Source organism: Pedobacter chitinilyticus (assembly GCF_003313385.1).
GTDB classification, from domain to species: domain Bacteria; phylum Bacteroidota; class Bacteroidia; order Sphingobacteriales; family Sphingobacteriaceae; genus Pedobacter; species Pedobacter chitinilyticus.
Genome location: NZ_QMHN01000003.1, coordinates 475,096 through 590,438, shown reverse-complemented (window position 1 = coordinate 590,438; position 115,343 = coordinate 475,096). Strand labels below are relative to the sequence as shown.

At 39.7% G+C, this 115,343-nt stretch carries 77 protein-coding genes and 1 tRNA gene (1 of these 78 running past the window's edge); 20 read left to right on the top strand and 58 right to left on the bottom strand.

All coding sequences use genetic code 11. The features are described 5' to 3' along the window. Together DUT70_RS12700 and DUT70_RS12695 are read right to left on the bottom strand one after the other, a co-directional pair. Nucleotides 1-660: the 5' end (the start) of a SusD/RagB family nutrient-binding outer membrane lipoprotein gene (locus DUT70_RS12700; RefSeq protein WP_113647702.1), read on the bottom strand. It extends 1,341 nt beyond the left edge of the window; the window shows 660 of its 2,001 coding nt (coding positions 1-660); its start codon is at nt 658-660; its stop codon lies off the left edge, out of view. An 11-nt stretch (nt 661-671) separates the two neighbouring features. Further along, on the bottom strand, nt 672-3,827 hold the full coding sequence (locus tag DUT70_RS12695) for a SusC/RagA family TonB-linked outer membrane protein (RefSeq protein ID WP_113647701.1): 3,156 nt from the start codon (nt 3,825-3,827) through the stop codon (nt 672-674). Nucleotides 3,828-4,116: 289 nt separating this feature from the next. Between DUT70_RS12695 and DUT70_RS12690 the strand changes: the two genes are divergently transcribed. Beyond that, nucleotides 4,117-4,464 (top strand): hypothetical protein, encoded by a 348-nt coding sequence (locus DUT70_RS12690; protein ID WP_113647700.1) that lies wholly within the window; start codon nt 4,117-4,119, stop codon nt 4,462-4,464. 67 nt (nt 4,465-4,531) lie between these two features. Here DUT70_RS12690 and DUT70_RS12685 read toward each other — a convergent pair whose 3' ends face one another. The 8 genes from DUT70_RS12685 to DUT70_RS12650 all read right to left on the bottom strand — a co-directional run bounded on the left by DUT70_RS12685 (nt 4,532) and on the right by DUT70_RS12650 (nt 18,496). Beyond that, nucleotides 4,532-5,293 (bottom strand): DUF4397 domain-containing protein, encoded by a 762-nt coding sequence (locus tag DUT70_RS12685; protein ID WP_162926621.1) that lies wholly within the window; start codon nt 5,291-5,293, stop codon nt 4,532-4,534. Nucleotides 5,294-5,336: 43 nt separating this feature from the next. Then, nucleotides 5,337-7,016 (bottom strand): SusD/RagB family nutrient-binding outer membrane lipoprotein, encoded by a 1,680-nt coding sequence (locus DUT70_RS12680; protein ID WP_113647698.1) that lies wholly within the window; start codon nt 7,014-7,016, stop codon nt 5,337-5,339. 22 nt (nt 7,017-7,038) lie between these two features. Then, nucleotides 7,039-10,140 carry a SusC/RagA family TonB-linked outer membrane protein gene (locus tag DUT70_RS12675; RefSeq protein ID WP_113647697.1) on the bottom strand — a complete coding sequence of 1,034 codons (3,102 nt, stop codon included), beginning with the start codon at nt 10,138-10,140 and terminating at the stop codon, nt 7,039-7,041. 267 nt (nt 10,141-10,407) lie between these two features. Continuing rightward, the gene (locus DUT70_RS12670; RefSeq protein WP_113647696.1) at nt 10,408-11,418 is read right to left on the bottom strand and encodes a glycosyl hydrolase family 18 protein; all 1,011 of its coding nucleotides are present in this window, start codon (nt 11,416-11,418) and stop codon (nt 10,408-10,410) included. 48 nt (nt 11,419-11,466) lie between these two features. Continuing rightward, on the bottom strand, nt 11,467-13,095 hold the full coding sequence (locus DUT70_RS12665; protein ID WP_113647695.1) for a PKD domain-containing protein: 1,629 nt from the start codon (nt 13,093-13,095) through the stop codon (nt 11,467-11,469). A 10-nt stretch (nt 13,096-13,105) separates the two neighbouring features. After that, on the bottom strand, nt 13,106-13,870 hold the full coding sequence (locus DUT70_RS12660; protein ID WP_113647750.1) for a hypothetical protein: 765 nt from the start codon (nt 13,868-13,870) through the stop codon (nt 13,106-13,108). Nucleotides 13,871-13,888: 18 nt separating this feature from the next. After that, complete coding sequence (locus DUT70_RS12655) at nt 13,889-15,460, bottom strand: SusD/RagB family nutrient-binding outer membrane lipoprotein (RefSeq protein WP_113647694.1); 1,572 nt, start codon at nt 15,458-15,460, stop codon at nt 13,889-13,891. Between the two features lie 12 nt (nt 15,461-15,472). Further along, on the bottom strand, nt 15,473-18,496 hold the full coding sequence (locus DUT70_RS12650) for a SusC/RagA family TonB-linked outer membrane protein (protein WP_113647693.1): 3,024 nt from the start codon (nt 18,494-18,496) through the stop codon (nt 15,473-15,475). Between the two features lie 243 nt (nt 18,497-18,739). Between DUT70_RS12650 and DUT70_RS12645 the strand changes: the two genes are divergently transcribed. Next, complete coding sequence (locus tag DUT70_RS12645; RefSeq protein ID WP_113647692.1) at nt 18,740-19,486, top strand: DeoR/GlpR family DNA-binding transcription regulator; 747 nt, start codon at nt 18,740-18,742, stop codon at nt 19,484-19,486. Nucleotides 19,487-19,527: 41 nt separating this feature from the next. On the opposite strand, the gene DUT70_RS12640 is transcribed toward DUT70_RS12645, so the two are convergent. From DUT70_RS12640 to DUT70_RS12630, 3 genes are all read right to left on the bottom strand, one after another. Next, nucleotides 19,528-20,802 carry a RagB/SusD family nutrient uptake outer membrane protein gene (locus tag DUT70_RS12640; protein WP_240432102.1) on the bottom strand — a complete coding sequence of 425 codons (1,275 nt, stop codon included), beginning with the start codon at nt 20,800-20,802 and terminating at the stop codon, nt 19,528-19,530. A 79-nt stretch (nt 20,803-20,881) separates the two neighbouring features. Then, a complete protein-coding gene (locus DUT70_RS12635) occupies nt 20,882-23,947 on the bottom strand; it encodes a SusC/RagA family TonB-linked outer membrane protein (protein ID WP_113647749.1) in 3,066 nt (1,021 codons plus the stop codon). A gap of 363 nt (nt 23,948-24,310) precedes the next feature. Beyond that, entirely contained in the window at nt 24,311-25,510 is a 1,200-nt protein-coding gene (locus tag DUT70_RS12630; RefSeq protein ID WP_113647690.1) for an anhydro-N-acetylmuramic acid kinase, read from the bottom strand. Between the two features lie 264 nt (nt 25,511-25,774). On the opposite strand from DUT70_RS12630, the gene nagB reads away from it, so the two are divergent. From nagB to DUT70_RS12615, 3 genes are all read left to right on the top strand, one after another. After that, nucleotides 25,775-27,694 carry a glucosamine-6-phosphate deaminase gene (nagB, locus tag DUT70_RS12625; RefSeq protein ID WP_113647748.1) on the top strand — a complete coding sequence of 640 codons (1,920 nt, stop codon included), beginning with the start codon at nt 25,775-25,777 and terminating at the stop codon, nt 27,692-27,694. 164 nt (nt 27,695-27,858) lie between these two features. Then, nucleotides 27,859-29,007: an acyltransferase family protein gene (locus tag DUT70_RS12620; protein ID WP_113647689.1), complete on the top strand. Its 1,149-nt coding sequence runs from the start codon at nt 27,859-27,861 to the stop codon at nt 29,005-29,007. Nucleotides 29,008-29,100: 93 nt separating this feature from the next. Further along, nucleotides 29,101-31,962 (top strand): M16 family metallopeptidase, encoded by a 2,862-nt coding sequence (locus DUT70_RS12615; RefSeq protein ID WP_113647688.1) that lies wholly within the window; start codon nt 29,101-29,103, stop codon nt 31,960-31,962. 168 nt (nt 31,963-32,130) lie between these two features. Here the strand turns inward: DUT70_RS12615 and DUT70_RS12610 are convergent, their stop codons facing one another. Next, nucleotides 32,131-33,687: a glycoside hydrolase family 10 protein gene (locus tag DUT70_RS12610; RefSeq protein WP_113647687.1), complete on the bottom strand. Its 1,557-nt coding sequence runs from the start codon at nt 33,685-33,687 to the stop codon at nt 32,131-32,133. Nucleotides 33,688-33,835: 148 nt separating this feature from the next. Between DUT70_RS12610 and DUT70_RS12605 the strand changes: the two genes are divergently transcribed. After that, nucleotides 33,836-34,747: a hypothetical protein gene (locus DUT70_RS12605; protein WP_113647686.1), complete on the top strand. Its 912-nt coding sequence runs from the start codon at nt 33,836-33,838 to the stop codon at nt 34,745-34,747. A 112-nt stretch (nt 34,748-34,859) separates the two neighbouring features. Here the strand turns inward: DUT70_RS12605 and DUT70_RS12600 are convergent, their stop codons facing one another. The 3 genes from DUT70_RS12600 to argH form a co-directional block, all read right to left on the bottom strand. Continuing rightward, nucleotides 34,860-36,248, bottom strand: coding sequence for a Gfo/Idh/MocA family protein (locus DUT70_RS12600; RefSeq protein ID WP_113647685.1), 1,389 nt, complete (start codon nt 36,246-36,248; stop codon nt 34,860-34,862). Between the two features lie 180 nt (nt 36,249-36,428). After that, nucleotides 36,429-37,214, bottom strand: a complete 786-nt coding sequence (locus tag DUT70_RS12595) for an endonuclease/exonuclease/phosphatase family protein (protein WP_113647684.1) — start codon at nt 37,212-37,214, stop codon at nt 36,429-36,431. Then, nucleotides 37,214-38,545 carry an argininosuccinate lyase gene (gene argH, locus DUT70_RS12590; protein ID WP_113647747.1) on the bottom strand — a complete coding sequence of 444 codons (1,332 nt, stop codon included), beginning with the start codon at nt 38,543-38,545 and terminating at the stop codon, nt 37,214-37,216. The genes DUT70_RS12595 and argH overlap by 1 nt, the downstream gene beginning before the upstream one ends. Before the next feature lie 255 nt (nt 38,546-38,800). On the opposite strand from argH, the gene DUT70_RS12585 reads away from it, so the two are divergent. Further along, nucleotides 38,801-41,668 carry a S9 family peptidase gene (locus DUT70_RS12585; protein ID WP_113647683.1) on the top strand — a complete coding sequence of 956 codons (2,868 nt, stop codon included), beginning with the start codon at nt 38,801-38,803 and terminating at the stop codon, nt 41,666-41,668. Between the two features lie 35 nt (nt 41,669-41,703). On the opposite strand, the gene DUT70_RS12580 is transcribed toward DUT70_RS12585, so the two are convergent. From DUT70_RS12580 to DUT70_RS12530, 10 genes are all read right to left on the bottom strand, one after another. Further along, nucleotides 41,704-42,342 carry an NAD(P)-dependent oxidoreductase gene (locus DUT70_RS12580; RefSeq protein WP_113647682.1) on the bottom strand — a complete coding sequence of 213 codons (639 nt, stop codon included), beginning with the start codon at nt 42,340-42,342 and terminating at the stop codon, nt 41,704-41,706. A 159-nt stretch (nt 42,343-42,501) separates the two neighbouring features. Beyond that, nucleotides 42,502-43,563: a M20 family metallo-hydrolase gene (locus tag DUT70_RS12575; protein ID WP_113647681.1), complete on the bottom strand. Its 1,062-nt coding sequence runs from the start codon at nt 43,561-43,563 to the stop codon at nt 42,502-42,504. Nucleotides 43,564-43,646: 83 nt separating this feature from the next. Further along, nucleotides 43,647-44,450: a pyrroline-5-carboxylate reductase gene (gene proC / locus DUT70_RS12570; RefSeq protein WP_113647680.1), complete on the bottom strand. Its 804-nt coding sequence runs from the start codon at nt 44,448-44,450 to the stop codon at nt 43,647-43,649. A 300-nt stretch (nt 44,451-44,750) separates the two neighbouring features. Beyond that, entirely contained in the window at nt 44,751-45,539 is a 789-nt protein-coding gene (gene argB, locus DUT70_RS12560) for an acetylglutamate kinase (protein ID WP_113647678.1), read from the bottom strand. A 78-nt stretch (nt 45,540-45,617) separates the two neighbouring features. Further along, nucleotides 45,618-46,598, bottom strand: a complete 981-nt coding sequence (locus tag DUT70_RS12555) for a Rossmann-fold NAD(P)-binding domain-containing protein (protein ID WP_113647677.1) — start codon at nt 46,596-46,598, stop codon at nt 45,618-45,620. A gap of 136 nt (nt 46,599-46,734) precedes the next feature. Further along, a complete protein-coding gene (locus tag DUT70_RS12550) occupies nt 46,735-47,865 on the bottom strand; it encodes an aspartate aminotransferase family protein (RefSeq protein WP_113647676.1) in 1,131 nt (376 codons plus the stop codon). A gap of 86 nt (nt 47,866-47,951) precedes the next feature. Then, nucleotides 47,952-48,932 carry an N-acetyl-gamma-glutamyl-phosphate reductase gene (gene argC / locus DUT70_RS12545; protein ID WP_113647675.1) on the bottom strand — a complete coding sequence of 327 codons (981 nt, stop codon included), beginning with the start codon at nt 48,930-48,932 and terminating at the stop codon, nt 47,952-47,954. Nucleotides 48,933-48,975: 43 nt separating this feature from the next. Beyond that, on the bottom strand, nt 48,976-49,434 hold the full coding sequence (locus tag DUT70_RS12540) for a GNAT family N-acetyltransferase (protein WP_113647674.1): 459 nt from the start codon (nt 49,432-49,434) through the stop codon (nt 48,976-48,978). Between the two features lie 108 nt (nt 49,435-49,542). Further along, complete coding sequence (argG, locus tag DUT70_RS12535) at nt 49,543-50,733, bottom strand: argininosuccinate synthase (RefSeq protein WP_113647673.1); 1,191 nt, start codon at nt 50,731-50,733, stop codon at nt 49,543-49,545. Nucleotides 50,734-50,825: 92 nt separating this feature from the next. Beyond that, nucleotides 50,826-51,524, bottom strand: coding sequence for a GNAT family N-acetyltransferase (locus DUT70_RS12530; protein WP_113647672.1), 699 nt, complete (start codon nt 51,522-51,524; stop codon nt 50,826-50,828). A 545-nt stretch (nt 51,525-52,069) separates the two neighbouring features. On the opposite strand from DUT70_RS12530, the gene DUT70_RS12525 reads away from it, so the two are divergent. After that, nucleotides 52,070-52,771 (top strand): DUF4397 domain-containing protein, encoded by a 702-nt coding sequence (locus DUT70_RS12525; protein WP_113647671.1) that lies wholly within the window; start codon nt 52,070-52,072, stop codon nt 52,769-52,771. On the opposite strand, the gene DUT70_RS12520 is transcribed toward DUT70_RS12525, so the two are convergent. Further along, a complete protein-coding gene (locus DUT70_RS12520; RefSeq protein ID WP_113647670.1) occupies nt 52,772-53,974 on the bottom strand; it encodes an NAD(P)/FAD-dependent oxidoreductase in 1,203 nt (400 codons plus the stop codon). 147 nt (nt 53,975-54,121) lie between these two features. On the opposite strand from DUT70_RS12520, the gene DUT70_RS12515 reads away from it, so the two are divergent. The 4 genes from DUT70_RS12515 (at nt 54,122) to DUT70_RS12500 (ending at nt 59,940) form a co-directional block, all read left to right on the top strand. Then, nucleotides 54,122-56,530: a TonB-dependent receptor gene (locus tag DUT70_RS12515; protein WP_113647669.1), complete on the top strand. Its 2,409-nt coding sequence runs from the start codon at nt 54,122-54,124 to the stop codon at nt 56,528-56,530. Nucleotides 56,531-56,597: 67 nt separating this feature from the next. After that, nucleotides 56,598-57,779 (top strand): PepSY-associated TM helix domain-containing protein, encoded by a 1,182-nt coding sequence (locus DUT70_RS12510; RefSeq protein WP_113647668.1) that lies wholly within the window; start codon nt 56,598-56,600, stop codon nt 57,777-57,779. Nucleotides 57,780-57,795: 16 nt separating this feature from the next. Further along, the gene (locus tag DUT70_RS12505; RefSeq protein ID WP_128353361.1) at nt 57,796-58,719 is read left to right on the top strand and encodes a DUF6607 family protein; all 924 of its coding nucleotides are present in this window, start codon (nt 57,796-57,798) and stop codon (nt 58,717-58,719) included. A 72-nt stretch (nt 58,720-58,791) separates the two neighbouring features. Next, the gene (locus DUT70_RS12500; protein ID WP_113647666.1) at nt 58,792-59,940 is read left to right on the top strand and encodes a M28 family metallopeptidase; all 1,149 of its coding nucleotides are present in this window, start codon (nt 58,792-58,794) and stop codon (nt 59,938-59,940) included. Nucleotides 59,941-59,967: 27 nt separating this feature from the next. Here the strand turns inward: DUT70_RS12500 and DUT70_RS12495 are convergent, their stop codons facing one another. From DUT70_RS12495 to DUT70_RS12475, 5 genes are all read right to left on the bottom strand, one after another. Beyond that, a complete protein-coding gene (locus DUT70_RS12495) occupies nt 59,968-60,891 on the bottom strand; it encodes a ketopantoate reductase family protein (RefSeq protein WP_113647665.1) in 924 nt (307 codons plus the stop codon). An 8-nt stretch (nt 60,892-60,899) separates the two neighbouring features. Then, a complete protein-coding gene (locus DUT70_RS12490; protein WP_113647664.1) occupies nt 60,900-63,425 on the bottom strand; it encodes an erythromycin esterase family protein in 2,526 nt (841 codons plus the stop codon). A gap of 24 nt (nt 63,426-63,449) precedes the next feature. Then, nucleotides 63,450-65,210 carry a S41 family peptidase gene (locus DUT70_RS12485; RefSeq protein WP_113647663.1) on the bottom strand — a complete coding sequence of 587 codons (1,761 nt, stop codon included), beginning with the start codon at nt 65,208-65,210 and terminating at the stop codon, nt 63,450-63,452. Nucleotides 65,211-65,245: 35 nt separating this feature from the next. Beyond that, the gene (locus DUT70_RS12480; RefSeq protein ID WP_113647662.1) at nt 65,246-66,514 is read right to left on the bottom strand and encodes a hypothetical protein; all 1,269 of its coding nucleotides are present in this window, start codon (nt 66,512-66,514) and stop codon (nt 65,246-65,248) included. A gap of 139 nt (nt 66,515-66,653) precedes the next feature. Next, nucleotides 66,654-67,484 carry a helix-turn-helix domain-containing protein gene (locus DUT70_RS12475; protein ID WP_113647661.1) on the bottom strand — a complete coding sequence of 277 codons (831 nt, stop codon included), beginning with the start codon at nt 67,482-67,484 and terminating at the stop codon, nt 66,654-66,656. Nucleotides 67,485-67,888: 404 nt separating this feature from the next. Between DUT70_RS12475 and DUT70_RS21430 the strand changes: the two genes are divergently transcribed. Beyond that, entirely contained in the window at nt 67,889-68,116 is a 228-nt protein-coding gene (locus tag DUT70_RS21430) for a hypothetical protein (RefSeq protein WP_240432100.1), read from the top strand. Beyond that, on the top strand, nt 68,068-68,310 hold the full coding sequence (locus DUT70_RS21425; protein WP_394342352.1) for a DoxX protein: 243 nt from the start codon (nt 68,068-68,070) through the stop codon (nt 68,308-68,310). Before DUT70_RS21430 ends, DUT70_RS21425 begins: the two co-directional genes overlap by 49 nt. 362 nt (nt 68,311-68,672) lie before the next feature. On the opposite strand, the gene DUT70_RS12465 is transcribed toward DUT70_RS21425, so the two are convergent. From DUT70_RS12465 to DUT70_RS12430, 8 genes are all read right to left on the bottom strand, one after another. Continuing rightward, nucleotides 68,673-68,930, bottom strand: a complete 258-nt coding sequence (locus tag DUT70_RS12465) for an Imm32 family immunity protein (protein ID WP_113647660.1) — start codon at nt 68,928-68,930, stop codon at nt 68,673-68,675. 47 nt (nt 68,931-68,977) lie between these two features. Beyond that, a complete protein-coding gene (locus tag DUT70_RS12460) occupies nt 68,978-69,256 on the bottom strand; it encodes a hypothetical protein (protein ID WP_128353360.1) in 279 nt (92 codons plus the stop codon). A 147-nt stretch (nt 69,257-69,403) separates the two neighbouring features. After that, a complete protein-coding gene (locus DUT70_RS12455; protein WP_113647658.1) occupies nt 69,404-69,607 on the bottom strand; it encodes a hypothetical protein in 204 nt (67 codons plus the stop codon). Between the two features lie 341 nt (nt 69,608-69,948). Continuing rightward, entirely contained in the window at nt 69,949-70,137 is a 189-nt protein-coding gene (locus DUT70_RS12450; protein WP_113647657.1) for a hypothetical protein, read from the bottom strand. A gap of 331 nt (nt 70,138-70,468) precedes the next feature. Next, entirely contained in the window at nt 70,469-71,902 is a 1,434-nt protein-coding gene (locus DUT70_RS12445) for a RagB/SusD family nutrient uptake outer membrane protein (RefSeq protein WP_113647656.1), read from the bottom strand. Nucleotides 71,903-71,913: 11 nt separating this feature from the next. Continuing rightward, nucleotides 71,914-75,099, bottom strand: coding sequence for a SusC/RagA family TonB-linked outer membrane protein (locus DUT70_RS12440; protein ID WP_113647655.1), 3,186 nt, complete (start codon nt 75,097-75,099; stop codon nt 71,914-71,916). A gap of 320 nt (nt 75,100-75,419) precedes the next feature. Next, complete coding sequence (locus DUT70_RS12435; protein ID WP_113647654.1) at nt 75,420-76,691, bottom strand: ROK family protein; 1,272 nt, start codon at nt 76,689-76,691, stop codon at nt 75,420-75,422. A 189-nt stretch (nt 76,692-76,880) separates the two neighbouring features. Beyond that, nucleotides 76,881-76,952, bottom strand: a tRNA-Arg gene (locus DUT70_RS12430). A 60-nt stretch (nt 76,953-77,012) separates the two neighbouring features. Between DUT70_RS12430 and DUT70_RS12425 the strand changes: the two genes are divergently transcribed. After that, nucleotides 77,013-77,288: a hypothetical protein gene (locus DUT70_RS12425; RefSeq protein WP_113647653.1), complete on the top strand. Its 276-nt coding sequence runs from the start codon at nt 77,013-77,015 to the stop codon at nt 77,286-77,288. A gap of 15 nt (nt 77,289-77,303) precedes the next feature. Here the strand turns inward: DUT70_RS12425 and DUT70_RS12420 are convergent, their stop codons facing one another. Beyond that, nucleotides 77,304-78,587 (bottom strand): mechanosensitive ion channel family protein, encoded by a 1,284-nt coding sequence (locus DUT70_RS12420; protein WP_113647652.1) that lies wholly within the window; start codon nt 78,585-78,587, stop codon nt 77,304-77,306. A 30-nt stretch (nt 78,588-78,617) separates the two neighbouring features. Further along, the gene (gene metG, locus DUT70_RS12415) at nt 78,618-80,726 is read right to left on the bottom strand and encodes a methionine--tRNA ligase (protein ID WP_205529792.1); all 2,109 of its coding nucleotides are present in this window, start codon (nt 80,724-80,726) and stop codon (nt 78,618-78,620) included. Between the two features lie 42 nt (nt 80,727-80,768). Between metG and DUT70_RS12410 the strand changes: the two genes are divergently transcribed. Together DUT70_RS12410 and DUT70_RS12405 are read left to right on the top strand one after the other, a co-directional pair. Then, on the top strand, nt 80,769-81,668 hold the full coding sequence (locus tag DUT70_RS12410; RefSeq protein WP_113647650.1) for a S66 peptidase family protein: 900 nt from the start codon (nt 80,769-80,771) through the stop codon (nt 81,666-81,668). A 1-nt stretch (nt 81,669) separates the two neighbouring features. Beyond that, nucleotides 81,670-82,077, top strand: a complete 408-nt coding sequence (locus DUT70_RS12405) for a DoxX family protein (protein WP_113647649.1) — start codon at nt 81,670-81,672, stop codon at nt 82,075-82,077. A gap of 60 nt (nt 82,078-82,137) precedes the next feature. Here DUT70_RS12405 and DUT70_RS12400 read toward each other — a convergent pair whose 3' ends face one another. From DUT70_RS12400 to DUT70_RS12355, 9 genes are all read right to left on the bottom strand, one after another. Then, on the bottom strand, nt 82,138-82,587 hold the full coding sequence (locus DUT70_RS12400) for a hypothetical protein (protein WP_113647648.1): 450 nt from the start codon (nt 82,585-82,587) through the stop codon (nt 82,138-82,140). Between the two features lie 9 nt (nt 82,588-82,596). Further along, nucleotides 82,597-84,075: a SusD/RagB family nutrient-binding outer membrane lipoprotein gene (locus tag DUT70_RS12395; protein WP_113647647.1), complete on the bottom strand. Its 1,479-nt coding sequence runs from the start codon at nt 84,073-84,075 to the stop codon at nt 82,597-82,599. An 18-nt stretch (nt 84,076-84,093) separates the two neighbouring features. After that, nucleotides 84,094-87,222 (bottom strand): SusC/RagA family TonB-linked outer membrane protein, encoded by a 3,129-nt coding sequence (locus DUT70_RS12390; RefSeq protein ID WP_113647646.1) that lies wholly within the window; start codon nt 87,220-87,222, stop codon nt 84,094-84,096. 481 nt (nt 87,223-87,703) lie between these two features. Then, nucleotides 87,704-88,387 carry a hypothetical protein gene (locus DUT70_RS12385; RefSeq protein WP_128353359.1) on the bottom strand — a complete coding sequence of 228 codons (684 nt, stop codon included), beginning with the start codon at nt 88,385-88,387 and terminating at the stop codon, nt 87,704-87,706. 114 nt (nt 88,388-88,501) lie between these two features. Then, the gene (locus tag DUT70_RS12380; RefSeq protein WP_113647644.1) at nt 88,502-90,010 is read right to left on the bottom strand and encodes a RagB/SusD family nutrient uptake outer membrane protein; all 1,509 of its coding nucleotides are present in this window, start codon (nt 90,008-90,010) and stop codon (nt 88,502-88,504) included. A 29-nt stretch (nt 90,011-90,039) separates the two neighbouring features. Continuing rightward, nucleotides 90,040-93,006: a SusC/RagA family TonB-linked outer membrane protein gene (locus DUT70_RS12375; RefSeq protein WP_113647643.1), complete on the bottom strand. Its 2,967-nt coding sequence runs from the start codon at nt 93,004-93,006 to the stop codon at nt 90,040-90,042. 441 nt (nt 93,007-93,447) lie between these two features. Further along, a complete protein-coding gene (locus DUT70_RS12370; RefSeq protein WP_113647642.1) occupies nt 93,448-94,965 on the bottom strand; it encodes a RagB/SusD family nutrient uptake outer membrane protein in 1,518 nt (505 codons plus the stop codon). A 10-nt stretch (nt 94,966-94,975) separates the two neighbouring features. Continuing rightward, complete coding sequence (locus tag DUT70_RS12365) at nt 94,976-97,939, bottom strand: SusC/RagA family TonB-linked outer membrane protein (protein WP_113647641.1); 2,964 nt, start codon at nt 97,937-97,939, stop codon at nt 94,976-94,978. A gap of 271 nt (nt 97,940-98,210) precedes the next feature. Next, the gene (locus DUT70_RS12355; RefSeq protein WP_113647639.1) at nt 98,211-100,685 is read right to left on the bottom strand and encodes a M14 metallopeptidase family protein; all 2,475 of its coding nucleotides are present in this window, start codon (nt 100,683-100,685) and stop codon (nt 98,211-98,213) included. Between the two features lie 93 nt (nt 100,686-100,778). Here DUT70_RS12355 and DUT70_RS12350 point away from each other — a divergent pair, with 93 nt between their 5' ends. Then, nucleotides 100,779-102,080, top strand: a complete 1,302-nt coding sequence (locus DUT70_RS12350) for a UDP-N-acetylmuramoyl-tripeptide--D-alanyl-D-alanine ligase (RefSeq protein ID WP_113647638.1) — start codon at nt 100,779-100,781, stop codon at nt 102,078-102,080. A gap of 280 nt (nt 102,081-102,360) precedes the next feature. Here the strand turns inward: DUT70_RS12350 and DUT70_RS12345 are convergent, their stop codons facing one another. From DUT70_RS12345 to DUT70_RS12315, 6 genes are all read right to left on the bottom strand, one after another. Continuing rightward, nucleotides 102,361-103,548 carry a thioredoxin family protein gene (locus DUT70_RS12345; protein ID WP_113647637.1) on the bottom strand — a complete coding sequence of 396 codons (1,188 nt, stop codon included), beginning with the start codon at nt 103,546-103,548 and terminating at the stop codon, nt 102,361-102,363. A 109-nt stretch (nt 103,549-103,657) separates the two neighbouring features. Continuing rightward, nucleotides 103,658-104,155 carry a gliding motility lipoprotein GldH gene (locus DUT70_RS12340; protein ID WP_113647636.1) on the bottom strand — a complete coding sequence of 166 codons (498 nt, stop codon included), beginning with the start codon at nt 104,153-104,155 and terminating at the stop codon, nt 103,658-103,660. Nucleotides 104,156-104,171: 16 nt separating this feature from the next. Continuing rightward, nucleotides 104,172-105,575, bottom strand: a complete 1,404-nt coding sequence (locus tag DUT70_RS12335; RefSeq protein WP_113647635.1) for a PSP1 domain-containing protein — start codon at nt 105,573-105,575, stop codon at nt 104,172-104,174. 1 nt (nt 105,576) lies between these two features. Then, complete coding sequence (locus DUT70_RS12330; protein WP_113647634.1) at nt 105,577-106,725, bottom strand: DNA polymerase III subunit; 1,149 nt, start codon at nt 106,723-106,725, stop codon at nt 105,577-105,579. Between the two features lie 697 nt (nt 106,726-107,422). Then, entirely contained in the window at nt 107,423-110,800 is a 3,378-nt protein-coding gene (locus DUT70_RS12320; RefSeq protein WP_113647632.1) for a DUF6443 domain-containing protein, read from the bottom strand. Between the two features lie 6 nt (nt 110,801-110,806). Continuing rightward, nucleotides 110,807-114,049: a hypothetical protein gene (locus DUT70_RS12315; RefSeq protein ID WP_128353358.1), complete on the bottom strand. Its 3,243-nt coding sequence runs from the start codon at nt 114,047-114,049 to the stop codon at nt 110,807-110,809. Between the two features lie 374 nt (nt 114,050-114,423). Between DUT70_RS12315 and DUT70_RS12310 the strand changes: the two genes are divergently transcribed. Together DUT70_RS12310 and DUT70_RS21335 are read left to right on the top strand one after the other, a co-directional pair. Further along, complete coding sequence (locus tag DUT70_RS12310) at nt 114,424-115,032, top strand: hypothetical protein (RefSeq protein WP_113647630.1); 609 nt, start codon at nt 114,424-114,426, stop codon at nt 115,030-115,032. A 60-nt stretch (nt 115,033-115,092) separates the two neighbouring features. Next, the coding region (locus tag DUT70_RS21335) for a hypothetical protein (protein ID WP_205529791.1) at nt 115,093-115,343 on the top strand (251 nt) is incomplete at its 3' end.

Below are 115,343 nucleotides of genomic sequence, written 5' to 3'. Positions count from 1 at the left end.
TAACTTCAGCATATATCTAGCTTTTAAGCCCCAGCACAATTTAATCCATTTGTCTACATTTCCTTTGTGCATCATATCACCAGACGCCAAAGCTGATGCTCCTACTTCTTGGGTTTTATTAAGCAAGCTAATCGCCTCATTTAATTTGGCCATACATCCGTTATAAATGGTTCTACCTTTGTCGTATTTAGGACTTGGATTACCATAGGTTGCATCAGTATAAGGCATTTCACCATAAAGATCTAACATCTGCATAAAACCCAAAGCATGAAATACATTAGCTGCAGCCATATAATGATATGCACCTTTACTTTTAGCCATGTCATACATATCAGTAAGATTAGATGAAACAGATACAAAAAAGGTTTGGTAAGGTGTTGTAGTAAGGCCAGCCGCAGGCTTCCAAGTAGTGGTTACAGAGTTGGTGTTGGCACTGTTACTGTAATATACGCCCGCCTGAGCAGCCGTACGAAAATTGGCAACCCCAGCAGAGTACATGTAAAAATGCTGTATCCAAGGCAATCTATTTTCCACTAATACGCTCTGGTTATTTGGATTATCTTTATCTACATTAACATCTAACCATTTTTTACAAGATGTTAAACCAGCTACTAGCGCAAAGGCTAGCATTATATTTTTAATATTTTTATTCTTTTTCATGAGCTGTCTTATTAAAATCTAACATTTAATCCAAATGTAAAAGTAGCTACGGCTGGAACCCCCAAATAATCTATACCTGTTGAGCCTGCCCCACCAGTTCCACCTGCAGCACTTACTTCTGGATCCATGCCTTTATAGTTTGTCCAGGTTAATAAGTTGGTGCCTACCGCAGTAGCAGACAAACCTTTAATAAATTTAACTTGCTTAACTAAGCTGCCAAAATCATAAGACAAGGTCACAGACCTTATTTTTAACCAATTAACATTTGTAATAAAATTATATGAATTAGCTGCATAATTTGCCCAATAGCGTTGAATCATTGCTGTACCGGCAACGGTAGTACTGCCTATGGTATAAGTTTTACCAGCTTCGTAGGTTTGGTTAAACTCTGCACCTGTGGTGCTGTTTACACCAGTTACCGTTACCGATTGTCTGTCATTAAGCAAAGTTCTGTTACTTAAGCCATTTGAAACTAAAGCATACTCAGTACCGTTAAATATTGCTCCGCCTTTTCGAATATCTAACAATACCGATAGGGATAGTTTTTTATAACGAAAAGTGTTATTAATCCCTCCGATAAAACTTGGTTCACGATTACCTACAATTGGGTTATTATTATTTATCCTATATAAGCCCGTAGTTGGATCAACTTGGTAACGTCCGCCAGGAATTTCGTTACCATTGCCATCTAATTCACGATAGTAAGATTGACCTGTCATGCCAAGGAAAAAACCACCATTAGGAATCGAAGCTGCCTTTACCGTTCCAAATTGGGCATCTGTTGGATAGAAGTAAGATACTCCTGGCAAAAATTCTCCCAATCTACCTTTGTTATAAGAAAAATTCAGCATTACATCCCAAGTAAAATCTTTTTGATCAATTGGTTTGCCACTCAAAGAAATTTCCATACCCTTATTAATTACGGAACCCGTATTTAATGAACTAAAAATAAATCCCCCTGCATTTGACAAACGTGGCTTTGCAATTTGATTTTTAGTTTTACTATAGTAATAGGTGTAATCTAATCCAATTCTTCCTTTTAGGAACCTGAACTCTCCACCTACTTCCCAAGAAGTTTGGATTTCGGGCTTGATAACGGGGTTACCAGCAGCCCATTGATTTCCTACAGCTGTGTTCGACCCAATAATATAAGGAGGATTGGTGTAAGTTGCAGTCTCATAAGGATCAGTAGCCTTGCCCGCTTGTGCCCAGCTCGCCCTCACTTTACCGTAAGTAAGGATATTATTTTTAGGCATTAATTCTGTAAACACCATCGATCCACTTACAGATGGATAAGAATAGGAATAATTATCAACTGGCAAACTCGACGACCAATCATTACGTTGGGTAACGGTTAAGTAAGCCATGTTTTTGTAAGAAACTCCAGCTTCACCAAAAACACCTACTAGACGCAGTCTTGTTGTCCTATCAGTAAAAAACTTGTTGGTATTGGCTATGTTATTTAAACTAATGGTTCCTGCTGTAATGAAACCATATCCCCAATGGTTTTGGGTAAATCTATTCATATCCTCAGTAGTAGCCCCCACCATTAAATGGGTTTCGAAGTCGCCAAACTTTTTATGGAAGTTATTCATTACCATCGTACTCAAAAATGAGTACTCCGCATCATTTTTGCTTAAACGACCATTTTGATACAAAGGTGCAACTGCGGATCCTGGCGAAATGTAGGTATAATCATCAGTAACGTGCTGATCATAACCTAAACGAGCGGTCAAATCCCACCATTTGGTGATGTTATAGTTGGCGTTGATACCTCCAGTAATACGTTTGGTTTTAGAGGTCAATTCATTTTGGTTGATGATCCAATATGGATTATCCATATCACTTTGCAAATCTAAGGTTGCTGCGTAAGGGCGATATTGGCTTCCATCAATATTGATATAATTTTTAATATCAAAAACTGTTGGCCAATTATATAATGAACCCATACTTCCAACGCCGCCTCCACCATACAATCCAGAGGTGGTTAAGGTTCTGTCCATATCGGCAATAGAATAGGCAACATTAGCATCAATGGTTAGCTTCCCATATTTTTGCTGACCATTTAAACGAAAAGTTGTTTTATTGTAACCAGTATTAGGAACAATACCAGATTGGTCAAAATTAGATGCGGATAAAAAGAAGGTTCCGTTTTTTGATCCTCCAGAAACATTGATGTTGTTATCGAAAACATTTGCATTTTGAAAGAAAGTTCCTATGTTATCATAAGTAGTATTGGCAGATGTTAATTTCTTACCCCACGAACTGTAAGAATTCGCATCATCGAAAGTGCCATTTACCGCATAAGCACCTACACCAAATTCTCTTTGAACTTCGGGTAATTTATTTGCCCAAGAAGTACTTAATCTAGTAGCATAGTTAACACTCACAGATCCCTCCGAACCCCTTTTAGTGGTAATGATGATTGCTCCATCAGCCGCTCTTGAACCATATAGTGCAGCAGCTGCCGCACCTTTTAACACTGACAAATTTTCAATGTCTTCAGGGTTAATGTCCATTACCCTGTTGGAATAAGTGGTATTACTACGGGATAATCCATCAGTTCCAGTATTACCTGTACTTGAGGTTGTATTATCATAGATAATCCCGTCGACAACAAATAACGGCTGATTCTGCCTTCCCTCAGCAGAAGAGGTACCTCCTCGAATAGTAATAGAAGCCCCAGCGCCAGCTGATCCACCAAATTGCGTTATGTTAACCCCTGGAACTTTTCCCACTAATGAATTGACAACGTTGGTATTTTTGTTCTTCATTAATTCATCTGCATTTAAATCAGATACGGCATATCCAACTGCCCTTTTCTCTTTTTTGATACCTAATGCCGTGACAACCACTTCGCCTAAAGCTTGGCTATCAGAGGCTAGAGCGATATCTATGACATCCGAAGCACCCACCACCTTTTCGGAGGTTTTCATCCCTAAATAAATAAACTGTAGTACATCTCCCTGCTTAGCCACGATGGAATAAGTTCCACCGGTGCTTGTTTGAGTTCCATTGTTTGTTCCCTTGATTTTTACGGATGCTCCAGGTATTGGCATCCCATCATCTGCAGAAGTTACCTTTCCAGTAATCGTCTTTTGTTGAGCCATTGTCTGAATGGCTAAAAAGAACGAGCACAGGATTAGCGTAAGTAATCCTTTTTTCATGAACTGTTTAGTTAATAGTTAATAATTAATCGCATTCGTAAAAACCTACTATCAATCTCTACGATAATAATTCAGTTTATACTCTTATTATAGTAAATATAAGGAAAATGTGTTCAGCTATGCATAATTCAACGAGGATATTAACCTTTTTGCGGTTTTAGCTTTGAGCGTCATGGTAAAGAAATCATTAAATGCTATTTCTCATTCGGCACACAAAAAACAAATAACTATTTGAATATTAAATAGATATTAGTATTTTAACTTAACTTTTAACTAAAATTAAAGCAGTATGAAAAATCTAATCACAAAAGTATTTCTAGTAATGTTGCTATTTACCGCAACTTCGTTCAAGAACAAAATGAGCACTGGTTATGTTACATTGGAGGTGAGCTACATGACTGTAATGGGTGGACAGGCTACTGTTTACAACACGGACACCAATACTTACTATTACATCAATGCCGTGGACACTTACGGATCGGAAGAAGTACCTTATGGTAATTATGAACTTGTATCCGCAGGTACAAATTCGTGCAATCCGCCTCTTATCCATAGTGTTACCACTTCTACAGGCTCTACAAGTTTTACTATCGACAGCTCTAATCCGTCGTTTACGGTTTTTGCGAGTTGTTATTGATAAGGATCTTTAAAATAAGAAAGGCCCTGAGAATCCATCAGGGCCTTTTCATCGTAAAAAACTACTCTTATCTCACGTAGTAAAATGAGATATATGGCTTTCGCGGGTCAGTTCCGCTAGTTGGGTATCCACTATAGCCATTTGCAAATGCAGTATAAACCCTTCTTTGTAAAATTGTACTTGCGCTTGTATAGGTGGCAATCACTGCTGATGTTGCGGCTGACCCCCCTACTCTAATATTCCAAGCTGTTGAAGTTGGGGCAGCATTTGGCAAAGTAAATGAATCGCTAATTCCCATAAAAGGTACTGCTGCGGCAACCAAAACAGATCCATTATACAAATCTATCGAAGGCACGTTGGCCATTAAATTAACGAATCGCATCCTAAAATAACCAGAGTCTGGTAGAGAAGCATCTTCTTCTACTAACAAGCTCTTTCTTACCAAACTATCTGCAACATGCAGCGAGTATTTTTTGGATGCTGCTAGCGAAACTGTTGTTTTATATACTTCCAAAGAATCTAATGACGTCCCTCTTTTTGGAATGGTCAATGAAACTTCTGTATTGCCAGGCTTCACAGGAAAGTAATCACCTGTAGAACCTCCTAGAGTATTAAATCCACCTCCTGGAAAGGGGTATCTAGTGTTAAGCAGGCCTGTAACACGAGTGCCATTAATTTTTAGTTGCACGCCAGGGTTGTTGTAGAAGGCCACATTATAATTCACTTTAATAAATGCGTTTGTTGTTTGATCAACTAGTTCATATTCTGAAAACACATTATCTTTATTTTTTTCACATCCAATAAACAGAACAACTGCTAAAAAGGACATGATTGATATTCTTGAAAAAATCTTCGTCGTTATCATAATCATCTTAATTTGTAGGTAAACTAAACCAAGTTTCTTGATAAGAATATGTTGGCAATAATCCACCCCATTTTTGTAATTCCGGCCTATTCCATACATATTCTGAGTTATATCTAGGCCTCAATCTATAAGCATAAGCTCCAACGCCGTTAATGGTGGCTGCAAATTCCGAAGCATCCAATTGTTTAAATTGTTTAAAAATATCGGCTCTGTAGTGCCATTTACGTAAATCGCACCATTGTTCTTGTCCAGCCCAACCCCATTGCGCTACATATTTTTGGCCCATAATATCTGCAAGGGTTAAAGTAGTTGCATTTTGAGCAACCTCGGATGAAGTCATATAGGCTGTAATTTCCGCTGACGTTATTGCTGGAGCAGTAGTTAGGCCTGACCTGCCAAAAGTATTCACAAAATCCATATGCCCTCTAATACCTCGGTCATAAGCAATCCAAGCTCCACCTAAATCACCTTTTAAAAATAAAGCTTCAGCCTTGGCAAATTGCAATTGAGAATAGGTATATAATGGTAGCCTAGATTTTACCCCGTCAGTAAGTCCTTGTCCAAAGATATATTTACCAGGGAAAGGAGCTGCAACTGAGCCGTAAACGTGTGGAATTGTCTTCGTGGTTGGGACATCGCCTCTAGTAGCCACAACCCCTTTGTAGACATTAGTTGTCATTGGAGCAACCATTCTAGATAGTCTCGGATCATAAGGTGTTGTAGTAGTAATTGTAGGATTGGTTGCTGGCGTTCCTCTCATACCTCCTGTCAAATAATTTATTACAGGCTGACCAATTCTGCCAGAACCAACTTGAGCAGCTGCAGCTGCACTTGCTACAGAGTTAAGTGTATTTCCAGTTACGCTAAAAGGATTGGCATTTGCAGCACTTACGCCTTCAAAATTTATAGCAGCATCTTCTGAAGAATTTAAAGTTGTTGCTCCAAATGAAAGATCAACAAATTTAACAACGCTATCAGCATACTTGGTATTAAATTCTGGCTTGTTAGTTAAGTGGCTATATTGAGTTGCCAATATTGCATATACAAACTTCTTCCATCTCTCTCTATAAGCGGTCAAACTGTTATTTGCTGGAATGGCTGAACCAAAAATAAAATCATTATTCCTCAACAAGGAAGGATTTACCAAACCATCTGGCGCATTTAATTTTTGAAGAGCCAAATAACACCACTCTCTAACTTTTGCATATACTTCAGGCTGATCTTGATAAGTAAAAGTCAACTGATCTTTAAGTGCATCATTTAAAATAATAGGTCCATGAGAATCCGTGGTCATTTGATAACCCCAAGCTTTAATGGCGTATGCAACACCTAGCAAAGTATTATTTTGTTTGGCTTCAGATTTTGTAATAATTTCTTCTAAATTCTTTCCCGCATCGATGTATACGAATCTCCATAATACACCGCCGGCATTATCTGTATTATAGTAGCTATGTCTTTCCATAGGATCAGATGCTACTTGGGCCCCAACATTTTGGGTGTATTTAAATTGTGCATTTGCGTAATCCGTTGTTACAGAAACCGCCATCCTAGCAATCATTGGTGCTAAATAGAACTCGGCAGCAACATCCTGAGGAGTAGCTGGATCACTATTTACGTCAAGCCATTTTTTACATCCACTAGTGGCAATCAATAGTGCGATTAGGCAGGTCATTTTAATATATTTCATGTTCAAAATCGTTTGGTCTAAATTATAATCTAATTCTTAATCCCATATTTACACCTCTAGGACGGCCCATACTACCGTAATCGATACCATAACCTCCCGCACCACCAGTAGCTGGATTATTACCATTTACATCTGGATCAATACCTGTATAGTTAGTAATCAAGAACAAATCTGTGAAAGTTACATATAAGCTAACGGCTGTGATGAAGCCCGTTTTTGCTGCCAACTTTTGAGGTAGTTCGTATGCAATTGTCACATCTCTAAGTCGCAGTGTTTTAATGTTTTTTTCCAAAAATTGCTCTGGAGCGATACTCCCCGTCGTACTACTATAATAGTTCGAATAAGTGTAAGGAGTGATCATAATATTATTAATTGTCGGATTAGCAGTGTTCTCTAAACCGTCTTTTAGCACTCCTTTGATAATCCTTGGCTGCTCTCTGTCTAATGTTTTAATACTTAAACCTCTTCTATAAAGCTCGTATTCCGTTTGATTGTAAACATCACCGCCCACTCTCAAGTCCAATAAGAAAGAAAGGGTTAAGTTTTTATATCTAAAGCTATTAAGGTAACCCAAGGTAAACTTAGGAGCCCTATCACCTAAGTATTCAAATTCTGAAGAACTTTTTAGCACAGGAGTACCCGTAGATGGGTTAATCAACAAATCGCCTCTATTGTTTTTCTCATTCACCCAGCCACCAATAGCGAGCGTACTTTTACCAGGAATGGTTGATCCTCTGGCTCCATTTGCAATCCAAGTATCCGAATCATAGTACTCTGGCAATTCTTCAGCAATTGTATTTACAATGCCTTTATTATGTGTAAAGTTAAAAGTCATATCCCAGTTGAAATCCTTTTTACGTAAAGGAGAACCTTTCAACTGCACCTCAACACCTTTGTTTTTTACGCTACCACCATTTAATATTCTAATTACAGAGCCTGTTCCGTATGAAAGTCGAGGAGCGATAATTTGGTCACGGCTTTCACGTTGGTAATAGGTAAAGTCAACCGAAATACGATCCTTTAAAAAGCCTAATTCTGTACCAACTTCAAAATCTATTGTTTTTTCTGGCACTAAGTCTGGATTTGGCCCTGCGGCTATATCGTAACTAAAACCACCACCACTAGTAGTATTTGCAACTAATTTAGGTGCTAAGGCATAATACCTGTATGGCTCTTTACCAGTAATACCAAATGAACTTCTTAGTTTACCACTACTTAACCATTCTAATTTTTTAACAGCTTCTAGCTCACTAAAGTTAAAAGCCAAACTCGCGGATGGGTAAGCGAAGTACGGATTGTTAGGCAACATACGTGAAGCCGCATCCACCCTGCCGGAAAGCGTTAAATACAATAACTGTTCGTAGCCTAAAATAGCTTGAGCAAATACACCTGCATTACGTCTACGTGAAATAGCTAACCTCGCTGATTGTGTAGTTGGCAATGTATTATTGATACTGTAGAAATCAGGATCGTACATATTTTGTCCACGAGCAGAGTTGGTAGTTAGATTAACATCTGATGCATTTGCACCTATGATATAGGTGTTATTAAACTTCCCAAATTTATGTCTTGCAGACGCAGTTAACGATCCATCGAAAGTTTTGTTAAACTGATTATAGGTATTGATCACACCTCCTCTATTTGCTGTTGAGCTCCCAGAGCCATAATACGATTGGGCGTGATAAACCAGTTTACCATCCGTACTCGAAACGTTAGCTCCAAAAATAGCCGTTACATTTAACCACTTATTAGGTTTAATGGTTACGTTTGTATTTAACAAGAAACTGTTTGTTCTATCGTCTGCTAAGTTCTTATTGACATCCCATAACGGACTGTCAGTTTCCGTGTATATGGTTCCTGTCGTTAATACGCGGTTTCCAAGTGGATCAATCCAATTATTGATATCATACCTAGAAGGATAAAGAAGCAATCCCATTAGATAACCACCTAGGCCTTTGTTTGCCTTTCTATTATATGCGTTTGTGTAACTAAAACGAGTAGTTAATTTAATAGCGTCGGAGAGGGCAGCCTGTCCCGCCAAAGAAGTTACAAATCGCTTATATTCGGTATTAGGGATAGACCCCTGATTGTTAACATATTCTGATGACCAACGGTAAGTAAACGATTCTTTCCCGCCTTCAAAAACCAAGTTGTTTTTTTGCGCTGTTCCTGTTCTAAAAAAACTGCCAATATTATCATAGATTTGTAGCCCTGGCGAGTATTTAGGCCCAAAGTAACTGGTGGAACCGCCTAAAAAAATACCATTCGCATCTCCTTGGCTATAAACTTGCTGTACTTCTGGTGCACGATTTACGGTTTCAATCCTAAGGGAACCATTATAGGAAACGCTGGCTTTTCCAGCTTTTGCTTTCTTAGTTGTAATTACAATAGCTCCGTTAGCTCCAAGGTTACCATATAAGGCCGTTGCTTCTGGTCCTTTCAAAATCGTATAGCTCTCGATATCTGCTGGGTTAATATCAGATGCCCTGTTCGTGTAGTCTTGATTTCTGTTGTTTCCTTGAATAGTAGTATTCATTTGGTTAACTACGGTGTTGTCTATCGGAACACCGTCCACTACCATTAACGGCTGGTTATCGCCGCTTAAAGAAACGATACCACGCAAAACAATTTGAGATGAAGCTCCTGGATCGCCACTTGTTGGATTAATTGCCAAACCTGGCACCCTTCCTGCTAAACCGTTTACAAAATTTTCTCTTCCAGTTTGAGTTACTTCATCTCCATCAACTTTAGACAGGGAGTAACCTATACTTTTCTTGTCTCTTTCTACGTTGTAAGCAGTAGTAACCGTTACTTCCTTTAAAGAATTTGCATCTTCTTTTAATGCGACGTTAATAGTTGTGGCATCGCCAATCGTTCTTTCTTGCGTAACAGTACCTAGAAAAACAAATTGAAGCGTTGTCCCTTTATTTGCTTTAATAGAATATACTCCCGCAACATTCGTTTGCACCGCAGAGGTAGTGCCCTTGATTCTTACCGTTGCCCCTGGTATTGGCTGCCCATCTTCTGCAGAGGTCACTTTACCTGATATGGTAACTTGCTGTGCAACTGCTTGCAGAACGAATAGAAAAGCCCCCATGAGCAACATGAGTAGTTTTTGTTTCATAAATTTGTTTGGTTAATAATTAATTTGTTGTTTGTTTGGCAATTTATAAAAACGCATATTAACGCATTTTAAATAAAGCTTAAGTAAATATAAACAAATGTTATTCGTTTAAAAAAGAAACTTTTAACAAATTTTAACAATAAGCCATTTTTTTCTTGTAAAACCCTGCAAAACCACGCACAAGTTAAAACCTTATAGATCAGGAATTAATTCCAACAAAAAAGCACCCTCCATTGGGTGCTTTTTTAATGTGGGTTTATTTTAGGCTTATTTTGCTGCCTTAACTAACGAGTTTTCACCAACTGCATCTTGGGCCAATTCCCAAAACATGATGCCATTGGCACTAGTTTGCGCCAAAGCAAATTTCTGCTTAATGGTTGGAATACCGTTATAGTAGTAGGTGCTGGTTCCAACCGTAAACTCTGATCCATTTTTATCTGCACCTGCTTTTAACAAATCCTTGAAAGCCATGGCTGTATTTCCAGCCGTTTTGCCATAAGCAGGCAAGCCTAATACAGCCTTCTCTTTTGGAAGGTTTTTATCTGTTAGCCAGATATTCAAAACCCTTTCGGCCATCGCGTATGAAGAGTGGTCGTTAGGTCTAGCGGCATCAGTTCCAATGCCATCATAAGCCATTAAATTTACAAAATCACAAGCATCTATTGCCGCTTGGTTAATTCCGTCTTTCACTGGTCCTGCAAAAATGCCCGCTGTAACCGCCATGCTCAAGGTTTTATGCCAGCTGTGTAATTCTGTGGATAGTTCTTGCATAAACACTCCAAAAGTAACGTCATTTCCTTTGGTAGCATTTGGGTATTCCCAATCCATATCTACCCCATCAAATTGATTTTGGATTGCATAATTCACAATACTTTGCACCAATGCCTTTCTTGTGGTGGGGTTTGAAATTAGGGTTGTGTAAATTTTGCTATCACCATTTAAAGCAATTACAATCTTACATTTATGTCTTTTTGCTAAAGCCACTACATTTTTCACACTTTCTCTCGAATCATCCAAAACCAATACTCCATCAGCCCTAGGTTTTAGGAAAGAAAAAATTACGTGTGTTAAGTGATCTAATGAAGTGGTATCAATATCACTAATTGCTCTATAGGCAGGGAAGTAAGCTACCCTTTTAAAGCTTTTGTCTGCCACATAGGGTGTTGATGGCTTCACAAATTCTTTCGCACCATAACCATCTGGCACTTGTGCAATATCCTTTTGGCAGGAAGCCAGCATCATCAAGGCCGCAACCCCTAATAAAAAAAATCTTTTCATAATCTATTTAGCTAACCGCCCATACCGTAAGCACAGGCGGTTATTATTTTATCGTTTAACGTGATCTATTGCAATACCATAAGGTGCATAGCCTTTAATTAAGAAACTAACTGCCTGAGTGCCGTCTAATTTATAGCGCAAAATACCCGAGTTTGCTCCTGAACCCACAGACTGAGGCGCGTTTGTTCCGAAAGAGTCGGCCCTGTTTCTGTAACCAAAATATAGATAGCCATTTCCATTCTCATCTTGATCCAGTTCCATGCCAGTCACATAAATAGACTCTCCTGTTGGGAAAGCTCCAGTAGGAACATAGCCCTGGTCACTAAATGAAGTTGCGGTAGCAAAGCCCATTACTGAAGGTGTATTATAGATAGGCGTAATGTTTCCGCCGTTCATATCACATCTATAGATACCCGGCTCATAAGCTGTAGCACGGTTAATTGCCAAATAGATCATATTGTTTTTAGCATCTACCACAAATTGCCTGATACCAATATCTTTCAAAGCTGTGATTTCGCTTATAAACTCCCCTGTCTTCTTGAATTTATGCAAGCCTCTTCCGCCGTTACCCGTGAAAGAAACCCATATTTCATCGCCAACTTCTCTGATACCCGAGTAAAAGTGTGAGCTAGAACTAAACCCAGTACTTGTATTTCCTCTAATCCTGAAAGCCGGATATGGAGCCTCCGTTGATGCCGCATTGATTACGTGAACGCCATTGTTTCTGGTACCCCACCATAAATTGCCATCTTTATCAACAGTATGCAACCAAGGATCTAAATTGTAAGCAGTTGCTCCGGTATTCTTAGTAATAAGTTTTTCGCCTGATCCATCCAAATTAAACGATTTCAAATAACCATCACCTTCAGCTGCAACACCGCTACTAAATCTTAAGCCAAGTCCAGCCTCTGAATAGTATAGTTTATTACCGGCTACAGAAAGGCCCAAAGGACTAGGCCCTGTGGTTACCCCAGGAAGGGCTACCGGAACTGACGGGCTTAACACCGTAAGCTTGTAAGCATAAATTTTCTTGGTGATGACATCTGTAAAGTATATGGTTTTCGCCAATTCGCCTTTCACTTGTACCTTAATTTCGGTGGTTAATGTTTCTTGTCCATCGTTAACGGTTAATTTAATGGTATGCTCGCCATCTGTTGTAAATTTAACCACTGGGTTTTTAACGTTAAATGTACCTGCAGCGCCAAAGTCCCATGAGTAGGTTACCGTTTGACCAGGATAATTAAACGCACGAGCATCAAATTGAACATCCTCAAACACAGCAATGTTTGCAGGTGCAATAATCCGTGGTTGCATTTTCACTAAAGTGATTTTTTTGCTGATTTCTTGTGGCTTATCTCCTTGCCAAGTAGTCAATTTTACAGTATATTCTCCTGGAAGTTCATACAAAATAGTATCTGGCACCATTTTTTCCGATACTGATACATTGGTTAAACCACTTTTGTTTAGGGTTTTTCCTCCTGTGTATTCCCAACGATACTTATCCGCATTTTTTGAACGGTTGGTAAGCACCACTTTTGCTGGCGCATTAACTACACCCGCTGGAAAATCAAAATTAGCAGCATAGTTTCCCTGCTGTCCAATATTGGTTATCTCTTCTTTAGAACAGCCCAAATAAATAAGGCCAATCAAGAGTAGTAATAATTTAAATTTCTTCATGATCTTATTATTATAAGGTAATATCAAATGTTCTGGTAGCGGCCGTAATGGTATTGGTTGGTGTCACCGCATTTACATCAATAGTGATGCTGTAGTTACCTACTTTTTTAATCGTATTTACGATCGCCACCAACATCGCTCTAGTACAGTTATCTCTCAAATTTTTCATTCCAGTAGCGCTTAACACATAAGTTCCTCCAGTGGTGAAATGTGTCGTTGGAGCTGTTGGGAATAATGCCAAATAATCGTTTCTGGTCATGGTATAAGCCAGTAACCCTTTTAGGGTATTAAACTCGTTATCACTCATTCCATTGATTAACGTTGCGTCATTTGGATACTTGCCAGTTTTTCTTTCTACCTTATATGGATGATTAATGACATAGTTGTTTGTCGAGGTCACCCAGTATTTGTCCAAATCAGTTGCCTTTACTTCTAAAGCCACTTGTTTTTTAGCTATAGAATCTACCAAAACCAAAGTAGCTTCGTCATTAGTTTTTGTAATGATGGATGTACCGTTTTTTAGCGCTAATTGTATCCCTACGTTTTCAACCAATGTTTCGTAAAATGCTACTTTTTGAAACTTATCATCTCTCTGCCAAGTTGAAGCGCTTACAATTAAAGTATCACCAAAAACTGGCCTAGTATTATTATAGGTCACCCTCAATTGGCTGGCAAATTCATTGTTGGTTGAACCTAGCTCTGTGATGGGGTCATTCTTTTTGCATGAAGCCAAAGCCAACAAACAAATCGATAAAACGCCTATATATCTTTTCATATTGTTTTTCATCTCTTTTTACTTTAATGTTGAGTTTTGAACCCACCAAACAGGCTTAAAAGCCCAGTCTCTAGCTTTAGCACCTAATCTTTCTATCTCCTTTGGATTATAAACATATTCTGTTTGTGGATCATAAGGGAAACGCTGAACATATTTACCAGCCCACTCTGCCAAAGCGTATCTTGGATAATAGATCGCATAGGTAACTCCATTTAAATCATTTTTATATACAGATGGTTTATAACCATATCTCTTCATATCAGACCAAGTTTCTCCTTGTAGATAAAGGGCAATATATTTCTGCATCATGATTTTAGACAGATCCAATGTTGCTTCGCTTTGCGCCACCTTTCTTTGATCGCCCAAATAGTTGAGAATTTGACCCTCGGTTACTCCTAAACGCTCCATATTGACACGGATACCTTCTTTGTAAGAGGCCAATGCACCTGTTAAATCATTAAGATGAAATTGGGTTTCTGCTTTGATAAACAATAACTCTTCTTTGATCATTACTGGATAAGGCGAACCGTCTTTAGTCCAATAACCACCGTGAAGCTTAGCAAAATCATCAAAAGTAGTTCCTGTAGGCAGGTTCACATCTCTTAATCCTTCTGACATTTTTGCACCAAGATATTTGTTGTTTTTTCCTGGTGTAGTCAATTTAAGAAGTCTAGGATCATAAACGATAGGGCTACCTGCTGGCGTGGTTCCATCGTCAACGGTAAGTGCCCTCATCAAGAAATCTGTAGGCAAGGTATTTACCAAATCACTTCTAATATCAGCAAACTGGAAAGCTTCTCCAGCTGGAGGAGGGTCCGAAGGTCCCCAAAGGTTGTGTGTCCAACCAGTAGTACTTACTTCTGGATATTTGAATACTGCATCGTTGAAATTAGTCAAGGCATCATTAACAATCGTCAACAATTCTTGGTTGCCATTTTTGAAGTTGGCTGTTCTCAATTTCAACCTCGCTTTAACGCCTTTTGCCAATGCTTTCCATTTATTTAAATCACCGTTGTAAATCAAGTCTGATTTTGCATCCATGGTTTCAGCCAAAGGACTTACATTGTCCAAAGCAGTGATCCCTTCATTCAATAAGTTCTCTACTCCTGCAAAAATTTGCTCTTGAGGATCGTAAACTGGATTGAAAGAACCGATATAAGCTTCTTTGAAAGGCATATCACCAAACACATCGGTAGCAGACAAATAGCTTAATGCCATTATAATTTTACCTACACCAACATAGTTGTTTGAGCTTTCTTCGGCAGCTCTCTTCACCATTTGGTTGATGTTTGAACCTACATCAAAATAATGCCATCTCCAAGCACCCATACGGGTAATGCTATTGTAATTCCAAGTATCGGTAATGGCATTACTATTCCCTGTTCTGGTGGTGAAATAATAACTGTGATAAGCCCCAAAACGTGCCTGCGAATATAGCGAGTAAGCTAAATTGGCTTGGATTGCCGGAAGCCTTTGTTTAGGCGGTACGGTTACTGGCTGTACCGGGTTTACGTTTAAATCTAATTTATTACACGCACTTACTGTAACCACAGCAAGTATCGCTAGAATATTTCTTACTATCTTTTTCATAACTCCTGTCTCTTAAAGCGTGATGTTTATACCCAATGAAAAAGTACGCGGCAAAGGAATTGCACCATTGTCAACCCCCATAGTACTTGCACCAGAGCCACCAGCATTTGGGCCTGCGCTGTTCACCTCAGGATCGCCACCTGAGTAATTGGTAATTACAAATGGATTTTGTGCTCCCAACTCAAATCTTGCACCTTTAAGACCTAACCTATTGGCAAAGGAAGTTGGCAATTGGTAGCCCAAGTTAATGTAGCGAACCCGAGCCCAATTTACTTTCTCCACAAAGTTAGTTCCTACCTGATAGTAGTTGTTGGCGAAGTAGCTATAGTCTAAAACTACCTTCTTGTTGTTTTTAACATAGGTACCATCGCCTTGTTGTACTACGCCGTTAAATACAAATTCTTTATCTCTCCATTCGCCTATATCATAAGCGATACCGTTAGACATCATTCCTTGGAGGCTCGCGTTTAAGATATCGCCACCGATTCTGAAATCCCAAAGGAACGACAAGCTGAATTGCTTGTATTTAAAGTTATTGATTAAACCGAAATTGAAATCTGGCTCTCTGTTTCCGATGTAACGCTCCTTAGTGCTGTTATCAATAATTGGATAGCCATTGGCATCTACAACCACGTATCCATCAGGGTTTCTTCTGTAGTCAGAACCTACAATCCCTAAAACTGGTTTATTAAGGGTGGTTGCTGCTGCACCTGCATTAAGCTGTGCGTTGGTATAGATAAAGGTCACGATATCACCAGCAAAATTCAACATCTTCGATCTGTTTTTCCAACCGTTTAAAGTGGCAGTCCAAGTGAAGTTTTCTGTTTTAATTGGAGTTCCGCTTACCGAAAACTCTACCCCTCTATTCCTTAAAGATCCCGCATTGAAAGTCATGATAACATATCCAGATGGCAAAGGCACCCTAGGGGTCATGATCATATCGATACTTTTTCTTTCGTAAACCGCCACATCAATGTTCAATCTATTTTTGAAGAAACTTAACTCTGTACCAAACTCTAGCTCTTGTGTTTTTTCAGGACCTAAGTCTGGGTTTCCTCCAGTTGGATCGTTCACGAAACCACCGCCAATGGTGTAAGCTTGTCTCAAATTACTGTTGGTTCTATAAATAGGCGCATCTTTACCTACGCGAGCGTAACTTGCTCTTAATTTACCATACCAATCTTTACTGTTTTCAAAAAGCTCCGAATAGGTTAAGCTTGCTGAATAAGATGGCGAGAAAAATGTTCTTGCATTTGCTGGCAAGGTAGAAGTCCAGTCGTTACGACCAGTTACCCCAATGGATGCGATGTTTTTATATTCCAATCTCACATCTCCAAAAACAGCATAACGTTGTCTACGTGCGATAGCTTCTGTAACGATTACATTCTCTCTGTTTACCACGTTAGGGGAGAAAATATCGCTCACTAAAAAACCAGTAGCCTCATAACTCACCCCTCTATTATCGTAATACTCGCTGCTACCGCCTGCTATTGCCGTTAATCTCAAATCAGGAGCGATTTTCTTGTCGTAAGTAGCGGTGAAGTTAGAAGTGATAAATTTAGTTTCCGAGTTATTCTCCGCAACGAAACCATTAAAAGCTGTAGATGAAGGTGTGCCCGGAGTAATTACTCTTCTATATTTGGTGGAGGTAAAATCCTGACCTAACCTATAAGCCAAAGTCAATCCAGCAATAGGCTTATAGGTGATATTGTTATTCACCAAGAACCTATCCACATTGTTATTTCTAGGGTTACGCATTACACCCCACATAGGAGAAATTCTAGCTTGGTTTTCGTTACCTGGTTCTACATAAGCATATAACGGATCGCCATTCGGCTTTTGGTAGCTTAAAATATCATAACGACGTGGATACAACAAAATGCTGTTGATCCAGCCGCCAGCTCCAGCACCTACCAAACCTTCTTGAATATCATTTTTGATATAGCTAGCAGATGTAGTTAATTCAATTTTTTTACTCAATTTGGCCGTTCCTTTTACCATCAAGTTAATCTTTTCTTGATCGGTATTAGGAATCATAGAACCTGCGTTACGATAGCCCCCAGAAACATAATAGTTCAATTTCTCCGATCCGCCGTTCACATTGAAGTTGGCATCATGGGTAAGTGCTGTTTCAAAAAAGCGATTGATGTTGTTATAGATCTTCTCGTCATAACGGAATTTTCTTCCCCATGAGCTTCCAGAAGTTTCATCATAAATACCGCCCGTACCTGTAGTATAAATTGCTTGTTGACGAGGAGTTCTACCCATAGTTTCTACAAATGACTTGTATGAACCCGAAATCTGTAAACTACCTGCTTTACCACTTTTTGTGGTAATAATGATTGCTCCCGAAGCGGCATCAATCCCGTAAAGTGCAGCAGCAGCGGCACCTTTTAAGATGGTGATGTCTTCAATATCTTCAGGGTTAAAATCCGATAAACGGTTTACTGTTCCATTAGAAGCATTATTGTTCACGCGAATACCGTCAACAATCATCAAAGGCTGATTATCGCCAGAAAGGGTCGTTGACCCCCTTAAGATAATTTCTGAAGGCAAACCTGGAGAACCACCCGAAGCACTGATTTGAGCCCCTGCGATTTGTCCCTGCAAAGCGTTGATGATATTAGATTGATTAGCATTTCTCAAATCGTCTCCTTTTACGGTTTGTACCGAGTAAGACAGTGACTTTTTGCTTCTTTCGATACCTAATGCTGTAACCACTACTTCATTAAGCACTTTAGAATCGGATTTTAACTCAACGTTGATCGTTTTCGCGTCACCAACTGTTCTTTCTTCAGAAATAAATCCGATGTAAGAGAATATGAGTACTTCTCCAGCTTTTGCACCGATGGTATAAGCTCCATCCGAATTGGACTGAACACTGTTGGTTCCCCCTTTAACCCTCACAGAAACACCCGGTATTCCGAGTTTATCATCTGCAGATGTTACCTTACCCGTAATCGTTATTTGCTGAGCCATTAGATTCATCGTCAGCAAAAACGCACTCAAGAATAACATGAGTAGTTTTCTTTTCATAAATTTTAATTTGGTTATTAAAAAATTAGCTTCAAATTAAAAACGCATATTAACGCATTTTTTTGAACATAGCTGTAAATATCATATTTATTTTTATAAAACCCGCAAAATTTTGCTAAAAATTTAATAAATACCGCATAAACTCCGCAAAACTCCGCACAAAATTCATATCAAAACACGCTACTATTGATTATTAAGGATATTTTTTACTACCTTGAGCTTGCCAAATACTATAATAGAAAAATGTTAAAAAAAGAAAGACATAACATCATAATGCGCCAAATCAATCTGCACAACCGTGTATTAAGCTCTGATTTGGTCGAGTTATTAAATGTATCTGAAGATACGATCAGAAGAGATTTACAAGAGCTTGCGGATGACAATCTGCTCACCAAAGTCCACGGAGGTGCACTTTCTAAATCTTATCAATCAACTTTTGACGACAGTAAGGTTTATGCTAAAGACGCTAAAATCGGTATCGCAAAAAAAACAGCATCACTCATTAAAGATGGAATGGTGATTTTAACTGGTGGTGGTACTACCGTGATCGAGTTGGCCAAACAGCTCCCTCAACATTTACATGCCACTTTCATCACCATAAGCCCTTTGGTAGCGGTTGAATTGGCAAAATATGAAAAAATAGAGGTGATTTTAATTGGCGGTCTTTTTGCAAAAAACTCACAAATCAGCTATGGTGGCCATGTAATTAGCCAATTGGCTGACATTAGAGCAGACCTTTGCCTAATGGGAACCAGTGCTTTACATACTGCAGACGGCGTTACAGATACCGATTGGGAAATCAATCAGTTGAAAAAGGCCATGATTGCTTCTTCTAAAAAAACCGCAATCCTATGTATCTCTGAGAAATTGGGGATTACCCTACGCTTAAAGGTAGCGGGCCTAGAAAACATCAGCTACTTAGTCACCGAATTAGATGCGGACGACGATATCTTAAAGGCTTATCAAGCGAAAGATTTACAGATTATTTAAACAGAAATAAAAAAGTCCCGTACGTACGGGACTTTTTTATTTTAAAATGTTGGGTTTGCAGGGGTATTCGGATTATTATCTCTCTCTTGGAAAGGGTATGGCATAAAACGACGCTTCATCTCCGCCACTGGCCTTCCAAACCTGCGCATATCTTCGAGCTTTAAACCTGAAGCAAATAGCTCAATACAACGATGCTTATAAATAAGCTCCAACAACTGCGGCTGGGTATAAGGGCCAGTTAAAGCGGTTAAACTTGCACCAACACCGAAAACATCCGTTGTTTTGGTTATTACCTTATTTAATTCAGTTAATGCGCTATTCAAATCTGGAGTAGTTTGACGTGCGTAAGCCTCTGCTTTAATCAAAGGAATTTCTCCAGGCAGGAAAATGGGGAAAGATCCAGTTACTGAAGTAGCAAAACCCGCCATACGCAAGCTAGCTGGGCTACCTGCCATTATTGTGTAAAATGGAATACGCTTATCATTTGCATCTGGAACTAATGTTCCTGTCAAACCCAAATTCGCATCCGTTGGCTGAAAAACGTTATTTGAACTCGCCACAGATGCTATGATATTAACATTTGCAGCATCAAACTTAAACGGCGAAATATCGGCAGAAGTAATTGTGTTTTTATTTGGAGGAATCACTGTTGGCGTAACCACCGCATTAGCCTCACTTAATGCTATTGCGTATTGTCCAGAAAACAAAGCATATCTGGCCTTTAATGCATGTAGCGCATTTACGATGTTGATATTATTAACGGTACTATTAAACTGTGTGGAGATAGGGTTAGCCGTTATTTTGGTCAAAGCATTATCTATTGCTGCAATAGCAGCCTTATAACCATCCATCCTATCAACAAAAGGTGCTGCTTTGCCTATAGTTACGGGTACTTTCTCCCAAAAAGAAGATAGCGTACCTAAAGAAAGCGCCTTAAAAACAGTCACATAACCTATCAAGCCTGCGGCATAATTTTTATCACCCAATGCTTCAGCGCCTGCGATCACTTTGTTGCTTTCATCAATCACTTTCAACGAAGACGCCCACATATTAAACAAAATAGTATTTGTTCCATCTACAGCGCTTCCGCCTGTACTGAGTTGCAATTCGGGAATATTACCTGCATTCAGCAACCTAAGCTCATTACTAGCAAAACCTGAAGCGGTAACTGAATTAAACAAAACACCTGTTCTACTCAATGTATAGGTGCGATTAACCCCCATTGCTACTGCAGATAGGGCTTGGCTAGAACCCAACGCTACTTCTGTACTCGCTCTTGAAGGGTCTTCAAAGTCCTTTTTACATGAAGACATCATGCCTGTTAGCGTTAAGAGGCTGCAGGCTATATATATTGAATTTTTCTTAAAATTTTTCATCATTTATCCTCCTAAACCATTAAAATTTAACCTGTAACCCTAAACTAAAGGTTCTAGGGATTGGCACCGAACCAAAATCGATATTTCTTAAGATCGTAGATTGTCCTGCCGAATTTAATTCAGGATCATAACCTTTGTATTTATCCCAAGATATTAGATTCCTTCCACTCAACACTACCGTCAAATTACTGATAGACTTTACTTTACCAATATTATAACTTAAAGAGATCTCTCTTAATTTCACAAAAGAACCGTCATCTATCCTCCATTCTTCAATAGCGTACACGCCAGCAACGTAGCCTCTTGGCAATTGGCCTAATTGCTCTTGCTCAGCCACTTTACCATTACCCACTCCCTGTCTTGTTCTCCAGTCTGCATTCCACACATCTCCACCCTGCACGCCGTCCAATTGAACCCGTAAACCAAATCGCTTGTAGCTGAAGTCATTTACGAACGACCAATTGTAATCTGGATTAGGATTTCCTAACACTTTCCTTAATGGATTACCAGCACCATCTCTAGCTTGTTGAGGAATGCCCGCTGCATTAGTAACTAAACTTCCATCCGAATTTCTTGCAAAATAAGTTCCATAGAATACTCCCAGAGGCTGGCCATCAATGATGGCTACAGGTGCTCCTGGATTAGTACTCAATAACCTCATCGCTCCGATATTGTAGGCCTCATTTCTATTTCTATTGAAAATTACATTGGTGTTCCAGCTAAAATCATTCGTTTTAATTGGAGTTCCGCCTAAAACAACTTCAAAACCAGTATTTTTTAAAGACCCGATATTATTTAAGAAGCTGGTGTAACCTTCTGAAGGTGCAATTACTTGTGGCAACAATAGATCCTTCACTTTCTTATTATAATAGTTGAAACTTAAGTTTAATCTATTACTGAAAAATCCTAAATCTGTTCCCACTTCCAATTCATCCTGGCGCTCTGGTTTGATATTCTCGTTAGCTAACTGAAATGGACTGAACAAAGAAATGTACTCTATAAACGCCTGACCATTATAGGCATTGATACGATCATAAGGTCCAATACCCGTTAAGTTACCCGACTGACCATAAGCAGCTCTTAACTTAAAAGTATTCCACCAAGAAGACATACTGGCATTCTTCCAATAATCTGCAGAAGAAAGTACATAACTTAAACTTGCTTTTACATAAACCTGATTCCTATTATCCTTTCCAAACACAGACGATTCGTCCATACGTAACGCACCTGTTAAAAACAAATGATCTTTGTACTTGAAATTTTGTTGCAAATATGCTCCGCTGATAGACAATTCCGTTCTACCGTCAGCTCCTGGCAGCGCCGTAGCAGCTCCGTTAACTGTAGATATTTTGGGAGCCATACCTCTGCCTTGCAGTAGTTGATACCTTCCTCTTTCATATTGATAAGAATATCCAACTTGAGTAACCGAGCTTAACAGATCGGAAATTTTACCTTGATACGTCGCATTAATCTCGTTATTAAACATAAATGTTTTATTGGAAGCCGTGCTCGCGTAACCATTTTGTGTCCCGTCTAAACTTGTTCCTCCCCCAAAAAAATCTACGTTAACATTATAGGTATATGGCGGAATATAGGTTGTTCCGTTTTGCGAAGAATTATCCACACCTAAAGTTAAATCAATTGTTAAATTTTTTATTGGATTTAGTTTTAAGGTTGAATTTGCAATGATCCTGTCTACCTCCTGCCTTTGTTTAATATCTTCAATTACAGAAACTGGATTTACCCTCCCTCTCTCTCCTACAGCCATTAAGTTACCGTTGGCATCTCTTCTCCAAATATCGTGGAAGTTACCGATAATAGTTACTGAGTTCATTGGCGAAAAGAAAGAGTTGCCATCTGGCTTCTCATTTGCTGCACTTTTGATATAGTTTAAGCCCGCAGATAAACTAGCCCAGTTATTTAATTTCTGATCTAAATTTGTTCTGAAGTTATACTTCCTAAAATCAGTGTTTTTGATAATACCCTGATTGTTAAAATATCCAAAAGACGAATATACTTTTGTATTTTCATTACCGCCAGAAATAGACAAGTTGTTATCTGTGCCAACTCCAGTCCTAAATATATAGTCCTGATAATCGTATCTCGTCACAGGACTAGTAGTCGTTAATGTCGGCGTAAGTACATCTTGTGTTACAGCATCAACACTTCCTCCAAATTTCACTGGCGATTGGTTTACTTCGATTTTCTTGCGCAATTCGCTAATAGTAAAATTGGTATTAAAACTCACTTGAGTTTTACCAGCAACACCTTTTTTGGTAAAGATTTGAATAACTCCAGCATTTGCTCTCGATCCATAAATCGCAGCGGCCGACGCTCCGTTCAATACCTCTACTCTTTCGATATCGGCAGGGTTAATATCTACCATTCTATTTTGTCCAATATTACCCACAAAGCCGCTTCCATCATAGTTACCAGAAGTGTTGGTCACCCTTGTAGTGGTATTATTCATTATCACCCCGTCGATGATATACAAAGGATCTGTAGAAGAGTTAGCAGAACTGATACCACGTAATTTCACAGACATTCCGCCTGCTGGATCACCCGAGTTCTGGCTAATTTGTGCACCAGCAATTTTACCTTGCATAGAAGCGAGTACATTACCACTAGGCGCTTTATTTAAATCGTCACCTTTTACAGTAGAGATATAGTTACCCAACTGCTTACGTGTAGTTCCTTGCGAAGTACCTGTGACAATGACCTCATCAAGCCCCATGGCGTCTTGCCCCATGGTGAAATTAGCGGTAACGTTGTTATTTGAGCCTAGCGTAATTTGTTGGCTTGCCGTTTTATAACCAATAAATGTAACCGAAACTTGGTAATTTCCTGGCGCTAAATTGGCGACTAATGAATACGTACCATCGCTACCTGCAGCCACTGCAAAATTAGTCCCCTGCACCTTAATTCCCGCTCCTGGAACTGGTGCATTGGTCCCCTCTTCGGTGACTTTTCCGCTAATAACGTAACGATTGGTTTGTGCATTTGCTGTTAAAAAAAACAGCAAAAAGATGGGCGACATACAGAGTATCCTCCATTTTGACCGCCATGAAGTGTAGATTCTCTTCATACTTGATGTGAATAAGTGGTTAGTTGTAAGCTCAGCGCATTTGATTCCAAAAAGCTCTAAGTTGATGTAAATATCTGCAATTGTTTGCATTAAACTGCAAGTAAACTTTTAAAAACGAAAAAAAAAATTCAGCAATACTGCTATTACTTGCAAACCAGACAGAAACTTTTTTGCATCCTCTCCAAATTAAGCGGAGCAAAAGACAACGACCAAAAAGTCGAAAAGCAAAAAAACAACACTTAAATATTTAAAAATCAATAAATTATGAAAATTCAAATAAATACCTTATTGTCGTTAAAATATTATCTATTCAAAAAATGAATATTTTTAATTATTGAAAGTTGAAAAGGTTGTGATAAAATTTTACTTGGGTAAACTTATTTTGCCCATACATACAGACGGCACGCCTTCTCTTTCGCCAAAATAAGTTTGGCTTCCACTCAAGGTCTCATTGGCTAATAGTGCAAATAAAACCGCTTCCTTAGCGTCGGGCTCAATCTCCAAATCAGCAGTGGTTTTAAAGGAAATTTGAGGAAGTTCCTGTTTTAGCAACGATAACAACAAAGGATTGTGCATACCACCACCACTTAAATACAGCACAGGATTTGACAGCTTCACTAAAGCTCTTTTGATCGCTTCTATAATGCCATAAGCAGAACAATGGCATAAAGTAGCCATTACATCTTCAGGGCTTAAGTTTTGGGTATTACTTTCTTGCTGTGCAAGTTCCAAGTAGGCTAAGCTGAAAAGTTCTGGCCCTGTAGTTTTGGGAAATTCGGCCTTGAAAAAGTCGTTTGCCAGCAAAGCTTCCAGTAATGCACTATTTACATGACCTCGCTTTGCAATGGCCGCATCCTTATCATAATACAAGCCTTCAAAATGCTTCTGCACGTATTGATCCATTAATGTATTGCCTGGCCCAACATCTGTAGAAAAAACCTTCGAGGCATCTAAATCTCCTGGCAAATAGGTAAAATTAGCAATACCCCCGATGTTCAACATGATCCGATCTTCGCCTGTTTTTGAAAAGATCAAATAGTCACCATAAACGGCTAACGGTGCCCCTTCGCCACCAGCAGCAATGTGCTTTTGCCTAAAATCGCTTAGCGTAACAATCCCTGTGTTTACCGCAATATGATCACCATCACCAATTTGTAAAGTCCCATTAGGCAAACCTTGTTGCTGATGCAGAGATTTTGGCGCATGATAAATGGTTTGGCCATGGCTGGCAATAAAATCTACTTGCGAATTTTGGTAACCCCATTCTGCAATAGCTTCGTTAATCAGAGCGGCATGTGTAAGCGCCACCTGTTCATTCATCAAACACACCATTTCCAAATCCACCTCTCGCTTAGAAAAAATCCCCTTCACCTGCTTGCGGAAAGTTTCTGAATAATCTCCTGTTTTAAAATTGAGCAACTTAATTTCCGTATTACTGCCATGTCCTTTAAATGAACAAAGAGCAATATCTAGTCCGTCCATTGAGGTACCCGACATTAAACCGATGATAAGTTTTTCTTCTTTTTGAGATTTTTGATAAAAGTCTTCTATCTGATTTTTCATGACAAACAAGCTTAAGATTTGGGAGGCGTAATGTACAAGATGTTTAGCTAAAAATAATAAGCATTTTTGATTTTAGCCTACTTAACCCACCTCTAAAAGTGAGCAAACCGAATGTTTTTTAATTTTTTTAAAAAGTATAAAGCCCTAAACAAGCCTTTAAAGTGGGTTTTTATCCTACTTGAAGGTTTTTGCAAGTTCTATCTATTTTTTTTTCTATTTAACTGTCCTATATTTACTGCTCCGTTCAATAAAAACCAAAGATTAATGGCAAGATTAAATCTATTAGAAGAAACGAGGTTCGAAAAGCTTCCCGTAAGTATTTTTAAAAATCCAAAGGAGGCTTCTTTAAGTGTTGCGAACCGCATCGCTTCGCTAATCAAAGAAAAACAACAAAAAAATGAAAAAGCCGTATTAGGCCTAGCTACTGGTGCAACCCCAGTTGCGGTTTATGCGGAGCTGGTTAGATTACATAAAGAAGAAGGTCTTAGCTTCAAAAATGTAATTACCTTTAACTTGGATGAGTACTATCCAATGCAGCCTAACGCAGTACAAAGCTACGTTGTGTTTATGAATGAAAACCTTTTCAATCATATCGACATCGACAAAAACAATGTGCATATTCCTGATGGCACCTTAAAACTTGAAGAAATTCCAGCTTTCTGTTTAAATTACGAAAAGAAAATAGAAAGTGTTGGCGGACTGGATATTCAGATTTTAGGTATTGGACGTACGGGACACATTGGTTTTAACGAACCAGGTTCGGCACCAAACTCAGGCACTCGCCTAGTTACTTTGGACGACCTTACCCGTAGGGATGCTGCCCGTGATTTCGGTGGTAAATCTAACGTACCAACCAAGGCCATTACCATGGGTATCGGTACCATTTTCAAAGCCAAAGAAATTATTTTAATGGCTTGGAACAAGAAAAAGGCTTCGATTATCAAGAAGGCAGTAGAGGGAGAAATTTCGAGTGAAGTTCCTGCTACTTACCTTCAACTTTCGGATAATGTGGAGTTCATTTTGGATGAAGATGCAGCATCGTGCTTAACCAGATTTAACACTCCTTGGTTGGCTAGAGATTGTGATTGGCAACCAGCGCTCACCCGCAAAGCGGTAATTTGGTTGGCTAGACATCTGAAAAAACCAATTCTTAAATTAACAGAAGATGACTATAACAACCATGGTATGGCGCAATTAGCGACCGAGCATGGTCCTGTTTATGACATCAACATTGATATTTTCAATAAATTACAGCACACCATTACTGGATGGCCAGGAGGTAAACCAAATGCCGACGACAGTCAACGTCCAGAAAGGGCAAATCCAGCGAAGAAAAGAGCGATCGTATTCTCACCACACCCTGATGATGACGTGATTTCAATGGGCGGTACTTTCATTAGATTGGCTGACCAAGGGCACGAAGTACACGTAGCTTACCAAACTTCTGGTAACACTGCGGTTTGGGATGACGATGTATTGCGTTTTGTTGAGTTCAATATCGATTTCTCTGAAAAAATGGGTATCGATCAAACCAACATGAGAAAAACTTACGAGGAAATGCGTGAGTTTATGGCGAACAAACGTCCTAATCAGGTAGATACCGAAGAAATCAAATTGGTTAAAGGATTGATCAGAAAAGGTGAAGCTATTGCTGGTGCCCGTTTCTCGGGATTGCCAGATGAGCACATCCATTTCATGGCGCTTCCTTTCTACGAAACAGGTAAAGTGAAGAAAAATCCAGTTTCTGAGATTGATGTTCAATTAACCATGGAGCTGCTTCAACAAGTTAAACCACATCAAGTTTTTGCTGCTGGTGATTTTGAAGATCCACACGGAACGCACATCGTTTGTTTTAACATTATTGTGGAAGCTTTAAGACGCTTGAAAACAACTGAAGATTGGGTTAACGATTGCTGGTTATGGATGTACCGTGGCGCTTGGCACGAATTTGAACCACACGAAATTGAAATGGCAGTTCCATTGAGCCCTAACGAAGTAGAGCGCAAGAAATTAGCTATTTTCAAACACCAGTCTCAAAAGGATATTCCTGTATTCCCAGGTGATGACCCTCGAGAATTCTGGCAAAGAGCAGAAGACAGAAATCGTGAGACCGCTCGAATCTATGATGATTTAGGTTTGGCCGATTACGAAGCGATGGAAGCTTTTGTGAGATTTCATTTTTAAACCCCTCCCTAACCCTCTCCTTGGAAGGAGAGGGAATAGCAATCATTACTTTCTCTCCCTTTTTTAGGGAGAGATGCCCAAAGGGCAGAGAGGGTTTGATAAATATCTTCTATCTTTAGTTTACACAAACTAAAACATAGAAGATATTTTTTTATTTAAACGCAATGGAAACCAAACCACAACGACTATTATCTCTTGACTTTTTTAGGGGCTTAACAGTTGCCGCCATGATTCTGGTGAACAACCCTGGAAGTTGGGCTCATATTTACGCTCCCTTGGAACATGCCGCATGGAACGGCTGTACTCCTACCGATTTAGTATTTCCCTTTTTCTTATTCATCGTAGGTGTTTCTATCGCCTATGCCATGGGCAGTAAAAGAGAAGACCAAAGCACTCACGGAAAAACGATCTTAAAAGCACTCAAAAGAGCTTTCACCCTTTTCCTTCTGGGCTTCATACTGGCCTTCTTCCCAAGAAACTTTAGCGATTTCAATTTTGTGGAATCTTTAAAAACAGTGAGAATCCCTGGAGTCTTACAACGTATTGCTGTAGTGTTTTTCATTTCTGCAGTGTTGTTTTTGAAACTGAACAACAAGAGGCTATTTCAAGCCATTGTGATATTTCTTTTTGGTTATTGGGCACTAATGACTTTTGTACCTGTACCAGGTGTAGGCTTTGCAAATTTAGAGAAAGAAACCAATTTGGGTGCTTGGCTTGACCGCACCATTTTAACAGAAGCACATTTATGGAAAGCAGCTAAAACATGGGATCCAGAAGGCATTTTAAGCACTATTCCCGCCATCGGTACTTGTTTATTTGGGGTGCTGGTTGGGGTTTACCTAAAAAACAAAACCATCGACGCCGCCACCAAAATCTCTTGGTTGTTTTGTGTGGGCACTTTAACCATCATTGGCGGACTTGTTTGGGACCTAAGCTTTCCTATTAACAAGTCATTATGGACAAGTTCTTTTGTTTTGTACACTGGCGGATGGGCAACCCTTATTCTGTCACTTTCCTATTGGCTGATTGATGTGAACCAGTACAACCGTTTTACTAAGCCTTTTGTAGTTTATGGCGTAAATGCCATCACGGTTTTCTTTTTATCGGGCCTAATGCCACGATTATTGAACATGATTAAAATTGACTTTGAGGGCGAAAAGATAGGTGCGCTAAATTACGTCAACAAGGCTTGGTTTGCTTCTAGTTTTGCAAACCCTTTGAATGCTTCTTTAGCTTACGCCATTGCATTTGTACTTTTCTGGTATGTTATTCTATGGGTAATGTACAAACGCAATATCATTATCAAAGTTTAAAGATGATGTTTCAATACTCATATCTATTTGTAACTTTATTACACAAACAATCTCTAATTTCAGGAAATCATCCACTTAACTAATTTTATATCAATGAAGAAAAACTTGCATTTACTTGCGGTGGGCGCACTTTCATTAGTGTTAGTTCAACCAGCAATTGCACAAAAAAAAGCCCCAGCCAAAGCTTCAGTGGCCAAAACTACCGCTAAGCCGGCAACAAGCACCACTATCCCTAACGATCCTAGTGTTAGGATTGGAAAACTACCTAATGGACTGGTGTACTACATCAAAAAAAATGTTGAACCTAAAAACAGAGCCGAATTATACTTAGGAAACAAGATTGGCTCTTTGATGGAAAATGATGACCAACTAGGTTTGGCGCACTTTACTGAGCACATGGCTTTTAATGGAGCCAAAGACTTCCCTAAAAACGAAATCATCAATTACCTGCAAAAAGCAGGAGTACGTTTTGGAGCCGACCTTAACGCTTATACTGGCTTTAACCAAACCGTCTATCAATTACCGATTCCCACAGATAGCGCCGAAGTTTTCAAAACTGGTTTCAAAATTTTGGCAAACTGGGCCGGAAAAGTAACCATGGATGGCAAAGAAATTGACAACGAACGTGGCGTAATTATTGAAGAAGACCGTCAACGTGGTAAAGATGCTGGTGAAAGGATCAGAAAACAACTTTTGCCATTGTTATTAGGCAATTCCCAGTATGCTAAACGTTTGCCTATTGGCGATATTCAATTACTGCAAACTTTCACCCACGATAAAATCCGTAATTTCTACAAAGATTGGTACCGCCCAAATCTTCAATCGGTAATTGCTGTTGGTGATTTTGATGTGAACGAAGTTGAGAAACTTATTATCGCTAATTTCTCGGGTTTAACCAACCCAGCTAATGAGAGGGCTAGGCCTTATTACACTATCCCTGATAACGCGCAACCGTTGATCAAACTGGTAACTGATAAGGAACAACCATACAACGTTGCCCAAGTAATTTACAAGCAGAAACAAGGCCCCATAAAAACAGAAAGCGACTATAAATTACAATTAACGCAAAGCCTGATCAACAGCATGATGGCTGCCCGCTTAGCCGAAATTACCCAAAAAGGAAATGCTCCATTCTTATTTGCACAAAGTGCCTATGCACCGTATCAAGGTGGGTTAATTTGGGATATTAGTGCCTTACAAACGGTAGCTGTAGCTAAAACAGGCGCTGAATTACAAAAAGCAATTGTTGCAGCCGTTGCCGAAAACGAACGTATGGCCAAGTTTGGCTTCACAGCAGGCGAATTGGAAACAGCAAAGAAAAAAATGGAAGCTGGTGTAGAGAAGCAATTTAAGGAAAAAGACAAAACCAAGTCGGCAGCCCTTGTACAACAATACCTTAACAACTTTTTGATTGGTGCTGCGATGCCTTCTGCAGAGTATTCTTATGAGTTATCTAAAAAAACATTACAAAATATCACATTAGCTGATATCAACACTGCTGCAAAAGCAATGGTGACCAAAACCAACCAAATCATCGTGGTTCAGGCACCTGAAAAGGAAAAAGAGAACCTACCAACCGAAGCGGCTCTGTTGGCCGCCATTAAAAATGCTCGCAACCGAGTAACTCCTTATGTTGACAATACCGTAAACAAACCGTTGATTGCCCAAGCACCAAAAGCTGGAACGATTGTTAACGAAACCAAAAATGATAAAATTGGTGTAACCTCGTTAACCTTAAGCAATGGGGTTAAAGTAGTATTAAAGCCTACCGATTTTAAAAATGACCAAATCATTTTTACCTCGTTTGCAAAAGGAGGTTCATCATTAGCTAAAGACGACGATTTTCAATCGGCTGATAATGCCAACCTTATTGCACAAAGTGGCGTAGGCGATTTTAATCCTACCCAATTGAGCAAGTACTTGGCAGGAAAAACGGCTTCAGCCGGTGCATACATCAACGATCTTTACCAGGGCTTTTCAGGAAGTGCTTCGCCAAAAGATCTTGAAACTGCTTTCCAGTTGATTTACGCTTATGCAACCAATCCTCGCAAGGACCCTGAAATCTTCAACAAAAACATCAGCGACTTTAAAGTAATTACCGCTAATAAAAATAGTAGCCCTACCAGTGTTTTTGCAGATACTGTACAAGCAGTGATGGCCAACTACCACAAACGTGGCATGCCTACCAATCTTTCGGATATCGATAAGATCAATTTAGATAAGGCTTATGCTTTCTACAAAGATCGTTTCGCTGATGCGAGTGGGCAAACTTTCGTGTTTGTAGGCAATTTCGATGTAGAGAAGATAAAGCCATTTATTACTACTTATTTAGCAAGCTTACCTTCGTTAAACAGAAACGAGAATTTTGTTGACAATGGCGTTAATCCTCCGAAAGGTAAAGTAAATAAAGCGGTTAAAAAGGGGTTAGAAGATAAAGTAACCGTTCAGTTGGTATTCCATGACAACTACACTTACAATGCGGAAAACAATGTGATGTTAGATGCTTTAAAAGCCTCATTAGATATCAAAATCACAGAACGTCTTCGTGAGAAAGAAAGTGGTGTTTATAGTCCTGGTGTTTCGTTAAGCGTTCAAAAATATCCAACAGCACAATACTTCTTTACCATTTCATTTAACTGTGCGAAGGCCAATGTAGAAAAACTAGTTAATGCCGCATTGGAAGAAGTAAATACCTTCAAACAAAATGGTGTTACCGCAGAAGATTTGCAGAAATTCAAGTCTGAAGAACTAAGACAAGAGGAATTGAGCCTTCGCGAAAATGCTTTCTGGGTAAATTACCTGACCAATCGCTTAAAATATGGTGAAAACTTAGATCAAGTTTTAGGGAATACCGCACGCATTAATGGCGTAACGGTAGAAGCAACTAAAGCTGCTGCCCAAAAATATCTAAACGGAGATAATTACATCCGCTTGGTATTATTGCCAGAAAATTAATCTACGGATTTCAATACATAAAAAAGGACGACCAATTGGTCGTCCTTTTTTATTATCCTACATCTTGTAGCGTTTTCTCTGACTTCTACGTAATAGATGATCACACACAAATACAACTAACCCAAATACAGATGGCCTACGGAGCTTAAATGTTTCGTAGGCTTTTTTCTATTTAGCCTCTACACCCACTGGTCCACTTGGAGTGCTTTCATTTTTAATACGATCAAGCGCCGTAACCAAATAACTGTAACGCTTTCCTTTTTCTACGTTAGTATCCAGAAAAAAGGGATAATCCTCAAAAGTGATGTTTACAATATTTTTAGCATCCAACACCGTGATCTTCTCACCTTCATCAAAACGGTAAACTACATATCCAGATGCGGTTTCGCCATCTTTGGCTTTCAAAGGTTTGGTCCATTTAATATTGATGCCATCGTTTTGGGCTTCTGCCGTTAAATGTTGAGGTTCATTGGGAGCGATGTCATCTATCCAAGGCATTTGAGGAGGCAAAGCAGGGTATTTATAAAAATTGTTCCTCAAAGAATCTGCTAAACCACGAGCTACCGTTGAAAGGGATTTTGAACTAAAATAAATACTCCCCTGCACTCTGTTATTTGCTCTTATTGCTCTAATTTGATTAGGTATTTCATTTGGCTTTGCCCAAGCAGGCTCTCGTTTGGTGGTACCATTATGGATTAAATAAGCAGCCTGTCCAATATACAGGTGTCTACCATACGTATTATTGCTCCACCAATCCAACAATACCTTAAATGGAGCCGCAGCTCTTGAAAAAGAGAAATAAATTTGAGGGTTGATATAATCTACCCAACCTTCCTTAATCCATTTTCTAGAATCGGCATAAAGTTCCCCATAGTTGGATAGGCCGTTGGTTTTAGAGCCTAAAGTATCCTCTCTAAAATTTCGCCAAATGCCAAAAGGGCTAATACCAAATTTGATGTGTTTTTTATAGTAATGAACACTGTCGTTCACCATCTTCACCAACATATCTACATTGTTTCTTCTCCAATCATCTACCTTCGTAAAACCATTGGGATATTTCGCAAACGTAGCCGAATCGTTAATGACTTGACCTGAGATGCGATAAGGATAGAAATAATCGTCAAAGTGCACCCCATCAATATCATAGCCTTTTACCACATCCAAAATTACTTGCGTAATGTATTCTCTATTTTCAGCAATCCCTGGATCAAATAACTTTTGACCACCGTAAGTATAAAACAGTTCGGGTCTTTTATTGGTAATATGATCTGGATGAGTTACTGCCCTAGCCGACATGGTAGCTCTGTAAGGATTGAACCAAGCATGTAGTTCCATGCCACGCTCATGGGCTTCTTTAATGGCAAAAGCTAAAGGATCATATCCAGGTGCTGGCGTGGCGCCCTGTTTACCCAACAACCAATGACTCCATAGTTCTCTAGATTTAGCATATAATGCATCAGCCGTAGGCCTCACCTGTAAAATAATTGCATTTATTCCGTTACGATGATGCTGGTCTAAAATCGCTATCAGCTCCTGTTTTTGCTGATCTGCATTAAGTCCCTGTTTAGAAGGCCAGTCGATATTGGTAACTGTTGCCACCCATACGCCTCTAAATTCGCGTTTGGGTACAATTTTTGATTCTTGTTGAGCGTTTAATGTAGAAGCGGAAGCAATCGAAAGAAAAAGTGCAAATGCGATGTTATACTTGGATAGGAATTTGAACATTCTGAATGATTTGTTGATACGCTAAATAGGTAACGAACTTTTTAGTGTTTAAATACAAAAGTGACATTATTTTTATACTTTTTTGATTTTTTGTTAAGTTAGCAAATCATTAGCGCTACAGATTTTATTTTAAGAGACTCAAAAAATAATGCAAACACAAGAAAAAGCTGTAGATAACAAGGTAGATCGGAATAAGGTTTATTTTCTCATCGTTGTAATTGTTGCATTGCTAGGCATAAATGGTTATCTCTATTTTAGAGACCAACAGCAAACCAGCAGGTTTGTTACCATCAGTACAGAAAAAGATCGTTTAAAATTAGAGGTGGAAAAAATTGAAGTCGAACTCGACCGAGTGAACCTCTTGAATGTAACCCTTAACGACAGACTTATTGAGGAACAAAAACTAGCAAGGGAAAAAATAGCAGAACTTAAACTGGCCTTAAAAAAGGGCGAACTCACCCAAAAGGAACTGGATGAAGCACATAAACAAATTAACTCGCTGCGAGATTTTGTGAAAAGCTACAACAACCAAATTGCCATTTTGGAACAAGAAAATTCTTTTTTGAAAACAGAACGAGACAGTTTAAAAACTAGTATCAACAATTATAACGAACAAACAGAAAATTTAAGGAGAGAAAACAAGAACCTTAACCGCAAGGTAAAAGTAGGCTCTTCACTAAAGTCTTCGGACATTAGCATTATAGCCTTTAGGGTAAAGGACAATGGTAAGACTTCTATAGTGTCCAAGGCCAGCACAGCGAATAAACTAACCATTGATTTTGCGATTGTGCCCAACGACTTGGCCGAAAAAACCTATCACAAGATTTTTTTAAGGGTAATTGATCCAGCAGGGAATTTAATTGCCGATGAGAACAATATGTTTGAGGCCGATGGCCAGCAAATGCAATACAGCAGAGCGATAGAGATTTCCTACAACAATGATGAGACGAGATACAAGATTGACTGGATTAACCCTAGAGCTTTTATTAAGGGCGTATACGGCATCTTCTTATATGCTGATGGGTTCCAGATGGGAAAATCAGAAATTGAGCTTAAATAGGTTTAAAACGATGTAAAAAATCCCGTTAGGTTTTCTAGCGGGATTTTTTTTGCACTCGTTTTTGTAGGATTTTGGAACTAATCAACTAAACACTCAGAGTTTAATCGAAAAACTACATCTTGATATCCATCACTTTATTTTTCTTACGGCTTTCTTCAGCCATAAAGCCCATCACGTGGCTTTCAATAGATTCATCAATGGTTGAAGTAAGTAACGCTGGATTCTTTTGCGCTACAGCTTGTACAAAGTCACGCACCAGCAACCAATCTCCACCACCATGACCACTATTTTTATATTCTTCTACATCCTCTGCTTTAGGAACAAACTTGGTGTCTTTTCGAGTCCTAAAATCGTAATGCACCAATTCAGTCATGTCGCCAACTAAATCACCCATCGAGCCCATTACTCGGGTTCTTCGGCCATGATACGAAGTGAAAGCTTCCATCGAGAAACTTGCGGTTACACTATCGGCAAACTGGATATTGGTGACATAGTGATCGGGCTGGTCATTCTCCATTCTGTACACACAACGGCCATAGTTGGTGGTTTTTAATTTTTCGGTGATAAAACCTTTACGGTCTTTGATTCCCGCTGGCACATCAAAAACGGAAGTACGTTTGTTAAGTTCAACATATTCTTTAATCGCCGAGTACGGGCACTCTCTTTCTATTTTACAACCATCGGTACAACGGGCTGTACTCCCCTGTGGAGCATTTTCCTTTCTAAACCATTTTAAATCGCCCATGGCAGATATTTTCTTACTTGGTTTGTTAATCACCCACTTTACAATATCTAAATCGTGGCATGATTTGGCCAAGATGATGGGTGTGGTTTCTTTGGAGTTATGCCAATTTCCCCTCACATAAGAATGGGCCATGTGCGTATGCTCAATAGGCTCAAAATGTTGGATACTGATCACTTCCCCAATAGCGCCATTGGCAATAAGCTCCTTCATTTTTACAAAGTAAGGGGCGTATCTTAACACATGACAAACCGCGACAATTCGGTTGTTTTTCTTTGCCAAGTTTAAAATGTCTCTGCATTCCTTTTCTGTTGGGGCAATGGGTTTTTCTAAAAGGATATCGTACCCCATGGCCAAAGCCTTCATGCAAGGCTCGTAGTGCAGATTATCTGGTGTAGAAATGATCACTGCATCAGCAAATTTCGGCCTTTTAAATACGTCTTCCCAAGTGTTCAAACGATTTTCCGCTAGTATGTTATGGATCTTCGCGTACCTGTCGTTTCTAAAGGAGTTTGGTTCGGCAACGCCGATAATTTTAATTTGATCAGTAAATTTTGCCGCGAAACCACCATACACCATGCCTCTATTTCCAGCGCCGATGGTAATTGCGGTCACTGGTTTATCCAAACTTTTGTGATTGGGGTTATCTGGAATGTTATACAAGAAGGAACGTTCGCCAATTTTGGCCAACACCTCTGTACCTACAATGGAAGCCCCCACGGTAAGCGAAAGTGTTTTAAGTAAATTTCTACGGTTCATGAGATTTTGGTTATAGATTGTTTTGTATAACCAAATATATATTTCATTTTGTTTTGATTTATTCTAAATTATCTTTTACTTCATTTCAAAACACAACAAAAAAGAAACCAACAAGAACTTAAATAAACCCGCAAGCGACTCCTCGTCGTTATACTTCCCTAGGAATGACAAGTGAAAATATCATTTAAGGATAATTTTGGCAACGATAGGCAAATGGTCCGAAGCTTGGTGCTCCTGAATGACTTCATGACTAAATATCGAGATTTTTCTGTTAGGCTTAAAAGCGATGAAATCGATGGCTCTTTTGGGCGTAACTACTGGAATGGTAAAACCACAGTTGTCGCATGTTCGTATAAAACTTTTGTCCAAAAGCTGTATAGTGGCCGAACTTGGTACGGCATTAAAATCGCCAGCAACAATGAATGCACCCTTCTCGTTTTCGGCATATTTCACAATTTCAGAAACCTGAAGCAATCGTAAGGCTTCATCTTTTTGATGGTCTAAATGGGTAGAACCGAAAGTGATTTTCTTTCCATTTCCAAGCTTAACGGAAACAACGGCCAAGACCCTGTCTTCTGCCTTAAGTCCTTCTATCCTTGAAAATTTTAAGCTGTGCTGTTCTGATATTGGATATTTTGAAAGTACCGCAACACCATAGTCTCCACCATCGTGATCAATGGCTTTGGCAAAATAGAAATACATGTTCAGCTTTTTGGCCAAATATTCCGCTTGGTTTACATTTCCCGAACGGTTGATGTTCACATCTACCTCCTGCAACGCCACAAAATCAGGTTTTTCATTGGCGAGCACATTGGCAATGGCATCCAAATCTATTACCCCAGGTTTTGCTGGTGGATTGCCATGATGAATGTTGTACGAAACGATCGTAATTGTATCTGCTTTTTGGGCCAATAGGTTCAAACTAACTAGCACCAAGGCCAATAGGAAACTATATTTGAGTTTCATTAGGCAATTAAATTAGCAATGGCTTTATTCACTTTTTCGAAACCGAAACCTTTTAAAGTTTGATTCATCGCTTCGGCAATTTCCGCATTCATTAAGTTGCCAATGCTTCCTTCGTGAGTATGTTTCAATTCATATTGAGGTTTAAAGGTCCCATTATCAATCTGTTCACCCACAATTTTGTAAGCTTCTCTAAAAGGCACGCCTTGCAAAGCCAAATCATTTACCACCTCAACACTGAAAAGGTAATCGTATTTTTTATCCTTCAGAATATCATCTTTAATAGAGATATGTTGCAGCATAAACGTGGTGATTTCCAAACATTCATTTAAGGAAATAAATGCTGGAAAAAGGTTCTCTTTAAGCAACTGCAAATCTCTGTGATAGCCTGATGGCAAATTGGTGGTCATCATGGCAATTTCGTTTGGCAAAGCTTGGATTTTATTGCAACGAGATCTTACCAACTCAAAAACATCAGGATTTTTTTTGTGCGGCATAATGCTACTGCCCGTAGTTAGCTCCGAAGGAAAACTGATGAAACCGAAATTTTGGTTGATGAAAAGGCAGACATCCATGGCCATTTTAGCCAAAGTTGCCGCTACCGACGACATGGCCTGTGCCAAAATACGTTCTGTTTTACCGCGACCCATTTGCGCATATACCACGTTATGGTTCAAACTTTCGAAACCTAACAATTCAGTAGTCAACGTTCTATTTAAGGGGAACGAAGAACCATAGCCCGCAGCAGAACCTAATGGATTTTTGTTGGTGATTTTCCATGCCGCCAACATCAGTTCCATGTCATCGGCCAAGCTTTCTGCATAAGCCCCAAACCACAAACCAAAAGATGACGGCATCGCAATTTGCAAGTGAGTGTAGCCTGGCAACAATTTATCTTTATGTTGATTGCTTAGGGAAATTAACTGGTTAAACAATTCTTGCGTGTTTCCAACCATTTCTTCAATGCAGCTTCTGAAATAAAGTTTCAGGTCTACCAAAACTTGGTCATTACGTGAACGTCCGCTGTGGATTTTCTTTCCAGCTTCACCAATGCGTTGAGTCAATAGCCATTCTACCTGCGAGTGCACATCTTCTACACTATCTTCTATCGTAAAACTTCCTGCTTCAATTTCCTTGTAAATCTCTTTAAGCGCCAGTTGCACTTCTTTAAGTTCCTCAGCAGTAAGCAGGTTAATGGTTTCCAACATTTGCGTATGAGCCAACGAGCCCAATACATCAAATTTTGCCATCTGCAAATCCAATTCTCGATCCTTTCCTACCGTGAAGTTTTCTACAAATTGGTTTACATCTACATTTTTCTGCCAGATCTTCATTACGTGTATTTTGTTGTGTTCTGTTGTCATTCCGATGTTAGGAGGAATCTATTTTCAGATTCTTCGCTATGCTCAGCATGACAAAGCGACTTATTTAGTTCGTTTCTATTATTCTGCTGCAAAAATACAATAATTACACGCAAGATGGTAAAGCAAAGCGACGAACTCTAAAATTGCAACATTGATGCATTAATAAGTCCAAAACATACAACTTTGTGAAGTAAATCATATACATTTGTACAAAGACCATAAATTATGAAGAAAATAACCTTATCTCTATTACTTCTCGGTGGGATGTTTGTAACCTCTACACAGGCTCAGGTAAAGCCTGCGCTTACTTGGAAGGATGTCTCTAAATGGAACTATAACCGAGGAAATGCACTTTCTGGCGATGGCCAATGGAGTGCTTGGGCAACAGGACCAACAGAAGGCGACCTTAAAATGGTGATCAAAAAAACCTTTGACACCTTAAGCTACAGCTACCCTATTGGTGCTACGCCTACCTTTACTTTATTCTCCAAAAATTCAAAGTATGCTGCTTTTAAAGTATCTGCAAAAGATGCAGAAGCCAAAGCCGCTAGAAAAACAATGAAACCTTTGTACGACAAATTGTTATTGGTTTCATTGGCAGACAACAAACAAACTACTTTTGAAAAAGTAAGAACCTTTGGTTTTTCTGGAGATGCTGCTGATTGGATCGCCATACAATTTGCTCCACTGGAAACTGCTCCAAAAGACAAAGATGCGGCCAAAGGAACTGATGTACTTTTATATCATTTGGCTAGTAAAAAAAGCTTTAATCTAGGTAATGTTGGTGAATATGCTTTTAACAAAGCAGGTGATAAATTGGCCTACACAGTTGATGCCAATGGACAAAACGGTAACGGTCTTTTCTTAAGAGACATGAAAACTGGCACCATTACGGCTTTAGATAATGACAAAGCAGTTTATAAAAGCATTACGTGGAACGAGGATGGAACCGCCTTTGCTTTACTAAAAGCTAACAAAAACGACAAATACAAAGATGAAGTGTTAAGCGTAATCGGCATCAACAAAATCAATGGCGATTTAACCGCGAAAGTAATTTACAATGGTATTGACGACAGCAATTTCACCAAAGAAATGGGCATCAACGCCAATGCTACTCCATACTGGTCAGATGATCAAAGCACTTTGTTTTTTGGCATCAATACCTTGATCAAAAAAGAAGATAAAAAAGCAGATAGTGCTAAAGCCAAAGGGAAACCAGAGGTTAAAGTGGATAGTGCTGCAAAGGCTAAAGCTGCTCCTGCACCAGAAGTGAAAAAAGATGATATCGAGAAACCAGATATGATCATTTGGAACTGGCAAGATAGACGCCTTCAATCTGCACAGCAAACCCAAGAAATGAGAGATAAAAACTTCAGCTACGTCAGTTCTTATCGCATTGCGGATAAAAAATTCACACAACTTGCCGATAGCAACATGCGCTCTGTAAGTGTTGCTCCAAAGCAATTATATGCCATTGGTTACGACAATACCAAGTACGAACTGATGGGTAATTTGGATGGTCAAAGTTATTCTGACATTTACTTAATTGACCTTAAAACAGGCACCAAAAAGGTATTGTTCGAAAAAATGTACGGCAATAACGGCGGTCGTTTATTGGTAGCTCCCGATGGTAAAATGGCCAGCTATTATGTGGATGGCGTATTTTACAGTGTGAATTTTGAAACTGGTCAAAAAGCTAACCTTACTGGAAACATCAAGGCTTCTTTTGTGGATCAGTTAGATGACCATAACGTAACCAAACCTGCCACTACCAATTATGGTTGGTCGTCGGATTCGAAGTATGCGCTGATCATGGACAACTATGATTTATGGAAGATTTCTGCAGACGGTAAATCAGTAACGGCTCTATCTGACAACTGGAAAAACAAAAAAACAGCGGTGGCTGGCAGATATCGCATTTATGCTAACGAAAAAGGTACCGACCTAAGCAAAGACCAATACTTTACCGTCTTCAATAACGAAACAAAAGACATGGGTATTGGAATCCTTCCAGCAGGCAAATCAAAAATCAATGTATTATTTACCGATGCCAATAGTTATGGCGTTTTAACCAAAGCTGAAAACGCTAAAGTTTTTGCTTTTACCAAAAGTAATTATGCGCAATCTCCTGTATATTATGCTAGCGCTAGCAGCGATTTAGCGGCACCAAAACAGGTAAACACCAACACACCAGATCAAGCTAAGTATGCTTGGACCTCGGGCGTGAAATTGATTAAGTATGTGAGTGCGCATGGCGATACTTTACAGGCAGCCCTTTACTTGCCTGCCAACTACCAAGCGGGAAAATCGTATCCAACCATTACCTACATTTATGAGCGTTTAACTGATGGCTTAAACAACTACAGCATGCCAGGTTTCCCTGGTGGTGGTTTTAATGCAGGGATGTATCTTAGCAACGGTTATGCCGTGTTGATGCCAGATATCAAATACAAACTAAACGACCCAGGAATGTCGGCAGTAGCATGTGTAGTGCCAGCTGTAAAAGCAGCAATTGCCACTGGTGTGGTAGATGAGAAAAACGTAGCGATCCATGGTCACTCTTGGGGTGGTTACCAAACTTCTTTCTTGATTACCCAAACCAACATCTTTAAAGCGGCTGCTGCAGGTGCTCCACTGACCAACATGATCAGTATGTACAGTTTAATTTATTGGAACAGCGGTGGTACCAACCAAGCAATTTTTGAAGCTAGCCAAGGTCGTTTAACACCAGGTTATTGGGACAACTGGGATGCTTTTGCTCGCAACTCACCAATTTATCACATTAAAAACGTGAAAACGCCATTGTTGTTATTGCACAATGATAAAGATGGTGCTGTTGATTTTACCCAAGGGATTGAGTACTATAATGGTTTAAGAAGATTGAACAAGCCAGTAGTAATGATTACCTACAAAGGCGAAAACCACGGTATTGCCAAATTGCCAAATCGTAAAGATTATGCGGTACGTATGATGGAATATTTTGACTACATGTTGAAAGGAAAACCTGCTCCTGAATGGTGGAGCAAAGGGGTTAACCGATTGGATATGGAAAAACATTTGGAAGCTAGAGCTTTTGACGAAGCAGGCAACTAAAAGAAAAGGCGGTGAGTTTCACCGCCTTTTTGCTTTTAAATGCTAGCAATAAATGGCGCCTTTCCAATATATTCGGCACTGTCTAATTGCTCAATGATAAAATTGGCTAAATCTGTCGCGCTAATATAATCCCCTGGACAGTCTTCAAGATTCACTTTAATTCCATTAGCTACATCCGTCTGCTCAATGAGTGGCAACCTTACTAAAGTCCAATCTATCTCACTTTGGGCTAACAGCTCATATTCAACTTGCTTATCGGTAGTAGTTGGACCATAATTGGACCGCATCCAATCCGTAGCTTGTTGCACCTGCTCGCTTTTATGATCATTAGGCGTATCGACGCTCAAACCAGTAATCACGATGTAACGTTTTACATTTAGCTTTTGCATTGCATTTAATACGTTAATGGTAGCCGTGCTAAAAATAGGCGGTTCGCCTTTTGGTTGTCCCAAGGTGCTCAATACCGCCGTACAATCCTTCAGTAAATGCACTATATCGGCTGTGTTTCGGGCGTCTCCCTTTACCTTTTCAATAGCGGGATGATGAAGTTCCAATTGGTCAGGATTTCGCAATAGCATTTTAATACGGAAGCCTTTTTCCAACAACTTTTTCACTAAGTATTTTCCTGATTTTCCTGTGCCGCCAATCACGGCAATATGATGATGATTAGTCATGATCTCTTTATAAAATTTGGGTAATAAAAATAACCTTCGGAAAATCTATATGTCCGACAAATAAGCAAGAACTGCTTTTAGGCAATATTTATAAAGAGATTTTAATACTCGAATTTAGGAAACAAAATCGTTGAATTCAAAACTTTGTTTCCTAAATTTTTAAGATACTACAGGCTTCAGCATGGCAATATAGCCTTCAATGCCCTGTCTAATTTCATCTACGTACAAAAATTCATCGGCCATGTGAGAACGGCCAGAGAACCCTGGTCCACATTTTAAAGATGGAATAGATAACAATGCTTGGTCAGAAGTGGTAGGTGAACCATAAGTGGTTTTGCCCAATGCAATTCCTGATTTAACAATAGGATGATTTTTATCAATAGAAGACGGCTTTAACCTTACCGAACGAGGTTTCACTTCGCAGCTCACGTGTTGTTTAATGATTTCTACCACCTCTTCATTGGTATAGGCATCGGTTACCCTCACATCAACCGTAAAAGTGCAATTAGCGGGCACTACATTGTGTTGTGAGCCTGCATTGATAATAGTTACCGTCATTTTTACTGGGCCAAAAACTTCGGACACTTTAGGAAATTGGTAATTACGGAACCATTCGATATCTGGAAGCGCTTTGTAAATCGCATTTTCACCTTCTTCACGTGCCGCATGTCCTGCTTTACCGTGGGCCGTGCAATCAATCACTAGCAAGCCTTTTTCAGCGATAGCTAGGTGCATCTCAGTAGGTTCACCCACAATGGCAAATTCAAGTTCGCCCAAATCTGGAATCACTAATTCCAATCCATCATTTCCTGAAATTTCTTCTTCGGCAGTTGCCGCTAAACAGAAGTTATATTTTAAACCCTCCTGCTCGTAAAAGTACAAGAAAGTAGCAATCAGCGATACCAAACAGCCACCTGCATCATTACTTCCCAAGCCAAACAATTTGCCATCCTCAATAGCAGCATCGTAAGGATCACGGGTATAGCCCGAATTCGGTTTTACGGTATCATGATGCGAATTAAGCAACACCGTAGGTTTCGACGCATCAAAATGCTTGTTGTAAGCCCAAACATTGTTCAGCTTACGATGCGTTTTAATGCCATGCTCACCTAAAAACTGTGCAATTAAATTTGCCGTTCTATCTTCTTCCTTACTAAAAGACTGAATGCGGATTAAATCACGCAATAATTCAGTACTTTCTTTAATTAACTTTTCTACCATAAAAACTTTATTGTCATTCCGAGGAACGAGGAATCTTTTTCATCGCTTACAGATGCTTCGACAAGCTCAGCATGACAGATTATTTATTCGTTGTATAACCCGCCTGCTTTTTTAGCCGAAAGTTTAATTCCTTTAATTAGCGATGAACTGAAACCATTATGTTCCATTTCATTTAAGCCTGCAATAGTACAACCTTTGGGCGAAGTTACTTTATCTATTTCAGTTTCTGGATGGGTTTCGTTCAATAACAATAAATCTGCTGCTCCTTTAGCCGTTTGCACTGCCATTTTCAAAGCATCGTGCGCATGGAAACCAATCTCTACACCGCCCTGCGAAGCAGCTCTAATGCTGCGCAAAAAGAAGGCAATCCCACAGGCACACAAAGCCGTTGCCGAGGTCATTAAATCTTCCTGAATGGTCACTACGGCACCAACGGTTTCAAACAAAGTCACTACTTCGTTTAAATTTTCATCAGTTGCGCTATCTGTAGCAATGCAGGTCATGCTTTGTCCAATAGAAATGGCCGTATTTGGCATTGCCCTAATAACCTGTACATTTTCGCCAAGCTCCTTACGCACATCCGCACAGGTTACTCCTGAAACTACTGAAACGAAAAGTTGCTTTTCTGGATTTACCGCGGGAGCCAGTTGCACTAAAACTTTCTTTAACTGTTGCGGCAAAACTCCCAACACTACAATATCAGCCCCTTCAATAGCGGCCAAGTTATCATCGCTCACTTTAAATCCAGCGGCTACTTCTTCCGTCATCAACTTAATGTTTCTGCGGGTTAAAGTAATGTTCTCTGCCTTGCAATAAGCTTTATTTACGAGTCCTTTTGCTAAAGAAAGTCCAATATTTCCGCTGCCGATAATGGTTATTTTTTTCATCTTTTTGTGATTACCCAGATTTTATGATTTCACCGATGCTTCGATGGTTTTATTTTAATTGAAAAGCAGTAGTGATGCTCTTTTTAATGTTTAGCCCTGCTATCCGCTTTACTCCGTTGCACTTCGTGTTCGCTGCTATCAGGTTTAGAACGCAAGCACATTGCAATACTACTCCAAGCGTAACATCGTACCTCGCAATGACGACAAAAAGTATATTAAACTCAAAAACACCCCACCCTTCGGGCACCCCTCTAAAAGAGGGGAATTGCAAAGCGCTTAAAAAAAGTCCCCCCAGGGGGTTTAGGGGCTTAATTTCGTGCCAAACGTACCTAACGCTATTTCATTCAACTCATCGGCTTTGCCGATATAAACCGAAGTAACTCCTTTATTAATCGCCTCAAAAGCATTGTGCAATTTAGGAATCATTCCTCCTGCTACAGTTCCATCAGCTTTTAGCGGTTCAAAGTCTACAGAACGGATTTCCCTTACTACCGTAGCATCATCATTCACATCTTTTAATACACCTTTTTTCTCAAAGCAATATACCAAATGTGTTTCATATTGGGCCGACATTGCCACCGCCACTGCCGAAGCAATCGTATCCGCATTGGTATTCAGCAATTGTGTCTCGCCATCATGCGTAATGGCGCAAAGCACTGGCACAAAACCAGCTTGTAATAAGTGTGCTAAAGAAGTAACCGAAACAGAGTTTTCATCCAAATCGCCTACAAAGCCGTAGTCAATCTCCTTTACAGGACGCTTTTTAGCTTTAATGATATTGCCATCAGCGCCAGTTAAACCAATGGCATTGGCTCCTTTTGCTTGCAGTTGCGCAACAATGTTTTTGTTAATCAGCCCTGCATAAACCATGGTCACCACACGCAGCGTTTCAATATCTGTAATCCTGCGTCCATCTACCATTTTTGCTTCAATTCCTAAAGAAGCACTGGTTTCAGTAGCGATTTTACCCCCTCCGTGAATCAATATTTTAGGACCTTCTAAAGAAGTAAAATCTTCCAAAAAGCGGTATAGGTTTTCGGAGTTGTCAATAACGTTTCCGCCTATTTTTATGATGGTTAGTTTTTGCATGTTTTAGGTTATGGGTTATAAGTTATGAGTTATGAGCTTAGGCATTTACACCTGTAACTCGTAACCCAAAACTCTTAACTATTTTATTTCTTCCAACATTGCTTTTAGTACCGCCTGTGCAGACCATAATCTGTTTCCAGCTTCGTGTATGACTAAGGAGTTTGGCCCATCCAATATTTCAGAAGCCAATTCCAAGTCTCTACGAACAGGCAAACAGTGCATTACTTTTGCATTGCTGGTCAATTTCAACTTCTCGTTATCCATCATCCATCCCTCTGGAAAATCTAACAGTTTGCCATATTCCTTGTAGCTGCTCCAGTTCTTCACATAGACATAATCTGCATCAGCAATAGCTTCATCTAGATCATGAGAAATTTTAGCGCCAGAAGTAAAGTTTTCATTAAGTTCAAAACCTTCAGGTTGGGCGATGGTAAAATCTAACATTCCTTCTGCTTGCGCTCTGCTCATCCACTCTGCAAACGAGTTTGGAACTGCCTGCGGCAAAGGTTTGATATGGGGTGCCCAAGCCAACACCACTTTTGGTTTAGCCTTGGCATCAATACGATAGGTCTCCCAAGTTTCATGTATGGTCACCAAATCCGCTAGACTTTGCAACGGGTGTCTGGTGGCACTTTCTAAGCTTACCACTGGTACGCCGCAAAACTTCACGAATTTGTTAAAAAACTCCTCGTTATAGTCTTCTTCTCTGTTTTGCAGCTTGGGGAACGAACGTAAGCCTAGTACATCACAATACTCGCCCATCACGGCAGCAGCTTCACGAATATGCTCCACGGTCGTACCATTCATGATCACACCATCCTGTGTTTCCAAAGCCCAACCTTCCTTGTCCATGTTCATCACCATCACGTTCATCCCTAAATTAAGGGCTGCCTTTTGGGTGCTTAAACGAGTACGCAAACTTGGGTTCATAAACACCAGTCCAAGGGTTTTGTTTTTGCCCAAATCGCTATGCGCATAAGGGTTAGCCTTTAATGCCAAAGCACTTGCTACTAACTGCTTGATGTCGGTTACATCATTTACGGAAGAAAACAACTTCATATTTAAAAGGTATAAGGTTTAAGGTATAGGGTTTTCCTCTACTGTTTTTCTCTATATTATATCGTCATTGCGAGGCACGAAGCAATCTCTATAGCTTTAAGATTGCTTCGTGCCTCGCAATGACGGTTAGTTTATATTACTTCACTAATTCGCCAAATGCCTTTAGGAACGTATCTGCATGTTTCTTGGTCAAGTTCAATGCTGGCAATAAACGGATTACGTTAGGCTTTGCTTCACCTGTAAAGATAAAATGCTTAAACAACAGCTCTTTTTTTACATGTGCTAGTTCTTCAGGCAATTCAATACCAATCATCAAGCCTCTTCCACGCACCTCCTTCACTTGCTCAAATTTCTTTAGCTCTTCAATCAGATAAGCACCTACTTCTTCGGCATTTTTCATTAAGTTATCTTTCTCGATGACTTCCAATACCGCTAATGCTGCAGCACAAGCCAAATGGTTACCGCCAAAAGTGGTTCCCAGCTGTCCGTGCCAAGGCTTAAATTTTGGAGCAATTGAAATCCCTGCAATTGGAAACCCATTGCCCATTCCCTTAGCCATAGTATAAATATCAGCATCTACGCCAGCCCAATCGTGCGAATAGAATTGTCCAGTTCTGCCATAGCCACATTGTACACTATCAGCAATGTATACGGCATTATATTCATCACAAAGTGAACGTATTTTTTGTAAGAAGCTTTTTGAGGCTTCTCTAATTCCGCCCACACCTTGAATGCCTTCAAGAATTACCGCTGCAATTTCATTTCCATGTTTTGCAAATTCATCTACCAAAGCTTGCTCATCATTATGAGGCAAGAAAATAATGTTTTCAGTCTCGTTAACTGGTGCTACAATTTTCGGGTTATCCGTAGCTGCAACAGCCAATGAGGTACGACCGTGAAAAGCACCTTTAAAGGCAATGACTTTCTTTCTACCGTTGTAAAAAGAAGCCAATTTCAACGCGTTTTCGTTAGCTTCCGCTCCAGAGTTACATAAGAATAATTGGTAATCGGTTTTACCAGAAACCTGACCTAATTTCTCTGCCAATTGTACTTGCAAAGGAATTTTGATAGAGTTAGAGTAAAAGCCTACTTTGTTTAACTGCTCGGTTAAACGTTGCACATAATGCGGGTTGGTATGGCCAATGCTAATTACCGCATGACCGCCATACAGGTCTAAATATTGTTGTCCGTTAGCATCCCAAACATTGCTGCCTGATGCTTTAGTGATTTCTATGTCGTTTAATGGATATACGTCGTATAAGTTCATTTTTTTGTGGTTGTTGTCATCCTGAGGAACGAAGGATCTGTTTCATCGCTTGCAGATGCTTCGACGGGCTCAGCATGACAGGTTGTTTAAAAATTAGCTGCTTTCAATTTCAGCCCTACTGTTTCTTCCAAGCCAAACATTAAATTCATATTTTGTACGGCTTGTCCACTGGCGCCTTTTAAAAGGTTATCGATGATGCTGATGATAAATAATTTGTTGCCATGTTTTTCCAAATGGATCAAGCACTTGTTGGTATTTACCACCTGTTTTAAATCGATGTTTTTCCGACTTACATGAGTGAATGGATGACTGGCATAATAGCTTTCGTAAAGTTCATATGCTGCTTCTTCGGTCAAATCGCTTTCAATGTACATCGCTGCCAAAATCCCTCTGGTAAAATCACCACGCTGTGGGATGAAGTTTAAAGCTTCTTTTACTTCGCCTTGCAGCTGAGTTAGGCTCTCGCCTATTTCACCTAAGTGCTGGTGCTCGAAAGCCTTATAAATCGAAAGATTATTATTTCTCCAACTGAAATGTGAGGTTTTGCTCAAACTCTGACCTGCTCCAGTTGACCCCGTAGTGGCATTAATATGCACTTCACTTTGTAGCAAACCTCTTGAAGCCAGTGGCAATAAGCCCATTTGGATACAAGTTGCAAAACAACCTGGATTAGCAATGTTTTGTGCAGTTTGGATTTTTTCCTTATTCAATTCTGGCAAGCCATAAACGAAGTTACGGGTTGCAAATTGCGAGTTTTGAGCTAATCTAAAGTCCTGCGATAAATCGATGATTTTAACTTTTTCGTTTATTGGGTTTACTTCCAAAAATTTCTTTGCATCGCCGTGGCCAACACATAAAAATAGCACGTCAATGTCTTGCGAAATTTGGTCTGTAAATTTCAGGTCAGTATCCCCGAATAAATCAGTGTGTATATCTGAAATTAGATTTCCAGCATTGCTGCTGCTATTTACAAAAGCAATTTCTACTTGTGGGTGATTAACCAAGATGCGTAACATCTCGCCTCCAGTATAACCTGCTCCTCCAATAATTCCTGCCTTTATTTTCATTAGTTTAAAGTTGAATGTTTAAGGATATCTTTATCCCTCTATTTTATAGTTCAATTTTATAAAGTAAAAACTCTTCATCTGGCCCTTGCTTTACAAAACCAATTTGTTCGTAAAGACTTTGCGCTGTAAAATTATCAACGGCTGTTTCTAGCTGAACATAGACAGCGCCTTGTCCTTTCGCAAAATCCATGACCGTTTTAATAAGCGCCTCCCCGATTCCTTGTTTACGGTATTCTGGATTGACAAACAAATCGTTCAATATCCAATTTTTAACCAGCCTTACCGATGAGTACTTCGGATAAAGCTGTGTAAATCCTACAGGATTATTTTCATCCAACGCTACAAAAATCACCGATTCGTTATTCTCCAGTCGGGCGTCGATGAAATCCTTTGCCATTCCTAAATCAGAGAATTTACCGTAAAATATTCTGTACTGATTAAACAAGCCAACAACTAAGTTTGCTTCATTTTGGTCAATACGTTTAATTTCTATTTTACTCATTATCTAATAATAGTTAATCCTTCGACAATTCATAAGATTGCTTCGTACCTCGCAATGACGACAAGGATCAGAAACCTTTTAGACTTTTCTGTCTTTCGGACTCTCCTTCTACTTCTCAGTATTTACTTTATGCCAAATCATTACTTGGTTACCGAATATTTTAGAAAAACCTTTTACGTCTTCTCCAGACCAAGCATTATTCATTTCTCCGTAGCTACCAAATTTATTACTCATTAAATCGTTAGCACTTTCGATACCAATGATGTGGAAACGATATGGCAACAACTCTACAAATACTTTTCCGTTAACGGTGCTTTGTGTAGAAGTCAAGAAAGCCTCCATATCTCTCATAATTGGATCGTGGAATTGACCTTCATGCAACCAGTTACCATAGAAAGAAGACAAGTTCTCTTTCCAGCTCAACTGCCATTTGGTTAAGGTGTGTTTCTCTAAAGCGTGGTGAGCTTTGATGATAACCATCGGCCCTGCTGCCTCAAAGCCTACACGACCTTTAATGCCAATAATAGTATCGCCAACGTGGATATCACGGCCAACACCAAAAGGAGCAGCAATAGCTTGCAATTTCTGGATAGCTCTTACGGGTTCCAACTTCTCGCCATCAACCGCAACCAATTCACCTTTTTCAAAAATTAATTCTACTTTCTTAGATTCTGTTTCAGTTACTTGAGTTGGCCAAGCACTTTCTGGTAAAGTTTGGTTAGAAGTCAATGTTTCTGCACCACCTACTGAAGTACCCCACAAACCTTTGTTAATCGAATATTTTGCTTTCTCAGCCGTATAAACCACACCGTGTTTGGCTAAATATTCAATTTCTGCTTCGCGTGATAATTTTAAATCTCTAATTGGCGTAATGATTTCTACATTAGGAATCAGGATATTGAAAATCATATCAAAACGCACTTGATCATTTCCCGCACCAGTACTTCCATGAGCTACATAATCAGCACCAATTTTCTTTACGTAATTGGCAATTGCCGTAGCTTGGCAAACACGCTCCGCACTTACCGATAGTGGATAAGTAGCATTTTTTAATACATTACCAAAAATCAAATACTTGATGCTGTCGTTGTAATAGTTTTCGGTTTCATCAACCGCAGCGTGCGATGTTACACCTAAAGCATAAGCCCGTGCTTCAATTTCCTTTAACTCTTCTTCAGAAAAACCACCAGTATTTACCACTACAGAGTGTACTTCTAAATTTCTGTCTTTAGTTAAATGGATGCAACAGAATGAGGTATCTAAACCTCCGCTAAATGCTAAAACAACTTTCTTTTTCATTTCGTATTTACCTATTTTAACCACCTTAGAGACCTAAGAAAACCGAAGCTTTAATACACTAAGGAATCTTAGGTGGTTCATTAATTAATTTTCTATTTACTTATCAAAGCCAAAAACAACAACAGCGATTTCAAATCGTTATTTCCTTTATTTTTTTCGATTAAACGCTGCTTAATACGCATAAATCTTTCATAAAGCTTCGGCTTTTTCTGCAACTCTTCCGCAAATTCTTTGGCTGCTTCGTGTTTCTTTTCTTTTGGATCGTACAACATTGCGGTACACATGCAGTTCTTACGTTCCTTCATTTTAAGGATTTCGAAGTTGACACAGCTTTGGCAGCCTTTCCAAAATTCTTCATCTTGGGTAAGTTCCGAGTAGGTTACGGGCTCATAGCCTAAGTCAGAGTTGATCTTCATTACGGCCAATCCAGTAGTTAAACCAAATATTTTTGCTTTTGGATATAGCTTTCTTGACAAGGCGAAGATTTCCTCTTTAATGGCTTTTGCCAATCCTGCTTTACGGAATTTAGGGCTTACAATTAAGCCAGAATTGGCCACAAATTGGCCATGACTCCAAGTTTCGATGTAGCAAAATCCAGCCCACGTTCCATCCTTATGGAAAGCGATTACCGACTTTCCTTCCTGCATTTTGCCAGCTACGTATTCTGGCGAACGTTTAGCGATACCTGTTCCTCTAGCCTTTGCTGATTCAGCCATTTCTTCAACTATTTCTTCAGCAAAAACACGATGTTCAGGAAGTGCAACTTGCACTATAAAATCGTTATTATTCATTAATTCTTTAACGAAAAAATATGGTATTCTTGTTAATTGGGTTTTTATTGAGGATCAATTCCTCATGGGTTTAAGTTCCCTACGGGTATGACTTAAATCCGCGGCGTAAAGAGTTGCCGACTTGTAGTGATATGGAATACGGGTCGTAAACGTTCAATAAAATAGCCGTTAGGGGCCATGCTTTTGGCCTCTAAAACAGATAATTTATGGACGATTTGTTTACTCACTTTTTTATAAAATCAATACTATTGAATTGATTGTGCCGCAAAGGTTTAAATAAAAATTGAGTTGTGCAATAGAATTCGTATTTTTTTACATTTTGTTTAACATTCCTTAATATTCGAAAAAGCAGGAATATCTGATATTTATGTCCCACTTGTAGCGAAACAGATTAACCTTGCGTATTGCCTTAAAAGAAATCGACCGCTAGCATTCGAAATCCTTTATTTAACAAAGTTTAACATCGAAATAAAATCGATAAAACCAATATTTGTATATTTATAACTTAATTTTCAGACAGACTAAATTGTCATCAACTCTTTAACATGAATACAACCTATACAAAATCATCATTCAAAGCTTTATTTCTTTTGCTTGCGATTGCCGCAGTTACTTTAATTTCTGCTTGTGGAAAAAGTGACACACCAGTTGCAAACTATGGATCTCTAAGTATCTACAATGCTTCTCCTAGCTCAACCACTTACGATGCGTATATTAACACTACGAAAGCCAATAGTGCCGCACTACCTTATGCTGGCGGCATAAAATATGCCCAACTTAATACCGGCACTTATGATGTTAAGTTCACCACAGCTGGCGAAACTGCTTCTATTTATACCAAAAATGTTGCTATAGCAACTAGCGCTTTTTCTACCTTATATCTGGTAGGTACTAGCGGTAATTTCGACGGGCTACTTTTAACTGATGACTTTTCAAACACCTCTACGGAAAAAGCTTATGTTCGTTTTATCAACCTATCTCCAGATGCAGCGGCTTTAGATTTAGGCATTAAAGATGCCACTACTAATCTTGCTACCAATAAAGCGTATAAGGCCTACAGCGGGTTTGTAGCCGTTGATCCTGGTGCAAAAGTATTAGAAATCAAAGGCGCTTCAACTACCACCGTAAAAGCTACGGTTGAAAGAACACTTGTAAAAGGTACTTTCTATACCGTACTTGCAGGCGGGAAAGTTACCCCAGATGCTAATGAAAGGACTTTCAACGGGCAAATCATTGTACATCAATAATTACCTGCCAAACCTAAAAAAATAAGCTAGGGGATCTATTTCGTTTCGTAGCATTCCCACGATCATATTGGCCCCTATTACCGAGAACGTAATTCCATTCCCTCCAAATCCCAAGCAAAAATAACTGTTTGGGAATTTGGGGTGAGGGCCAATGTAAGGCAATCCATCCTTTGTTTCGCCAAAAGTACCACACCAAGCAAAGTCGGCAATGAAGTCAATATTGGGCATCAGCTTATTGATGGCCTTCAAAAGTTTCTTCTCTTTTTTGTTTAACAAGGCATCTCGCAATACTGGATTTCTAAAATTTTCGTCTTCACCCCCTACCAAAAGACGGTGATCTGCAGTACTCCGCATATACAAATATGGGCTATCTGTATTCCAAAAAAGCGTATCATAAATGGCAGAGGTAGCGCCATTCATACGTTCGCTAACCATCGCATAAGTGCTTTTTAAATTCACTATTTTCTCTGGAATGAGCTTTGCACTTTCATAACCAGTGCAATAAATGATCTTTTTCGCTCTAATTTTAGAATTGGTATCTGTTTCTACCAACACTTCATCTTTTAGATATTTAACTTTCATCAGCTCGGTTTTATCAAAAACGGCTAAACCTCTCTTGTGGTTATACGCCAACAGTTCATGAGCCAACCTAAAAGCATCTACACTAGCGCCATCTGCTGATAAAATCCCACCTTCCGATTGCAAACCATAGTTAGCCTGAATTTGCTCTTTATCCAACCATTTCACATCGAATCCTGCTTTCAGTCTTTTCTCAAATTCCAATTTCAGCCACTTTTCATCTTTTCCGCTTCCCGCAAAGTAAAGTGAGTTTTTAGATTGAAATCCCGCTTCTGATTTAATTTCTTCAGCAATTTTCTTCAAATCCCAAATGGAGTTCCTACAAGCTTTGTAGCTGGACACTGCCCCAACTTCTCCTATTAATTTCTCCAGTTGATATAAAGGCACATCAATTTCATATTGTAGCATCGACGTGGTTGCGGAAGTGCTTCCATTGGCAATTTCCCGCTTATCAATAAGCAAGGTATTGAAACCCTCGGCCACGCAAGCATGCGCCATTAATGCTCCTGTGATCCCTGCACCAACAATTAAAACATCGCAAACCATATCTTTTCGTAAAGAAGGATAAGCATTTAAAATACCATTGTTGACTAGCCAATAAGGCTCATTAGATCTAATGTCCATAAGATGTTTTTTTTCAACAACAGTAGAAAAGCGAAAAAGTTACGAGCTTACAAACATCTTTATTTAGAATAATTAAAAATAATTTGGATTAAACGGAGCGGTGTCGTTAATTTGCAGCAGTTTAGAATTAATCCAAATAATAATAAAATGAAAATACGACTCCGTTTAGCGCTCATACTTTTGATTATATTTCATAATACGGCCTTTGCTCAACAAAATGGAAGTATAAAAGGGAAAATAACGACATCTGACGGCCAGCCCGCTGCTTTTATCAGCATAGGGCTGAAAGAAAAAACACAAAATACGTTAACTGATGATAACGGAGCCTACACTTTCCATAAGATAAAACCAGGTAGCTATATCTTAAAAGTTAGTGCGGTTGGCTTAAACACCCAAGAAGAATCAATTACCGTTAGTGCGGGAGAAACAGCGTATGTAAACTTCATACTTACTGAAAATAATGAGGCATTAAAAGAAGTAACTATTGCAGGTAAGAAAAACAAGTATAAAGTAAGCTTGCCGTCCGCCTCCCTCAGGTTAAACGAACCTCTCTTAGAAGCAGCACAGAATATACAAACTGTGAGCGAACAGCTCATTAAAGATCAACAAATCATCAGCATGAGCGACGGTTTAGTAAGAAACGTAAGTGGTGCAGCCAGAGCTGAGCATTGGGGAGACTTATACACCAACATCAAAATGAGAGGTTCTCAAGTACAGGCAATGCGTAACGGCTTCAATTTTGTGAATTCTTACTGGGGGCCATTAACTGAAGACATGAGCTTTGTAGACCATATCGAGTTTGTAAAAGGACCTGCTGGCTTTATGCTAGGTAACGGCGACCCAAGTGGGCTATACAATGTAGTAACCAAAAAGCCTACAGGAATTAACAAAGGAGAGGTTTCTTTCACCGTGGGAAGCTATGATCTGTATAGAACCGCTATTGATTTCGATCATAAAATTACCAACGATGGCAAGCTGCTATTTAGGCTAAATGCAGCGGCACAAACCAAAGGTTCTTTTAGGCCTTTTGAAAACAACGATCGCTATACTTTTGCGCCATCATTGAGCTATCAATTAAGCAATAAAACCAAAATCACAGCCGAGTATGCTTTACAAAATGCAAAAATGACGGAAGTAGGTTCATATTACATTTTTAGTCCTAATGGCTATGCTACTTTACCAAGAAACTTTACTCTAACTCAGCCCGGAGTACCCGATACCAGAATAAACGACCATAGTTCATTTATAAACTTGCAGCATAATTTCAGCGATACTTGGAAAGCCACTGCGCAAGTAGCGTATTCAAAATATTTACAAAATGGCTACAGCTCTTGGCCTTCCGCAGTCTACACTAATAACACCATCATTAGAAATGTAGCCATTTGGGATGCAGAAAGCACCATGAAATTGGCTCAATTCTTCGTGAATGGTCAAGCTAAAACTGGTGGTATTGTACATAGAATTTTAGTAGGATTTGATGGTGGTAAAAAAGATTACATGGCTGATTGGGGACAATCGCATGATTTAGATTTACCAAGTGCACCTTTTAACGTTAACAATCCCAATTACGGATATCCAGCAAACGGATATCCAGCTTTTGATAGAAGCACTAGCTTAAAAGTAAGAGCTGGAACGAATATCATCGACCAAAAATATCTAAGTGCTTACTTACAAGATGAGCTAGGTTTCTTTGACAATAAACTAAGGTTAACTTTAGCTGGGCGATATACTTATGTTAACCAATCTGCTTACGGCGCCAATGCTGAAAAAGCAAAAAAGGTTACGCCAAGAATTGGTTTAAGTTACTCAATTGATAAAAACACTGCCGTTTATGCCGTTTACGATCAGTCCTTCTTGCCACAGTCGGGCATTTTGCGCAATGGCGAAAAAAACCTTCCACTAACTGGTACCAATTACGAAGCTGGGATTAAAAAAGATTGGTTAGATGGCAAGTGGAACACTACCGTATCGGTTTACCGTATCTTGAAACAAAATGAGTTAGCTGCTGATCCAACAAATACCGCTGGTGAAAGCTACAGCATCGTTATCGGCGAAAAAAGGGCTCAAGGTATTGAGTTTGATCTTCGTGGTGAAATCATATCTGGCTTAAAATTGATTGCTAACTACGCTTATACGGATGGAAAAGTAACCAAAGTTGCTCCTGGCGTTAAAAGCGTTGCCGTTGGAGAGGTCGTACCAGGCTTTGCTAAACATACCGCTAACGCATGGTTAAGCTACACTTTGCAAAATGGTACCTTAAAAGGTGCTGGCATTTCGGCTGGCTTTAGTCATTTAGCTGGCCGTGCCATGGGTACTTTCAGCGGCACCAACGAGGAGCGAAACCTACCTGATTACTTTAAACTAGATGGCGGATTATTTTGGGAGAACAAGAGCCTGAGGATAAATGCTAATGTATTTAACGTATTAGACAAATATTTATACACAGGTGCTTACTACACGGGCTATTGGAATGCCCCTAGTTACGACTTGGGCGTGTATTCGTGGCAAGCAGAAGCGCCAAGAAATTATAGGTTAAGTATTGCCTATAAATTTTAATTAACCTTCTTATTGCCAAAACCAACCTGGCTAGAAGCTAGGTTGGTTTTGCTTTAGATTAAACCGTATGGGCTATAAAAAACCGATAAAAAATAAACATACATTTAAGTATTGGATAGGTAGGCTGCACCTGTGGCTTGGCTTATTATCAGGACTATTTGTAGTTTTCTTGGGTATTACAGGCTGCATCTTGGCTTTCGAAAGGGAAATCGAGGATGCGACTCAACCCTACCGCTTTACAGAAACACAAAGTAAGCCCCTTTTAGCGCCTACGCAACTCAAGGCCATTGCCGATAAAGCCCTACCCAACAAAAAAGCGCATAGCGTAACTTATCAGCCTGGTAGAACGACACAAGTTGTTTATTACCACGATTCGCCGACCTATTACTATATCGTATTTGTCAATCAGTACACTGGAGAAGTCCTGAAGGTAAAAAACATGGATGAGGACTTTTTCAGAGTCGTGATTATGGGCCATTACTACCTATGGTTGCCTCCGCAAATTGGCCAACCTATACTCACCACAGCAACCATGATGTTTGTCTTCTTGCTCATCTCTGGTCTAATTTTATGGTGGCCAAAGAGCAAAGCAGCAAGAAAACAACGGTTCACGGTAAAACTGAAATCAAAATGGCGCAGGCTAAATTATGACCTACACAATGTATTGGGCTTTTACATTGCCTTCATCGCCATATTTATTGGTTTAACGGGAATGATCATGGGATTTCAGTGGTTTGCCAAATCGGTTTACTGGGCAAGCTCTGGAGGTAAAAGCATGAACCTTTTTGAAGAAACCTATTCTGATACTACATATTCGGCTAAACTTCAATTAAATGCTGCGGCCGCTGACCAACTTTGGGCTAAATCTCTTAAAGAAGACCCCTCTTTTCAGGGCAGCATCGACGTACATATTCCTGAGGATACAAAAGGTGCGATAGAGATTGCTAAAAATCCAGATCCAAATACTTATTGGAAAGCCGATTACCGATACTTTGATCAGCATACGTTAAAAAAAATTGAGGTAAAGCATGTCTTTGGTAGATTTAAGAATACGAGTACAGCAGATAAAATCATCCGAATGAATTACGATATCCATATTGGAGCAATTGCAGGCTTGCCTGGAAAAATCCTAGCGTTTATCGCCAGTTTAATTGCTGCGAGCTTACCAATTACTGGATTAGTTATTTGGATTGGACGAAAAAAGAAAAAATCTAACCCATCCAAACAGCCGAAAACACAAATAAATTAAAATCAATCCCATTAAAATGAAAAAAATAAACTTAATTATCGTGTTAATATGTGCCGCTATGAGTGTTGCGGCCCAAAACAAGTTAGAACAAGATCGCAACGCTATTAAATCATTGGCAGGCTTCTATAAAGTTACTTTTAACTACGCAGAGACCTTTTCTCCTGATGATGATTACAAGTTTCATGACAGACACCGCTCTTCAGCTAAAGAGATTGCCATCATTGTAGAAGATTCGCCTAAAAAAATCGTGATCCAACACCTTTTGGTCATGAGAGGCGACAGCATGATCATTAAGCACTGGCGTGAGGATTGGACTTATGAAGATCCAAAAATATTAGCTTTTGAAAAAGAAGACACCTGGAAAAACGTAACCTTAAAGCCAGAAGAATATAAAGGCAAATGGACCCAAAAGGTTTTTCAAGTAGATGACAGTCCACGTTACCAAGCCATTGGTAGCTGGGTTCATGTTGATGGTAGATCACAATGGTTAAGCTATTCAGATTCGCCGCTTCCACGCCGTGAGCATACTGAACGTAACGACTATAACGTATTGAACCGTCGTAACTTTGTATACATCACCCCTACGGGATGGATGTTTGAGCAAGACAACAAGAAAATTGTTCGTGCGCCAGGTGCAAAAGATAAATTAATTGCCCAAGAAAAAGGTTTAGAGGAGTTTGTGAAAACAGATCCAAAGTCATTTGGCTACGCACAGGAATGGTGGAAAAAGAACGAAGGTTTCTGGAAAGATGCTCGTGACATTTGGGATAATGTATTTGCCAACAACAGCACCATTAAATTAACTTCGAAAGTAGACAACAAGCTCCTTTACGAAAAATTCTTCGCCGCTAATGCGCAATCGGTAAAAGAGAACTGGACTTCGGCTAAAAACAAAGAAGAAATCACCAAAATCATCAATGCTTATTTGGTAAAAGGATAATTCCTTTTCACCCATAGATCGAAATGCTTTGTGCACACAAATTTATATCTTGTGGCACAAAGCATTTTTGTTATGTCCCGAATCCTATTATTTGCGATACTTAGTCTTGGCTGTCTCCAATCCTTTGCACAAGACCTCAACTACGCCAAAAAAACCATCAGCACGCTTACCTCAAAAAAATATTGGGGACGCGGTTACACCAATAATGGCATGGGCAAGGCTGCCGATTTTATTGAAAACGAGTTCAAAAAGTTTGGGCTTTCTCCATTGAGCGGCAATAGCTACAAGCAGTTCTTCTCTTTTCCCGTAAACACTTTCCCAAGCAACATGTCGCTGAAACTAAACGGGAAAACATTAATCCCTGGTAAGGATTTTATCGTCCATCAGGCCAGCAAGGGTACTACCGCTAGCGATAGTTTAATTCAAAAAGACAGTACTACTTATTTAAGTAAAAGCGGCCAAATTGCCATTAGCCTGCAACCCAAGCTTACATGGTCAGTTTCGCAGCAGGCTCTTGATTACACCATTGTAGAGGTCAACAAAAATTCGGTTTCATTGCCCCTTTCACACATCGAGCTTAATATGACCAATGAACTGGTCCCCAATTTTACCGCAGCTAATGTCGGCGCCATCATTAAGGGAACGACAAAACCCGATTCGATTTTGGTATTTACCGCTCACTATGATCATTTGGGTGGCATGGGTTCAAAAACCTTTTTCCCAGGAGCTAATGATAACGCCAGCGGCGTAGCCATGTTGCTAGATTTGGCCAAGTACTATGCTGTCCATCCACCGAAATACAGCGTCGCTTTTATCTGCTTTGCGGCCGAAGAAGCAGGCTTATTGGGTTCCAAATACTTCACCGAAAACCCTTTGATTCCTCTTAAAAACATTCGCTTTTTATGGAATTTAGACTTGGTTGGCACGGGCGAAACGGGTGCAACCGTGGTAAACGCCACCATTCACGCACAAGAATTTGCTTTGCTGAACAAAATCAACAACGAAAAGCAATTGCTCGCAAAAATTAACGCTAGAGGCAAGGCTGCCAACAGCGATCATTATTTCTTTACAGAAAAGGGTGTGCCTGCATTTTTTCTTTATACACAAGGTGGTATTGCGGCTTATCATGATGTAGATGATAAAGCGGAAACATTGCCCTTAACGGCTTACGAAAATTTGTTTAAACTGTTTGTTGATTTTAGTACAGCTATCACCAACTAATGGATGAAATCCAAAGAACAATTGGGCCTACGACTGCTTGAGTCGATCATACATCAATTTAAACGTGGGAGACGGCAACTTCAACTGCTGCATTTGATGAACCACATATCCTGTTAGGGATTCAAGCTCCGTTTTTGCAGCATGCTTTGCCCTGTCTACCTGCATAGAGGAAGTGGTGGCATAAGGTAATTTACAAAGGTTTTGATAAGTTAACGATTCTATATCGTCTGGAAGCCCTACGTTGCTAGCTTTGGCCAAGCTGCACACTTCATGAATGAGCTGCCGTAGCGAACGGTCCATTTCCTGATCTTCCACAATTTGTCCTACGCTTTGGTGATAGAATGAGGTAGCGGTGGCAATAGCAGATACAAAAACAAATTTCCTCCAAATTACTTGTGTTATTTCTTGTGTTAACGTGGCTTCGATACCTGCTTGTTGCAATGTTTCCGCTAACCATAAAAGTTGGTCATCTTTTAAGTCCTTGTGGCCAAAAAACAAGCTCGATACTTTTCCTGTGTTTTCCACTAAACCTGGCGCAGCTAGCCTAGCCACCAAATAAACACAACCTGCTAGCGCCAAGTTTTGGGGATAAGCCGCTTGTATTTTCTCGCGATGATCCACACCGTTTAACAAAGGCAATATGACAGTATGTTCAGCAATGCAGGGTTTTAATTGTAAAAGGCATTCGTCCAAATCGTAATTTTTAATGCACAGCACCACGTAATCTACTGGGCCAATCCACGTCGGATCATCCGTAGCTAAATGAGGCTTTGTGTTAAAACGTTCATTTCCTTCCACTACTGTTAAACCATTTGCTTGTATGGCCGATAGGTTTTCTCCTCGCGCTAAAAAATAAATGGCAAGCTCATCGCTATGCTGATACGACTTGGCTAACCTTCCTCCAAAATATCCGCCTACTCCCCCAATACCTACTACTAAAATTTTCTTCATCTCCCCTATTATTGATCATTTAAGAAGGGACGGTTATACTGCTCCCAAAACAAGGCATTGTAAGGCACCTTTGCCAAATAATAAAAAGCCGTTCGTCGATCTATTTTTTCCACTTGATCTGTGCTCACCTGATCCGTTAGGAACAATAAGGACGATTTTACGTCCAACTTGCGATCATCTTTTAAACGATTACCCTCGTACTGCCAACTCATGAAGCCATAATATACCACGTATTTTCCAGTAGCAGTACGCTGGTACAAATTGGTGAGAGAAATATTCTCTTCTTGATAGCGATTAGTAAAGATGGGATTAGGGAGATTCTTTTTAAAACTGTTTTGGGCATAACGGTTCATGATGGCGGTATCCCTTTCCCACTTCACCGAAGTTTTGATGATGGCTTTGTCTGAATGATTGATATAAAGTGTACCACTATAAGCTTTCATGTAGTAAAGTCCCGTTACGCGGTGGGTAGCTTGTTTAGCTTTAAAACTGATGACGAAGATCTTCTCGTCGCCTTGGTAAATTACCGAATCTAAGGTTAATTGGAACTTTTTAAGCAGCTTGAGGTTAAATATAGGATTGGTTTTCATCAAATCGGCATTGTTGAGCCATGCGGAACTTCCTGTAAGTGGCACAAAAATGCCAGCAGCGTACGGTATTTTTTTAAGATTGGCTTGTTTTACATTCCCCGCATAAAGATCATCCTTTTGGTAACCGTTTTCAGCGTAAAGTTTAATCACATATTCTTCATCGGCCAGTAAAGTATCCACGTTAGTGCTTTGGGTGCGCACATAGCAGTTGGCATTAAAATCGGTTTGGATGTAGTTTTGGGGAATAAGTTCAATGGCTTCTTTTAATACCTGAAAAGGATCCGTTCGTTTGGCTGTAATGGTTACCGCTTGCAGTTGCTGAGGTTGGGGTTTTAGCTGGACCATGGCATTGTTTTTAAGCGTACTGAGCAAAATGTGTTGCGTTTGATAGCCTACATGCGAAATACTAAGGCTAAGGTTTTTATCGGCTGGGACATTTAAGTTAAAGATGCCTGCCTCATTAGCCACTGTATGTGCTATGTCGTTTGGCAATTGGATGTTGGCAAAGGAGATGGGCTTACCCGTTACGGCATCTTTAATGCTGGCTTTAATTTTAATGAGCGTTTGGTTTTGCAGCGTTTGGTCTACGGTACTTTCTTTTACAACATTGTTTGATGGAATTGACGTTGTTTGTTGGCTGATATTGCTCGCTGGTGGCTCTTCCTTTAAGTAGGGTGTAGATGGCCCAGTACTTTTTACGTACAACAATAGGTCAAATACCTGCTCCCATGGACCAGTTAAGGGGGTGTATTCGATCGCATAGGAAGTTGTTGGGTTTGGAGCAGATTTTAAGTCTACCAAAGCTGCAGTAATAGCTTGTGTGTTGAGCGTTTGTTCAATAGCATTAGCTGAAGGTGGAGGTAAATTGCGCACCTCCTCGGTCCAGCTACCGTAACTACCACTACCTGCGGTTGCGCCAATAATGCACAACTTTTCCTTCAATATCGGTTTCAAGATGCGGCCTATGGGGAAATAAGACTTTAATTCCTCATTGTTCAGCAAATCAACACGGTTAGCAAAATGAGTATTGGCTCCCCAACAAATGATCTTTTGGCCCTTATAGTGTTGCATCAGAAACAAAATGTTATCGGCCATTTGTTGATCTCTTGGATTACTATCTGTCGCCACAAAACTGCTTTCAGACTTTGCACTGGGCTTTTGTACCACATAGCTTTTGGCCAAAGCCAAGGTACTTTCCAATCCCTGCACCAAAAAATCCCTGTGATGTACAATGGTTTGGTTAGGCAGTGTTAACTGGCCTAATAAGCGAATACTTTCTAGGCTAAACTTTTCGAAGGTTGCAATGGAGGAACTTAGAGGAAATTCAAAGCTTTCGTTCAAGTGGCCTATCACTTCATCCATTTGATCAAAATCGATTTTGGCTACGGCCTTTTCATCCTTGCTAAAGTGACTCAGCAGTTTTCTGATTTCCTCTACAAAAGCATCAGCAGAATAGGTCCCTGTTAACTGTGAATCGAAACCTGCCATTTGAAGGGAAGTTTTGTGCTCCTCTACATATTGCATCAATGGGCGAAATTGGGCACTCCCCGTCCAAATATTAAAGATACTACCTTCCAAAGCTTGGCTTGTGTTTTCACCCGCAGCAATGGCTTCGTTAGCCAAGGCCAAATCCACCAGGCCACTTTCAAAAGCCAACACACTAAAGCCCATTTCCTGGTGCAGAAACTTTATCATTTCTGTCTTTAACTTAAAAATATCACCATCGCCATGCGTAGGCTCGCCTAATAATACCACCTGTGCATTGCCAATTAGCCGCTTAATACTATCCGCTTTTTTACCCCCAAACAAAGCCGAATACGGACCATTGTGAGTGGCCACCACAGATAACTTTGTTTGTGCCAATGCAACCGACAGGTGTAAACTAAGCCATAGCAAGGCAAGATACTTGCCGAATTTCAATCGGCCAATCAACATCTTTTTCATTAAAAAATACTTTGAAGGCGGAGGCTAGTTCCTGTTGGCAAAGGCAATGGCTTTTTCAAGTACCTCATCTTGCCCGTTCTTAATACCTGCAATACTTGGCTTCACTTCAATATCGGGCACAATCCCAATGCGCTGTGTTTCGCTCCCATCCAAATGGTACATGCCTATTCCTGTAAACACGGTCCTAATGTTGCCTGGCAAAATAATGGGCGGCGTTACATTGCCATCGGCACCTGCAGTTTGGCTACCTACAATGGTGGTGTTTGGGCCCGTTTTAAAGGCCATTAAGCTCATTTCGGCAAAGCTTTGGGTACTTTCATTGGCCAGTACAATTAATTTGCCCTTGTAGTAATCGCTGGTGTCCTTCCCTATTTTAATGTTTTCCATATAACTATCGCTCAGATAGCTAAACTGCCCAGGCTTGGTGACACTGCCTTTGGTCATTTTACAGAATGCGCTCGACTTGCCAAACAAATAGTTGCCTACGGCCATGGTGAACATGGTTTCTCGGGGGTAGGTACGCATATCAATGATGATCGCTTTGCTTTTCATGGCTATCTTCATGATAGAATCGAGGTTTTTAACTTGCAGTTTTCCTGGATGCAGATACGCAATATCCGAGCTTAGCAGTTTAAAAGAGGGTTCGTTTTCATTTTCTTTAACAATGGCCTTAACCCAAGGCAATGTTTTAATCGTAATTTCTTTCACCGCATCACCTCGTTTGATGGTTAAATTCATCACCGTATCATTTGTCCTAAGCAAATTGGTGGCTATTCTCGAAAGCTGCGTAGGATAGTTAGAGGCCGCTGTATAAGGTAAGCGCTCTTTCAAAATGGTTTCGATGCTTTGATGATTGATACTCATGATTTCATCACCCCTTAACAATTCTTTGGCATCGTTTGTAGCATCTGCCAAGCTTTTAGAGACCACGGCCTTACTGCCTACAAACACCACATTTGCCGCAGGTTTTAATTTGCCTTGAAATTCGTAAAGCAGTGGTTCAGCCCAAATAGATAACACCACATGCGAGTCTTGTATCTTGGCAACCATTGCTGCCACCGAAAGCTTATAAGCCATTTCATCTTTGGCAGTTACAAAGGACGAGATCAGCCCTTTTAGGGTGCTGTCCCAGCTTTCTTTCAAGGTAGTTTTGTAGGGATAAAAGTATTCGACCATGTTCCAGTAGCGATAAAGACTTAACAACCGGTAGCCTGCATCTGGATATTTGAAGCTACTATAGGGTGCTTCGTTTTTAAAGTACGGCAGCGGCATGTCTTCCGAATAGATTTTTACATAGTGGTTATCAGGCTTTCTTTCATAAGTCGTTGTTTTCAACAACAATTGGCTCAACTCATTTCCAAAGGTTTTCGGGTTTATCCAGCTAAGGTTAGGTTGGTACCTTACCGCAAGGGTATCTTTTACCACAGTAGTATGGCCCTCGCCCAATGACTTGGCCCAAGTATATAGTGTCAGGTTTCGTTGGTTTTTGTCTTTTGCCGCTAAAATTTGGGGCATTACCTTAAATAGTTCTTCGTCCCAGTTCAGTGTACCTTCGGCTACTTTGGGATGGTAGTATTTTAAAAAGCCCCATACTTTGCCTAGCAGTACCAAGTCTTCGGTTTGTTGGCTATTCACTTGGCTAAGGGTAATGGATGAACCTGTACTAGGCGCTGCCGTGGTGGTTTGGGCATAGAGTGTCGAAAAAAAGGAGAGCGTTAAGCTTATTGAGCATGTTAAAAAGATGGATTTAGTTAGTGAGATGAGGCTTAATGATTGTTTTTTCATGTGAAAGATTGTTATAATGGCTCAAATGGATTCGGTTATTTTTTAAGGGGATCATTGGGAACGGCAAGCACTACGGATGACAGGTGCTGTCCGCCATCTTTATCTAAGGATACTACTCTAATAAATAGGTCTTTTTTATCAGGCTGCTTTAGTTCATCCTTATTTTTTTGGCAAGAGATCACTAATAAGCTTAAGCAAATAAGGCTCAAGATTGCACCACTCTTCATGTGCTTACGGCGAATGACTAGCAATGGGATCCCTAATATGGACAGCAAGGCCATCCCAGTAAGTGTTTTTTGCTGCGTTAAATCGGCACTGAAATCATAGTTCAGCACTTGGCTCGAATTGCCATTAACGGCTTTTGAGCTTACAGTACCCAAGGTGACAAAGGTTTTTCCGTCAACAGAGGCCTGTACCTCAAAGCGATCGTTGTTCTGCTCAGAAAAGGTGGTCCATTTTACATGTACGGTATTGGCCTTACTACTTGCTAACACGGTACCTAAACCTACGGGTAGCGGGGCTACATAAGTACAATTAATGGGCAAAGGGTAAGGGTTATCCGTATCATCTTTAAATAGCCAGTTTTGTGGGTTGTGTATTTTTGACCTAATCTGGTTCAAGTCAGTACCTTTAGCTTTATCGCAATCTACACGGCTATTATCAGACTCCGCATTAGCCGTACCAGGCAATAATACCGCCATGATAGCATTGGTGCCATTGGTAAGTCCTGGTGGAATAGCCGATCGGTTTTGGGTCAAGCTCCATCCTGTTGGCCCGTTGGCACTGGCAATTTTATCCCAAGTAGCCGCAGCACTAGTGGGTTGGCTACCTGCGCCTACAATTTCACTGTTCATGTGGATGCCCGAAATAAAGGTAGGTGCTAAAGCAGTTCCTGTATAGGCCAATACTTGGTCGCCTGCCGAAGAAAGCACAAAAAAGCCTGAAGTTGTAACCGTTCCCGTTAAAGCACTTACACTTACTGAGGCCTGGCCCGTTGCCGTAATCCTCACCTCGGTGTATTGTGCCAAATCAGCAGCGGCTTTCCAAGTGATGATCCCTTCGCTAGTCCCAAGCGCATTGGTCGCGGTACTCCAACCATTATCCGTAAAATAGATGGCGGTTTGATTTTCGATACCACCAGGCCTAAGGATCACGAAAGAAAACGTGGATTGCTCATTGGAATTTTTCATGGCATTGTAGCCCACAAAGGCAATATCGCCTGCAACAAGCGTGGTGGCCGCATTGCCTTTCAGGTAAAAAAATAGGTTAAGGAAGATGAAAAAGATGAGCCTTTTACTTTTCATGTGCTACGGATTTGTCTTTGGTTCCTTTTAATTGTTCGTTAATGGGCAAAGGACTAAACCAAACCGCTAGCCGTCCCTTCATCCAAATAGAAGGGCTAAATTATTTAAAGCAAAAAGTAGCGAATTGTAAAAATGGAACCTAGTCAGGAAAGAACCAATTGATTTGTCCATTCTCAAAAGCCTGGTTTTTACTAAAGAACTTTTGGGGGTTCATTCCCGTAAGTGCTTTAAAATCTTTGATGAGGTGCGACTGGTCGTAAAAAAGACTTTCGTACGTAAGAGAAGTAAGGCTATCTTGCTGCTTTACGTTTTCTACCCTGTTTTGCAGGGTCTGTCTAAATCGGGCTATTTTCCTAAACTGCGATGGGCTTTTGCATAAATGCGTATTAAACAGTCTGCTCATGTGCTGCCTGCTGATGGAAAGTTCGTCGGCAACCTGTTGAATGGTATTTTGGGGCTGTTCTAGTAATTCCATTGCTCTTTCCAATAGTCCCAAATCCTTTTCTTCGTATTTAGAAAGCCAATAAGCTTCTATCCTTTGCTGAATTTTATCTTCCTGCTTTTCTTCCAACAGGGAAATCATTTCCTGTTCATAATCAGCAAAAGGGAAAAAACTAAACAGTTCTTTTTCAAAATAATCAATAAGATCATTTTTCAGGAATTGATTAAGACCTAACGACTTAAAACAAAAGGCAATTTCCCTAATGGGATGCTGGTAGGAAAAAGTAATGGGCTGTAAAAATCCAAAGGTCGCCAGGGAATTTAATCCGCAACTAGGATCCTCTTTTACGGCAATGCTTTGTTTACCTATTTGTAGCGCCGTATGGTTGTAAATAGAGATGATGACATGGTTGGATGGAAACACGATATACTCCAGCGCATCTTCCACGGTATCGGTAGCAAAGATATAAAAGCCTTCCAAGTACTTTTGAAGTAACTCATTTTGGGGTCTTATAAACTTGAAGTACATAGCGGCAAATTAAATAAAATAAATTGATGCGTGGGAAGGAATCGACTAATATACAACGTATAAAGCCTAGGAATTGTTGTTTTTAGGGATTAGGGGTTAGTAGCAAAACTTTGTTAACTGTTGGTTAATTGATGATTTGTTGAACTGGTTAATCGTTACTATTTCACTACCCATACTTATTATCGTCGTCTCGACCGCAGCGGAGAGATCTTTGAACTTTGCCATCCAAAACGCACTTTCTGTCCCTCTACTTTTCAAGCAGAGATTAGGAGAGGTTCCACCCCCCTAACCATCTATAGTATAGCGAATATAGGTTCCCCTGAATTTCCCTTCTTTTCTTAAACCAGTTTAAGTTTTCTGAGCCTTAACCCTCCTACTTTTACCTTTTATTCAATACTGGTATCATGGAAAATAAGATCAATAATAACTATCCGCAGCTATTTCTAAGATTTGCATTGGGTATTGCCTTATGGTCGGCAGTGGCAGATAGGCTTGGGTGCTGGCCGCAACAGTATGCTGCTTGGGGAAATATGGAAAACTTCATTGCTTATACGGGTAAAATCACCGCTTTTTACCTAGCGGATTGGCAACGACCAATGCATATTTGGCCACCTTTGCTGAAAGTATGTTAGGTTTATTATTGATGGTAGGTTTTAAACTGCGTTGGACTGCTACTTTAACAGGCTTAATGCTGATGGCTTTTGCCCTTTGCATGAGTTTAACGCTGGGCATTAAAGCTCCTTTCGATTATTCGGTATGGGTAGGTAGTGCTGGAGCCTTTTTATTGGCCAACCTAGCTTCGTTTCCCTTTAGCATTAATGGCTAAAAAAAGCGAGTAACGTAAGTGGTCGTGGAGATGCAATAACATCATTTTTGCAAAATAGGATCGATGATGACAATGAAACCGCCAAACACTCGCGTAATGACAATCATTGTTACAATGAAACCTCCATGCACTGGTGTAAGACGAAATCATTGTTACAATGAAAGCGCCATGCACTAGTGTAAGAAGGAATTATTGTTACAATGAAACCTCCCTGCAGTGGTGCATGGAGGTTTCATTGTGGAAAAGTGAGTTGAAAACTGGAAAAGTTAATGATTTAACAGAAAGCCGAGCATTTGCTGTTATCGGTAGGAAAATTTTATTGAAAGCGTGAGGACAAAAAGCTCTTAACTAATTAGGGTCGATTAACCTTTCTTTTGAATAACCAATGGATTTGATCCTTCTTCTAAACCGTTGCATTCATCTAAATGAAAATGATGGTTTGCAGGAACGTTATCCTGTGCCAAAGTTAATAGGTGTTTTGCCAAGGAAATTAGCCCAGCCTTGTTGGCAGAAATCATGATCTCTCCGTTAATTACCTTCGATTCGATCTCAAATCCATCTTCCCAATCTAACTTGAGGCCTTCATCTAAATATTCAGGGACTGTTACTATGATTTCCATATATCTTTATAATACTGCTCATTAAAACATGAGTTACTCTAGGCCACTTACTTCATCCAACCTTTTTTAAGAACAATATCCAAATAAAACTTAAATACTGTCGAATCGGGTTGGTATGTTATTTCTTTAACAGACTTAATACCCGTAAGCTGCTCCATTGCACCCATTTTTATCTGATAAATAGACATTCCTTTGTAACGTAGGTCATGTATAATCCTTGGGTCCATCGCATCGGTCAATAGATATTTGACCATATGGGTTTGATGATGATCAGCAATGTAGTTAATGGCTTTGATCACCTCTATTTTTTTATCGCTATCCAACATTTTTATTAATGTCCTTTCATCAGTAGTGCAGCTACAAAACATTAAAGCAAAGGCGAATATTATCACTCTGCATCTTACAATGTTTTTTGTTCTACTTGCGATCATACCTATACCTTCTGCTATGTAGGGTTCATAGCCTAAATACTTCTATTGCTTTTTCTTCTTCAAGAAAAACAGACCAACCATACTAATAGCCAAAATAAACGTCAACAAGAAAAAGTTATTTCTAAAAAAAACATTTGTTTCGGTAGGTATTTGATGTCCACTGGCATTATAAAGTCCCCAAAGCAGTAAATTAATTAGCAGCAAAACTATACACGCCCATTTTAAACCCTGTGCTATTTTTTTCATTTAATAGAAATTTTAGCCCCCACTTTTCTGGTTTAAGTAACTAACTGAAATAGCGAGCTTAATCAGAAGGGTATTTTCATTGATGTACACCCAAAACGCATGCGCCAAAACAAGGAGGATGTTAGATTAATCTTATATTTCATATTCATTTTCGTGTATAAGGAAATCTTGCAGGGTGTACTCGGTGTCACATTTAATTGCTCAAAGAACATCTGGAAAGTTTTACAGCTTCTTTAGCATTTTCTCTTGAAAGACCTGCGGCCCGTAAAGCTCTATAAGCAATTATAACGGAGTCCTTTTTAAGAACGTAACATATGTGGCGCTATGGGTTAAGGATAGATTTACTTTTCTTTTTTCCTGCCGTCTTTAATGAGCACATAAAGCACGAATACCAAAGTCGCTAGGTAAACAATGCTCAATGCTGGTTTCTCTACCTTGAAGGTTTGAAAGTCGATTTGCTTAAATAAGGCTACACCAATTACAATAGCCGCAATGCTTAGGGCAAAGGTGGGTGCTTTTTTATTTTCCATGTGCTGTTATGCTTGTTTTGTGAAAGCAATAATACTAAAAAGTACGAGTTCAACCATCAAAACTTTTAAGTGTACGCGAACTCTAAGACAATCATCATCTTCTAAAATCTTAAAAAATTAGGTATCCTAAGTGGATTATCTATTTTTTCGTCCTCAAACAAACATTCAATGAAAAAATCTTTTTTTATATTCTCCTTCTTAGAAGAACGTCGGTGGCGGCGTGTACTAATTTAATGGGCTATTAAAACAATAGGTCTCACAATAATGTGAGACCTATCGTACAACTTATTGAATATGGTAGTTATAGGGTCTTAAATTGTCTCTTTTATTCCTACCTATAAGCTGGATTTTGCGGAATATTATTGTTCGTAATCTCTTGGATTGGAATAGGCCATGTTTGATTATATGGGCCTACAGGAACGGCTAAAGTAGCACCACGCTGTACCTGTATACGATTAAAGGTGTTCGTACGTTTCATCGTTGTCCACGATAAGCCTTCTTCGTGCATTTCCCAATCCCATTCTTTCCATACCGCTTGTTGAAATTGCGCTTGGTTCAAGCCCGCTAAATCAGGTACGTGTGTTAGATTATTTTTATCTATTCTTGCCCTCTTACGTATTTGGTTAATGTACTGATAAGCTTGTGCAGGTCCATTCATGGCGTTTTCGGCCTCTGCGGCAATCAGGTACATTTCTGCGAATCGGAGAATAGGAATGGCATAAGAAACCACTGCACCCGAAGGAAGAACCCCACGATCAATCAGTGTTTCATCCACAAATTTATGGAAAAACGGCCTAGCAAGTGTTCCCCCTCCTGGAGCAGGATAATTAGACATAACACCCCATTGCAAGCGCCTATCTCCATTGGGGAAACTAGCAATAAAATTGGCCGATGGTACCAAAGAAGGGGTGTAGCCTTCAGCGGTACAAGAAGCACCGTGCAAAGGATTACCCCCTCTGTCGGCTGTATATTGTTTTTCCCAAATTGATTCGGTAGTATATGCTACTTTATGAAAAACATCAGCATAATCATTTACCAAAGTAAAAGGTCCGCGGGTAATTACATCGGTCGCTTTTTGTAGTGCATCTTTGTAATATTGGGTTTGGTTAAGTGGGTTGCCTGCCATGGTAAGATATACCCTTGCCAACAAAGCGGTAGCCGCCCATTTGTATGCACGACCAGGCTGTGCCGCTGTGGGAGGTAGATTTGCTTCTGCAAAAAGCAAATCCTCCAATATTTGCTTGTATACATCGGCCTGTGGAGTTCTTGGCAGTCTTAGGTCGCCATAATCTTCAGCTACCTTTAGCGGCAAGGGCACATCACCAAATAATTGTACCAGTTGAAAAAAAGCATAGCCTCTTAAAAATCGTGCTTCGCCAGTAAGGTTTGCCACCGTTGAGGCACCCAGTGGTGCTTCAGGCAAATACTTCAAAATAAAATTGGCATTTTTAATAACGGCATACGGGCCGTTCCAAGCTTCACGAGAACTGTAGTAAGACTCTGTGGGCTGATTATTATAAATTTGCAAAGCTTGCTCAACTTGAGAAGAAGGAGCCGCATATAGATCAGTAATCATTTCTTGTGAGGCCCCGAAATATAAAGGCAAGCCACCGTATATCCCTTTTACCGTTGCTTCATAATTTCCAGTGTTTAAGAAAAACTGATTTGGACTAAGGACAGTCTTTGGCTTTTCTTCTAATGCTTTTTCGCACCCTTGGGTCAAAAATGCTAAAAGCGAAATCAATATGATATGTATTTTTTTCATGTTGCTAAGTTTTAAAAATCTACTTTAATACCACCTGTTATAGATTTAGTGGATGGATAATTGCCTCGGTCCCAACCTACCACAGCAGATGAAGCCCAAGATACTTCTGGATCAAACCCGCTGTATTTGGTTAAAGTGAGGTAGTTTTGGGCACTTATAAAAACCCTTACCCTCGAAATGCTTAATTTGCTTAAAAAAGTTGCAGGAAGGGTGTATCCTAAAGTTACATCGCGCAAACGGAGGTAAGACCCGTCTTCAACCCATAGTGAATTTGCGAAATCACGTATGCTACCTCCGCTGTTCTCACTTGGTTTATCAAATCTATTGCCTAATCCAGGACCTTTCCATCGACCATCAAACCCTTCTTGGGTTGGCGCCCATTTTCCCGTAAGCGAAATATTGTATTTCCTAAACTCATTCACAATATCATTGCCGTAACTACCCACAATCATAAAAGAGAAGTCGAAGTTTTTATAAGTAAACCTGTTGTTAAAGCCAAAGGTAAATTTAGGCTCCAGACTGCTTAATACGGTGCGGTCATCCTGATCGTTTACCGTGCCTTTTCCATCCCAGTTTTTAAACTTATAATCTCCAGGGTTTTTAGCGCGCTCACCGTTATCAATGGCTTCTTGCTTGGTTTGGTAAACACCCTCTACGGTATAACCATACAGCTGCATCATCGACTGGCCAACAATGGTAGGAAACCAGTTACCTCCTGCATTGATTTCTTTAAGGACAATTGGGTTACCATAGGCATCTTTACCCAGATCAAGCACTTTGGTACGATTAAAATTCATATTAAACGATGTATTCCATTTTAGCTGCCCGGCTATTTTTGGTTGGGCTGATATCTGAAACTCGAAACCTTTGTTTTGCACCACGCCTACATTTTGCAACACGCTGGTAAAACCTCCCGAACCAGGCAAATCAACCCTTAATAGCAAATCCTTGGTGCGTTTGTTATAATAATCGGCCACAATTTGCACCTGGTTTTTAAACAATCCTATATCCAAACCAATATCAAATTGCCTGGTTGTTTCCCATTTTAAATTAGGATTTGGAAGTACAGAAAGTACAAAAGCAGAATTGATCTGATTGCCCAGAATCACATTGGAAGCAGCAACATTAGCAAGGGTTTGATAGTTATTAATTGCCTGGTTTCCAGATAGGCCGTATGAAGTCCTTATCTTTAACCCAGAAAGAGTAGGGTTATCCTTTAAAAAATCTTCTTGTGATACTGCCCAAGCTAAAGCAGCGGATGGGAAAAATGCGTATTTATTATTTTCACCAAACCGCGAAGATCCGTCCCGTCTGCCTGAAACAGTTAGAAAATATTTGTCGGCGTAAGCATAATTAGCCCTGGCAATAAACGACAACAGTTTGTTGTCGCCAAAGCTTGTTGATGGCAAAGCCTTGGTTACCGCCGATTGAAGATTGAAAGTTTCATAAGTGTCGTTGGCAAAACCAACAGCTGTACCGCTATTTAATCCATCAGAATTGCTTCCTTGATAGGTTAAGCCCAACATTGCATCCAGTTTGTGCTTGCCGCCAAACTGTTTTTGATACTCTAAAATATTTTCGTTAACGAAAGTGGTTGAATTTCCGAAAGATCTAGCCCCCACACCAAATACAGGCTTTCCTTCAACTGTAGCCTGGCCCAGGCTAATATTACCTGGATAATAAACATCGGATTTATTATAACTTTGATCCAAGCCTGCGCTCAGTTTAAGCTTTAAGCCATCAACAATTTGATAGGCCAGTGCCACATTTCCTATAATACGCAAGTTTACGTTTTTATCTTTCCAATTCTCGGAAAGTCCCACAGGATTTGTTTCGCCCCATGAAACACCTGTAAACTTGGTGTAGTTACCGTTGGCATCACGTACTTGCATTGTTGGCGGCAACACCATGGATGACCAAGGTATACCCCCACCGCCATCAGCACTTTGGTACTGAGCTCTGTTATATATCGAGTTTTGGATGGACAGGTTTGTAGAAAGGTTCAGCTTTTCAAACAGTTTATGCTCAATATTGGCTCGTAAAGACATGCGCTCGAAAGCAGAATTACGGATCACACCATCTTGATTAAAATAACCAAAGGAAGTGTAGTATTTCGTGTCTTGGTTACCTCCGCTGATACTTAAATTATGATCTTGTTGAGGAGCTGTCCTATACACCAAATCCTGCCAGTCGGTACCTTTTCCCAAAGCGCTTATCTGTGCAGCAGTCCAAGGAAGTGGTTTGCTATCGTTGGCGGCAACTTCATTTTGCAGCGTAGCAAAGTCACTTGCATTGATCACATCAATTTTCTTTCGCAGCCTTTGAGCACCAAAATAATTGTTATAGCTTACCTTTGGCTTACCAGAAAGCCCTTTTTTGGTGGTAATCATGATCACGCCATTAGCTCCCCTCGAGCCATATATTGCAGTAGAAGCAGCATCTTTAAGTACCGAAATGCTTTCTATATCATCGGGGTTAATCTGTGCAGAAAGCCCATCCAGCATCATCCCATCTACCACATAAAGAGGCTCGTTGTTTGCCGCTAAGGAATTTGTTCCCCTTATTTGTATTTTCATTGCTTCCCCTGGTTGACCAGAAGCTTGGTTTACCCGCACACCCGCAGCTTGGCCCTGCAACGCCTGAGCAACATTTGAAACCCCTTTAACTTGAGTAACCTGTTCGGAAGATATGGTTGAAACGGAACCTGTAAGGTCTGATTTTTTAACCGTTCCGTAGCCGACTACCACAACCTCGTTCATGTTTGAAACATCAACTTGCATGATAATCTTGACAGGATTTCCAGTATATGTTACTTCTTGCGTTTGGTAGCCTACAAACGAAAGTACCAGCACTACATTTTCCTGCTTAGGTTTGTTCAGCTTAAAATTCCCCTGCAAATCAGTAGTAGTCCCTTCTTTAGTTCCTTTAATTTTCACATTGACTCCCGACATCGCTGCTCCCGATATATCGGTCACTTTGCCCGTAATTACTTCCTGAAAGCTATTCTTGATGAAATTTGAGGTCCTTTCTTCTCTAGTGTCCGAATTGCTGATGTGAGCATATGCCTTACCTGAAATTTGGCAGAACACTAAAAATAGGATAAAGTACTTTACACAGCGTACGTACTTTTTTATTGACGGTCCCCATTGAATACAGGGCGCACCAAAAACATGTTTGAATAATGTTATTGAATTCATAAATAGTGGATTAGATTGTTATTTAATTAGTAGATTCTTTCAATTTAGTCCATAGGACCAAATTGAAAATAGCACTGCTATCCCTCCGCAGTTTTGCTTGATTTAATGATTTTGGATATTTTTTATTTGCATAGGCGGTAGTTTGTTTAATGTTTATGGTTAGTTGAAGTGATTTTGCATAGATACAGCACAGCCATTAAGCCCAAAAGGCCTGCTAATGCATCAACTTTGATCATAAACCATTATTGATTTTATGATGTAAGTGCAGATTGTTTTCCGTACAAAATCCTATTCCAACTTTTTTATGTTGAAATGTCTAATTAAATTGCAGAAACGTTAATAAGGGATCTATCTTGTCGGTTCTCTTTATGGAGGGGAATAAAGACTTGTTGTATATGTTTTTCGTAAAAAGGCATTCGTTCAATCACCAAGCTAGCGGACGCCAGCAATTCTGCTTTTGCTCCTAGCTTTGAAACTTCTATTTTAGTGCAGTCCGCAATTCTGGGAATACAAAACTCATTAATGGCTTGTTGTATACCTGGTAGCAATTGCTTACCAGCTTGCGCTCCTCTTCCGCTAAGCACTAATAGCTCGGGGTTGAGGATATGTATTAGCGTAGCGACCCCTTTTCCAATTTGAAAAGCGGCTTTGGATAAAATGGATATGGCCAGTGGATCGTGATTTTTTATGGCATCCAAAAAAATATCTAAATCGGGTTTACTGCTGCTTTTGAACCATTCTCCCAGTATAGATTTCTGACCACTGGCAATCGCCTTTTTTGCATTTTTGATCATTACCAACAAAGAGGTATCTACTTCTAAGCAGCCTGTTTTGCCACAGGAACATAAGTCATTGTTGGGTGACAGTGGAATATGGCTAAACTCTCCTGCGTAACCGTTGTTGCCACGATAAAGTTTACCATCGATGATCATGCCCAAACCTGTTCCCCAACCAACGTTAACCACCATTACATTTTGTTTGCCAATGGCTTTCCCAAATTTAAGTTCAGCCAGTGCAATTAAACTTGAGTCGTTGTCAATAAAAACAGGCAGGCCCAACTGCTCGGCAAGATAAACGCTCAAGCTAGTGTTGTTTGCTACCTTTAAAAAAGTATGATTAAGCCCTTCGTCAGTATTTACAAATCCAGGTATTCCAATGCCAACGCCTATAATATTATTTAATGGAATGTTGGCTTTTTGAATACTGCTTGTGATATAACTTACCAGTTGCGGAATTGCATCTGCCGAATTTTTTAAATCCAGTTCTATACTGTCGGCTTCGAGTATTTGTTCGCCTGCCAAATTATAGATAGCTATTCTGCTGGTTAATTGATCCATGGCAACGGCAATAATATACTTGCCCAAAGCTGGATTAATTAGATATGTTGAGGGCCTACGCCCTCCAGTTGATGGTGCTAGTCCTTGCTCAACCACAAAACCACCTTCAATTAATTTGGCCACCATACTGGTTACCAAAGGCGAACTTTTACCTGTAAGCTTACTTAACTCAGTCAACGATAATGCCTTTTTGTAAAACAGTTGTTTCACAATATCGGTCACTAGTTGTTGATTTTTCTTTGAGGTAAAAGTCATTTGGTTTGTAGATTAACGTAAACTTATGTAAAAAAAATAAAATAAACCAAAACTTTTCAATTTTTTTAAAAAGTTTTTTTTTACAGGGCTACCAATTAGAGACACTTTTTAACTTCCATATCTATGTAAAAGGAATAATTATAGAAAACAAAAAAGCACCAACCATTAACTGATTGATGCTTTGAAAAGTAGCCCCGAGCAGAATCGAACTGCTATCTAATGTTTAGGAAACATCTATTCTATCCGTTGAACTACGGGGCCGAATTACAGGCGCAAATATATAAAATTATGTTGTTTCATTATCTCAACGTATATTCGATTATGAGAAAAATATTTGGCGTTCTTTTAATCATACTTGCGGCTTTCCTTAGCTTAGCTATACTTATGTCAACTTTACCTACACTTTTAGATAGCTCCTCAAAGGTAAAGGGTAGCGATGCATCTTCGCTAGGCTATGCCATAGGAACATTTATCGCATTCATTTCTATGGTTGCTGTAAACGCATGTCTTTATTTTTTTGGATTCAAATTACTAAAGAAGAAAAAAGAGCTTGTACCAATCCCAAGTAAGGATTTTCCTACCTCAACCCATCTATAGCTAAGCCAATAGCGCTCAAATACTTTGATTTATTTCTATCTGTTTAAGATCTCCCGATCCTTCCATCTCGTAAATCTGTAGACCAAAGTATGGTGCCGCAGCAATGATATGGTCAAAAATATCAGCCATAATGTGTTCATATTCGGCCCAAATAATGGTATTGGCAAACACATAAATCTCAATAGGCAAACCATGTTGCGTGGGTGCCAACTGACGAACCATAATGTTCATGCGTTTATTGGTGCCAGAGTGGTTAGAGATATAGCTATCGATATATTTTCTAAACAACCCAGCGTTGGTCAGGTTTCTACCATTAATCAATAGGCTTTTATCCGCATTCACCCGCTGGTTGTGCTTCTCAATATCTCTTTGACGGTGTTGGATATAGGAAGTAAGTAATTGAATTTGCTCAAATTGCGGCAGTTCTTCTTCCTTCAAAAACCGAATACTCGACTGCTTGATGTTAATGGCTCTTTTGATACGTCTCCCACCCGATTGCCGCATGCCCCGCCAGTTTTGAAAGGAATCGGAAATGAGGGAGTAAGTTGGAATCGTGGTGATGGTTTTATCAAAGTTCTGCACCTTCACCGTGGTAAGGTTAATTTCCAGAATATCGCCATCAGCGCCGTACTTAGGCATGGTGATCCAATCTCCAATGCGCACAATGTCATTGGTAGTTACCTGTATACTGGCCACAAACCCCATAATGGCATCCTTAAACATTAACAACAATACTGCAGAGATGGCACCCATTGCTGTAAAAAATGCCACAGGTGATTTGCCCGTTAAATTAGAGAAAAGCACCACCGTGCCTACCAAATACAGCAAAATACGAATCACCTGCAGATAACTATCAATAGGTTTTCCCTTGAAGCCTGGCTTTTCCTTAAGCAAATCGCCTCCAGTTTTGATAAAAGCCATGAGCACCCATACAATTACCAGAACTAGATAAATATCACATAAACCCAATATCAACTTATTGAGTTGCGGATAATCGTGAAAGACCACAGGAATAGCCACATAAATGGCCAACAGCGGCGCAATTAGGGAAAGATAATGTGGCACTTTATTTTCCAGCAGGAACATAAAGAAGGGGATATCCGTTTTACGGATGGTTTGGATTACGATGAGGCGTAGGATGCGTCTTACGACATAGTAAATCCCATAGGTAATACCCAATGCTACCAACAGCAGTACCAAAGTGTTTACAATGGCCGCTGCATTATGTGACAGGCCCATCCTTTCGAAAAAAGATAGGCTTAAACGACTGAAATCTCGCAAGTGATTGTTTAATTCCATATCGTGGCAATATAACTCTTTTGAGAATAACTAGCGAACGGTACCGCCGTTATTTACACTTTGCGTAGGGCTTACAAAGCTCAATTTGCCATTGGCATCTTCTGCCATTAAAATCATGCCTTGTGATACGATCCCTTTGATTTCTCTTGGAGCTAAATTAGCGAGCAAACTTACCTGCTGACCAATAATTTCAGTTGGGTTGTAATGCTCTGCAATGCCCGAAACTACCGTACGTTGATCTAAGCCTGTATCTAACGTTAGTTTCAGTAGCTTCTTGGTTTTCTCTACCTTTTCTGCGGCAATAATGGTTGCCACGCGAATATCCATGGCGCCAAACTGCTCAAAGGTAACATTGTCCTTTGCTGGAGCAAGCGTAGCATTTGCGGCTTCGTTTTGTGCTTTACTATTGTTCAACTTATCAATTTGAGCTTGTACTTCAGCATCTTCAATTTTAGCGAACAATAAGATCGGTTCATTCAATTCATGTCCTCTCTTCAACAGGCTTACAGAACCCGCATCTTCCCAAGTATGTCCGCCATAGTTCAACATTTTCTGCAATTTATCTGCCGTAAATGGTAAAAATGGTTCAATCAGGATTTCTAAGTTGGCTGCAATTTGCAGGGCGATGTTCAAAATGGTACGTACGCGATCTTCGTCGGTTTTAATCAACTTCCACGGTTCGGTATCCGCTAAGTATTTATTACCCAATCGAGCCACATTCATTACTTCAGACAAGGCTTCTCTGAAACGGTAGTTCTCAATAGAAGCACTGATTTTGGCGGGATAGGCTTTTAGTTCCGCGATTACCGCGTTATCAATATCGGTAAGTTCCATGCAAGTTGGCACCTTACCTCCAAAATACTTGTGGGTAAGTACCGTTACACGGTTCACAAAGTTGCCCAAAATGGCAACTAACTCGTTGTTATTTCTAGCTTGAAAATCTTTCCAGGTAAAATCGTTGTCTTTAGTTTCAGGCGCAGTAGCAGTTAACACATAACGTAAAATGTCCTGTTTATCTTTAAACTCCTCCAAATACTCATTTAACCAAACAGCCCAGTTTTTAGAGGTCGATATTTTTTGTCCTTCCAAGTTCAAGAATTCGTTGGCAGGCACGTTATCGGCCAAGATGAAATCACCATGTGCCATTAACATGGCAGGGAAAATGATACAATGGAAAACGATGTTATCCTTACCAATGAAATGCACCAATTTGGCATCTTTATCTTTCCAGTACTCATCGTACTCAAAGTTATCTACTTTGTTTTGGTCTATGTAATATTCCTCAGCCTTAGGGTTCCAAATGCCTAACTTGGCATAGTTAGCCAATTCTTTAGTGGCCGAGATGTAGCCAATAGGCGCATCAAACCAAACATAAAGCACTTTGCCATCGGCTCCTTTTACAGGTACTTTCACACCCCAATCTAAATCTCTGGTCATGGCTCTTGGTTGCAAACCAGCATTTAACCAGCTTTGGCACTGTCCGTAAACATTTGGACGCCATTCTTTGTGGCTTTCGATATAAGTTCTTAATCTTTCTTCGTATTTATCTAAAGGCAAAAACCAGTTCTTGGTTTCTCTCATTACGGGAGGTTCGCCAGACAAAGTCGATTTTGGATTGATTAAATCAGTTGCGTTTAAAGTACTACCACAGCTCTCGCATTGATCGCCATAAGCATTCTCGTTACCACATTTAGGGCAGGTACCTGTAATGTATCTATCGGCCAAAAAAGTTTGTGCTTTTTCGTCGTAATACTGCTCGGTTACCTCCTCGGTAAACACGCCATCATTGTACAGCTTTTCGAAGAAATCTTCCGCGGTTTGGTGATGGGTTAAGGATGAGGTACGATGATAAATGTCAAAGGAAATTCCAAACTCTTTAAAAGAATCGCCAATAATTTTATGGTACTTATCTACGACCTGCTGTGGTGTAATGCCTTCCTTTTTTGCCTTTAGGGTAATAGGAACACCATTTTCATCAGATCCGCAAATGAATTTTACATCCCTTTTGTTAGACCTCAGGTAACGCACATAAGTATCGGCAGGCAAATAAACACCCGCTAAGTGACCAATATGCACCGGACCATTGGTGTAAGGCAAGGCTGCCGTTACGGTATATCTTTTAAATTTACTGTTATCCAAAACTATTTATTTATTTATCTTGGCAAAGATATTGTTTTCAAAATGATTAAGCAGCCACCGTATTTAAAAAAAGGAGATAAAATAGCAATCGTTTGCCCAGCCAAGAAGCTTCCAAAGCCTATTGATAAGGGTATTGAGATTTTGCAAAGCTGGGGACTAGAAGTAGTGCTTGGCAAAACCGTAAGTTCTTCGCACCACCAGTTTTCGGGAACCGATGAATTGAGAGCGCAAGATATTCAGCAGTTTTTAGATGATCCTTCTATCAAGGCCATTATTGCTGGACGCGGGGGCTATGGGACTATCCGCATTATTGATGAATTGGATTTTACCATTTTTAACGAAAGTCCTAAATGGTTAGTGGGTTTCAGCGACATCACTATTTTACTTTCTCATGCGCTAGCAAAGCTGAATACACAAAGTATACACGGGCAGATGCCTTACACTTTTGAAGACAGCACGCCAGAGGCTTTAGAGAGCTTAAGGAAAGCTTTGTTTGGAGAGAATGACACTTACGCTTACCAAAGCGACGTGAAGGGCAGAGATGGGCTAATTGAAGGGGAATTAGTAGGCGGAAATCTAACTTTACTTCTTGCTGTTGAGGGTTCAGTCTCAGAAATGGACTATGAGGATAAGATATTATTTATTGAGGATGTAGGCGAGCACGAATACTCCATAGATAGAATGATGCGAACACTAAAAAGAAAGGGTAAGCTAGCTAAGTTAAAAGGACTTGTTGTAGGTGCTTTTAATGAAATTGGCGAGGAAAGCATTTTCTTTGGCCAAACACCTGAAGAGGTGATCTGGGAACTGGCAAAGGAGTACAATTATCCCATTTGTTTTAACTTCCCTTCGGGCCATATTGCCGACAACCGAGCAATGGTTTTGGGCAAAACTGTATCTTTATCGGTAGAAAATAAAAACATTGAACTAAAGTATTTATAACATGTCCATTTTCGACAACCTAGGGAAATACCGCAACACTGGTTTATTAATTTTAAGAGTTGGCTTAGGTGCCATGATGATGTTTCATGGCCTACCAAAAATTATGGGTGGACCAGATCAATGGGCTGGCATTGGCAGTAGCATGAAAGTGATTGGCATTAATTTTATCCCAGCATTTTGGGGCTTAATGGCGGCAATTTCGGAAGGAATGGGTGGTTTTCTCCTGTTGTTAGGTCTTTTCTACCGTCCTGTAAACATGTTGTTAACCTTTACCATGATCATAGCAGCGCTGGTTCATCTTAACAAAGGTGAAGGCATTATGGGCGCTTCGCATGCCATTGAATTGGGCATTGTATTTTTTAGCTTGATTTTTATTGGCCCTGGGAAGTATAGCGTAGATAAGAAGTAGTAAACCTATTCCAAGAACAAAAAAGGTTGAAGCGTGACGCTTCAACCTTTTTTTTTTGTTTTAACCTGTAATGGTAATGGTATAAAATCGCTTTACAACGGCTCCATTACCAAGTGTAGCAGTAACCGTTAAAACAAGCGTCCCACTTGTTCCCGAAGTTGGAAGTGGAGCATCAGTAGCACCTCTCAAATCTTTTACAAGTTTGCTAAAAGTGTAACTTCCACCGCTTACATTCACTGTTCCTAAATTGTTAGTAACATTTCCTGTTGGCGTTGCAAAAGACAGCGTTTTTACATCTCCCGTGTATGTTATTGCAATACTTACCGTTCCTGTTCCCTTAGTTGTTGGTGTGGCTGTCGCATAAGTAGAGTACGTCCCTAATGTTTTGCTAACATCGCCATCAAATACGATAGTTGCTGGAGTATCAAGTGTCTCAGGTTCCTTTGGATCTTTTTTACATGCAATTAAACCTAAAATTAATGCAAATGATATTATTGTGATTCTTTTCATATCTTTTATTTATTTATCCCAGAACACAGTTTTTGTAAATACCGAAGGTCTGGCGGGGGTGTTCGGATTATAACTTCTCTCATTAAATGAATACGGCAATATACGAGGGATTGCTGTAGCAGGCGACACTGGTGTTAAAACAGGAAAACCAGTTCTTCTCCAATCTGTCCAAGGCTCTATCGCCACACCAAAATTAGCAACGAATTTCTCTTCAATTATTTTCTGTATGGCATTACCTACGGCAATGGTGCCGTTTGTTGAAGCCAGATAAGTGGTTAGGCCAGCATTAACTGCAGCCGCCTCTGTAGCATCTGAAAATTCGGTAGCAGCGCCAAAAGATGCCGTTATACCTGCTTTATAATAAGTATCTGCCGTTAACAAATCAGCCCCTCCATTCGTTCTAGCATAATATTCTGCTAAAATTTGATTTTGCTCAGCAAACGTCAGCATTCTGATCGGCGCCTCTCCACCATAAACGCCTGCACTTAACTTACCTCTTAAGTAAGTACTCATCCTTGAAAAATTAGTACTAATAGTAATGTCGCCTAAGCCGTTGGTTGCGCCAACATACGATCCTGAAAAAAGTGTAAGGAACGAATTTCTTCTGGCGTCACTTTTTGCGTTCATTAAATCAACCAATGTTTTGCTTGGAAAAAACTGGTTTGGCCTCGAGCCTTCAAATTGGTGGATAGGATTGGTTTGATTTGCCGAAGTTAAAAATCTCATTTGGAAATTATCTGCGTTGTTTCTCAACAACTTATTAGTTGCTAAAACTGCGACGATACCGTTTTTTGCCTTTGTAGCATCAGCAGCGGTTCCATTTGCCGAAAAATAGTGGATATATATTCTCAATTTTAGTGCGTTGCCAAATCGCTCCCATTTATCCATATCACCTCCATAAAACAAATCATCAGTAGTTGGTGATAATGCCGATGCTTTTTTGATATCCGCAATTCCTGCGTCAATTAAACCAATTAAAGCATCATAAATACTTGAAGAACTGTCATATTTGGGTTTCAAATTAGCTTCGAAGCCATTGGCCTCCGAGAAAGGCAAATCTCCATATGCATCTACATGGGTTTGATAGACATAGGCTTTTAAAAGCTTTGACACTCCAGAATACCTAGGGCTAGTTGTTTCTGTTTTTTGAATAACTTTTTGTAAATCCGATAAGGTCCCTCCAAAAGTAGCTGCCCAGGTATTATTAATATCACCTTCACCAACGGCATATTTATCATATTGTGTTGGTTGTGCAGACCCTCCTCCTTGTGCTGCAAATTGCTGAGCCCAAAGAGAGGTAAAACGATGAATATCTGAGCCCATTGTAAAACCAATCCTTCCTTGCGCTGCTGGCAGTATTAAACTGGCATCGGGGTCTTTTAGTCGTGTTGGATCATCGTTAATATCCACAAATTTTTTGCATGAGCTTAATCCTATTGTAGCCGTAATCACCCATAGGAAAGTCGTCTTTTTTATATTGATTCTCATAATTTAATTCTCCTATTTCTAAAACGATACTTTTATAAATCCACCATATGACCTGGTTTGGGGTTGTCCATTGTATTCAATACCTTGCCCATTGCTTACACCCAATAAATTATTCTCTGGATCTATGTGAGGGAAATTAGGCGCATACAACAGCAAATTTCTCCCAGTTAACCCAACGCTTATTCCTTTTACAAATTTCAAGCCCTGCAAAACCCTTCCAGGAATACGGTATGACAATGAGGCCTCTCTTAGTCTAATCCACGAGCCATCAAAAACTGCATATTCTTGCGCTGAAGCACTATACAGATCACTATAAAATTGTTCGGCTGTAATTAAGGTGTTATTAGGAGTTCCATCTGCGTAAACAGCATTATGCATATATAACCTTTCTCTGTTACCAGTTTCTGCTACTGTTCCGTATCTCCTTAAATCCGTAATGGTTCTAGAATAGATATCCCCTCCATAGCGAATATCTGCGAACAAGCTTAGGGTTAATGTTTTGTATGAGAAGCTAGTATTAACACCTGCAAGCCACTTTGGATTTGGATCTCCGATAACTTTAAGCTCTGCCGTGTTGATTTGCCCACTACTTAACCTACCATTTGCATCAACAACATCTTTTCCATTTAATTTTTTAAACACTTGCCCAAACAAGGTTCCATATTGGTACCCTGTTACCACACGCCCTTGTGGATTTGTAAATCCTCCATTACCGATAAATGGTACGCCTGGAGCAAGCTCTACAACTTCACTTCTTCCTCTTGAAAAATTCACAGATAAATCCCAAGTAAAGTCTCTCGTTTTAACAGGGATACCGCTTACCATTAACTCTATACCATTCGTTTTTAAAGTTCCTGCATTTAACAAGGTGCTAGTATATCCCGAAGAAGGAGCTGCTGGCACAGAGAAAATAATATCGGTACTCTTTGTACGATAGTAGGCAAAATCCAAAGTCAGTCTATCTTTTAAAAATCTAGCTTCTGCACCAATCTCTTTGGTTGCAGTAAACTCTGGCTTAATATTGATATTACCTGCGGCATCACTAAAAGTTTGTCCATTTACACCGTTGAATGGAAAAATCAGGTTTGGTCCAAATCCATCTGAAGGGCCAGCAGTGCCAAAATAGGTGCCTGTACTATAAACAGGTGCCTCACGACCCACTTTTGCATAGTTTGCTCTGATCTTTAAATAAGAAAGGACATTTCCATTTTTCAATTCAGGGAAAGCCTCTGTAGCGATAAAACTGGCATCTACTTTAGGATAGAAATAATCTCTTTTACCTGGAGCAAATGTGGACGAAACGTCTCTACGGCCTGTGAAAGATAAATAAGCGTATGACTTGTAATCTAAACTTATATCAGCATAAACACCAACCAAGCTTTGTTCAGTTATAGACTGCGCGGGAACATAAGTTAAGGTATTTGAGATATTATAGTTGTGAGCAGCTTGAATGCCATTACCCGTAACTTGAAGTTGATCTACTTTTCTATAGTTAATCTCATTTCCAAGTAGGAATCTAATCCCAAAATCATCTGAAATTTTTCTATTAGCAACTAGATTGAAGTAAGAACTTACCTCACGTCTATTAGTCGTATTGTCTATAATTGATCCTACTCTACTAGCCGATTGGTTGTTGTTGGCGGTTTTTTCATTGATTGTTTTAGATACATTGGTATATTGATCAATACCTATTTTATAATTGGCACTCAACCAATCCAAAATTTTATAATCCAATCCTGCATTACCAATTACACGATCAATCTTTTGCTTAAACAAAACATATTTGATAGACCACAATGGATTATCAGTACCTAAAATGTTATAATAAGTATAGGCTGGGTTATTTACACGACTGGTTGGTATATTATTAAGACCAGCAGGTGTTTCAAATGGGTAGTTTGCGAGGTTATAAGTCCTAGGCAAAGTCATACCGTCAAACAAAGGGTTTGATCTGGCATTACCTACTGGAGTTCCTACAGAACTATTGTTCACATATTGTACCGAAGCCGATATGGTCAACTTTTTATTTAATTCGGTTGTTGCATTAAAAGTGAGGTTATTTTTTGTTAATGTATTATTGGTAATATAACCGTCTTCTTTAAAATTTCCATAGTTTAAATAATAAGTCGTTTTATCGGTACCACCAGAGAAATTAACGTTGTTCTGAAGGCTATATCCCCTCTTGAAAATATCTCTAACGTTATCTTCATATGCAGTTAATGTTTCTTGATTGCCCAGATAATTTGTTACCGTTTGGCCAGTAACTTTGGTGCCCCAAGACATTTGCGAAAAAGAATCGTAAAGACCATTTACCCCTTGAGAGTAGGTGTTTTGATACTCAGGCAGTCTATTGACCTCAAAACTGTTATAATTTGTACTGATTTCGACTTTTCCAGATTGATTTTTCGCTCCCTTTTTAGTGGTTACGATTACCGCACCAGCAACCGCCCTTGAACCATATAATACTGCTGCGGCCGGCCCTTTTAGTATGGTAACAGATTCGATGTCGTCTTGGTTTAAATCAATACCTCTGTTAGAGTTAGTACTTCCAGTATTTACAGCCTGCCCCCCCCCACTATTATCGATAGGGATACCATCTACTACCCAAAGAGGCTGGTTAGACCCCGTAAAGGTGGTGGCTTGGCGAATGTTAATGTTGGAAGAAGAACCAGTAGCACCACCTGATGAAAGGATTTTAACACCTGCAACTTTACCAGCAAGAGAATTTACCACGTTGGTTGATCTACCAGCAGTAAGTTCTTCGCTTTTAATGGTCGTAGTGGCATATCCCAACGACTTGGTTTCTCTCTTTTGGCCTAAAGCAGTAACAATTACTTCTGATAGCGACTTTGAATCTGTTTCTAAAGAAATATTCAATACACTGCTAGCACCCAGCGTGACTACCTGAGGCGCAAAACCAATTGAACTAATCTCAATAGCTGTGGCACTAGGTGGTACAGAAAGGGTGAACTTACCATTGGCTGCAGTTGAAGCTCCAATATTTGTACCCTTTACTTTTACACTTACACCAGGAATTGGAAGCCCGTCTTCTTTAGACGTAACCGTTCCCGTGATTGTTCGATTTTGCGCAATAGCCGAGACAGCCGTAAACAGCAAAATGAACAAACTTTGTACAAGTCTTTTCATAAACTTTTAAGAATTTAGGTTAGTTAATAGTTAATTATATAACAATATAGTTACATAATCATTTTAATGCAAATTTTTTACAACTTTTTTGATACAATTATCCGATCCAATAAGACTGCCAGTGGTTATTATCTAAGTTAAAGCAAAGCGATTAAGAATAGCAGAATGCAACTGCCTAAGAAAATTAGCTAAAAATAATGCCCATAGATACGGACTTACATTGTTAGAAAATTGAAGTCAAGCGATATTTTTTGGCTTTATCCTGTCCATTAATATGTTACGGCAATTATTCTTCTTATAACGCGTGAAGCAAGCATTATAGGATATCTTCATGTAATTAAAATAGATCATCAACTTGATTTTTATCGGACTTAAGATATATACCGCATGTCAAAAGCAGGACCATTTATTTGCAAAAAAAAGAGCCTGTATCATAAATGATGATACAGGCTCTTTTTTTTAATTATGATAATTTACATACTTATAGCGTATTGTAATGGTTAATTAACTTAACCACATCGTCTTCCCGTTTTAAGTTGAGCTTATTGGCCTTAATATAAGAATCCAACTCGGACCCCTTATTTCCCAAGATTGTTAATAGGGTTTTATCACCTAGCTTAATAACCTCAGGAGCCTTGCCTGGGAGGCTTATAAAATACTTAATTTCTGAAGTTACATTTTTAACAACCTTACCTGAATATTCCGTGCTGACAGAAATCACTTTTACATTTCTTTTAAGAAACTTCACTTTTTCCCCAGCTAAAACTTCAAAAAAAGTAAAATTATCATTTTCTAATCCTTTATGAAATCCCGATGCGAAAACCCTCTCCTTGTTCTTGTCTGCTATTGTGAAGCTATTGATAACTGTTTTAAATGTTCTTGCTACCCCATCGTCACCCTTAATTAACAATCTATTCTCTATTTCATCAAATTTTAACAATTGATCCTTTAATACAGCCGTTCCAGAAGTAACTGAACCCTTTGACCAATCTTTAAGAAGGAAAGGATTTCCATTTACACCATCGTATAAAGCTGCTTCATAATCGTGATGGTGAGTATCCAATACCTGAATCCAGTCGGTATTAAAGGTTACCTGGGCATTAACGGTTAAATTTGCAACTAGCAAAAACTTTAGTAATAAAGCTAGTTTTGTCATTTTTCTCATATCGTAAGATATTAAGTGCGAATAATTCAGAAATTAAAAGTAATGGTTTAAACTATAGTTAAAAAGAGCGAGAACTTCTAAAAGTCATCCTCGCTCCTTCTTACCTCTATAAGTTTACCATCCTGGATTTGGAACCAAGTTGGTGTTCAATTGAAGATCATTTGTAGGAATACCCCAAGTGAATTTATTATCATTTGCCTGAATTACAAGTCCTGTAAAGCCAGTCCCTGTGTTAACAAATGCTGTATTTTGAGGAGTTCCTCTTGTAAAACCTAAGCCCCAACGTTTCAAGTCCCATAAACGGAAACCATCGAAGTTCATTTCACGAGTACGTTCATCTCTCACAGCCTGAGTTAAAGCTGCACCAACTGGAGCAATCGTAGTAAGTCCACGAGCAACGCGTAAAGCATTTAAAGCAGTTAACGCATTTGCAGCAGTACTTCCACCTCTCTCTGCGGCTTCCGCGGCAATAGTATAAATCTCTCCAATACGGAAAACTTTAGGAGAGTGCATGTAGTTAGTAAATGTTCCTGTAAACAATGATGGAACGCCAGGAAATTTGTTAACCAACCATACATTATTATATCTAACACCTTGAATGAAGATCGGCAATTGTGCGAAGTAGATATTTCTTCTAAAGTCAGTGGCCTCATACGAGTCAACTACACTTTGCGTTGGAATAAAATCTGGCACATACCATTGATTTTGACCAGAATAACCTAGATAAATTGCGTTGGTATTTACAGTTTCCGCTGTTGTGGCGTTGATACGGAAGATATCTTCACTTCTAGCAGTTTCTGTATGCCAGTAATTTTTCAAAGTTGCTTCTGTAGTATACAACGGATATCTACCAGAAGAAATCAATGTATTAGCCGCAGCATAAGCACCAGGCCAATCTTGAATTGCTAACCTTACCCTAGCTTCAAGTGCTAGAAGTGCATCTGGAGTAAATTTTGCAGAAACTGCAGTAGCAGAACTAGAAGCGGAACGGTTAGCTCTTTTATTGTTTGCTTTTGCGTAAGTTATATCGGCTAAAATTTGATCATAAACTGCCTTTGAATTTGCTCTGCTAGGTAGTGCTTTTACGTCATATTTAATCAATAAAGGCACACCTAAATCTGTTGCCGCGGTCGCTGGGTTATAAGCCTTAGCGTACCTAGTCATTAATTCGTGATAATAATAAGCTCTCACTGCACGTGCATCAGACTTGGCGTTTGTTAACGTGTCTTGTTGTGCCGCCGTTGCAGGAACTGCAATTTTATCCAAACCTTCAATAACAAAGTTTGCGTTAGCAATTGCACTATAGAAACCTTGGTAAGGTCCCGCTACGTCATTTGCTTGCAAGAAGTTACCCCAACGGTGTGCTGCGCCACCTCTGTTGCCAAAATCTAGTGAAGCATTAAGTTGATCAACTGCGGTTTCTTGCAAAGTATTATAAGATCCATACAGTCTTCCTCTTAACTGAGTGTATAAACCATTATCCCAATACCTAGCATCTAACCAGGTTTGAAAGCCTGTCTCTGGACTTACCGAATTGTACGGAGCCAGGTCAAGCTTTTTACATGATGTAATAGCAGCTAAAGTTAGTACCGTCCCTACTATTCCTAATATTATTTTTTTCATACTGTTATTTCTTTTAAGAATTTATACCATTAAAATCTCAATTGTAACCCCATACCAAATTGTCTTGTATTAGGGTTTGTACCTAAAGCAAGATTTGAGTCTACCTCTGGATCTGGTCCTGTATAGTCCGTTACTGTCAATATGTTACGTCCAACTAAGAATATTCTAGCACCTTTTACAACTTTAACAGATTTTAAGATTGACTCAGGAAGATTCCATCCAATTTGTACCGCTTTTAACCTTAAGAATGAAGCATTTTCAATCAAACGGCTATCAAATTGCGTAAATTGGTTTGATAATGATGGGAATCTCGCGTCAGTATTTTGAGGAGTCCAGTAATCTAAAACAGTTGGAGATTGGTTAAATCCAGGGAACTGAGTTGGGTTCTCGAAGAAATATCTATCATTATTGATCAAATATTTACCTAGAGAGAAACTGAAATCTACGTCCATGTAAAGGCCTTTATAACCAGACCTGAAACCAAAACCACCATTCAACCAAGGATATCTTTCGATACCAGTGTTTTGCTCAAGTGCGGTTGAGAAATTGCTAGTAATCGCTGAAGGATCTTTTCTAGGATTAGCAATAGCTTCTCCAGAATTTGGCAAATACCATTGAGGAGCACCATTTGCAGCATTTACGCCTGCCCAAATTGGATAGCTGAATGATACTGGTTGACCAACAGCCCAAAGTACTCCTGTGTTAGGAATAATATAAGTTTGTTTGCCTTGGAATAATTCTGTGATTTTATTTTTATTGAAGTTGGCGTTAAAATAAGGTGTAACGAATGCTTTAGCTGTATTATTTTTATAAGCATCAACATCTAACGTTACATCAAATCCGCTGTTTTGGATTGTTCCAATGTTATATCTAATATTAGCCCATCCAGTAGTAAAAGGTTGAGGCACGTTGATTAACTGGTCAGTAGTCTTACGGAAATAATACTCAACGGTTAAACGAACACGATTAAAAAATCCAGTAGTTAAACCAACGGTTGTTTTGGTTTGTTTTTCCCAGCCCAACTCTGCGTTTCCAGCTTGGTTAATTGCTAGTGCTGGGTTGTTAGTATAGTTGGTTGTAGCAGCAGCTGTTTGCAAATGTTCATAGTTTCCGATGGCAGAGTTACCACTTGTACCGTGGCTGGCTCTTAAGCTCATCTCATCTAGCCAAGACACATCTTTTAGAAAAGACTCTTCTTTCATTCTCCACATACCACCGATAGACCAGAATGTAGCCGATTGTCTTTCAGAACCAAAACGAGATGATTTATCTTCCCTTATTGAACCATCTAAATAATATCTGTTTTTGAAGTTATACTCCAAACGTCCAAAGAAAGAGTTAAATGCGTATTCTGATTTACCAGAAGAAACTCTTCTATTAGTTGCGTTACCATTCTGTAACAACCACATTTCATTAAATGGAGAAGCCGCAGTACCAGCTGAAAAAGAATTATTGGTGCCATCAACATACTCATGACCAGCTAATGCTGTAAAGTTGTTTTGACCAAAATTAAATTTGTACTCTGCTGTGTTAGTCCAAGTCTTAATAATGTTTCTGCTATAGCTTTCATCTAAACTACCGTTACCTGGGCTACCTGCATAAACTGGGCGAGTTCCCCAAGTGTTTCTTTCAATCGTACCATCCATACCTCCTTGTGTTTTCAAAGTCAAACCAGCTATTGGAGTTAATGTTAAATAAGCAGATGGGTTAAATTGTAACCTGTTGTAGTCATCAGGCATCATGTCTGCCAAATAATTTGGAGCATATCTTCCCAATCCAGCAATAGTTTCTCCATAATACTCAGAACCATCAGCTTTGTAAGGAGAGAACCAAGGTTGAGCCAATAAAGCTAAACCACCATTGGTACTGTTCGACCCCCAACCGTTAAGTTGTCTATTATCTGTACCTCCAGATAAGATAAGTCCTGCTTTTAAGTAGCTGCTTATTTCTGTATTCACGTTTGCGCGAATGGTGTAACGATCATAAGCAGAACGATAACGAATACCTTCAGCGTTTAAATAAGACCCTGAAATGTAATAAGTAGTTTTATTAGCGCCACCTGAGATATTGAAATCAGTTTGATAGGTAGGAGCACCATTTTTATGGTAATAATCGTACCACTTGAAATCATTTGGATACTGAGCCAATAAAGCATCAGTTGCAGCTTGAGTTCTTAAGCCTTGTTTAACCTGAAATGCAGAAAGCTCCGCTGTGTTCATCACATTTTTGAAGAACTTATCATAAGCAATACTAGATTCACTGTATTGTTGTTGTATAGACATGGTAGGTTGTCCCACACGACCCTTTTTAGTAGTAATGTAAATTACACCGTTTGCGGCACGAGCTCCGTAAATTGAAGTTGCAGAAGCATCTTTTAACACAGAGATTGATTCGAAGTCATTTGGGTTTAAACTCACAATAACGTTTGGATCAACTTGCGCACCATCTAACAATACCAAAGGAGTGTTACTTGCACCTAGCGATCCAACACCGTGTAAACGCAGTGAAGATGCTACTGAAGGCTCACCGCTTGAGCTGAATAATTGTAAACCAGCAACTTGTCCTTGCAAAGCATCAAATGCATTCGCAGTAGGTTTGCTGTCAACAACTCTTGAGCTTACTGTTGCTACCGAACCAACAATGGTACCTACTGGTCTGCCCGTACCATAACCAGTTACAACAACTTCCGTAAGGGCCTTTGCATCTGTTTCTAAAGAAACATTGACTGTAGTTCCCGAACCGATGTTAATTGTTTGTGATAGAAATCCCAAAGAAGAGAACTCTAAAGCTGTTGCAGAAGCTGGCACTGATAAAGAAAATCTACCGTTTGCACCTGTAGAGGCCCCAATATTAGCACCTTTTACTTTTACACTCACTCCTGGCAGAGGAAGTCCGTCCTCTTTGGACGTAACCGTACCAGTAATTGTTCTATTTTGCGCCATTGCCGAAGAGGCAACAAAAAGCAAAATGAACAAACTTTGTAGAAGTTTTTTCATAAACTTTTTAAAAATTTAGGTTAGTTAATAATTAATTAAGAGCTAAATATAGAGACATAAAACATGGCACACAAATTTTATTTAACATTTTTTAACAAACTTTTTAAAAAAAGCTGTGAAACTTGTTAAAAATGTAACATTCTAGAGCAGAGAATTGTACCCGCTAGGTAACTTTTAAGGAATATTTATCATTTTTCCTTATGTCTATTCCCGATCATAAACAACAAGTACTTTTATTTCCCTATCAATAAAGCGATTAACAAAAACAAGAATAAATTTCTCTTCTTTAAAAAGATGAGTTGTGTAGAGTACTCTTTAAACGACGTTTTGGTTTTAAAAAAACATTTTAATTTTTGTAATCCATCGTCCAGTAGAGATAATAACTGAAGCATAAATAAAAAAGGGAGCTAATAGCTCCCTTTTTTATCGTTTTCAATTATGTTATCTCCAAAGTGGATTCTGAACAATGTTTGTATTAGCTTTCGTAACATCATCAGGGTAAGGGAAGCTCCATTCCCTAGCCGAGGTAGGTAAATTACAATTACTTGCTGGCGAAATGGTGGTTATGCCGCAAGTTAATGGGCTTCTGGTGATTACTCGGGTAGTTCTTTTTAAATCAAAGAAACGGTGTCCTTCTCCTACCAACTCTCGTCTTCTTTCATTTGCGATGGCGGTAATTAAAGTTGCTCCAGTTAATGATTCGTTAACATAGCCCGTAATTCTCGCGGCCCTCAAAGTATTTAAATCGGCCATGGCCAATGCATCTTGTGCAGGACTCGATTTTGCGTAAGCCTCAGCTCTGATTAAATAAAGCTCACCCGTTTTCATGGCAATAAAGTTCGCATTTGCATTGGAAGTAGTTGTTTTTCCTTTGTATTTCGTCAATGCCATTGAAGTTGGATTTTGAGCATTTGCCTGGGCGGTAAAATAAGCAGCATACCTTACATCATTATTTCTTATTAAACCAGTTGTTCCAGTAGTATTTACTACTTCTGTTGCGACCCTGTAATACGCATTAGCTTGGCTTGCAAAATAAACCAAATTAGTTGGGCCACCCTGACCTGGGTCAAATTGGACATTCCAAATGATTTCGCCTGCATTGGTTTCATTATACATACCGCTAAACGCAGATTGACTTGTTGCTAAAGGTGGCGCTAGCGCTAAACCTTTTGTTGCTGCTGTAATTGCGGCAGGATATAGACCCGCATACAAGTTAACCCTTGCAGTCAATAAATGTACTGCAGCCAAGCTTAATTTTGGACGAGTTAATGCGCTAGTTGGATTGATTACCGCATCGATATCGCCTAAAAGTGTTTCAGCTTGTGCTAGATCAGCAAATAAATTATCATAGAACTCCTTATTGTTCATTCTGGCAGGCTTTTCTTCCGAAGACACGACAAATTTCTTACTGTAATATACAGCAAGCGTAGTGGTACTGTTTCGATCGTAGTTATCGGCAAAATATCTGAATAAGTCGAAATGCGCCAAGGCCCTCAAAGCTAACGCCTGACCTTTAATGCGATTTGCACGCTTCACATTCGCTGTAGTGGTAAATTTATCTATATCTCTTAACACAATGTTAGCCGTAGAGATTGGTTTGTACATTTGTGTGTAAATTAACATGATTTGCTCGGTGTTCTTTTGATATGCCCAATCCGACATAAATTTAGAATTGGCCAAAGACTGCCTTGATTCATACAAATCGTCTCCTAAAATATCTGGCATAAGTGCCGCCCCACCTCCAGTACCACTTGCCGAACCATAATAGTTTGCGGCCCTCAAATTAGCATAAGCGCCGTTTAATACTTGCTCAACCTGATCAATAGACGAAGGATTGGTTAATGCATCGAGCGTAAATTCGGGAGTAAGGTTGATATAATCATCTTGCTTACACCCTGATATTGCTATTGTACTCAGCAACACAACTGCTGAAACACGTTTAAATATGTAGTTTCTCATAACTTAATTTTTAAAAACCAATTGTTAAACCAATTGAACCTTGTACCAATGATGGATATTGACCTTGTAAGACAGTACCCGTTGCTTCTGGATCAAATCCTCTGAACTTAGTTGAGGTCCATAGGTTCTGACCTTGAATGAAGATTCTTGCAGATCTAACACCTATTCTTGCAAGGGCAGATTTTGGAACGGTATAACCTAACGTTACGTTACGCAACCTCCAGAAGCTGGCATCGTCTATAAATCTACTGGTTTCCGTTTGGAAAGTATTGTTTCCACTTAAATCTGAACTTGGCACATCTCCCTTAGTATTGGTCGGAGTCCATTCATTTAATAAGGAAACATGCAGATTATCATAATAATAATCTGGGTTCGCGATATTTGTTAGATCGGAGTTAAACATTTCTCTTCCTGAAAAGAAGTTTAATTGAGCGCTAAGGTCAAATCCTTTATAGGCCACTCTGGTTGAAAAACCGCCTATCCAAGGTGCGTCAGAAGTTCCAAATCTAATTTTATCAGCGGAATCAAATAAGTCTGTTACGGTACCATCTAATTTACGGTACAATGCGTGTCCGTTAGCAGGGTCAACGCCTACGTAAGGAACCAAAAACAAAGAATTAATAGGGGCACCAACAGATAATATTCCCACATCACCATCGAGTGTATTATCAGCAGGTAGCTCTAAAATCTCGTTTTTATTGTAGGTGATATTAGCTCCTACAGACCAGTTGACACCAGTGGTAGAACGAAATACATCGCCATTTAAAGACAATTCAATTCCTCTATTTCTTAAAGAACCGAAGTTACTTGGGATTTCATCAAAGCCACCAGCAGCAGGATCAACAGGCACATTAAAGAAAAGGTCTTTAGTTTTTCTATTGTATACCTCCACTGTACCGTTGATTCTGTTTTTCAAGAACCCAAAGTCTACACCAATATTTGCCGAAACATTAGTCTCCCAAGTTAAAAATGGATTACCTGCCACATTTGGGCTAAACCCACCAACACCTGCATAAGTAGCGGCGGAGAATTGATCCAAAGGATAATTATTTGTCGCGTTATTACCAGTTGAGCCATAGCTAGCTCTTAATTTCAAGTTTGAAATGAAAGTTATCTTTTTTGCAAAGTCTTCTTCACTAATTGCCCAAGCAGCACCGATAGAGCCAAAGTTGGCCCATCTGTTTCCTGTACCAAATTTTGATGAACCATCTCTTCTAACTGACAAGTTCAAAAAGTATTTATTGTCGTAACCGTAATTTGCCAAAGCAAAAACAGACATCAAACCATTTTGACCTCCAGTACCGCTAACCAACGGAATATAGTTAGCTGCTGTTGCAGAACCAGGGGTAATACCTGCTTCATTTTTAAAACCATTTGTGAAACCATATCCAGTAAAGTTAAAGGATCTTGCGTCATTTTTTACCGTTTCAAAAAACAAACCCCCACCTACTTGATGCTTTCCAAAACCATTACTATAGTTTAATGAAGTTGTTCCTGTATAACGGAAGTTTCTTGACATACCTCTGGTTAAAGACCCATTTTTAGCAAATGCTACCGTTGTTAATGGGCTAGTAAATTCGTCTCTTTCATTCTGTGTATAATCTATCCCCCAATTTGTTCTAAGGTATAGCCCGTCCACAGATGGAATGCTGTACTCTAGATAAGAAGTAGCAAGTCCTTTTATTTGACGTCCAGTATTTTTGTTTAACAAAAGCTCCATCAAACCATTTGGCTGTCCTGATGATAATCTCCCGTTTGGAACACCCCCAGTAGTACCTTGATTAAAGCTTCCATCTGGATTATAGGCAGTTTCCCACGGGTTACTCCATCTGATCGCATTCAATGGAGAACTCACAAAAGCGTCTCCTTCAAATGTGTTGGAACGCTTAGAAAATCCTCCTTGGACACTTAAGCCGAATTTAAAGTTCTTTACTACGTTATCAACGGTAGCTCTCGCAGTATATCTTTTTAATCCAGTGGTTTGCACAATACCATCTTGATCAAGATAGGAAAGAGATGCATAAAATTTGGTGTTTTCTGTACCCCCGTTTGCACTAATTTGATGTTGTTGCGTTTGGCCTGTTTGAAACAAAGCATCCTTCCAGCTAAAATTTACCGCTCTTTTTTCATCAGCCTCTTGAGGGGTCCAGCCGTAAGGATTATCTCTAATGTTTACTTCATAATCAATTTTCTGTTGACTATTCATTACAATCAATCGATCTTCTGGCATTTTACTACGACCAACTTGTACATCATAGTTAATTTGCACTTGGCCAGCTTTACCTTTTTTAGTTGTGATAACCACGACACCGTTGGCACCTCTAGAACCGTATAAACTGGTTGATACCGCATCTTTCAAAATTTCTAAGCTTTCAAAATCTCCTTGGTTCATGGTTTGGAAATCTGCCGCAGAAATCTCTATACCATCCATAATAAACAATGGTGTATTGGATCCACTAATGGAACCGTTACCTCTAATTCTAACTACGGCATTTTGTCCTGGCTGCCCACCATTTGCAATAACCGATACACCAGCTGCTGCACCTTGCAGCGCTTGATCAAAAGAGCCAAATGTTTGTTTAGCGACATCATTTGCAGAAACTGTTGCCGATGCACCAGCATAGGTTTTACGAGAGATGTTCCCATAACCAGTAATTACTACATCGCTAAGTGTATTGGAAGATTGTTCTAATTTTACAGTAATTGCTCCCGAACCTATAGGAACGTCTACGCTCGAAAAGCCTAGATAAGAAATAACTAAAGTCTTTGCCGTAGCTGGGACATTTAGAGAAAATTTACCATCTGCGCTTGTTGTAGTACCAATATTTGGCATTTCTTTAACTTTTACCGACGCCCCAGGAATTGGCAGGTTGTCTTCAGCAGAGGTAACTGTACCCGTAATTGTTCTATTTTGAGCCATCGCAGAAGTTGCGACAAACAACAGAATGAACAAACTTCGTAGAAGTTGTTTCATAAAATTTAAGAATTTAGGTTTAGTTAATTGTTAATTAACCTAAATATAGAGAGTGTGGCACTGCACTACCAAATTATATTTAACATTTTTAACAAATTTTATACTGCATTTGACACAAAACACAAAACTTACGTATTAATACGCAACAAAAAACAGTATAAATACTTTTTTCGCCACAACGATTACTTAAATAAAAAATGGGCTCAACCTGTTAAGATTGGCCCATTTATATCAGATGTTAATCCTAATAAAGATCCCTAATTTTTATATCCTAAATCCCCAAAAACACACTATTAAAAAACAGTTGTTTGCCTGATTCCCAGAAAGAGCGGAATAAGAGCGGTGTGGCAATGTAAACCACCGAGCCTTTTCCAATATCTTCTGAAGCCAGCAGCATCCCCGACGAGAGTTTATCTTTCACTTTGGCACCAACCACGCCCGCCATATAACTATCTGGTTTGAGTAAACCAATGTTATATCCGTTTTCAAGAGGTTGATAAACATTGGCATCTGTTTTTAAGGTGTAGTAATATTTAGATGCACCAAATGAAAGCGGGTGAGTCGTATCTAAGTATAAGTTATAAATAGCTCCTGGAATGCTATTGCTAAAATCATCATGCCCCCTGTTTCCATAGGCTACCGTATTTCCTTTTGCTTCATTAGGCTTTTCTTCCTTTCTTTTGATTTGAAAAGGTTTTTTCCCTACAAATGCGCCAATGGCATCTTCCAGTAAAATTAATTTACCTCCAGCGCTTACCCAAGGAACCAATTGCTCGGCAAGCTTATCGCCATAATAACCATCGGCAATGATCAAGGTATTTACTTTCTGGATATCAAGGTTTGCAGCTGCCGAAACATTCAATATAGAGATAGGCATCTCCAACTGTTGTTCAAACAAATGCCAAATCTCTCCAATCGACTGCGAAGAGACTTCCGAACCTGCCAACACCGCCACTTTTGGTACGGAAAGCAATCGGTACACCGATGAACCAAAGTCTTTCCCTTTCTCTACATAGCCAGAACTTAATACCTTCACTTCCGCATTCATCTGTCTCAAGGTTTTTTCCACTATTGCCTGAACATTCGGCATCTTCTTCTCATTCTCCGCTCTGTACACCAATAAAGTACCCGCTTTATACAACACACCACCAATGGTAAAGCTCTGTTCGGCCATACGTACTTTAACGCCTTGCTCTTGTAAAGCCATCAACACTTTTACATCTTCAACACCATCCCACGACAACACCCAAGCGTAAGGCTTAACGACAGTACTTACCGATTTCTTTTGTTCTTCAATAAAAGAGAATGACCCAGATAGGCTTTCTTTAACGGCGTATGCTTTCAGTCCGTAAGCATAAGGCAAGGCCCATGCGGTAATATCATAAGTATTTGAATCGGTTACAGCCGTCTGCGGTTCAAACAGGATATTTGCAAGTACGCCATGCTTTTGTGCCACATTCACGATCATATCATTTCTTTCCACCTTAAAAGTCTCCTGTTTTTGCGTCTCGTAACTATAACCATTCAAAGTCCTATCAGCTCCGAAAGCAAATGCTATTTTATTTTTAGTCAGCAAATCAGCCAGCTTGCGCATCCTCGAAATATTTTGAGCCTTTACCACATAGGTTTTATAAGGTAAAGCGGGTGTTAAGCTCTGTTCAAAAAACTTCCTGAACTCAACCAATAGTTTTTCAGCATAACCTGAAGCGATTTCGATGGTAGATAAAGAAGTGGTAAAGTGATGCGAAATCCTATCCTTTAGCGTCAAGGTGTCTCCATCAGCAGTAATTACCGCCAAACCAGCCCTAATACCTCCTTGCTCGTAGGTCATGCCAATGGCTCCATTATACAAAGGATAAGTATCGCCGTAAGACGGATAAAGCAAATCAAACCTTTCCTTGGTAAAATATTGCCACCCATTATCATCAAAATACTTAGCGTTGTTTTTACCTACAACAACTTGGAACTGACGCTGCCAAGGCGTTACCGCTTGGTGTATCGGCTCTGCCGCTGGGGCAAAATAATAGGGCTCGTTATATCCTTGCTCATGAAAATCTACATGAATTTGTGGCAACCATTGATGGTACTGTTTTAGCCTCTGCTCGCTTTCAATCTGACTTTGCCAAGCCCAATCTCTGTTCAGGTCAAAATAGTAATGATTAGTCCTGCCGCCTGGCCAAGGCTCATAATGTTCGCGGGCACTTGGATCAGGATTGGGTTCTGTTCCAACGATGCTATTAAAGTAGCTCACATACCGCTCCCTCCCATCTGGATTTAAACAAGGATCAATAATGACTACCGTGTTTTTCAACCAAGCTTTTACTTTCTCATCCTTTGCGGTGGCCAAAGTGTATAATACTTTCATCGCCGTTTCGGTAGAGTTGGCCTCATTTCCATGAACATTATAGCTCAACCACACAATTACCGGCTGTTTATCTAGCGCAATGCGTTTATCTCCATTGGAAATAGCGCCGTTATTGGCTTTAATTTGGTCTAATCTTTCCATGTTGGCAGGATCAGAAACCACTGCTAAAAGCAGTTCTCTTCCTTCATACGTTTTTCCATACGACTGGAGTTTTACATTGCTTGTTTTCGAGGCAACATCCTTAAAATAATCGACTACTTTTTGATGGCTGCTAAAATGCGTACCCAGCTCGTAGCCCAAAAAAGCATCAGGGGTTTGTATTTGAGCAAATAATGGTGCGCAAATAACGCTAAGCCAGAAAATTAAGAGGGTTCTTCTCATACCGTTTGGATCTTATAATCAATAATACTAAAAGAATATTTGATTTCACTTAAGCATTCGTAATTTTACAGAGCACTATTCATATTTGGGATCATGACAAGCATCGAACAACTTTATCAGCATTATTTAGAATACCCCTTAATTTGCACCGATACCCGAGCAATTACCAAAGGGTGTTTGTTTTTTGCGTTAAAAGGTGAAAAGTTTGATGCCAACGAGTTTGCCCAAAAAGCGATTGAAGCAGGTGCTGCTTTTGCCATTATAGACAACCCCACTTTTGCCAAAGGTGAGCAGTTTCTTTTAGTAAACGATGTACTAGAAGCCTTACAAGGGCTTGCTAAATACCATCGTCAGCAGCTCAACATCCCTATTGTCGGACTTACGGGCAGCAACGGGAAAACGACAACAAAAGAGTTGATTAGAGCAGTACTGGCAGAACATTTTAACGTGTTTGCCACCAAAGGGAACTTAAACAATCATATTGGTGTGCCGCTCTCTATTTTGAGTATTGGCAAGGATATAGAAATTGCCGTGATTGAAATGGGTGCTAACCATCAAAAAGAAATTGAGCTCCTATGTAGCATTGCACAACCTACGCACGGCTTGATTAGCAATGTAGGCATGGCACATTTAGAAGGTTTTGGAGGTTTTGAAGGTGTAAAAAAGGGCAAGGCTGAACTGTATGCTTATTTAAGTGCCAACAATGGCTTTGTTTTTATAAACGCTGCAAACGCTGACCTTATGGAGATGGTGAGCAAGTCTGCTGCTAAAAATATTATCCGTTATAACGTAACAGAACCAAAAGCTGTTCATGGGGTGCTAAAAAACAGCGACCCTTTGATTGATTTTGAATGGACATTTGAAGGCAACACCCATACAGCAAAAGCGAACTTAACCGGCACCTATAATTTCGAAAACATTTTAGCTGCCATTAGCATAGGATGTTTCTTTAAATTAAGTGCTAAAGAGATTAACAAAGGCTTGGCCGATTATTTCCCTACCAATAACCGCTCGCAGCTTACCAAAACAGAACGCAACACAGTAATTTGCGACTTCTATAATGCCAATCCTAGTAGTATGTCTGCGGCGATAACCAATTTGAATAGCCTTAGCGCTACTAAAAAGATTGCTATTTTGGGTGATATGTTTGAATTAGGGCCAGAATCTAATAAGCAACACCAACAAATTATTGAACTGGCACTTCAAAACAACATTGATACGCTGTTATTTATAGGGCATTATTTCTTTGAAGTGAAAGGACAATTCGAAGCTCACTTTTTTGAAACGCCTGCGCAAGCCGCCGATTTTATTAAAATACAAAATTGGAATGATTCGCTGATCTTATTAAAAGGAAGCCGAGGAATGGCCTTGGAGCAGTTGTTGCCGTTACTTTAACGTGCTTCTATACAAAGTCGAGATGACGACCTAAATGCTGCATGTTCGTTATGTTTAAAATGTAAAACATTAAGAAATGAAGAAAATTAAGGAAATCTTAATGGCTCTTAATGCCTTAATGGTTCAATTTAAAATGCTCTTAGATGTATTAGATGGTTAAACATTAAATAAACACCTTAGGCACCTTAGTTCATCCAAGTTTGGAACACGTCTAAAATGTTCTTAGGTGTCTTAGGTGGTTAAAAAGAATTAAACCTTAAATTATCTCAGGCGGTTAAAACTAATTCCCCATATTCTGCAAAGCCTGTCTAAGGTCCTTTTTCACATCTTCAGGAGTACTAGCACTAGCTAACATCGTATTCGCCGTTTCCTTAAACTTATCGGTTTGCTTGGTTTTGATATAGATGATGGCCTTTACAAAATCCTTCAAATACGCTTGATCGGCATCTTTAGCAGGTACTTTAATGGCATTAAACTTCTCTAAATACTTGTCCAGCTTTCCTGCTTCATGCAAGATAGGCCCAAAACCCATCATGGCATTGCATAATTGCTGATAGCCCACTTTATCAGGGTTGTCGATGATTTGATTAAATGCTTCCAGTGCTGGATCCATCTCTTTGTTTTCCAAAAAGTACTGGGTTTTAAAGTAGTTGAACACAAAAAAAGATTGTGCTGGAATATATTTGTCCAAAACACCTTTTACCGCTTCAAAATCCACCTCGTCAGTTACCTGTACTTCTTCCGACAATGCAAATTGGATGGCCAAACTTACCAAACGTTCATTAAAATCATCTTCGGTGTATTTGCCAGCCCTTAGCACCTTGCTTTTACTCTCTGCAAAGTATTTCAAATCCTTTTCCTTTGGCAGCGTGAAAGCATATTTCATCAAAAGGTCAATCAAATCGGCATCACCTAAAATATCAGGCTTTGAAGCTAAAAAGTCTTTGCTGATGTACCCAAAATCTTCATCTTGAAGTTCAACAGCTTGTTCTGCAAATTTCAAAAACTGTGCGTTACTTAGCTTTTGTGCGTCTTTCTTTAAAGTATAATATTGTGTTTGTGGATTTTTAGCCGTTTTCCCCAAGGTCAGGAAATCATCAGCAGCCAAAAACCCCACCCCTTTGTGAAGCATTACACCATCAGGGTTGATAAAAACAAGGTTTGGATAAGCAGAAACATAGTAACGATCGGCAAGCATTGCCCCCTCGCCCTTTTCCATGTCATATTTCACGTTGATAAAGTTGGCATTGTAATAATCTGCAACTGCCTGATTGGTATAGGTTTCAGCATCCATTTGTTTACAAGGACCACACCAAGTAGCATAGGCATCCAAAAAGATGATTTTATTCTCTTTCTTTGCCTGCTCAAGCACCGTAGTCCAAGTAGGATTTTCCAAAAACTTAATCTCGGCGGCATTTGCAGAAAATACCATTAACAGCAAACAAGCTACCAGCAATCTCTTCATCATATCAATACATATTTAGTTTATTTCCCCGAAGGGATATTATGCCCAGTTCACCCTTACAATGGAAATCAATAACCAAAATAGTTGTTATGGTGTGGGGCGCAAATTAAAGTTAATCTTTTATTACTTCAATACCAACATCGCTTACGCCACGCAGGGGGTTATCCCTCATATTCTGCTCAATCTCGATACTGTATTTACCTGTATCAGGAAAACGATGGTTCCTTAGCAAGGGAAAGGTATAGGCGTATAAATCACCAGAACCTTTACCCAACCATTGGCCATCCTCTTTAGCCAGCTTAAACTGGTAGCGCAACCTTTTTCGCCCTTTGGCATCTCTAAAGGTAGCCAGTACATACATATTAGCATACCTGTATTCGCTGTTTATGCGCAGTTTAAAGTTCAGCTGATAAGGCTTGGTTACATCGGTAATCTTAAACTCGGCTTTTGCGGTATTGGCATATAACCATTGATTTTCGTCGACACTTTGATTAGTATCAATTACCGTATTGAAATTACATCCAAAAATAAAGGCAATGCAAATTAAGCCAAAAGCCAAGGTGTTTATACGCAAAGCGATTTTAAAGCTAATGTTCTTTATTGATTTCATTGATGCGCCTTAGGCCCTAACCGTTATTTGTATTCGGGTTATCAGACTGGTTTTTGTTCCTATTTTTATTGCGATTTTTGTTCCGATTACGGTTATTGCGCTTTTGTTCGGTGCCTTGTCCTTCGGCTTGAGCTTTTGGCGCCTGATCGTTGCCTTTAGCTTCTACTGGCTTTTGTGGACGCTGGTTTTGTTGTGGTCTGTCTTGTGGCTTCTGTTTCTGTTGATTTTGGGACTTCTGTCCGCCGTTACCTGTATTTGATGCCGATTGACCTTTATGCTTATCGTTGCGGTTACGGTTGTTACGATGGTTGCGACGGTTCTTTTCATCTAAGCGTGTCAAACTATCTTGACCAACTACATTTTCGTAATCGTGTACTTTTTCAACAGGTGCCGAGGTTTTAAGCTCAATGGCTTCATCCTTAAGGTTACTAGGTTTCTCGCCACGTTTATTCATGGCCATAATTTCCTTCACACGGTCAACTTTTAAAGGAATCCAGTCCTCTTGATTAGCATAACTGAACCACATCAATTTTTTAAAGATGTCTGTTTTCTGATGTCTTGCCACGCCAACTTCGGTCTGTAACGAATCAATACGATCTGGAATATCCCTCAGCGCATCCAAATAAGTATCCAGCTCGTAATTCAAACAGCACTTCAGTTTACCGCACTGTCCCGCTAGTTTTAAGGTATTTAAGGAAAGGTTTTGATAGCGTGCCGCAGCAGTAGAAACGGTTTTAAAGTTAGTTAACCAAGTAGAACAGCACAGTTCACGTCCGCAAGAACCAATTCCACCTAAGCGACCTGCCTCTTGACGCATGCCTATTTGGCGCATCTCAATACGGATACGGAAAGCTTCGGCCATTTTCTTGATCAGCTCCCTAAAATCTACCCTGCCCTCAGCAGTATAAAAGAAAGTCGCTTTGGTTCTATCTCCCTGATAATCCACATCGCTGATTTTCATTGATAATTTTAGGTCTAAAGCCAGTGTGCGGGCACGATGCATGGTTTCCCATTCCAAGCCTTTGGCAATTTTCCATTTCTCAACATCAGCTTCTGTAGCTTTGCGATAGATTTTGCGGGTAACTTGATTGGCCTGAACTTTTCGACGTTTTAATTGGATACGTACCAGTTCGCCCGTAAGCGACACGTGGCCAACGTCATATCCGCCAGTAGGACCTTCAACAGCTACCAGTTCTCCTATTTCCAGGTAAATATCATCGCTATTGACAAAGAACTCTTTTCTAGAGCCTTTAAATTTAACTTCGATGATTTGAAAAGGTTTATAATTAGATGGCATATCCAAGTTGGACAGCCAGTCGTGTACTTCCATTTTTTGACAGCCTCCAGTAAGGCAAGAGCCATTACTTTTGCAGCCAGCGGGGGCACAACCGCCTCCCGTAGAGCAACTTCCACATCCCATATTACGTATATATATATTGAGTCCCTTTCGGGAGCGTTTTAAACTTTATAATTTTTACCAGTTGTAAAGATACATCTAAAAACAGAATTTTTGGATTCGCATTCCGCTCGATATGGTAATGTGCCTTTTCAAACTCATTGATCAATGCCTCTATCATGGCCATGTTCAGTACGTGGGCAGATAACTTTTTGGCCACTTCAAAGTGCTGAGGCGGTAATTTCACCAGAGCATCGGCACCGCTTAGCAACAGCCCGCACTCCCGTAAAAAGTTGATTCCGTACTTTAAAAAATTCTTTTGGTTTTCCCTGCCCCAGCTTGCGGCGGTTTCGGTAAAGGCCATCATATCGGGCACACGGTTGCCGTAGCCCATGCGCAACCACTCCGAAAAGTACCCTGCGTTGTTATTGGCTTCATCGTTAAGCAAGGCATTGGCCTCAATCAGGTTACCATCGGCCAAAAAGCTGTATTCTTCGGCCTGGTTTTCGGAAAGATTGGCCTTATCCATCAGGTACCGCTTTACCGTATTGTCATCCAGCTTGGGAATTTTCACAATTTGCGTCCGTGACAGGATGGTAGATAAAATCTGCTCTTGGCTTTGTGCTACTAAAATGAAAAGCGTATTGGCAGGTGGTTCTTCAATAATTTTCAGCAGGGCATTTCCCTCTCTGTCCAAAAACTCGGGCAGCCACATGATCAGCACCTTGGTTTCGGCCTCAAAGGCTTTGTAACTTAGCTTTTTAATGATATCATGCGCTTCGGCGATGTTGATATTGGCCTGCTTGTTATCGGCATTGAGCTTGGAGCGCCAAATGTCCAGATCGAAATAACTGTTTTCCAGCACCATGTTGCGCCATTCTTCCAGCACATCGGTCGCAATCTTCACATCTTTTGAGGCAAAGAACGGATAAGAAAAGTGCAGGTCGGGATGGATCAGTCTTTCGTACTTGCGGCACGAAGCACAGGTACCACAGCTATCGTTGGTAATTTTTTCGGTACAGTTAATGTATTGGGCGTAAGCAATGGCCAAAGGTAAAGCCCCGCTTCCCTGTGGTGATAGGAAAAGCTGTGCATGGCTCACCCTATTTTCGGCAACGGTTTGTAGCAAATGTTGCTTTACGGCATCCTGTCCAATAATCTCTTTAAACTGCATTGGTGCAAAATAACAAATAGATTTGAGATTTGCCTAGGTTTATTCGTTCATGAGGTCATGATGGCCCGTTTCCATTCCTATTTAGCTCGCAGAGGATTATCTTAGCCTAAAAAAATAGGCTTACAATTGAGTAAACCTATTTTAGGACAAGACATTCTCTCCTCTACATTAGATTCTATAAAATTCCTATTAAAGTAATTGCTAATAGGCACAAGTCAGTCTATACTAAATCCCACCACACAAGACTTGCGCCAAAAGGGGGAAAGCAACTAAACAAAAAAATAACTTATCTAAAGTTTTCATTCTAAATTGTAATATCTTCTAACGGGCTTAAGAAAAAGTGCAACAAACAAAATCATATAAAAAATCAATGGAAAAATTGAAATAAACCTATAAAGGACTGAACTTGTGCTACCCATAAACATATGATAATTTATTGTATTTGTAAATTCCATCATTGTGCCATTGCTTGAGTAAGTTCCATATACAACAATATTAATTATACCAAACAAACAAAAAAGCAATAAAAACAACCATGAGTATTTATTGTTAAAGCTTATAAGAATATTTAGCAACACTAGAGCAAATAAATGACTTCTTTTAAATGAAAGTTGTCCATTGGCAATAAAATAAAGTTCACAAACAGTAATTCCACACAGAAGAACCATTATCAACCATTTAATTAATTTCATTTATCTTAGTGTTTATTATTATAATATTTAACATTTTTTCCATAATCATCCTTTAATATCTCTACTTTTTTTACCGCTGGAAGATATTTAGAGCCATCTTTACTCCAAGTATATTGAGTACCATCTTTAGAAGTCCCCAAATATGTTGCCGCATGTTGATTTTGTGAGTCAGCAAATGCCACTATTGTTTTACCAAACTTATAATTACTTACTTGTCCAGTCACATCTTTAAAATTTACACCCTCAACAGTAGCATCAAACCTATCACCATCAATTCTTTTATCAAAAATTGGCGTTTCTCCATTTGATATTGCTAAAGCAGATTCAAAACAGTTATAATTTTCTGGAGTTCTAAGGATAGCCTCAAATATATTACTAGCATAATTTTCTGGATTACTTTTTGTATCCAAAATTGCTCCATTTATAGCAGCGACTCCAGGAATATTATCTGAAAGGGTTATTTTTCCTCCTTTCATATTCTTAAACTCCGCATCTGCTTGCTTTTGAGAAACACCTATGAATTTTTGCAAAGTTTGGGCATTATCTCCCTTTTCCGCAATCGCAGTCAGTTTTCCATTAACAATACTAGGAATCCACTGCCCTTCCTTCCCGTCAGGGTCAATAACATTTATCGGATTATTGAAAGCGTAAGCATACGGATTTGTCTTCCTGTCTTTCTCAGCCAACGGATCTACCACATTCCATCTTCCAATCACAGGATCATAGAACCTTGCCCCGTAATCATATTGTTCCAGCTCCTCCTGCAACTCCTTGCCATTGTAAAGGTACTTATTCTGTAGCGAAACTGCACCGATATCGTTCAGTGCTGATTTTCTCATCCCAAAAGCATAATAGTTATCACGCTGTAATACCTCAATAGTGCTTCCGTTCACCTTAAAGGTTGCCCTTACGTTGCCCAGGTGATCGGTTAAATTATATTCATAGACATAAGAGCTCCCACTTTTTCTGGCAATACCTTCTTCCGTTTGGATAAAATCGATGGTGTTATTGGTGTACTGGATCCCGTCCACATAATCAGTAGTAGTGGTCGTTCCTGTGGTGGACACCTTCCTTAGTTTTGCTCCCGTAGCATCGTAGGTATAGCTGAGATTCAAACCGCTCTTGCTGGCCGTTACGGGCAGGCTCAAATGGTTGTAGGTAAGGGTTACCCCATTGCGGCCATCGGTAGTGGCATTGCCATTGGCATCATAAGCATAACTGGCCGTGAGTCCCGTGATGCTCTCCAGACGGTTGCCGTCTGTATAATTATACACCTTGGCTCCCGTGCCGTCACGGTTAAGGCTCTTGATGTTCCCCATCAGGTCATAATCCAGCAATTCGGTCATGCCCGATGCCGTTCCATTGATCAGCCTGTTCAGCTTATCGTACTGGTAGGTGAACGTATTGCTGCCGTTATTGGTATAAATCTGACCCGAGATGTTACCGTTGAACTGTTGATGGGCGCCATCGTTGTACTTCAAATTGATACTGAACTGTGGGCTGCTGCTGCTTGTCAGCCAGCCACGCTCGTTGTAGGTATATTCATTCTTCTGCAAGCCGTTAGCCAGTTTCTTTATGCTCAACTGGCCAATCTCGTCATACTGCATTTCCGATAAGATGGTCGGTGCCGCACCATTGATGCTCTGGCTCGTGGTCTTCTTCCTGCCCATATGGTCGTAGGTATAGGCCGAGGCGATGGTCGTGATACTGGTGCCCTTGTTATGGGCGCGGGTAGTATTTTTGATACTGCCATCAAAGTTATACGTCATATCCACCACATCGGTACCATTGTTCATGTGGTGTTCGCTCTTGGTCTGGATAATACGTCCGTAATCGTCATAGTAGTTTACCGTGAGCAGCATGTTACCTGTACCCAGCACCGTGGTCCTAGTTCCAATTAGCAAACCTTTGGTCCTCGTCGAGCTTACCTGCGTAGTACCGTTGGGCTGGCCAAAGGCATTGTTATGAAAATCGTAGTCGTCGTAGTAGCTGATGGTATGGTAATAGTTCACATTGGCTGTGGGGAACGCTTGGTTACCATAGCCCGTATGCATACCGCTGCTATTGCCATTGTCTCGTTCTTCCCACAATATGGCATGTGCATCAACGGCTGCCTGTACGTCTTGTCGGTTCGCCATGCTGTTATAGATCCCCGTCATCACATTGCGGCCTAGGGCATCGTACTTGGTGAACAGCCATTGGCCAGCAATACGTTGAAGGGCATCCTGGGTAAGCACTAATTGGTCCAGCTTGTTGTACACCATCCATTCCCAGCCCTTGCCTGGCAGTCTCTTCTCAATCAGTCTGCCCCTACCGTCGTAGCGGTACTGGTAGCAAAATTGCTCTAAAGTCGTTGCGTCTGGAACGCCCGCATCGGGATTGGCCCCTGGAGGCAATACGAAACTGAGGCTGCCAAAGTCATCGTACACGTAGTAAGTGCTCAGCACCTCAATATTGCCCATCTTTTCGCTGAATATCCGCTTGAGCACCACACGTCCCTCCTTGTCCTTGTACTCCTCTACGGTTCCCTTTTTACCATCGCTGCCCTGCCAGTTCTCATCCTTGCTGATGGTAAGGTACAATTGCCCCGCTCCATAGTGGCCACTACTGGAAAGCGTACGCTGGTGCTCCTGTCCTGGGTTGGTTACCGCAACTGCATCGAACAACCTTACGGCAAAGCCCGTAGTACCGTAATTCACATCACTGTTGTTGGTGCCATAGGCCAATCTTGCCGTATGTTCCGTGGATACATTGCTTGGCTGCCAGGCATCGCCTGGGAAGCCCTGGCGCTCCACTCGGTTCAGCGGGCTGGGCTCGAACACCGTAATACCGTAGGGGTTGCTGGTCTGCCTGATACTGGAAGTACTCGCCTGTCCCATATAAAAGGCCAGCTGGTCGGCAATGCCCGTTGGCCTGTAGCTGCCATTGGTACCTGTTGCCGTATAGGGCTGGTACTTTACCGCCTCCCTGCCCAAGGCATCGTAGGCCACGGGTGTCACAATATCCTGATAACTGGGGCTGGCTCCGACCTGTACCGTCTGCAACGGACGGCCAAGGCCATCAAAATATTGAATGGTTTGGTTCTCCTGACACAAAGTGCGGGCATCATTCAAATTTTGTGCGTTTACCCCTGCTACCTTAAAGATACGGGTAAGGATATAGTTTTGGTTGCTGCTGGGTGTGCTTAAAAGCGGCCCGCAGTCGCCCTGGATAAAGATCCCCAGGTTGCTGCCAGAGGGTGCATGGAAATTGGGCAACAGGGTTATGCTGCCGCTGGCACTAAGTTCTGTCTGGTTATTGTATACCGAATAGGTCTTGTGCTGCTGGGCCTGGGCCACGGTAAGACCCAGCATAACGACCAAGAATGTCAATCTGGTTTTCATAGAAGATTAAGGTTTATAGTGGTAGCTGTAATTCTTGATAATATTTCCGTACTGGTCCTTTTCCAGCTTCAGCCGACCGAAGCTGTCGTATTCATAATAAATCGTCATGCCTTTGGCATCTGTCATACTGGTCATACCAACCAAAGGTTTATAGGTATAGGCGGTAATTTGGGCGTTGGGTCTTGCAAGGCAAAGATCATCTATTAACAAAGCATTTGGATTTTCGATAGCAACGCCTGTAATAGAAGACAAAAGTATTTCTGTATATTTCCAGTCAGCATTACTAAAAGAATGATTTACACCATTTATTTTAAGGCTACCAACTCCCTTTTGCCAAAAAGACAATCGATAATCATTTTGTGGAACAGTTTTGCTAAATATACGAGGCCCATAAAAACTCTTTTTGCCAGTAAAACCATCATTTGTAAGCCAAGAAAATAAAATTTGGGGCGAATTTGTAGGCCCTTTCCAGTGGCTGGTTGAAGACGGCATGTGTTCTAAATAATTTTCAAAGTTTGCAAACGCAAATTCTTCTACACTACAATTACTTGCCTTGGCTATGGGATGCTGACTTCTATAACCCCATATATATGATTCATCGACACCAACTTGATTATTCTGTGTCTGAAGAATATTATTCCAAGCATCATATTTCTTATACTCAATCCTTTTCTGATATCCTGGATCAAAGGTAATTCCTGAGGGATTAATTGTCGTAGATACTTTGCTACCATTGATGTGCCAGGCATATTCTGCCTCACGAGCGATAGAACTGTTTACCAACTTATACGTATATAATTTGCTTTCTATTATCTTTTCAGAATTTGTTATCTGGTCTAATACACTTTTGGTAATTTCGATGGGTAGCGCAACCATATTAAGCATTGTCATTTTAGCATATATATTGGTAAGCCCTCCTATATTGAACTGAAAGTCATAAGGGTACTTATATTCCACAATAGCAGTCTTTCCATTGCTCTCGATTTGTATGCTCTTTTTAAGTTGATTATGGTCATCGTAAACAAACTTATTTTCAATAATTATTTGCCCCCTATCTGTGTAATTTGTTTCAACACTTTTTTTTATATACGGGCAGTAAGTATAATGCTTGAAAGTACTCTTATAACCCCTTCCTACGGCTAAACCTCCATTGGGGCCATTTCCCTGCGCTTTTACAAATTGAGTTAAATCTTCATTATACTCATATCCTTTAGCATAAACTATGGCTGGAACTACGTCGTTTGTAAAATGCTCTTCACTAAGTAGATTGCCTCTTGAAAGTTCTCTGCTAGAATATAGATATAACATATCATTGGCATTAGGAGATTTAGAGTTAGAACCAAAACCATAATTAGGATTTGAAATTTCCAATGCTGGCTCATCCATAAAACCATTGTCATGATTAGAATAATTAAACACCTTATATCCCAATTTGGTCTTTTCTACTACCCTGCTGTAGGTAACATCTCTTCCAAAAGTTCTACTGGGTGTATTTACAATAAAATTTTGAACAACATCACGATTCTCGTACCTATGAACATTGAGGAAAAGTTGCGAAAAATGATATCTTGGTATTCCGCTTAAAACACCACTTGAAATCCCATTTTCCACAAAGCCATTCTTGACATAAAAGTACTCTCTAACATAATTTTCTCCAGATATGGGATAATCTATAATTTTTTTTATTCTCACCCCCGCCCCTATATCAATTTTAGGTTCCAAAACAAAAGGATACTGCTTAGCTACTTGGCTATATGAATTAGCTTCATAAAAAAACTTTGTTTCTCCTCCTGTAGGATATTTAACAGATGTCAGGATCTCTGCTTGAGCGTAAATTGAATTCGGTTCTTTTGAAGATGTATTTCCATTATAATAGCCCCAATGATCTGTTGGTGGCTTGGGAGAGGGTGGCCAACGCATGACAAATGATGAAAAATCTGGTAGAGGCAATGGATTGTATTCAAACTCATACTTGTTTACTGGAAGATTACTAGCTCCAAAAGAAATTTCTTTTAGTTTTAATCTCGTATTTGTGTTTTCTATGTAAGAAAAATTTATGGTGCGTAATACTTCATTTTTGTCATCAAAAACATTAATCTTATCTAACTTGTAATAACTAATATTACTCTCTTGAGGCAGAAACGTCCCCTCGCCTGACTTGAAATGGTATAAAGATTTTGATTTAGAAATACTGAATTCAACTTTTACATTATCTGCATTAATACTCTTTAAAAAAGTTGTTTCTACAACGGATTCTGTTTGAGGATTATATTCACCAAAAATCACATTAGTCTCTGCTAAGGATCGGCTGATAGCAACGCCACTTTTTTGATAAGAGAAAGAGATCAATTTACCGTTGGGTTTCTTTATGGAGGTTAAATACCATGCACTTGGGAAAGACGTAAACTTATACGCCTCCCAAACCGTACTCGTGCTACTAGCTGGATGATTGAAGTATCCATAATTCGACAAGAATTGAGATTGTGCGGTTGTGTTAATTGGAACTTCTACACTACTTTGGTCACCCCCAAAAACATATTCTACTCCAGCCCCATCAATTAAGGTAAACGACTTAATAACTGAGTAGAATTCTCCAAGACTTCCTATATCAACTTTTACAGTTAAATAAATATTTTGTTTAGACTTTACTTTCCATTGTCCAAGCTCATTTCTGTAAAAACTACCAGAAATCCCATTAAAATTAAAAAAGAACTCGTCTGGATTTCTATCCAGAGGTAAAAAATAATAATCATAGGAAATATCAGGCCAATTGTTACCCACGGCACTACCCAAAGCCAAATATGCATGTTCTTCCATCTCTATTCCCCCATTCATAACGGGCCATGAGTAACTTCCACCTGTACATTCATCTGCTTCTCCGTTTCTCTGCCTCGTAATAATCCCTCCAGCATTTAAGTTCCAAGATAATCCCACCCAGCCAGGATTAGCGTTCACTATATTGCCACCTGAACTATAATCAAGCGATATTGGTATTGACAGATTATTTTCATTTATTTCAAAAATAGGTATGGTTAATTGATGCAATCCATTGAAAAAATTAACTGATGTTTTTCCATACTCTCCAAGAGATTGTGAATTAGGAGAAGAAAACATTCTGAATTTTTCGTTATCTATAGAGTTTGTATTTTGCTGAGAATAAGCACTATTGATTAACCATATATTAAAAAAAAATAAGATATTAATATTTATGCTTGATATCTTAAGTCTTAGCGGGGGAAAATTTTTCATAAAATTTGAGATTATTTATTTCGATTATCATTTATTTATCTTACAGTAGCTCTTAGGTTAAAATCACTCCAAGTTCTTTGCTGGCTAAAATACTTTGGTCCAATGGTAATGTGTCTAAAACTTTGGTCTGTCGATATTTGCGTTTTAGCAATAAGCTTAGTTGGATGAACTGGATAGGTCTGAGAAAGAGCGTAAATCAATGTAAAATACAGTCATCCGAGCTGCGCCATAAAAATGAGAAGCAGGAAAATAAAAAAGTATGCGGATATCACCTTTTTTAAAAAAACCAGCACCTCTTCCAAAAAAATTAACCCAAACATTTGCAGGCTATTAAAAAACTTTTATATCTTTAATCATCAACTATCTACCATCTTATGAAAAACTACTTATGGCTGCCGCTATTCGCTGGCGCAATCCCTATCACCACTATTTTTCAAATTGAAGGATCGAGTAATTTCCTTTTGGCGATTGATCTTATTGTCTTCAACGGCAGTGTTTTTGAAAAATGCCTTCCCTATTTCAGTGATGTTGCGTGGCTATCCAAAGCCTTGGCTACACTGTTGCTACTTGCCGTAGTGGTAAGGTGGTTCTTTTACCGTAAATCCCAAAGGGAAAAGGAAGAATCAGACGGAGAGGAAGCACAAGAGGCCTCGCCACTGGCCGAAACACAGGTACCCCAGGTTGAAAAAAAAGCCGAGAGCTTAGAAAAAAGTGTTAAAGACTCAGAATGGCAACGTTTTAGGGAGATGATGTTCAGTTCGTACCCCCAATTAGAGGATACGTTGAACGCTTCCCATGAGAAACTGTCATTAACAGAAGTGAACATTGCCTGTTTAATTTACATTGAAATCAGTGAAAAGGACATCTGTACTTTCTTAAACATTGATCAAGATACACTGGCCATGCACCGACTGCATTTACGTAAATGTTTAAATATCCCAGCAAACCAAAGCCTCGAATATTATATCCAACAGAAAAAATAAAGCCGATGACGTATTGATAACCTCCATCTAATGACTCTATCTTAAAAAACAACGCCGCCTATGAACGCTCTTTCTATCCATCTAATTGTTTCGCCTATCCAAAAGCACTCCTGCCAAATACCTTTTAAGGAAGCGCGTACGACTACGGCTAAGCGCTGCACCTCATTCCTTCCTAACCCTATCAATAAGGTTCGTTTCCTTTTCAATTCAACAGTTTTGCAGATTGGAAAAACTCTCTGGAAGACCGGAAAAGTTTCTTTGCTGGCCAGAAAAATTGTTTTGCAGACCGGAAAAACTCTCCGGAAGACCGG

What these genes read in the sequence shown, in the direction of transcription:
- DUT70_RS12435 (WP_113647654.1), bottom strand. Translation starts at nt 76,691, where the DNA reads ATGACTTTTACCTCAAAGAAAAATCAACAACTAGTGACCGATATTGTG.
- DUT70_RS12315 (WP_128353358.1), bottom strand. Translation starts at nt 114,049, where the DNA reads ATGAAAAATTTTCCCCCGCTAAGACTTAAGATATCAAGCATAAATATT.
- DUT70_RS12670 (WP_113647696.1), bottom strand. Translation starts at nt 11,418, where the DNA reads ATGAAAAGATTTTTTTTATTAGGGGTTGCGGCCTTGATGATGCTGGCT.
- DUT70_RS12650 (WP_113647693.1), bottom strand. Translation starts at nt 18,496, where the DNA reads ATGAAAAGAAAACTACTCATGTTATTCTTGAGTGCGTTTTTGCTGACG.
- DUT70_RS12375 (WP_113647643.1), bottom strand. Translation starts at nt 93,006, where the DNA reads ATGAAAAAACTTCTACAAAGTTTGTTCATTTTGCTTTTTGTTGCCTCT.
- DUT70_RS12515 (WP_113647669.1), top strand. Translation starts at nt 54,122, where the DNA reads ATGAAAATACGACTCCGTTTAGCGCTCATACTTTTGATTATATTTCAT.
- DUT70_RS12340 (WP_113647636.1), bottom strand. Translation starts at nt 104,155, where the DNA reads ATGAAATCAATAAAGAACATTAGCTTTAAAATCGCTTTGCGTATAAAC.
- DUT70_RS12365 (WP_113647641.1), bottom strand. Translation starts at nt 97,939, where the DNA reads ATGAAACAACTTCTACGAAGTTTGTTCATTCTGTTGTTTGTCGCAACT.
- DUT70_RS12335 (WP_113647635.1), bottom strand. Translation starts at nt 105,575, where the DNA reads ATGGGATGTGGAAGTTGCTCTACGGGAGGCGGTTGTGCCCCCGCTGGC.
- DUT70_RS12480 (WP_113647662.1), bottom strand. Translation starts at nt 66,514, where the DNA reads ATGAAAAGTAAAAGGCTCATCTTTTTCATCTTCCTTAACCTATTTTTT.
- DUT70_RS12490 (WP_113647664.1), bottom strand. Translation starts at nt 63,425, where the DNA reads ATGAAAAAGATGTTGATTGGCCGATTGAAATTCGGCAAGTATCTTGCC.
- argH (WP_113647747.1), bottom strand. Translation starts at nt 38,545, where the DNA reads ATGAAGATCTGGCAGAAAAATGTAGATGTAAACCAATTTGTAGAAAAC.
- DUT70_RS12615 (WP_113647688.1), top strand. Translation starts at nt 29,101, where the DNA reads ATGAAGAAAAACTTGCATTTACTTGCGGTGGGCGCACTTTCATTAGTG.
- DUT70_RS12575 (WP_113647681.1), bottom strand. Translation starts at nt 43,563, where the DNA reads ATGGTAGAAAAGTTAATTAAAGAAAGTACTGAATTATTGCGTGATTTA.
- DUT70_RS12425 (WP_113647653.1), top strand. Translation starts at nt 77,013, where the DNA reads ATGAGAAAAATATTTGGCGTTCTTTTAATCATACTTGCGGCTTTCCTT.
- DUT70_RS12680 (WP_113647698.1), bottom strand. Translation starts at nt 7,016, where the DNA reads ATGAAATATATTAAAATGACCTGCCTAATCGCACTATTGATTGCCACT.
- DUT70_RS12385 (WP_128353359.1), bottom strand. Translation starts at nt 88,387, where the DNA reads ATGAGAAAAATGACAAAACTAGCTTTATTACTAAAGTTTTTGCTAGTT.
- DUT70_RS12550 (WP_113647676.1), bottom strand. Translation starts at nt 47,865, where the DNA reads ATGAACTTATACGACGTATATCCATTAAACGACATAGAAATCACTAAA.
- DUT70_RS12505 (WP_128353361.1), top strand. Translation starts at nt 57,796, where the DNA reads ATGAAAAAAATAAACTTAATTATCGTGTTAATATGTGCCGCTATGAGT.
- DUT70_RS12455 (WP_113647658.1), bottom strand. Translation starts at nt 69,607, where the DNA reads ATGAAAAAAATAGCACAGGGTTTAAAATGGGCGTGTATAGTTTTGCTG.
- DUT70_RS12685 (WP_162926621.1), bottom strand. Translation starts at nt 5,293, where the DNA reads ATGTCCTTTTTAGCAGTTGTTCTGTTTATTGGATGTGAAAAAAATAAA.
- DUT70_RS12510 (WP_113647668.1), top strand. Translation starts at nt 56,598, where the DNA reads ATGGGCTATAAAAAACCGATAAAAAATAAACATACATTTAAGTATTGG.
- DUT70_RS12525 (WP_113647671.1), top strand. Translation starts at nt 52,070, where the DNA reads ATGAATACAACCTATACAAAATCATCATTCAAAGCTTTATTTCTTTTG.
- DUT70_RS12610 (WP_113647687.1), bottom strand. Translation starts at nt 33,687, where the DNA reads ATGTTCAAATTCCTATCCAAGTATAACATCGCATTTGCACTTTTTCTT.
- DUT70_RS12395 (WP_113647647.1), bottom strand. Translation starts at nt 84,075, where the DNA reads ATGAGAATCAATATAAAAAAGACGACTTTCCTATGGGTGATTACGGCT.
- argG (WP_113647673.1), bottom strand. Translation starts at nt 50,733, where the DNA reads ATGAAAAAGAAAGTTGTTTTAGCATTTAGCGGAGGTTTAGATACCTCA.
- DUT70_RS12485 (WP_113647663.1), bottom strand. Translation starts at nt 65,210, where the DNA reads ATGAAAAAACAATCATTAAGCCTCATCTCACTAACTAAATCCATCTTT.
- argC (WP_113647675.1), bottom strand. Translation starts at nt 48,932, where the DNA reads ATGAAAATAAAGGCAGGAATTATTGGAGGAGCAGGTTATACTGGAGGC.
- DUT70_RS12585 (WP_113647683.1), top strand. Translation starts at nt 38,801, where the DNA reads ATGAAGAAAATAACCTTATCTCTATTACTTCTCGGTGGGATGTTTGTA.
- DUT70_RS12380 (WP_113647644.1), bottom strand. Translation starts at nt 90,010, where the DNA reads ATGAAAAAAATAATATTAGGAATAGTAGGGACGGTACTAACTTTAGCT.
- DUT70_RS12390 (WP_113647646.1), bottom strand. Translation starts at nt 87,222, where the DNA reads ATGAAAAGACTTGTACAAAGTTTGTTCATTTTGCTGTTTACGGCTGTC.
- DUT70_RS12405 (WP_113647649.1), top strand. Translation starts at nt 81,670, where the DNA reads ATGTCCATTTTCGACAACCTAGGGAAATACCGCAACACTGGTTTATTA.
- DUT70_RS12520 (WP_113647670.1), bottom strand. Translation starts at nt 53,974, where the DNA reads ATGGACATTAGATCTAATGAGCCTTATTGGCTAGTCAACAATGGTATT.
- DUT70_RS12595 (WP_113647684.1), bottom strand. Translation starts at nt 37,214, where the DNA reads ATGAAACTCAAATATAGTTTCCTATTGGCCTTGGTGCTAGTTAGTTTG.
- DUT70_RS12370 (WP_113647642.1), bottom strand. Translation starts at nt 94,965, where the DNA reads ATGAGAAACTACATATTTAAACGTGTTTCAGCAGTTGTGTTGCTGAGT.
- argB (WP_113647678.1), bottom strand. Translation starts at nt 45,539, where the DNA reads ATGCAAAAACTAACCATCATAAAAATAGGCGGAAACGTTATTGACAAC.
- DUT70_RS12605 (WP_113647686.1), top strand. Translation starts at nt 33,836, where the DNA reads ATGCAAACACAAGAAAAAGCTGTAGATAACAAGGTAGATCGGAATAAG.
- DUT70_RS21430 (WP_240432100.1), top strand. Translation starts at nt 67,889, where the DNA reads ATGGAAAATAAGATCAATAATAACTATCCGCAGCTATTTCTAAGATTT.
- DUT70_RS12645 (WP_113647692.1), top strand. Translation starts at nt 18,740, where the DNA reads ATGTTAAAAAAAGAAAGACATAACATCATAATGCGCCAAATCAATCTG.
- DUT70_RS12600 (WP_113647685.1), bottom strand. Translation starts at nt 36,248, where the DNA reads ATGAACCGTAGAAATTTACTTAAAACACTTTCGCTTACCGTGGGGGCT.
- DUT70_RS12690 (WP_113647700.1), top strand. Translation starts at nt 4,117, where the DNA reads ATGAAAAATCTAATCACAAAAGTATTTCTAGTAATGTTGCTATTTACC.
- DUT70_RS12555 (WP_113647677.1), bottom strand. Translation starts at nt 46,598, where the DNA reads ATGAAGTTGTTTTCTTCCGTAAATGATGTAACCGACATCAAGCAGTTA.
- DUT70_RS12355 (WP_113647639.1), bottom strand. Translation starts at nt 100,685, where the DNA reads ATGAGAAGAACCCTCTTAATTTTCTGGCTTAGCGTTATTTGCGCACCA.
- DUT70_RS12440 (WP_113647655.1), bottom strand. Translation starts at nt 75,099, where the DNA reads ATGAATTCAATAACATTATTCAAACATGTTTTTGGTGCGCCCTGTATT.
- DUT70_RS12410 (WP_113647650.1), top strand. Translation starts at nt 80,769, where the DNA reads ATGATTAAGCAGCCACCGTATTTAAAAAAAGGAGATAAAATAGCAATC.
- DUT70_RS12540 (WP_113647674.1), bottom strand. Translation starts at nt 49,434, where the DNA reads ATGAGTAAAATAGAAATTAAACGTATTGACCAAAATGAAGCAAACTTA.
- DUT70_RS12400 (WP_113647648.1), bottom strand. Translation starts at nt 82,587, where the DNA reads ATGAAAAGAATCACAATAATATCATTTGCATTAATTTTAGGTTTAATT.
- DUT70_RS12580 (WP_113647682.1), bottom strand. Translation starts at nt 42,342, where the DNA reads ATGACTAATCATCATCATATTGCCGTGATTGGCGGCACAGGAAAATCA.
- DUT70_RS12640 (WP_240432102.1), bottom strand. Translation starts at nt 20,802, where the DNA reads ATGATGTCTTCATGTAAAAAGGACTTTGAAGACCCTTCAAGAGCGAGT.
- DUT70_RS12655 (WP_113647694.1), bottom strand. Translation starts at nt 15,460, where the DNA reads ATGAAAAAGATAGTAAGAAATATTCTAGCGATACTTGCTGTGGTTACA.
- DUT70_RS12475 (WP_113647661.1), bottom strand. Translation starts at nt 67,484, where the DNA reads ATGTACTTCAAGTTTATAAGACCCCAAAATGAGTTACTTCAAAAGTAC.
- DUT70_RS12675 (WP_113647697.1), bottom strand. Translation starts at nt 10,140, where the DNA reads ATGAAACAAAAACTACTCATGTTGCTCATGGGGGCTTTTCTATTCGTT.
- DUT70_RS12350 (WP_113647638.1), top strand. Translation starts at nt 100,779, where the DNA reads ATGACAAGCATCGAACAACTTTATCAGCATTATTTAGAATACCCCTTA.
- DUT70_RS12630 (WP_113647690.1), bottom strand. Translation starts at nt 25,510, where the DNA reads ATGAAAAATCAGATAGAAGACTTTTATCAAAAATCTCAAAAAGAAGAA.
- DUT70_RS12695 (WP_113647701.1), bottom strand. Translation starts at nt 3,827, where the DNA reads ATGAAAAAAGGATTACTTACGCTAATCCTGTGCTCGTTCTTTTTAGCC.
- nagB (WP_113647748.1), top strand. Translation starts at nt 25,775, where the DNA reads ATGGCAAGATTAAATCTATTAGAAGAAACGAGGTTCGAAAAGCTTCCC.
- DUT70_RS12465 (WP_113647660.1), bottom strand. Translation starts at nt 68,930, where the DNA reads ATGGAAATCATAGTAACAGTCCCTGAATATTTAGATGAAGGCCTCAAG.
- DUT70_RS12500 (WP_113647666.1), top strand. Translation starts at nt 58,792, where the DNA reads ATGTCCCGAATCCTATTATTTGCGATACTTAGTCTTGGCTGTCTCCAA.
- DUT70_RS12320 (WP_113647632.1), bottom strand. Translation starts at nt 110,800, where the DNA reads ATGAAAACCAGATTGACATTCTTGGTCGTTATGCTGGGTCTTACCGTG.
- DUT70_RS12495 (WP_113647665.1), bottom strand. Translation starts at nt 60,891, where the DNA reads ATGAAGAAAATTTTAGTAGTAGGTATTGGGGGAGTAGGCGGATATTTT.
- proC (WP_113647680.1), bottom strand. Translation starts at nt 44,450, where the DNA reads ATGAAAAAAATAACCATTATCGGCAGCGGAAATATTGGACTTTCTTTA.
- DUT70_RS12330 (WP_113647634.1), bottom strand. Translation starts at nt 106,725, where the DNA reads ATGCAGTTTAAAGAGATTATTGGACAGGATGCCGTAAAGCAACATTTG.
- DUT70_RS12635 (WP_113647749.1), bottom strand. Translation starts at nt 23,947, where the DNA reads ATGAAGAGAATCTACACTTCATGGCGGTCAAAATGGAGGATACTCTGT.
- DUT70_RS12345 (WP_113647637.1), bottom strand. Translation starts at nt 103,548, where the DNA reads ATGATGAAGAGATTGCTGGTAGCTTGTTTGCTGTTAATGGTATTTTCT.
- DUT70_RS12620 (WP_113647689.1), top strand. Translation starts at nt 27,859, where the DNA reads ATGGAAACCAAACCACAACGACTATTATCTCTTGACTTTTTTAGGGGC.
- DUT70_RS12310 (WP_113647630.1), top strand. Translation starts at nt 114,424, where the DNA reads ATGAAAAACTACTTATGGCTGCCGCTATTCGCTGGCGCAATCCCTATC.
- DUT70_RS12660 (WP_113647750.1), bottom strand. Translation starts at nt 13,870, where the DNA reads ATGAAAAGATATATAGGCGTTTTATCGATTTGTTTGTTGGCTTTGGCT.
- DUT70_RS12420 (WP_113647652.1), bottom strand. Translation starts at nt 78,587, where the DNA reads ATGGAATTAAACAATCACTTGCGAGATTTCAGTCGTTTAAGCCTATCT.
- DUT70_RS12445 (WP_113647656.1), bottom strand. Translation starts at nt 71,902, where the DNA reads ATGAAAAAAATACATATCATATTGATTTCGCTTTTAGCATTTTTGACC.
- DUT70_RS12530 (WP_113647672.1), bottom strand. Translation starts at nt 51,524, where the DNA reads ATGAATAATAACGATTTTATAGTGCAAGTTGCACTTCCTGAACATCGT.
- DUT70_RS12460 (WP_128353360.1), bottom strand. Translation starts at nt 69,256, where the DNA reads ATGTTGGATAGCGATAAAAAAATAGAGGTGATCAAAGCCATTAACTAC.
- DUT70_RS12450 (WP_113647657.1), bottom strand. Translation starts at nt 70,137, where the DNA reads ATGGAAAATAAAAAAGCACCCACCTTTGCCCTAAGCATTGCGGCTATT.
- DUT70_RS12665 (WP_113647695.1), bottom strand. Translation starts at nt 13,095, where the DNA reads ATGAAGAAATTTAAATTATTACTACTCTTGATTGGCCTTATTTATTTG.